This is a genomic window from Rodentibacter caecimuris, from assembly GCF_001019715.1.
GTDB classification, from domain to species: Bacteria; Pseudomonadota; Gammaproteobacteria; order Enterobacterales; family Pasteurellaceae; genus Rodentibacter; species Rodentibacter caecimuris.
The window spans coordinates 922,745-1,038,087 of the sequence record NZ_BBXJ01000001.1 but is presented as its reverse complement, the minus strand read 5'-3'; the positions used below and the strand labels follow the sequence as shown (position 1 = coordinate 1,038,087).

General features: G+C 40.2%; 109 protein-coding genes and 5 pseudogenes (1 of these 114 cut by a window edge). 80 read left to right on the top strand and 34 right to left on the bottom strand.

Annotation, left to right across the window (positions count from 1 at the left end; genetic code table 11):
* Positions 1–202, bottom strand: the start of a protein-coding gene (gene pyrD, locus PNEUHYL_RS05015) for a quinone-dependent dihydroorotate dehydrogenase (RefSeq protein ID WP_059366137.1). The gene continues 818 nt to the left of window position 1, outside the view; 202 of the gene's 1,020 nt are visible here — the first part of the coding sequence; its start codon is at positions 200–202; its stop codon lies beyond the left edge, outside the window.
* A 345-nt stretch (positions 203–547) separates the two neighbouring features.
* On the opposite strand from pyrD, the gene PNEUHYL_RS05010 reads away from it, so the two are divergent.
* Genes PNEUHYL_RS05010 through PNEUHYL_RS04995 form a run of 4 tightly spaced genes read left to right on the top strand, consistent with a single transcriptional unit; the run spans position 548 to position 4,820 of the window.
* Positions 548–2,236, top strand: a complete 1,689-nt coding sequence (locus PNEUHYL_RS05010) for a class I SAM-dependent DNA methyltransferase (protein WP_059368819.1) — start codon at positions 548–550, stop codon at positions 2,234–2,236.
* Positions 2,237–2,250: 14 nt separating this feature from the next.
* Entirely contained in the window at positions 2,251–2,595 is a 345-nt protein-coding gene (locus tag PNEUHYL_RS05005; protein ID WP_059366136.1) for a hypothetical protein, read from the top strand.
* Entirely contained in the window at positions 2,588–3,898 is a 1,311-nt protein-coding gene (locus tag PNEUHYL_RS05000) for a restriction endonuclease subunit S (RefSeq protein WP_059366135.1), read from the top strand. Before PNEUHYL_RS05005 ends, PNEUHYL_RS05000 begins: the two co-directional genes overlap by 8 nt.
* 1 nt (position 3,899) lies before the next feature.
* Positions 3,900–4,820 carry a hypothetical protein gene (locus tag PNEUHYL_RS04995; protein ID WP_129582400.1) on the top strand — a complete coding sequence of 307 codons (921 nt, stop codon included), beginning with the start codon at positions 3,900–3,902 and terminating at the stop codon, positions 4,818–4,820.
* Between the two features lie 301 nt (positions 4,821–5,121).
* Here the strand turns inward: PNEUHYL_RS04995 and PNEUHYL_RS04990 are convergent, their stop codons facing one another.
* A complete protein-coding gene (locus PNEUHYL_RS04990) occupies positions 5,122–5,583 on the bottom strand; it encodes a transposase (protein ID WP_192844415.1) in 462 nt (153 codons plus the stop codon).
* A gap of 264 nt (positions 5,584–5,847) precedes the next feature.
* On the opposite strand from PNEUHYL_RS04990, the pseudogene PNEUHYL_RS04985 reads away from it, so the two are divergent.
* From PNEUHYL_RS04985 to PNEUHYL_RS04955, 7 genes and pseudogenes are all read left to right on the top strand, one after another.
* Positions 5,848–6,540: pseudogene (locus PNEUHYL_RS04985) on the top strand (type I restriction endonuclease); the annotation flags it as partial.
* A gap of 161 nt (positions 6,541–6,701) precedes the next feature.
* The gene (locus tag PNEUHYL_RS04980; protein ID WP_059366132.1) at positions 6,702–7,364 is read left to right on the top strand and encodes a heteromeric transposase endonuclease subunit TnsA; all 663 of its coding nucleotides are present in this window, start codon (positions 6,702–6,704) and stop codon (positions 7,362–7,364) included.
* Positions 7,357–9,282 (top strand): Mu transposase C-terminal domain-containing protein, encoded by a 1,926-nt coding sequence (locus PNEUHYL_RS04975; RefSeq protein ID WP_059366131.1) that lies wholly within the window; start codon positions 7,357–7,359, stop codon positions 9,280–9,282. The genes PNEUHYL_RS04980 and PNEUHYL_RS04975 overlap by 8 nt, the downstream gene beginning before the upstream one ends.
* Positions 9,282–10,169: a TniB family NTP-binding protein gene (locus tag PNEUHYL_RS04970; protein ID WP_059366130.1), complete on the top strand. Its 888-nt coding sequence runs from the start codon at positions 9,282–9,284 to the stop codon at positions 10,167–10,169. The genes PNEUHYL_RS04975 and PNEUHYL_RS04970 overlap by 1 nt, the downstream gene beginning before the upstream one ends.
* Positions 10,127–11,245 carry a TniQ family protein gene (locus PNEUHYL_RS04965; RefSeq protein ID WP_059366129.1) on the top strand — a complete coding sequence of 373 codons (1,119 nt, stop codon included), beginning with the start codon at positions 10,127–10,129 and terminating at the stop codon, positions 11,243–11,245. Before PNEUHYL_RS04970 ends, PNEUHYL_RS04965 begins: the two co-directional genes overlap by 43 nt.
* Entirely contained in the window at positions 11,206–12,660 is a 1,455-nt protein-coding gene (locus PNEUHYL_RS04960; protein ID WP_059366128.1) for a hypothetical protein, read from the top strand. Before PNEUHYL_RS04965 ends, PNEUHYL_RS04960 begins: the two co-directional genes overlap by 40 nt.
* Positions 12,661–12,780: 120 nt before the next feature.
* Positions 12,781–12,996, top strand: coding sequence for a hypothetical protein (locus PNEUHYL_RS04955; RefSeq protein ID WP_059366127.1), 216 nt, complete (start codon positions 12,781–12,783; stop codon positions 12,994–12,996).
* Between the two features lie 473 nt (positions 12,997–13,469).
* Here PNEUHYL_RS04955 and PNEUHYL_RS04950 read toward each other — a convergent pair whose 3' ends face one another.
* Complete coding sequence (locus PNEUHYL_RS04950; protein ID WP_059365231.1) at positions 13,470–13,781, bottom strand: hypothetical protein; 312 nt, start codon at positions 13,779–13,781, stop codon at positions 13,470–13,472.
* A 420-nt stretch (positions 13,782–14,201) separates the two neighbouring features.
* On the opposite strand from PNEUHYL_RS04950, the pseudogene PNEUHYL_RS04945 reads away from it, so the two are divergent.
* Positions 14,202–14,285, top strand: a pseudogene (locus PNEUHYL_RS04945) (phosphate-starvation-inducible protein PsiE); the annotation flags it as partial.
* A gap of 10 nt (positions 14,286–14,295) precedes the next feature.
* Entirely contained in the window at positions 14,296–14,910 is a 615-nt protein-coding gene (nudF, locus tag PNEUHYL_RS04940) for an ADP-ribose diphosphatase (RefSeq protein ID WP_059366125.1), read from the top strand.
* A gap of 65 nt (positions 14,911–14,975) precedes the next feature.
* Here nudF and PNEUHYL_RS04935 read toward each other — a convergent pair whose 3' ends face one another.
* The gene (locus PNEUHYL_RS04935; protein WP_059365233.1) at positions 14,976–15,587 is read right to left on the bottom strand and encodes a cation efflux transmembrane domain-containing protein; all 612 of its coding nucleotides are present in this window, start codon (positions 15,585–15,587) and stop codon (positions 14,976–14,978) included.
* A gap of 72 nt (positions 15,588–15,659) precedes the next feature.
* Here PNEUHYL_RS04935 and PNEUHYL_RS04930 point away from each other — a divergent pair, with 72 nt between their 5' ends.
* The 6 genes from PNEUHYL_RS04930 to PNEUHYL_RS04905 all read left to right on the top strand — a co-directional run bounded on the left by PNEUHYL_RS04930 (position 15,660) and on the right by PNEUHYL_RS04905 (position 19,718).
* The gene (locus PNEUHYL_RS04930; protein WP_059365234.1) at positions 15,660–16,061 is read left to right on the top strand and encodes a heavy metal-responsive transcriptional regulator; all 402 of its coding nucleotides are present in this window, start codon (positions 15,660–15,662) and stop codon (positions 16,059–16,061) included.
* A 97-nt stretch (positions 16,062–16,158) separates the two neighbouring features.
* Positions 16,159–16,584 (top strand): PACE efflux transporter, encoded by a 426-nt coding sequence (locus PNEUHYL_RS04925; protein WP_059366124.1) that lies wholly within the window; start codon positions 16,159–16,161, stop codon positions 16,582–16,584.
* On the top strand, positions 16,571–16,996 hold the full coding sequence (locus PNEUHYL_RS04920) for a MarR family transcriptional regulator (protein WP_059365236.1): 426 nt from the start codon (positions 16,571–16,573) through the stop codon (positions 16,994–16,996). The genes PNEUHYL_RS04925 and PNEUHYL_RS04920 overlap by 14 nt, the downstream gene beginning before the upstream one ends.
* Positions 16,997–17,004: 8 nt before the next feature.
* On the top strand, positions 17,005–17,472 hold the full coding sequence (locus PNEUHYL_RS04915) for a GNAT family N-acetyltransferase (protein WP_059365237.1): 468 nt from the start codon (positions 17,005–17,007) through the stop codon (positions 17,470–17,472).
* Positions 17,473–17,559: 87 nt separating this feature from the next.
* Positions 17,560–18,456, top strand: a complete 897-nt coding sequence (locus PNEUHYL_RS04910) for a LysR family transcriptional regulator (RefSeq protein ID WP_059366123.1) — start codon at positions 17,560–17,562, stop codon at positions 18,454–18,456.
* 122 nt (positions 18,457–18,578) lie between these two features.
* Positions 18,579–19,718, top strand: a complete 1,140-nt coding sequence (locus tag PNEUHYL_RS04905) for an NADH-dependent flavin oxidoreductase (RefSeq protein ID WP_059365238.1) — start codon at positions 18,579–18,581, stop codon at positions 19,716–19,718.
* 80 nt (positions 19,719–19,798) lie between these two features.
* Here the strand turns inward: PNEUHYL_RS04905 and PNEUHYL_RS04900 are convergent, their stop codons facing one another.
* Both PNEUHYL_RS04900 and PNEUHYL_RS04895 read right to left on the bottom strand, forming a co-directional pair.
* On the bottom strand, positions 19,799–21,346 hold the full coding sequence (locus tag PNEUHYL_RS04900; protein WP_059365239.1) for a multicopper oxidase family protein: 1,548 nt from the start codon (positions 21,344–21,346) through the stop codon (positions 19,799–19,801).
* An 11-nt stretch (positions 21,347–21,357) separates the two neighbouring features.
* Positions 21,358–21,813, bottom strand: a complete 456-nt coding sequence (locus PNEUHYL_RS04895; RefSeq protein WP_059365240.1) for a DUF411 domain-containing protein — start codon at positions 21,811–21,813, stop codon at positions 21,358–21,360.
* 157 nt (positions 21,814–21,970) lie between these two features.
* On the opposite strand from PNEUHYL_RS04895, the gene PNEUHYL_RS04890 reads away from it, so the two are divergent.
* Positions 21,971–22,537: a TetR/AcrR family transcriptional regulator gene (locus tag PNEUHYL_RS04890; protein WP_059365241.1), complete on the top strand. Its 567-nt coding sequence runs from the start codon at positions 21,971–21,973 to the stop codon at positions 22,535–22,537.
* Positions 22,538–22,959: 422 nt separating this feature from the next.
* Here the strand turns inward: PNEUHYL_RS04890 and PNEUHYL_RS13910 are convergent.
* The 4 genes and pseudogenes from PNEUHYL_RS13910 to yihA form a co-directional block, all read right to left on the bottom strand.
* Positions 22,960–25,641: pseudogene (locus tag PNEUHYL_RS13910) on the bottom strand (UvrD-helicase domain-containing protein).
* Positions 25,638–27,455: a hypothetical protein gene (locus PNEUHYL_RS04875; protein WP_059365242.1), complete on the bottom strand. Its 1,818-nt coding sequence runs from the start codon at positions 27,453–27,455 to the stop codon at positions 25,638–25,640. Before PNEUHYL_RS04875 ends, PNEUHYL_RS13910 begins: the two are co-directional and overlap by 4 nt.
* A gap of 103 nt (positions 27,456–27,558) precedes the next feature.
* Positions 27,559–28,416: pseudogene (locus tag PNEUHYL_RS04870) on the bottom strand (YifB family Mg chelatase-like AAA ATPase); the annotation flags it as partial.
* A 114-nt stretch (positions 28,417–28,530) separates the two neighbouring features.
* Complete coding sequence (gene yihA / locus PNEUHYL_RS04865; protein WP_059366122.1) at positions 28,531–29,148, bottom strand: ribosome biogenesis GTP-binding protein YihA/YsxC; 618 nt, start codon at positions 29,146–29,148, stop codon at positions 28,531–28,533.
* Between the two features lie 104 nt (positions 29,149–29,252).
* On the opposite strand from yihA, the gene PNEUHYL_RS04860 reads away from it, so the two are divergent.
* A complete protein-coding gene (locus PNEUHYL_RS04860; RefSeq protein ID WP_059366121.1) occupies positions 29,253–30,119 on the top strand; it encodes a VirK/YbjX family protein in 867 nt (288 codons plus the stop codon).
* Positions 30,120–30,185: 66 nt separating this feature from the next.
* On the opposite strand, the gene glpK is transcribed toward PNEUHYL_RS04860, so the two are convergent.
* The gene (glpK, locus tag PNEUHYL_RS04855; RefSeq protein ID WP_059366120.1) at positions 30,186–31,697 is read right to left on the bottom strand and encodes a glycerol kinase GlpK; all 1,512 of its coding nucleotides are present in this window, start codon (positions 31,695–31,697) and stop codon (positions 30,186–30,188) included.
* Positions 31,698–32,084: 387 nt separating this feature from the next.
* Here glpK and PNEUHYL_RS04850 point away from each other — a divergent pair, with 387 nt between their 5' ends.
* Positions 32,085–32,828: an MIP/aquaporin family protein gene (locus PNEUHYL_RS04850; RefSeq protein ID WP_059366119.1), complete on the top strand. Its 744-nt coding sequence runs from the start codon at positions 32,085–32,087 to the stop codon at positions 32,826–32,828.
* 101 nt (positions 32,829–32,929) lie between these two features.
* Here the strand turns inward: PNEUHYL_RS04850 and glpQ are convergent, their stop codons facing one another.
* Together glpQ and glpT are read right to left on the bottom strand one after the other, a co-directional pair.
* Positions 32,930–34,021 carry a glycerophosphodiester phosphodiesterase gene (gene glpQ, locus PNEUHYL_RS04845; protein ID WP_059366118.1) on the bottom strand — a complete coding sequence of 364 codons (1,092 nt, stop codon included), beginning with the start codon at positions 34,019–34,021 and terminating at the stop codon, positions 32,930–32,932.
* A 146-nt stretch (positions 34,022–34,167) separates the two neighbouring features.
* Positions 34,168–35,610, bottom strand: a complete 1,443-nt coding sequence (gene glpT, locus PNEUHYL_RS04840) for a glycerol-3-phosphate transporter (protein WP_059366117.1) — start codon at positions 35,608–35,610, stop codon at positions 34,168–34,170.
* A gap of 285 nt (positions 35,611–35,895) precedes the next feature.
* On the opposite strand from glpT, the gene glpA reads away from it, so the two are divergent.
* Genes glpA through glpC form a run of 3 tightly spaced genes read left to right on the top strand, consistent with a single transcriptional unit; the run spans position 35,896 to position 40,150 of the window.
* Positions 35,896–37,587 (top strand): anaerobic glycerol-3-phosphate dehydrogenase subunit A, encoded by a 1,692-nt coding sequence (glpA, locus tag PNEUHYL_RS04835; protein ID WP_059366116.1) that lies wholly within the window; start codon positions 35,896–35,898, stop codon positions 37,585–37,587.
* On the top strand, positions 37,577–38,860 hold the full coding sequence (glpB, locus tag PNEUHYL_RS04830; RefSeq protein ID WP_059366115.1) for a glycerol-3-phosphate dehydrogenase subunit GlpB: 1,284 nt from the start codon (positions 37,577–37,579) through the stop codon (positions 38,858–38,860). The genes glpA and glpB overlap by 11 nt, the downstream gene beginning before the upstream one ends.
* Positions 38,861–38,869: 9 nt before the next feature.
* Positions 38,870–40,150 (top strand): anaerobic glycerol-3-phosphate dehydrogenase subunit GlpC, encoded by a 1,281-nt coding sequence (glpC, locus tag PNEUHYL_RS04825; RefSeq protein WP_059366114.1) that lies wholly within the window; start codon positions 38,870–38,872, stop codon positions 40,148–40,150.
* Between the two features lie 47 nt (positions 40,151–40,197).
* Here the strand turns inward: glpC and recQ are convergent, their stop codons facing one another.
* Both recQ and cyaY read right to left on the bottom strand, forming a co-directional pair.
* Positions 40,198–42,045, bottom strand: coding sequence for a DNA helicase RecQ (recQ, locus tag PNEUHYL_RS04820; RefSeq protein ID WP_059368818.1), 1,848 nt, complete (start codon positions 42,043–42,045; stop codon positions 40,198–40,200).
* 1 nt (position 42,046) lies between these two features.
* Positions 42,047–42,352 carry an iron donor protein CyaY gene (gene cyaY, locus PNEUHYL_RS04815; protein WP_059366113.1) on the bottom strand — a complete coding sequence of 102 codons (306 nt, stop codon included), beginning with the start codon at positions 42,350–42,352 and terminating at the stop codon, positions 42,047–42,049.
* 96 nt (positions 42,353–42,448) lie between these two features.
* Here cyaY and lptM point away from each other — a divergent pair, with 96 nt between their 5' ends.
* Both lptM and lysA read left to right on the top strand, forming a co-directional pair.
* Complete coding sequence (gene lptM, locus PNEUHYL_RS13680) at positions 42,449–42,565, top strand: LPS translocon maturation chaperone LptM (protein WP_077582750.1); 117 nt, start codon at positions 42,449–42,451, stop codon at positions 42,563–42,565.
* Positions 42,566–42,580: 15 nt separating this feature from the next.
* Positions 42,581–43,828 (top strand): diaminopimelate decarboxylase, encoded by a 1,248-nt coding sequence (lysA, locus tag PNEUHYL_RS04805; RefSeq protein ID WP_059366112.1) that lies wholly within the window; start codon positions 42,581–42,583, stop codon positions 43,826–43,828.
* 87 nt (positions 43,829–43,915) lie between these two features.
* Here lysA and PNEUHYL_RS04800 read toward each other — a convergent pair whose 3' ends face one another.
* On the bottom strand, positions 43,916–44,341 hold the full coding sequence (locus tag PNEUHYL_RS04800) for a hypothetical protein (protein ID WP_059366111.1): 426 nt from the start codon (positions 44,339–44,341) through the stop codon (positions 43,916–43,918).
* A 163-nt stretch (positions 44,342–44,504) separates the two neighbouring features.
* On the opposite strand from PNEUHYL_RS04800, the gene PNEUHYL_RS04795 reads away from it, so the two are divergent.
* From PNEUHYL_RS04795 to PNEUHYL_RS04705, 19 genes are read left to right on the top strand one after another with little or no spacing between them, the layout of a single operon-like run.
* Positions 44,505–44,936, top strand: coding sequence for a hypothetical protein (locus PNEUHYL_RS04795; RefSeq protein ID WP_059366110.1), 432 nt, complete (start codon positions 44,505–44,507; stop codon positions 44,934–44,936).
* A gap of 2 nt (positions 44,937–44,938) precedes the next feature.
* Positions 44,939–45,673, top strand: coding sequence for a beta-ketoacyl synthase chain length factor (locus tag PNEUHYL_RS04790; protein WP_059366109.1), 735 nt, complete (start codon positions 44,939–44,941; stop codon positions 45,671–45,673).
* A complete protein-coding gene (locus PNEUHYL_RS04785; protein ID WP_059366108.1) occupies positions 45,658–46,446 on the top strand; it encodes a lysophospholipid acyltransferase family protein in 789 nt (262 codons plus the stop codon). Before PNEUHYL_RS04790 ends, PNEUHYL_RS04785 begins: the two co-directional genes overlap by 16 nt.
* Complete coding sequence (locus PNEUHYL_RS04780; RefSeq protein WP_059366107.1) at positions 46,424–46,687, top strand: phosphopantetheine-binding protein; 264 nt, start codon at positions 46,424–46,426, stop codon at positions 46,685–46,687. Before PNEUHYL_RS04785 ends, PNEUHYL_RS04780 begins: the two co-directional genes overlap by 23 nt.
* 2 nt (positions 46,688–46,689) lie before the next feature.
* A complete protein-coding gene (locus PNEUHYL_RS04775) occupies positions 46,690–46,938 on the top strand; it encodes an acyl carrier protein (RefSeq protein ID WP_059368817.1) in 249 nt (82 codons plus the stop codon).
* A complete protein-coding gene (locus tag PNEUHYL_RS04770; protein ID WP_059366106.1) occupies positions 46,938–48,590 on the top strand; it encodes an ApeI family dehydratase in 1,653 nt (550 codons plus the stop codon). Before PNEUHYL_RS04775 ends, PNEUHYL_RS04770 begins: the two co-directional genes overlap by 1 nt.
* Positions 48,591–48,596: 6 nt before the next feature.
* On the top strand, positions 48,597–49,145 hold the full coding sequence (locus tag PNEUHYL_RS04765) for a COG4648 family protein (protein ID WP_059366105.1): 549 nt from the start codon (positions 48,597–48,599) through the stop codon (positions 49,143–49,145).
* Positions 49,135–50,442 (top strand): AMP-binding protein, encoded by a 1,308-nt coding sequence (locus PNEUHYL_RS04760; RefSeq protein ID WP_059366104.1) that lies wholly within the window; start codon positions 49,135–49,137, stop codon positions 50,440–50,442. The genes PNEUHYL_RS04765 and PNEUHYL_RS04760 overlap by 11 nt, the downstream gene beginning before the upstream one ends.
* Positions 50,442–51,164, top strand: a complete 723-nt coding sequence (locus PNEUHYL_RS04755) for a glycosyltransferase family 2 protein (protein ID WP_059366103.1) — start codon at positions 50,442–50,444, stop codon at positions 51,162–51,164. The genes PNEUHYL_RS04760 and PNEUHYL_RS04755 overlap by 1 nt, the downstream gene beginning before the upstream one ends.
* Entirely contained in the window at positions 51,161–52,099 is a 939-nt protein-coding gene (locus PNEUHYL_RS04750) for an LpxL/LpxP family acyltransferase (RefSeq protein WP_059366102.1), read from the top strand. Before PNEUHYL_RS04755 ends, PNEUHYL_RS04750 begins: the two co-directional genes overlap by 4 nt.
* Complete coding sequence (locus PNEUHYL_RS04745; protein WP_059366101.1) at positions 52,096–52,539, top strand: acyl-CoA thioesterase; 444 nt, start codon at positions 52,096–52,098, stop codon at positions 52,537–52,539. Before PNEUHYL_RS04750 ends, PNEUHYL_RS04745 begins: the two co-directional genes overlap by 4 nt.
* The gene (locus tag PNEUHYL_RS04740; protein ID WP_059368816.1) at positions 52,539–53,123 is read left to right on the top strand and encodes a LolA family protein; all 585 of its coding nucleotides are present in this window, start codon (positions 52,539–52,541) and stop codon (positions 53,121–53,123) included. The genes PNEUHYL_RS04745 and PNEUHYL_RS04740 overlap by 1 nt, the downstream gene beginning before the upstream one ends.
* 12 nt (positions 53,124–53,135) lie before the next feature.
* Positions 53,136–55,403, top strand: a complete 2,268-nt coding sequence (locus PNEUHYL_RS04735; protein ID WP_059366100.1) for an MMPL family transporter — start codon at positions 53,136–53,138, stop codon at positions 55,401–55,403.
* A gap of 16 nt (positions 55,404–55,419) precedes the next feature.
* Positions 55,420–56,655: an NAD(P)/FAD-dependent oxidoreductase gene (locus PNEUHYL_RS04730; protein WP_059366099.1), complete on the top strand. Its 1,236-nt coding sequence runs from the start codon at positions 55,420–55,422 to the stop codon at positions 56,653–56,655.
* Between the two features lie 2 nt (positions 56,656–56,657).
* A complete protein-coding gene (locus tag PNEUHYL_RS04725; RefSeq protein WP_059366098.1) occupies positions 56,658–57,140 on the top strand; it encodes a hypothetical protein in 483 nt (160 codons plus the stop codon).
* 2 nt (positions 57,141–57,142) lie between these two features.
* Positions 57,143–58,369: a beta-ketoacyl-ACP synthase gene (locus tag PNEUHYL_RS04720; protein ID WP_059366097.1), complete on the top strand. Its 1,227-nt coding sequence runs from the start codon at positions 57,143–57,145 to the stop codon at positions 58,367–58,369.
* Positions 58,362–58,847 carry a hotdog family protein gene (locus PNEUHYL_RS04715; protein ID WP_059366096.1) on the top strand — a complete coding sequence of 162 codons (486 nt, stop codon included), beginning with the start codon at positions 58,362–58,364 and terminating at the stop codon, positions 58,845–58,847. The genes PNEUHYL_RS04720 and PNEUHYL_RS04715 overlap by 8 nt, the downstream gene beginning before the upstream one ends.
* 12 nt (positions 58,848–58,859) lie before the next feature.
* Positions 58,860–59,588: a 3-oxoacyl-ACP reductase FabG gene (gene fabG, locus PNEUHYL_RS04710; RefSeq protein WP_059366095.1), complete on the top strand. Its 729-nt coding sequence runs from the start codon at positions 58,860–58,862 to the stop codon at positions 59,586–59,588.
* Positions 59,589–59,644: 56 nt separating this feature from the next.
* Complete coding sequence (locus PNEUHYL_RS04705; protein ID WP_059366094.1) at positions 59,645–60,889, top strand: beta-ketoacyl-ACP synthase; 1,245 nt, start codon at positions 59,645–59,647, stop codon at positions 60,887–60,889.
* 29 nt (positions 60,890–60,918) lie between these two features.
* On the opposite strand, the gene PNEUHYL_RS04700 is transcribed toward PNEUHYL_RS04705, so the two are convergent.
* Genes PNEUHYL_RS04700 through PNEUHYL_RS04680 form a run of 5 tightly spaced genes read right to left on the bottom strand, consistent with a single transcriptional unit; the run spans position 60,919 to position 64,483 of the window.
* The gene (locus tag PNEUHYL_RS04700; RefSeq protein ID WP_059366093.1) at positions 60,919–61,500 is read right to left on the bottom strand and encodes a beta-ketoacyl-[acyl-carrier-protein] synthase family protein; all 582 of its coding nucleotides are present in this window, start codon (positions 61,498–61,500) and stop codon (positions 60,919–60,921) included.
* Positions 61,501–61,504: 4 nt separating this feature from the next.
* Positions 61,505–62,557 (bottom strand): beta-ketoacyl synthase N-terminal-like domain-containing protein, encoded by a 1,053-nt coding sequence (locus PNEUHYL_RS04695; protein ID WP_059366092.1) that lies wholly within the window; start codon positions 62,555–62,557, stop codon positions 61,505–61,507.
* Positions 62,554–62,841, bottom strand: coding sequence for an acyl carrier protein (locus PNEUHYL_RS04690; protein WP_059366091.1), 288 nt, complete (start codon positions 62,839–62,841; stop codon positions 62,554–62,556). The genes PNEUHYL_RS04695 and PNEUHYL_RS04690 overlap by 4 nt, the downstream gene beginning before the upstream one ends.
* A complete protein-coding gene (locus PNEUHYL_RS04685) occupies positions 62,841–64,088 on the bottom strand; it encodes an ABC transporter permease (protein ID WP_059366090.1) in 1,248 nt (415 codons plus the stop codon). Before PNEUHYL_RS04685 ends, PNEUHYL_RS04690 begins: the two co-directional genes overlap by 1 nt.
* A 17-nt stretch (positions 64,089–64,105) precedes the next feature.
* On the bottom strand, positions 64,106–64,483 hold the full coding sequence (locus PNEUHYL_RS04680; RefSeq protein ID WP_059366089.1) for a helix-turn-helix domain-containing protein: 378 nt from the start codon (positions 64,481–64,483) through the stop codon (positions 64,106–64,108).
* 158 nt (positions 64,484–64,641) lie between these two features.
* Between PNEUHYL_RS04680 and PNEUHYL_RS04675 the strand changes: the two genes are divergently transcribed.
* Together PNEUHYL_RS04675 and PNEUHYL_RS04670 are read left to right on the top strand one after the other, a co-directional pair.
* Positions 64,642–65,220 carry a porin family protein gene (locus PNEUHYL_RS04675; RefSeq protein WP_059366088.1) on the top strand — a complete coding sequence of 193 codons (579 nt, stop codon included), beginning with the start codon at positions 64,642–64,644 and terminating at the stop codon, positions 65,218–65,220.
* Between the two features lie 50 nt (positions 65,221–65,270).
* Positions 65,271–65,720 (top strand): DUF2846 domain-containing protein, encoded by a 450-nt coding sequence (locus PNEUHYL_RS04670; RefSeq protein WP_059366087.1) that lies wholly within the window; start codon positions 65,271–65,273, stop codon positions 65,718–65,720.
* Between the two features lie 29 nt (positions 65,721–65,749).
* Here PNEUHYL_RS04670 and PNEUHYL_RS04665 read toward each other — a convergent pair whose 3' ends face one another.
* Genes PNEUHYL_RS04665 through hslR form a run of 8 tightly spaced genes read right to left on the bottom strand, consistent with a single transcriptional unit; the run spans position 65,750 to position 71,936 of the window.
* Positions 65,750–66,460: an ABC transporter ATP-binding protein gene (locus PNEUHYL_RS04665; protein WP_059366086.1), complete on the bottom strand. Its 711-nt coding sequence runs from the start codon at positions 66,458–66,460 to the stop codon at positions 65,750–65,752.
* Positions 66,444–66,998: a DUF1643 domain-containing protein gene (locus tag PNEUHYL_RS04660; protein ID WP_059366085.1), complete on the bottom strand. Its 555-nt coding sequence runs from the start codon at positions 66,996–66,998 to the stop codon at positions 66,444–66,446. Before PNEUHYL_RS04660 ends, PNEUHYL_RS04665 begins: the two co-directional genes overlap by 17 nt.
* Before the next feature lie 50 nt (positions 66,999–67,048).
* Positions 67,049–68,035 (bottom strand): BtrH-related acyltransferase DarH, encoded by a 987-nt coding sequence (darH, locus tag PNEUHYL_RS04655; protein WP_059366084.1) that lies wholly within the window; start codon positions 68,033–68,035, stop codon positions 67,049–67,051.
* Positions 68,036–68,063: 28 nt separating this feature from the next.
* Positions 68,064–69,056: a virulence RhuM family protein gene (locus PNEUHYL_RS04650; protein WP_059366083.1), complete on the bottom strand. Its 993-nt coding sequence runs from the start codon at positions 69,054–69,056 to the stop codon at positions 68,064–68,066.
* 1 nt (position 69,057) lies between these two features.
* Positions 69,058–69,435 (bottom strand): DarG family dialkylresorcinol biosynthesis protein, encoded by a 378-nt coding sequence (locus PNEUHYL_RS04645; RefSeq protein WP_059366082.1) that lies wholly within the window; start codon positions 69,433–69,435, stop codon positions 69,058–69,060.
* A complete protein-coding gene (locus PNEUHYL_RS04640) occupies positions 69,425–70,570 on the bottom strand; it encodes a beta-ketoacyl-ACP synthase III (protein ID WP_059366081.1) in 1,146 nt (381 codons plus the stop codon). Before PNEUHYL_RS04640 ends, PNEUHYL_RS04645 begins: the two co-directional genes overlap by 11 nt.
* A 21-nt stretch (positions 70,571–70,591) precedes the next feature.
* The gene (locus tag PNEUHYL_RS04635) at positions 70,592–71,512 is read right to left on the bottom strand and encodes a hypothetical protein (RefSeq protein WP_059366080.1); all 921 of its coding nucleotides are present in this window, start codon (positions 71,510–71,512) and stop codon (positions 70,592–70,594) included.
* 31 nt (positions 71,513–71,543) lie between these two features.
* Positions 71,544–71,936 carry a ribosome-associated heat shock protein Hsp15 gene (gene hslR, locus PNEUHYL_RS04630; RefSeq protein ID WP_059366079.1) on the bottom strand — a complete coding sequence of 131 codons (393 nt, stop codon included), beginning with the start codon at positions 71,934–71,936 and terminating at the stop codon, positions 71,544–71,546.
* A gap of 71 nt (positions 71,937–72,007) precedes the next feature.
* On the opposite strand from hslR, the gene nudE reads away from it, so the two are divergent.
* The 19 genes and pseudogenes from nudE (at position 72,008) to serA (ending at position 90,821) form a co-directional block, all read left to right on the top strand.
* Complete coding sequence (nudE, locus tag PNEUHYL_RS04625) at positions 72,008–72,568, top strand: ADP compounds hydrolase NudE (RefSeq protein WP_018356973.1); 561 nt, start codon at positions 72,008–72,010, stop codon at positions 72,566–72,568.
* A 147-nt stretch (positions 72,569–72,715) separates the two neighbouring features.
* Positions 72,716–74,718 (top strand): annotated as a pseudogene (locus tag PNEUHYL_RS04620) (OPT family oligopeptide transporter).
* 51 nt (positions 74,719–74,769) lie between these two features.
* Complete coding sequence (locus PNEUHYL_RS04615; protein WP_059366078.1) at positions 74,770–75,183, top strand: hypothetical protein; 414 nt, start codon at positions 74,770–74,772, stop codon at positions 75,181–75,183.
* A 22-nt stretch (positions 75,184–75,205) separates the two neighbouring features.
* Positions 75,206–76,030: a 3'(2'),5'-bisphosphate nucleotidase CysQ gene (cysQ, locus tag PNEUHYL_RS04610; protein WP_059366077.1), complete on the top strand. Its 825-nt coding sequence runs from the start codon at positions 75,206–75,208 to the stop codon at positions 76,028–76,030.
* Between the two features lie 67 nt (positions 76,031–76,097).
* Complete coding sequence (zwf, locus tag PNEUHYL_RS04605; RefSeq protein ID WP_059366076.1) at positions 76,098–77,582, top strand: glucose-6-phosphate dehydrogenase; 1,485 nt, start codon at positions 76,098–76,100, stop codon at positions 77,580–77,582.
* Between the two features lie 3 nt (positions 77,583–77,585).
* Positions 77,586–78,284: a 6-phosphogluconolactonase gene (gene pgl, locus PNEUHYL_RS04600; protein WP_059366075.1), complete on the top strand. Its 699-nt coding sequence runs from the start codon at positions 77,586–77,588 to the stop codon at positions 78,282–78,284.
* Entirely contained in the window at positions 78,284–78,649 is a 366-nt protein-coding gene (locus PNEUHYL_RS04595) for a DUF1304 domain-containing protein (protein WP_059366074.1), read from the top strand. Before pgl ends, PNEUHYL_RS04595 begins: the two co-directional genes overlap by 1 nt.
* A gap of 33 nt (positions 78,650–78,682) precedes the next feature.
* The gene (locus PNEUHYL_RS04590) at positions 78,683–79,087 is read left to right on the top strand and encodes a nucleotidyltransferase substrate binding protein (protein ID WP_059366073.1); all 405 of its coding nucleotides are present in this window, start codon (positions 78,683–78,685) and stop codon (positions 79,085–79,087) included.
* Complete coding sequence (locus PNEUHYL_RS04585) at positions 79,080–79,391, top strand: nucleotidyltransferase family protein (RefSeq protein ID WP_059366072.1); 312 nt, start codon at positions 79,080–79,082, stop codon at positions 79,389–79,391. Before PNEUHYL_RS04590 ends, PNEUHYL_RS04585 begins: the two co-directional genes overlap by 8 nt.
* Before the next feature lie 60 nt (positions 79,392–79,451).
* On the top strand, positions 79,452–80,906 hold the full coding sequence (gene gnd / locus PNEUHYL_RS04580; protein ID WP_059366071.1) for a decarboxylating NADP(+)-dependent phosphogluconate dehydrogenase: 1,455 nt from the start codon (positions 79,452–79,454) through the stop codon (positions 80,904–80,906).
* 76 nt (positions 80,907–80,982) lie between these two features.
* The gene (locus PNEUHYL_RS04575) at positions 80,983–81,303 is read left to right on the top strand and encodes a DUF4298 domain-containing protein (RefSeq protein WP_059366070.1); all 321 of its coding nucleotides are present in this window, start codon (positions 80,983–80,985) and stop codon (positions 81,301–81,303) included.
* A 122-nt stretch (positions 81,304–81,425) separates the two neighbouring features.
* Positions 81,426–81,629 carry a glycine zipper 2TM domain-containing protein gene (locus tag PNEUHYL_RS04570; RefSeq protein WP_059366069.1) on the top strand — a complete coding sequence of 68 codons (204 nt, stop codon included), beginning with the start codon at positions 81,426–81,428 and terminating at the stop codon, positions 81,627–81,629.
* Positions 81,630–81,778: 149 nt separating this feature from the next.
* Positions 81,779–82,453, top strand: a complete 675-nt coding sequence (rpe, locus tag PNEUHYL_RS04565; protein ID WP_059366068.1) for a ribulose-phosphate 3-epimerase — start codon at positions 81,779–81,781, stop codon at positions 82,451–82,453.
* Between the two features lie 41 nt (positions 82,454–82,494).
* Positions 82,495–83,169, top strand: a complete 675-nt coding sequence (locus PNEUHYL_RS04560) for a phosphoglycolate phosphatase (protein ID WP_059366067.1) — start codon at positions 82,495–82,497, stop codon at positions 83,167–83,169.
* Positions 83,170–83,290: 121 nt separating this feature from the next.
* Positions 83,291–85,705 carry an endopeptidase La gene (gene lon / locus PNEUHYL_RS04555; RefSeq protein ID WP_059366066.1) on the top strand — a complete coding sequence of 805 codons (2,415 nt, stop codon included), beginning with the start codon at positions 83,291–83,293 and terminating at the stop codon, positions 85,703–85,705.
* 171 nt (positions 85,706–85,876) lie between these two features.
* Positions 85,877–87,439, top strand: a complete 1,563-nt coding sequence (locus PNEUHYL_RS04550) for an AbgT family transporter (RefSeq protein WP_059366065.1) — start codon at positions 85,877–85,879, stop codon at positions 87,437–87,439.
* A gap of 199 nt (positions 87,440–87,638) precedes the next feature.
* Positions 87,639–88,793 carry a radical SAM family heme chaperone HemW gene (gene hemW / locus PNEUHYL_RS04545; protein WP_059366064.1) on the top strand — a complete coding sequence of 385 codons (1,155 nt, stop codon included), beginning with the start codon at positions 87,639–87,641 and terminating at the stop codon, positions 88,791–88,793.
* Positions 88,794–88,898: 105 nt separating this feature from the next.
* On the top strand, positions 88,899–89,558 hold the full coding sequence (rpiA, locus tag PNEUHYL_RS04540) for a ribose-5-phosphate isomerase RpiA (protein ID WP_059366063.1): 660 nt from the start codon (positions 88,899–88,901) through the stop codon (positions 89,556–89,558).
* Positions 89,559–89,588: 30 nt separating this feature from the next.
* Positions 89,589–90,821 (top strand): phosphoglycerate dehydrogenase, encoded by a 1,233-nt coding sequence (gene serA, locus PNEUHYL_RS04535; protein WP_059366062.1) that lies wholly within the window; start codon positions 89,589–89,591, stop codon positions 90,819–90,821.
* A 44-nt stretch (positions 90,822–90,865) separates the two neighbouring features.
* Here the strand turns inward: serA and asnA are convergent, their stop codons facing one another.
* The gene (gene asnA, locus PNEUHYL_RS04530) at positions 90,866–91,858 is read right to left on the bottom strand and encodes an aspartate--ammonia ligase (protein ID WP_059366061.1); all 993 of its coding nucleotides are present in this window, start codon (positions 91,856–91,858) and stop codon (positions 90,866–90,868) included.
* Between the two features lie 153 nt (positions 91,859–92,011).
* On the opposite strand from asnA, the gene asnC reads away from it, so the two are divergent.
* The 10 genes from asnC (at position 92,012) to PNEUHYL_RS04480 (ending at position 101,779) form a co-directional block, all read left to right on the top strand.
* Positions 92,012–92,464: a transcriptional regulator AsnC gene (gene asnC, locus PNEUHYL_RS04525; protein ID WP_018356952.1), complete on the top strand. Its 453-nt coding sequence runs from the start codon at positions 92,012–92,014 to the stop codon at positions 92,462–92,464.
* 325 nt (positions 92,465–92,789) lie between these two features.
* Positions 92,790–93,221 carry a PTS sugar transporter subunit IIA gene (locus tag PNEUHYL_RS04520; RefSeq protein ID WP_059366060.1) on the top strand — a complete coding sequence of 144 codons (432 nt, stop codon included), beginning with the start codon at positions 92,790–92,792 and terminating at the stop codon, positions 93,219–93,221.
* A complete protein-coding gene (locus tag PNEUHYL_RS04515) occupies positions 93,208–93,678 on the top strand; it encodes a PTS sugar transporter subunit IIB (RefSeq protein WP_059366059.1) in 471 nt (156 codons plus the stop codon). Before PNEUHYL_RS04520 ends, PNEUHYL_RS04515 begins: the two co-directional genes overlap by 14 nt.
* Positions 93,675–94,445, top strand: coding sequence for a PTS mannose/fructose/sorbose/N-acetylgalactosamine transporter subunit IIC (locus tag PNEUHYL_RS04510; RefSeq protein ID WP_059366058.1), 771 nt, complete (start codon positions 93,675–93,677; stop codon positions 94,443–94,445). The genes PNEUHYL_RS04515 and PNEUHYL_RS04510 overlap by 4 nt, the downstream gene beginning before the upstream one ends.
* The gene (locus PNEUHYL_RS04505) at positions 94,442–95,260 is read left to right on the top strand and encodes a PTS system mannose/fructose/sorbose family transporter subunit IID (RefSeq protein WP_059366057.1); all 819 of its coding nucleotides are present in this window, start codon (positions 94,442–94,444) and stop codon (positions 95,258–95,260) included. Before PNEUHYL_RS04510 ends, PNEUHYL_RS04505 begins: the two co-directional genes overlap by 4 nt.
* Complete coding sequence (locus PNEUHYL_RS04500; RefSeq protein WP_059366056.1) at positions 95,257–96,099, top strand: tyrosine-protein phosphatase; 843 nt, start codon at positions 95,257–95,259, stop codon at positions 96,097–96,099. The genes PNEUHYL_RS04505 and PNEUHYL_RS04500 overlap by 4 nt, the downstream gene beginning before the upstream one ends.
* A gap of 82 nt (positions 96,100–96,181) precedes the next feature.
* The gene (locus PNEUHYL_RS04495; RefSeq protein ID WP_059366055.1) at positions 96,182–97,426 is read left to right on the top strand and encodes a histidine-type phosphatase; all 1,245 of its coding nucleotides are present in this window, start codon (positions 96,182–96,184) and stop codon (positions 97,424–97,426) included.
* A 58-nt stretch (positions 97,427–97,484) separates the two neighbouring features.
* Positions 97,485–99,437 carry a BglG family transcription antiterminator gene (locus PNEUHYL_RS04490; protein ID WP_059366054.1) on the top strand — a complete coding sequence of 651 codons (1,953 nt, stop codon included), beginning with the start codon at positions 97,485–97,487 and terminating at the stop codon, positions 99,435–99,437.
* 64 nt (positions 99,438–99,501) lie between these two features.
* Positions 99,502–100,608: a YdcF family protein gene (locus tag PNEUHYL_RS04485; protein ID WP_069029754.1), complete on the top strand. Its 1,107-nt coding sequence runs from the start codon at positions 99,502–99,504 to the stop codon at positions 100,606–100,608.
* A gap of 91 nt (positions 100,609–100,699) precedes the next feature.
* Positions 100,700–101,779 carry a porin gene (locus PNEUHYL_RS04480; RefSeq protein WP_059366053.1) on the top strand — a complete coding sequence of 360 codons (1,080 nt, stop codon included), beginning with the start codon at positions 100,700–100,702 and terminating at the stop codon, positions 101,777–101,779.
* A 116-nt stretch (positions 101,780–101,895) separates the two neighbouring features.
* On the opposite strand, the gene PNEUHYL_RS04475 is transcribed toward PNEUHYL_RS04480, so the two are convergent.
* On the bottom strand, positions 101,896–103,191 hold the full coding sequence (locus PNEUHYL_RS04475; protein WP_059366052.1) for an NAD(P)/FAD-dependent oxidoreductase: 1,296 nt from the start codon (positions 103,189–103,191) through the stop codon (positions 101,896–101,898).
* A 214-nt stretch (positions 103,192–103,405) separates the two neighbouring features.
* On the opposite strand from PNEUHYL_RS04475, the gene PNEUHYL_RS04470 reads away from it, so the two are divergent.
* From PNEUHYL_RS04470 to proS, 3 genes are all read left to right on the top strand, one after another.
* Positions 103,406–106,096 carry an autotransporter outer membrane beta-barrel domain-containing protein gene (locus tag PNEUHYL_RS04470; RefSeq protein WP_059366051.1) on the top strand — a complete coding sequence of 897 codons (2,691 nt, stop codon included), beginning with the start codon at positions 103,406–103,408 and terminating at the stop codon, positions 106,094–106,096.
* A gap of 79 nt (positions 106,097–106,175) precedes the next feature.
* Positions 106,176–107,228, top strand: coding sequence for an extracellular solute-binding protein (locus PNEUHYL_RS04465; RefSeq protein ID WP_059366050.1), 1,053 nt, complete (start codon positions 106,176–106,178; stop codon positions 107,226–107,228).
* A 95-nt stretch (positions 107,229–107,323) separates the two neighbouring features.
* Complete coding sequence (gene proS, locus PNEUHYL_RS04460) at positions 107,324–109,036, top strand: proline--tRNA ligase (protein WP_059366049.1); 1,713 nt, start codon at positions 107,324–107,326, stop codon at positions 109,034–109,036.
* Positions 109,037–109,124: 88 nt separating this feature from the next.
* Here proS and PNEUHYL_RS04455 read toward each other — a convergent pair whose 3' ends face one another.
* The 3 genes from PNEUHYL_RS04455 to PNEUHYL_RS04445 all read right to left on the bottom strand — a co-directional run bounded on the left by PNEUHYL_RS04455 (position 109,125) and on the right by PNEUHYL_RS04445 (position 115,302).
* Positions 109,125–111,899 (bottom strand): M16 family metallopeptidase, encoded by a 2,775-nt coding sequence (locus tag PNEUHYL_RS04455; protein ID WP_059366048.1) that lies wholly within the window; start codon positions 111,897–111,899, stop codon positions 109,125–109,127.
* Between the two features lie 71 nt (positions 111,900–111,970).
* The gene (locus PNEUHYL_RS04450) at positions 111,971–114,334 is read right to left on the bottom strand and encodes a TonB-dependent receptor plug domain-containing protein (protein WP_059366047.1); all 2,364 of its coding nucleotides are present in this window, start codon (positions 114,332–114,334) and stop codon (positions 111,971–111,973) included.
* Between the two features lie 248 nt (positions 114,335–114,582).
* The gene (locus PNEUHYL_RS04445) at positions 114,583–115,302 is read right to left on the bottom strand and encodes an MgtC/SapB family protein (protein ID WP_059366046.1); all 720 of its coding nucleotides are present in this window, start codon (positions 115,300–115,302) and stop codon (positions 114,583–114,585) included.
* Positions 115,303–115,343: the final 41 nt, after the last annotated feature.

Genomic DNA, 115,343 nt, shown 5'->3' with positions numbered 1-115,343 from the left:
TATCCGCTCCGGCTGCCAAGCCGATGGGATTTGGAAAACGCACGCCCATGACGGTTTTCTCCGTGCCTTTCGGCGTACTAATGATAGATTTCAATATCGGTTGCAACAACGGATGACCGGCAAGTTTTAAACATTGAAGGGTGAAATTATGGGCATTCTCCGCATCCATTTGGAAAATGCACTGACGGAATAATTTATACATACTCGTTTATCTCTCAGGATAGTTGACTGTAAAAAAGTGCGGTCAAAATCAACCGCACTTTGAAGATATAAGCGGTATTATGTCGCTACTGCACAATCTTAACTTCATTTATTCCGTAGGACACTCTACAAGCCCCTACACTCATAAATCAATGTTTGTGTATTTACGACATAATATTGAAAAAACCCGTGTATTCTACGAGGAAAAGGACTGATGTGCAATGAAATGTAAAATCAAAAAAAGCCCATTGAAACCTTTAAAATCAAATTGTTCGCGCTTCAACTTTTATATAAAATAACCGCACTTTTTTCAAAAATATTCATATATCCACTTTACAAAGGACAAATTTTATGCAGAAGTCAGAAGTCAGAAGTCAGAAGTCACCAAGATTGTGACAATAATGCGCTAACACAGCAAGCCTTTCTTAATAATTTAGATCAAAAACTTTGGTCTGCTGCAGACCGCCTCCGTCAGCAACTGGACGCAGCCAACTACAAACATATCGTTTTAGGCTTTATCTTCCTTAAATACGTTTCCGACAGTTTCCTCGAACAACGCCAAAAACTCGCCTCCCTATTTGCCGATCCGCAATCAGAACTCTATCTCGACCCAGCCATTTATAGCGAGGACGATCTCAAAAATGAACTGGAAGAACGGGATTACTACGCCCAAGATAACATCTTCTGGGTACCCGAAGCAGCACGCTGGGATAACATCAAAGCCGTTGCACAATACAATATCGGCGATGAACTGCCGTGGGGTGCAAAATTTGGCGGTGTCGCCAATTTGATTGATGCTGCCTTTGAAGCGATTGAGCAAGATAACCCAAAACTCAAAGGCAAAATTCAACGTATCGCCGGCTATAAAGTCCAAGCAGACACCCTAATCGGCTTGGTCGATCTCTTTTCCGATACTCACTTTAGCCAACCGACCTTTGACGGCAAACCCGTGCATCTCGCTGCCAAAGATATTCTTGGCCACGTTTACGAATATTTTCTTGGGCAATTTGCTCTCGCCGAAGGCAAGAAAGGCGGGCAATACTTCACCCCAAAATCCATCGTTACCCTGATTGTCGAAATGCTTGAACCTTACGAGGGCAGAATTTACGACCCTGCAATGGGGTCGGGCGGCTTCTTTGTGCAAACGGAACGTTTTATCGAAAGCCACCAAGGCAAAACCCCGCACGCTAGCCGTAATAAAAATATTGCTATCTACGGGCAAGAATACAATCCGACCACTTGGCAGCTTGCGGCAATGAATATGGCGATCCGTGGAATTGAGTTTGACTTCGGCAACCAAAACGCCGACACCTTCACCAACCCGCAACATCTCGACAAAAAAATGGATTTTATAATGGCAAACCCACCGTTTAATATGAAAGAATGGTGGAGCGAAAGCCTCGCCCAAGATCCCCGTTGGCAATACGGCACACCACCGGCGGGCAATGCTAACTTTGCGTGGCTGCAACATATGATCTACCACCTCTCGCCGAAAGGCAGAATGGCACTATTGCTTGCTAACGGCTCAATGTCGAGTAACACCAATAACGAGGGCGAAATCCGCAAAAATATTCTGCGGGCGGATTTGGTCGAAGCAATGGTTGCCCTACCCTCTCAATTGTTTACCAACACCCAAATCCCCGCGTGTATCTGGATTTTAAACAAAGCCAAAGCCCGCAAAGGCGAGGTACTGTTTATTGATGCTCGCCAAATCGGCTATATGAAAGACCGTGTATTGCGGGATTTCACTCCTGACGATATTGCCAAAATCGCCCAAACCTACCACAGTTGGCAAAAAGCGGACGGCTACCAAGATCAAGCAGCATACTGCTACTCGGCAACTTTGGACGACATCGCCAAAAACGATTACGTCCTCACTCCCGGACGCTATGTCGGCACCGCCGAACAAGAAGATGACGGAATTCCTTTTGCAGAAAAAATGCAACAACTGACCGCTCTTTTAAATGAACAATTTAAGCAAAGTGCAGAATTGGAAGTGAAGATTAAGGCGAATTTATCAACACTAGGATTTTAAATAGGAGTTTCTTTATGTTTTATATTTATAAAGTTAACCAACATAATCAATTTTCAGAGCCAAATATGAAATCTGTTAGTATGGCTAACAACTCAAATGGTGAACTTTTATCGTTATCAGATGGGATCTTAGACGGGAATTTATTAAATAGGATACGTGATTATCATAATAATATATTAAATTTTATGGAGAGAAATGATTTTCCATCAGATTATTTACATAAAATTTATGATTTTATTTTTAATGAAAACTTATCTAAATATTACTTTTCATCTATAGATAGTAACGGAAATAGAATTATAGTTAGTAACTATAAAATATCGTTTTTAAATGATTTCTATGAGGGATGCTATGAGTAATTTAAATAAAATATCTATTTCTGATTTTGCAGAAAATCTAGACAGATTTCGAGTGCCACTAGCATCAAATGAGAGAGAAAAAAGAAAAGGTAATATACCTTACTATGGAGCAGCAAAAGTTATTGATTATGTTAATGATTTTACTCATCAAGGATTGAGTGTTTTAATCGCTGAAGATGGCTCTGTAGAAAATGAAAAAGGTTTTCCTATTGTTCAATTAGCTAATGGAAAATATTGGGTTAATAATCATACGCACGTTTTAAAAGGAAAAGATGATTATGAAACTAAATATTTATATTATGCTTTGCAGATTATTAAAGTTGCACCATTTATTACAGGGGCTGTTCAAAAGAAAATTTCACAAAAGGCATTAAATTCTATAGAAATTAGTTATTTTGAAAATAAGGATATACGTCATCAAATTGTTGATATTTTATCTTCTTTAGATGAAAAAATCGAACTCAATACCCAAACCAACCAAACCCTAGAAAATATCGCCCAAGCGATATTTAAAAGTTGGTTTATTGATTTCGACCCTGTACGAGCGAAAGCTACCGCCCTTGCGGACGGCTTAACAGCCGCACAAGCAGAACGTGCCGCTATGAGCGTGATTTCCGGCAAAAATCCTGCCGAACTCGACCGCTTGCAAACCGAAAACCCCGACCAATACCAACAACTTCAACAACTCGCCCAAGCATTTCCAAGTGAATTTGAGGAAGTTGAAGGATTTGGTGAAGTGCCGAGGGGGTGGGGAGCAATAAATGTAGATACATTATTTGATTTTATCGGCGGATCTCAACCACCCAAATCTGAACATATTTATGAATTAAAAGAGGGCTACGAACGATTTATCCAAAATAGAGACTATGCCAATGATAACCATAAAACCTATATTCCCATATCCAAACGGAACAAATTATGCAATGCAAAAGATATTTTAATTTGTAAATATGGAGTAGGAACAGGAAATATATATTTTGGTCTTAATGGAGCATATAATGTTGCTTTAGCAAAAATTCAACCCATATTTAATAATATGCGGGAGTTTTTAAGACAATATTTCTCACAGCATAAAATTAAAGAATATTTAGCTTCATCATCAATGGCATCAACAAGAAATTCTTTAAACTCAACTACATTTACAGGAATGGAGGTAATACTACCAAGCGAAGACATCTTAATTTGCTTTGAAAATATGATAAGTTTTTATATAGATAAGCATTTAGAAGTCAAAAAAGAGAATAATGCCCTTATTGAATTAAGAGATTATTTGTTACCTAAATTATTAAATGGAAACTTTTAAAATGTGCGAAAACCTTGAAAAAGCAAAAAACAACTTATTAGAAAACGCAAAATTATCAATACAACTAGGTATAGAAGATTTCAAATTGTCAGAATCAGATAATAAAAGAAAAATATCATCAATTAGAAATATCTATGCAGGGCTATTATTACTATATAAATATAAGCTAGTAACAATTGGCTCTAAGGATGATCCATTTAAATTAATTGATGTTAGCCCTAGATATAAAGAAGTTTCACTTATACCTAAAAAAACCATTACACTTTCTGAAATAAAAGAAATATTTAAATCGCAAGGTATTTCTATGAGTGGAGAATCAAATAAAAAATTAGATAAGATAAATAAACGTAGAAATGAAATAGAACACCTTTATTCCAATGAAGATATAATAGAAAGCATAAATGATTGCTTTATTCTTTTAGAAGATTTTATTAGAAATAATTTACCAGAACAAAACAATTTATCTAATTTTATCGGTGAAAGTAATTACACTATTTTAGTCCAAAATAAGAAAGTGTTAGAAGAAAGAAAAAAGCTATGTAGGGAAAGTTATAATTTAGTTTTAAAAACTTTCCCTGGAATAGAAATCTTAGATATGATGTTAGAAATGGCTGAATGCAGAAACTGTCATTCTTCATTAATAGAATATTACTCAGGAGAATACCCAGATTTGACACTGGTATGTGATATTTGTAAAACTCATCAAAACTTTGATGATGTACTATATCTATCTCATAATGATATTAAGAGAGGTGGTAGTCCAACTATTAGTGAATGTGAAGAATGCGGAGGAGATTATCTTTATGGAGTTTGTTTAGATTGTTCCTATACAAGAGAATTAATAATAGATCCTGATACAGGATGTGAAATAGACTATGAAAGTATACAAAGGATGAAATATTTGATGCAGAAAAATGATTAAGTAATATCAGGTATGAGACTCTGCCCCAAAATATAGTTATAATAAAATTGTCATTGAAATATTGACTTACAAAAAAACATATATTTGTATAGCGGACGCCAGCATGGCGTCCCTACACGAAGGGAAAAGATATAATGGTGGGGAATGAAATTATTTTAAATATTTTATTGAATGTTTTATTTGTGAAAATAGAAAATAACGCTGATATGTAGGGACGCCACGCTGGCGTCCGCAAAAAATAATTCGTAAAAATAAAATATTTAGACAAATATTTAATAAAAACAATCTTTATCCCAATTTATCACATTATTTTCGATATATTGATAAATACGCATAAATTCCCGTTCATTACGGATAATTCTATCGTGAAATCGGGATTGCCATTCAAATGGCATATTATTTTAATTGTATAACTGGTTAAGGCAGATTTTATCCCACGAACAATGGAAGAAACATTTTGCGATTGATTGCGAAAATAATGTTGTGAAATATCAAAATCGGTATGAATAACAATAATAAAATGTAAATGATTAGGCATTATCGTATAAATCGGAATATCAATAAATTGGGGTTTGCGTAGTTCAATCGTTTGTTGCATTAAGTTATTTAATTTTTTGCCAATTAGTGATAAGTACATTTTTTCGTTACGAATTTCACCGAAAAAATGCTGTTTATGTTTAGTACAAATGGTAATGAAATATGCACCGTTTTGATAATTATTCCACCCTGCACGAATGGTTTTACGCTGAGGATATAAATTCATAATGTGTTCCATTAAACAAAACAGATAATAAAATTTGGGATAACGGACGCCAGCATGGCGTCCCTACATACAAAGGAAAATAATACAATGGAAATAAATAAAGTATGTTCTAAATATTCAAAACGTTTTATTTATCAAAATATAAACTAATGCTCGAGCGTAGGGACGCCACGCTGGCGTCCGAATAAAATAAAACATTCATATCAAATATGATAGGCATTTATTTTCATGCTTCGATCAGGATCACAAAAATAAGGACACACAATGCACATCAATGAAAACACCATAGAACAAGCCTGTTTGGCGGATTTTCAGGCGCAAGGTTGGGATTATACGGACGGGCGAACCATTTTGGCAGACGGGGAAAATCCGTGGCGGGAGCGCTCGAACGAGGTGGTTTTCCGTCCATTGCTGTCCGAAGCGGTTCAGCGTCTCAATCCGCAACTGCCCGACTCGGCGGTATTGGAAGTCGTTCAACAGGTATGCAGTATTTCGGGGGCAAATTTAGCCGAGCGTAATCAGGCGTTTTACCGTTATTTGCGTTCGGGTGTGCGGGTGGAATATCGGCAGGCGGACGAAACCAAAGTGGACTATGCCCGCTTGGTGGATTTTCAGCAGCCGAATGCCAACCGCTTTGATGTCGTCAATCAACTTACCATTAAAAGCACGAGGGGCAATCGCCGCCCCGATGTGATCGGTTATATCAATGGTTTACCGTTGGTGGTGATCGAGCTGAAAAATCCGCTGAAAGAGAGCGCCAACCTTACCCAAGCCTTTAACCAGTTACAAACCTACAAAGATGAGATCGCCGATCTGTTTATTTATAACCAAATTCTTGTGATTAGCGATGGCACGGAAACGAAAATGGGTTCGCTGACCGCTAATTTGGAACGTTTTACCCCGTGGCGTGTGGTGGACGAGCAGCAAAAACAGCGGATCAGCTTCGGCAACAGTCTAGCTGTCAAAACTAGAAATAAATGTCATAATTAGCTATACATTCAACGAAAGGATAAGGTTTTATCCTATTTTTTACGGTATAAAAACTAGAAATAAATGTCGCAAAAACTAGAAATAGCTGTCAAATTTTTTAAAAAACATGAAATAGGTGTCAAATTATTATGGGAAAAACACATAATTTTCAACAGGTTAGAAAAATTAAGCCCACTTGGATGAGTGTATCGGGTCATATTCCTTTTAAAAACGGAACGAGTATCCCTTATGAATCGACTTTGGAACGTGATTTTTTGATGTATTTCACTTATCTGCCATCAGTAGATGAAATCATCCCACAGCCTATTACTCTACCTTTCGTAAAGAATGGGATCACTTATAACTATACACCAGACTTTTTCTTGTCATTTACAGATGGGCGAAAACCACTGTTAATCGAGGTTAAACCAAAAACAAAATGGCAAAAACACTGGAAAGAATGGAAACAAAAATGGAAAGCTGCAATACGTTTTTGTCAAGAAAATGGCTATGTATTCCATGTGTACGATGAAGATCGAATTAGGCATCTTGCACTATTTAATATCAATCATGTTCAACGTTATAAGAGGACACTTTGTGAACAAGAAGATATAGATGCAATTTTAGCTCAAGTAAAATTGATGGGAAATACCACTATTGATTATTTGCTCTCTCGATTTTTTGCTGGCTCTCTATATCGCATGAGAGGATTACAAATCATCTATCATTTATTGGCAACGAAGCAACTGCATTGTAACTGGTTTTTACCACTTAATGAATTTACAGAGGTATGGGGGAATAACGATGAGTAACTCTGGATTTACGGAAAAGCGCTATCATCACCGATTAGATCGCGGTCGTATTATTTTGCAAAAAGGAAACGTGTATCTAAATAGAGAAGATGGGGAACAGTATGAATTAGTTGATTATATGGATGAGCCATCTCAAATGCTTGTTCGTAATCTCAACACTCGGACAACCAAAGTCGTCAGTATTCATCAGCTTGAAAATTTCAAAATGAACGAGCGAACGGATCTGTCTGTGGATTTAACTGCTATTAGCAATGAATATTGGGAGAAAGCCCAACAAAAATATGAGGCAATTAAACCGTTATTAGGGATGGATCAACATCGGCCTTACGCAGTTAAGGCTCGTGCAGAAGATGTTGGGGTGAACCCTCGTACATTATACCGTTGGTTACAAGCCTATAATTCCATAGGATCTATCGCAGGTTTAGTCGATCAAAAACGTGGATGGCAACAAGGAAATTCCCGTTTAACGCCAGAGCAAGACAAGCTGATCGTGCAGGTAATCAATGAATTTTACCTACATAAACAACGCCCAACTACTGAGCAAACCATTAGAGAAATTCGCCGCCGATGCAAAATTGAAAAAGTGGAAAGCCCAAGCAAAGAAACCATCCGTATGCGTATTTTGCATATTTCAGAGGAAGAGCGATTACGGAAACGCGGGCAACGAGAAAAGGCACGCAACAAATTTAAGCCGAAGCCAAATAGCTTTCCTGATGCGGATTATCCATTGAGTGTGGTACAAATTGACCATACACCAGTTGACCTAATTATTGTGGATAGTAAGTATCGCAAACCGATTGGCCGACCGTTTTTGACGGTTGCGATAGATATATACAGCAGAATGATTGTTGGTTATTACCTTTCACTTGATGCGCCATCTGTAACTTCGGTGGCAATGTGTATTGCACGTGGCATTTTGCCGAAAGAACGCCTACTGCTTGATTTAGGTTTGCAGGGTTCAGAATGGAATGCTTTTGGCTACCCAGTGAAAGTGCATGTGGATAATGGCCCCGATTTTCAGGCCTTGGATTTATCCAAATCTTGTTCTGCACACGGGATCCATCTTGAATTTAGACCGATGGGGAGACCTGAATATGGCGGACATATTGAGCGTGTCATCGGTACATTTATGAAAGAAGTTCACAGTTTAGCTGGAACAACATTCTCCAACATCAAAGAGCGCGACTCTTACGATTCGGAAAAAGAAGCCATTATGACTCTCGATGAGTTTGAAAAATGGTTGGTGCATTACATTGTGAATGTTTACCACAAACGCGTGCATTCTGCTTTAGGCATTTCTCCTGAACAAAAATGGAAGATTGGTATTTTTGGAGATGAAAATGAGGTGGGATGTGGTTATCCGCAACTTCCTGTTGATGAACAAACACTACTACTTGATTTCTTGCCAAGTATCACTCGTACCATTCAGCATAATGGTGTAACAATTGACGGACTTCGTTATTACGATGTTGCACTAAATATGTATATCAGTGATTCAGATGAAAGCGGTAAATCTAAGGAATTTCTGTTCCGCCGAGACCCGCGAAATATCAGCAAAATTTGGTTTTATGATCCGAAATTAAAACGTTACTTCCCAATTCCATTTGCAAATCAGGCAATGCCCGAAATGAGCATTTGGGAATATAGAGAGGTTCGTAGCCGAATTGCGAATAAAGGTGATAAATATATCAACGAGCAACAAGTTTTAGACGGTTTAACCGAGATGCGTGAAATGGTTGCTGAATCGGCTCAACGGACGAAAAAAGCACGCCGTCAGGCTGAACGACAAAAAACGCACAAAGCAAGTAAGCCGATTATTGAAACGAAAGTGGAAACTAAGGTTGTAGCACCAATTGTTGTGACATCGAATTTGCTTGCTTTAGATGATGAGAGCTTATCTTTTGGGGAGGTGGACTAATGCAGTACGAACACATTCATGAAAAATTCCGTCATCTCGTGCAGGCAAGCAATGAAGATAGGATTGCATTCTTAGATGAACCACGATGGTTAGGTTATGGTGTTGCCAAAGATATTATGGATACTTTGGTTTCTTTAATGAATAAACCTAAAAGACCGCGGATGTTGAATTTGTTAATTGTAGGGGATTCGAATAATGGGAAGACAACATTGATTCGCCGATTTGTTGATTTGTACGGTCAATCTTATATTGATAGCGATTCTAATGCGATTTACCCGATTCTTCTTGCGGAAGCTCCACCAAGCGCCAATGAAAAAGAATTATACATCTCATTATTGGAGCGGTTCTATGTGCCATATAAATCGACAGATAGTGTGGTGAAACTTCGCTATCAAACTATCCATCTATTCCGAGAGTTCAGGGTAAAAATGTTAATTATTGATGAATTTCACTCTTTGCTTGTTGGAACACCTCGCTTACAACGCCAAGTGATGAACGCGATCAAGATGCTTTGTAACGAGTTGCAAATCCCAATTGTTGGAGTCGGTACGCGCGATGCGATTCGTGTATTACATACGGATCCACAACATGCAAGCCGTTTTGATGTTGCGGAATTGCCAACGTGGAAGTTGGATAAGGAATTTCAAAAGCTGTTATTCCAGTTTCAAGGTATTTTGCCTTTAAAGAAATGTTCAAACCTACAATCGCCGGAATTGGCAACCAAAATACACACCATTTCAGGCGGTAATTTAGGGAATGTACATCGCTTACTGACTGCGTGCACAATAGAAGCGATTACATCAGGAACAGAGCAAGTCACATTAGAGATTATTGAGAAAAATTCGTGGGTACAACCGACACAGGGTTTCCGAAAAATTATCGGATAAAATCAGGCGTAATTCGCACACCACTTTACCCGAACGAAAGCATCAGTTCGTGGCTTATTCGTGCTGCATTAGATTGCGGTACGGAGCCAATCGTTTTCACTGGCTTTTATTGGGAAAAATGGCGTTTATGGACGTTCGATTTAGATAGAGGGTTTGAGCTTATCGCACCACATATTTACGAAGATATTGCGGAGTTATCGTTAAATCGTCAGGTCGATTTAACTCCCCATTCGCTTTCTTCAATTTTACAGCCGATAAACGGTGAAAAGACGTTGATAAAAGGTCAAGCTAAGTGGGTGATTTCAAGAAGCTCTCGCAATCGCACTTATCGCAACGGTCAGCCCTATTGTGCTTGCTGTCTAGGGCAATCGCCTTACTTGCGCAATGAATGGCGTTTAGCGTGGAATTTTGGGTGTTTGGAACATCAAACACTACTTGAAAAGAAATGCCCTGATTGCGGTGAGCCTTATCAGCCCCACTTGCTTTCCGCCGACAAACGACAATTGAATCATTGCCACTGTTGCGGTGAAACATTAACGGTATCAGAAAGTAAGCTCACTCAACTTGAAATTGATATGCTTGCTTTGCTTGATGATGTGTTAAAGACTAATTCCGGATATTGTTTTCAGCAACCGGTAAATGCTCAAACTTATTTTGCGATATTGCGTTACTTTATCAATTTAATCAGACGTGCCGCCGTGATGAAACCCTCTCACGCACTCGCAAGATTTATTGAACAGTTAGGGATTCCCCAAGCAGAATTATGCCAAACGAAAACCGCCCTTGCCTTTGAGCAACTTCCCGTTGAAGAACGTAAGAATTTTGTTGTGAATGTGGTTAAAATACTTCAATTATCCCGTGAGGTGCTTATTCAAGCCATCAAACAAAGTGGCATTACACAAAACGCATTCTCCTTTGAGGTTTATCCTACACAGCTTACCCCTCTCTTTAAATACGCTTTAGAGGGCAAAACCGTTACATGCAAAATCGCTAAATCTAAGCCTAAAACCGATTCTATTTTAACGCTCAACCGTCAATGGGAACGATTAAAACGCCAATTACAAATTGCAATATGAATATTACCCGAATTTACGCTAAAAACAGTTGCTCTATTTGTGGCAAAAACCAAGTAACACGCAAATTCAAAGAGGAATATTATTGTGCGAACTGTTACGCCCAATGGTTTAGAAAGAAAACGTGCAAAGGGTGCGGTCAGCTTAAACGTATTCACCGTAAAGGCGAATTTTGTCTTGAATGTGAAAAGTATAGCGATTGTGTGCGTTGTGGTAAAACCGCCGGTACATTTGAAATTGGTATGATAAGCCGCTACGGTACTGTATGCAGTTCGTGCGTTCGTTACTTCCGAGAAGAAAAAGAATGTTCAGAATGTGGTAAAATGACCCGTGATAGATACCGTTCGCCTGTTACGAATCAATCTGTTTGCTTATCTTGCTATCGGCGATACACTTTCGCAACGTGCAAAAATTGTAATCGCTATCGCAAAGTACACAACCAAGAAAAGCAATTATGCAAGAAATGCGATGAACAGCTTATCTCGACTTGCCCTAAATGCAAAAGTGAAATGCCGTCAGGCTATGGCAATGTTTGCCCTGATTGTGCAAGACGAACCTTGCTCTTTAATCTCATTCGATTGAACGTGCATCTCTTTCGCAGTAAGGCGATTAAAACCGCCTACAAAAAATTCATTTTTTGGTATATGCGAAAATGTAGTATTAGCGTCGCCTTGCATAAGGGAACAGACTTTATGCAGTTTTTTATTGACTGCGATGATAAGTGGCAGAAAATCCCTGATTATGCGGCATTAGTTATGCACTTCAAGCCAAATGGTTTGCGTGCAAATTTAACCGTATTACGTTGGTTACTTGATACCAATCAAGTAGTTGTAGATGAAACGTTGAAAGATGATTTAGCTGAACTGGAGCGCATACAAGCCTTATTCAAAAAGTTAAAAGAATCCGTGCCTTGTATCGCCACCTACTACCAAATGTTACAGCAACGATTTGATAGCGGAAAAACATCACTTAAATCGGTGCGTTTAGCTTTGCAACCGGCGATTGACTTAATCAGTTCTCAAGCAATCAAGGACTACCCAACGCAAGAACAATTAAACGGCTATCTCGTTGAGAAAGCAGGGCAAACGGCAGCCATTACAGGCTTTATCAATCACCTCAAATCCGAATATCAATGTGATTTAGTGATTGACCGTAACCTAATTCAGCAGATGAAAGCTAAACTGCTCAAAAAACGTTATTCTCAACGTTTAGTCGAACTCTACAAACAATCTGAATTAACAGCAGCGGAACAAATGGAATTGGTATCAGTGGTACTATACAGCTTGCACGGTATCGAAATCAAAAAGCCAAAACTTGATGCCATTGTATTGCTAGATGGTGTGGCTTATTACCGTGATAAGACGAAGGATTATTTCCTTCCACAAGACATCTATCTGCGCATAAAACCGCAGTTTTGACGAGAAAAAATGTTATTTTTGCGATCTTGCTCGAAAAAATGAAACGCATTTCTCGACAGAAATCGCTTAACTGTTAAAGTGCCGTCCAGTTATTAACCTATCAACTAGTTGGAGAGAAGCATGAACAGTACAAAAAATTTAACCTTAAAAGCTCAATTTAAACAATGGCTTGAAGAGGAACAGAAAAACGATGAAATGATTGTTATCGGCACTATTCCACATATATTAAGACGCTTTGATAAGCGATTAGCTATCATTAAAGGAAATCGATTCGAAAAATATTACCTTAGTGAATGGCGTAAGCTATTTCGTATAGATAGGGATATTTTCGGGTAATCGAAAAGCCACTTGTATCAAATATAAGTGGTAAATTTATCGCTAGAATTTGCAAAGATTTAATCATAAATAACCGCTTGTATTACCCCTGTGTTCTACATTGTATGCTGTAAATAATTTTTATGATAAAGAAACATTTATTTTCAAGGCTTCTAACAATATTAAATTATAAATAGCATACTTTGTGGAATAACGCCATTTAAGTTAAATAGAGTTTAAGATCTCTCAAAAATGAATTAAATCTTTCTATGCTTATAGTTTTTATAATAGGTATATTTTCATAATTAAAATAATGATCTTTATATAATCTAAAATAGAAATATAGATTTTCTCTACCTCTAATACATCTTTTCATAAAATCATCAAAAGTTTCTTCTAAAGCAAAATTATTTTTACTTTCTAACTTACCACTTAATACAAGATCATAAAATAAATTAATATTTATATTCTCACAAAAATAAACATCCTCCACATTAATCTAGAGTATTTACATTAAAAACAACGACCTGAGAAAACATATTTTCTGACTCAAAAAACACGAGCATTCTATAAGGAGAATCAGAGCCATCAATATCCTTTAACCAGCTTACATTAACATTTAAATCTTCAGAACCAAATATAAAACCATTATCTCTAAATATCTTATTAACATCACTCCACTCTCCTGGAGGATGACTAAATAAGGTAGAAATAAACTTTTTAGAATGCTTATAAATCAAAAACTCATCCACTATGGAATAAAATAAAACTTCCTTTAACCCTGTATTATCTAAGTCTTCAGTCATATAAATTTCCCTCATTTAATATATTTTCTAATATTTTCTATTTCTTCTGAAGAGGCTGCTCTTAATTTACCTGAACGTAATCGACGCCATTATGTCGCAAATGAACAATTACAAACCATTGTGAATTTGCGACAATTTTATTCAATTTCAAGTTTGATATTATAACCGTGATTTTGAATGAAGTTTCACAATACTTGCCGAGTACCAATTTATTTTTCTCAGATTTCAACTAAGATTGAAGAATTACAACGAGAACGTAAGCGTGTTGTAGAACATCTTACACTTTTAGACGAACGTCTTAGTACCTTACACTCTGCACTTGAAATTATGCAATCGCAGGATGATGCTGTATTGCAACTTAATAGTGAAACTTACCACAAGCACAAAGTTCGTCATCAGATCTACAAAAAACGTCCACGTTATACGCTACTTTTTGCTCTTGCCATTTTAGTGATGGTTGTTGCACTCTATGTCGTTCATACCGACCGTTTACGTAAAAGCTAAGGAGAGAGTCATGACTAAAATTCATCAATTTCAACAAAAAGATTTAGAGATTTTAAAAGAAGAAGTGGTTTATCAAGGTCATTTCACCATGAAAAAAATGTATTTCCGCCACAAGTTATTTAATGGTGGAGTAAGCGGTGAAATTGTGCGTGAATTAATGATTAAAGGTGCCGCAGCTGCATTAATCGCCTATGATCCTGTCAAAGACGCCGTAGTGTTAGTCGAACAAGTTCGCATTGGTGCTTACGATCCAACCAGCAACCAATCCCCTTGGCTAGTGGAACTGATTGCAGGCATGGTAGATGAAGGGGAAACACCAGAAAATGTCGCTATCCGTGAAAGCTACGAAGAAGCAGGTTTAACCGTCAGCAATGTGGAACGCGCCTTAAGCATTTGGGACAGCCCAGGTGGTGCGGTTGAGCGTTTACATCTCTTTTTAGGCTTAGTCGATAGCACCCAAGTTGGCGGCGTTTATGGCTTGGAAGAAGAAGGCGAGGATATTCTCGTCCACGTTGTGAGCCGTGAGCAAGCGTATCAATGGGTTGTTGAAGGGAAAATTGATAATGTGATTGCTGTTGTGGGCTTACAGTGGTTGCAGTTGAATTATCAAAAATATCAGAAATAACTATACAAGCGGTGAGATCCACTTAAAAATTTGTAAATTTTTTACTGGAACTCACCGCTATTTTCTTATCCTTTCAATTCCATTAATGCCTTAGTAATAATCTCTTTCGCACCTTGCAGAGCTAATAAAGCCAAAACGAAAGCAACGATCAAATCGGGATATTTCGACTGGGTAAAATAGACCGCAATCCCCGCCAAAATGACAGCTATATTCCCTATCGCATCATTGCGGGAGCAGATCCAAACACTCTTCATATTGCTATCGCCATCACGAAAATGATAAAGCACCCACAAGGCTGTTAAGTTGGCGAATAAGGCAAGCACACCGACTACACTCATTTCACTATGGTTTGGCAGTTCGCCATAAGCCCAACGATAGAGGGTTGTGATTAAAATAAATAAGCCAAATCCACCCATGGTTGCTCCTTTTAATAAAGAGGCTTTGGCACGATAACTTAACGCCATGGGCAACACGATCAAGCTAATCACATAATTGGCGCTATCGCCAAAAAAATCTAAGCTATCCGAAAGTAAAGAAACAGAACCCGATTTTACGCCCATCACGATTTCAATGAAAAACAGAGTGATATTTAGTCCAAGAGCAATCCATAATGCTTTGCGATATTTAGGGGAAAGGTGTGTACTGTATGAAGTACAGCAAGAAGTCGTACAAGCCATAGTCTCTCCGTGTGTTTTAGTTTAACTTGGCGTAAACTATAAACTCCGTAGCAATTACAGGGTCAAGCATCCATGACAAAATTTTTTAAAATCCGTGAATTAAGCCGAGAAAGTGGCGTGAATTTGGAAACCATTCGTTACTATGAAAAACTGGGGCTAATTGATACGGCAACAAGGCAACCAAACGGCTATCGCTTGTTTAGTGAAAAACAGCTCAACCAGCTCCATTTTATTAAAAGCTGTCGAATGATCGGCTTTCGCTTAGAGGAAATTAAGCAACTAATCATGTTGCAAACTAATCCACATAATCGTTGCGAACTGGTGGATAAATTAACGAAACAGCATTTAATCCAAATTGAGCATCAAATCGATCAGCTCAATCAAATTAAAGCATTGCTTGAGCCATTAATTGACTGTCAGGCGGAAGACATTGACCATTGCCAAATTATTCAAGGGATTAAAGCGTTAGATTAGAAAGCGGTGAAATCTACTTAGAAATTTGCAAATAGCGTTGCATTTACTCCTATATCGTACTATAATGCATTTATTTAGTACGATATAGGATTATTTTGTGACTTTTTACGAACGTATTTTTCACTCGGTATTATTTGAAATTGGGGCAATGGCAATCGGTGCGGTTGCAGTATTATTGGTGGGAGATTTCAGCCTTGAAGCCGCCACAGGAACAGGTATTGCCATGTCTGTAATAGCAATGATACTTAACTTCTTCTTTAACTATGTGTTTGATAAAATTTTTACCAGCAAACGGGAAGAACGTAGCCTAAAATTACGCATTTTGCATACCGTCTGCTTTGAGTGTACCTTATTGCTGTTTACCATTCCCGTAGTTGCATATTTATTAGATTTAAGCCTGTGGCACGCCTTTTTAGCGGATATTGGTTTGAGTTTGCTGATTATGCTGTATGCCTTGGTGTTTAACTGGCTTTATGACATTACTCGTGTCAAATTTTTGGAGCGTAAAAATGAACCCCTTTGATAAATTGGTGGAGCTGGCAGCGCAGCTGTCGAGCATTTATGCTAGTGTAGCGAAGCAACACCAGCTCACCTTAAATGAATTGCATTTTTTGTATTCCATCGGTCGCTATGGTGCGACTTCGCCTACTGCTATTGGCGATAAATGGAGTTTGCCGAAACAAACGGTAACCTCTGTTTGTAAACAACTAGACCAAAAAGGTTTTTTGGTTTTTCTGCCTGATGAGAACGACAAACGCAGTAAGTTGATTGCTTTAAGTGCAAGCGGTAAAATTTTTATCGACCCGATTATTGCTCGGCTAACCGAAGCAGAATTGCAAGTAAGCCAGCAGTTCGGTATGGAGAAATTTGAGCAGTTGCTTGATGATACCGAACTGGTATTAAATCAACTTGCTACACAGCTAAACACGATTTAGGAGAAAGCATGATTAGACTTGCAAAAGCCGATGATGTCGCTCGTATTGCCGAGTTGTTATACCAAGTTCACGCTGTTCACGTTGAAGCTCGCCCTGATATTTTCCAAGCGGGTAAACGCAAATACAATGATGAAGAAATTTTAGCTTTAATGGCAGACGAACAAAAACCGATCTTTGTGTATGAAGATGAAAACGGCACGGTGCAAGGCTATGCGTTCTGCATTTATCAAATTACACAAGGCGTTCCGGCGTTATTTGATCGCAAAGTGTTGTACATTGACGACCTTTGTGTGGACGCTTCGCAACGGGGTAAAAAAATTGGCGAGAAATTGTATCAACACGTGGTGGCATACGCCAAAGAGAACGGTTGCGATAGCGTAACGTTGCACGTTTGGAACGACAATCAAGGGGCATTTCGTTTCTATGAACGTTTAGGGCTTGAGCCACTTAAGACCTTGATGGAACAGAAACTATAACGAAAGAGCGGTCGGATTTTGACAAGATTTTGCAATAGCCAAAGTGATCAAAAATCTGACCGCTCTTTTTGAAGAAGGAGCAATCCAATGAACAAACTCGATGCGATTAAATATTTTTGCCTTGCCAGCGAAACGTTGAGTTTTCGGGAAACGGCAATGCAGCTAGCGGTTTCGCCGTCGGTGGTGACCCGTGTGATTGCGGAATTGGAACAGGAGTTAGGCGAGCAACTGTTTAAGCGGAATACGCGCCAAATTCGGCTCACTAGTTTTGGTGAGCAGTTTTTGATTAAGGCGAAACAACTGCTGGCGGACACCGACAATCTGTTTAAATTGGGCAAACAGCAAACGGACGACATGGCAGGCGTGGTGCGGATTACTTTTCCCCGCTGGCGAGACAATGATTTGATTTTAGATGAATTATTGCAAGCACTTGAACCGTATCCGCAACTGGTCATTGATTGGCGTGAAGATATGACCAAATTTGATGCGGTGGCACATCGCATTGATATCGGCTTACGTATCGGACCTGAACCGAACCCGAATTTTATTATCCGCAAAATTGCCGATTTGCAAGATTGGATTGTCGCTTCGCCGAAATTGCTGGAACGATTGGGAATGCCAAAAGATTTAGACGATTTGCAGCGCAATTTCCCATTTTCCTTGCCGATTAACGTGGAAACAGGTCGTCCGTGGGATTTAGCGATGAATGACGAGCAAAAATTGCTACCGAGAGAAGTGCTTTTTTACAGCTCCGACCCTGAATGTGAGCTAAAAGCGGTGCTACGGGGCAACATGGTCGGCTTTATCAGCGAACTGTTCTGCAAACCGCATTTTGACTGCGGTGAGTTGGTTAAACTGTTCCCCGAAATCCCCATTGATAAATGGCAACTGTATTTGTATCGTCCCTATCAAACTATTACATCACCTCGAGTATTATTTGTATTCGATTGTTTAACAGAAATTTTGAAAAAAAGATATGGTTAGGCTACAGGCTGGCTTGTATGTTTATAGCTATCAATATAAGAGAGAATAGTTACCATAGCTCAATGCATAGTGCGTTATAATGAGTAAATAATTTCGTGTTTTATTGAATAAAGGAAAGCAATATGAACCCAGCATTTACCCCACTTTTTCAACCTTATATCTTAAATAACGGCATTGAAATCCGTAACCGCTTAGCCGTTGCGCCGATGACGCATTTCGCCTCTAATGCAGATGGTACTTTAGGCGAGCAAGAACAGCGTTTTTTAAGTAACCGAGCAGAAAATATCGGCTTATTTATTACTGCCGCAACGTTGGTCGCTGAAAACGGAAAAGCCTTTCACGGACAGCCTGAGGCGATTTCCGAACAACATTTAGACAGCTTAACGCGTACTGCTGCGCTGATTAAAGCGCAAGGCGCGAAAGCGATTTTGCAAATTCACCACGGTGGCGATAAGTCAATTCCGGATTTGTTACACGGGAAAGATGTAGTAGCACCAAGCGATAACGCAGAAGTAGGCGCACGCGCTTTAACCGAGGCGGAAATTCATTCTCTGATTCAAGCCTTTGGTAATGCGACAGATTTAGCGATTCGAGCAGACTTTGACGGTGTGGAAATTCATGGTGCCAATAATTATTTGATCCAACAGTTTTATTCAGCACAGACCAATCGCCGCACGGATGCGTGGGGTGGTAGCCTTGAAAAACGTCTAGCGTTTCCACTGGCAGTGGTGGAGGCGGTTGTCGGCGTGCGCGCAAAACATCAACGCCCTGATTTTATTATCGGCTACCGTTTTTCACCGGAAGAACCAGGCGACAACGGTTTAACCATGGCGGATACTTTCGCGCTGATTGATGCCTTGGTGGAAAAACCGTTGCAATATTTACATATCTCGCTATGGGATTTTTACAAGCAAGCGCGCCGTGGCGCAGATACGTCTCTCACTCGTATGCAATTGGTACACGAGCGAATTGGTGGAAAATTACCGCTGATTGGTGTCGGCAATCTCTTTACTGCAGAGCAAATTTTAAAGGCTTATCAAACCGGCTGGGCGGAATTTATTGCGCTAGGCAAAACGGTGATGATCAATCCGACTATTGCGACACTCATTGCGACAGGCAAGGAGAGCGAAATTGTGGCTGAATTAGATCCTGAAAAAGCTGATCATTACGGCATTCCAGATTTATTGTGGAGTTTCTGTGTGAAAGGTGGCGCATGGCTTCCGCCAGTTATCGGGCAGGCATGGTCACCGCGCGATATTTAATGTAACAAGCGGTCAGATCTTGCCTGAATTTTGCAATTTGCAAATTTTCACAAGTATCTGACCGCTTGCACATTAGTGGATTATTCCACTTTAAACATTCCCATCATGCCGAGATTTTCATGTTCTAAAATATGGCAATGGTACATTTTCAACCCCGAGTGTCCTTGCTTAAAGCGAATAATCACTTTTTCATAAGGGCGTAAATTGACCACATCTTTTAACGCTCTGCCTTCTGGTTTAAAGGTTTTGCCGTTTAATGTATGTTGAATCACTTCAAATTGAGTGCCGTGTAAATGGAACGGATGATCCATATGGCTTTCATTGAAAATTTCCCATTGTTCTACGTCATTGACTTTCGTAACAAAATCAATGCGGTTCATATCAAAAGTTTGTCCATTGATTAGGAACATACCGTCCATCATGGGCGGAAGAGGATTGTCTGTCGTAATCATAGCGGAGCTATGTTTGGTATGATCCATCATTGGCATATTGGTGTGGTTCATCATTTTTTCACTAAAGTGAATTTGGCGAATCTGTTTTGGTTCGTCCCAATTAGGCAAACTTCTTAAGCTTTCAGGTAACTGAACAGGTTCTGGTTTCACCTGAATTGTCGCTAAAGTGAGATCTTTAGGCTGTTCCTGCACCATCATTTTACGGCGATCATAATAGCTACTTTGTAAATTGGCCTTGCCTTGCGTTTCACCCACCATAATCACTTCAACGCGTTCTGCAGGTGTGAGTAGCAGTTCATCAACAGGCGTGCGTGGTTTTTCAAGTAAACCGCCCTCTGTCCCCACCACAATCCATTTCACCCCTGGAATGTTTAAACGAAAATAACGGGCGCTCGTTGCATTCCAAATACGGAGGCGTTCATTCGTTGTCACTTGAATTTGGGGCTGATATTGGCCGTTGATTAACACAAATTCCCCTTCACGTCCGTTCATCCAATCTAACATCGTGTTTGGTGGAATGGTACCATCGGCATTTAAACGCAGATCAGAAATAACCCAATGTTGTTCAGGAAGGTGTGCAAGCGGATCATTTTTTGCTTTCACAACGAAAGTACCTGCTAAGCCTTTATAGACTTGCTCGGAAACATAATGATGTGGATGAGGATGGTACCAATATGTACCTGCACTGCCTTCGGGTAGAGTAAAGCGATAGATTTTTTTCCCTTGTGGTTCAATCATATCCATAGGGTTACCATCCGCTTCATTTGGCACATCTAAACCGTGCCAATGCACCGTTGTGGGTTGTGGTAGGTGATTGATAAATTCAATTTCTACGGTATCGCCTTCAAATACTTCAATTTGTGGCCCAGGTAGCTGTCCGTTATAAGCCCAAAATTCCGTTTCTTTATTGTCTGCGAGGCGAATTTTAATGGGCTCTGCTTTTAAAGTGGCTTTGAATAGTCCAGCTTGAGTGGATTGGTTAGCAAGCTTTGGTAATATACCATTGAGTGATAAGCCTGAGGGCATCGCTTCGACAGGCATTAAGCTAGTAGGGGCTGAATGCATCATCGCCATATTGCCGTGTTGTGCGTGGTTCATCATATTCGCAAGGCTATAAAGCGAGCTACTGGCTAAGCTAAGCCCAATGCCATAACGTAAAAAATCTCGACGTTTCATTTTTTCGCCTCTTATTGGTTATAGGATTTGAACACTTCACTTTCACCGTTTTTCTTAATTAAAACAACATCATAAGGATCTTTACGTCCGCCGTAGGCTTCACCGTCCATGCCGGGTGAGCCAATCGGCATGCCAGGAGCGGACAAACCAACGGCATCAGGTTTTTCTGCGAGTAAACGTTTGATATCCTCTACAGGTACATGTCCTTCAATCACATAGCCATCAATCACTGCCGTGTGGCAAGAAGCGTGTTCATCTTTAATGTTAAAGCGCTTATGGGCATCATAATTGCCTGTTTCGTTGACTTTAACCTCAAAACCGTTTTTTTGCATATAGCTGATCCATTCATTACAACAGCCACAAGTTGGACTTTTCCACACTTCCATTGAAAGTGTTTGCGCTTGGGCAAATGCCGTGAGACCTAAACTTAACAGCAACAATGAGCGGGTGAGTTTATGTAATTTCATACGATGTCCTTATTTTGATTGAGATTGAATGGCGCAATGTTAAAGCTTGACCTAGGGTTAAGGTCAAGGGCGATGTTGCAATTTTTACAAAATAGGTTGATTTTTCTTTTTTCCTCTTTATAATAAATGACTAATTAATCATTTAATAAGGATCGATATGGCTCGTCCGTTAAGTTCGGATAAACGTAACACCTTAATTCAAGCAACCATTCAGACGATTGCAACGCAAGGGTTATCGGCAACCACGGCGTTGATTGCAAAAAATGCCGGCGTGGCAACAGGATCATTATTTACCTATTTTGAGAGTAAAGAAACGTTGCTCAATGCCACTTATTTGGAGATTAAACGCCACATTGCGCAAGCGGTAATGCCGAATTTTCCGCAAGCGGAATTTGCATCGCAGTTGTTGCATTTATGGAATCACTATATCGATTGGGGTATTGAACATCGAGAAGCGCGCCAAACCTTGCAACAGTTAGAGGTTTCAACCATTCTTACGGAAGAAACCCGACAAGAAGCGAAGCAGATCTTTTTACCGATGCAACGGATGTTCAGCGCAGCGGAAGCGGATAAGCTCTTTTTTCCGCCACTGGAGTTTGCGATCAAAATGATGGAAGCGATGGTTGAAGCGACGATTCAACAGATTTTACAAGAACCGACCAAGCGTGATATTTATAAAATGCTCGGTTTTACGATGATGTGGAAAGCGATTTCTCATCACTAACAGACAAACAAGCGGTTAGATTCCGCTTATTTTTTACAAATTTAATTGATTGACTAATCATTTATTTATAGGGATTGCATATGACACAAACAGCATTAATTACAGGCGCATCAAACGGTATCGGTTTATAACTGGCAAAAATCCATGCACAGAAAGGCGGTAATCTTGTATTGGTGGCTCGTTCTGAAGATAAATTTTTTACTAGTAAATAATCCCGAAAATCTCAATAAAAGATAAGTAAGGAATTTAGATCGATGTCAAAGTTATCCGTTACTCTGTAATGAAATAACGTTAATAAGTAGTTTAATAAAATTGTGTTGTATCAAAGGAAAAAATCCTGCAATATTAGTTGACATTTTTATTTCTTTCAGGGAATCTGAAATTAAAAATATGTTCTTTCCTGAATAACCCTAAATAGCATATTACATAAAATACTTACGAGTATTCGTACATTGATCGCCTTTGATTCCATATCCTGAGCATCCCCAAAACTGACCAAATTTACCTTGTTTCATCACGAAATAGCCAGTGCTACATTCATTACATTTAAAGATTGTCCGATAACGTTCTTGGAATCGTTTTGACACAATATCTATCTTGTATTTCGGTGATAATAATTCATTGATAAATTCTGATGGCGCGTTCGCATCTGCGATCAAATAACTTTCTTTTTTCGCACGCGTTAATGCCACATAAAATAACCTACGTTCTTCTGAGTGTGGAAAACTATCTAGCATAGGAAGCAATGCTTCTACAACGGCTTCTTCTTTATTTTGGTTGGGAAATCCGACTTTTCCTTGGAAGAAACCAAGTAAAATGCAGTAATCTGCTTCCAACCCTTTTGAGCCGTGGAATGTCCAAAATTTAACATTCTTATCTTTGATTACACTTTTCGCATCTTCTAAAAGGTAACGGTATCTAGCCAAAATCGCGACAGTAGCTTCAGGTGCTTTTTGACGTATCAGCTTTAATATTGCAGAGGCTTTTAAACTGATATTGGGTTCTGATTTTTCATCCTTTACGACATGAGAGTCGTACAGATGAACACACGAATCAGCAACTTTTGTATGCGTTACAACATTTTTCTGATACTGCTCAGGGTTTTGCATAATGAATTGACCTGCGGTGTCAGCAATACTATTGTTATAGCGGTAGGTTTTTTCTAGTTTACTTAGCGTATGTGAGCCGACCATATCATTAAATCGCGTAGTAACTTCTAGTTTACCGCCAGAGAAACGATAGATTGATTGCCAGTCATCTCCAACAACAGTCCAAATTGGTCGAGGCCCTTTAGTATAAATCTCTTTCAATAACTCCAATCGAGCCATAGAAATATCTTGAAATTCATCTACTAAAATGTGTTTCCATTTAGGTTTAAACTCAGCTGTTTTCACCAGTTGAGTAGCCAACAAAATCATATCGTCAAAGTCGATTTCATTTACGCTACGTAGTTCTTTAACGTAGGCATCATGAATACGCATGAGCAATGTCGCATATTCTTTAGCATAGACAATTTTCGCATCAGTTAGACGTTTTAAGATTTGTTGATAGTCTAATCGCTCTGTACGAATAGCTTGAAGGCACTTCAAATAGCGATTTTTGTTTTCTTTGAAGATTCCTGATTCATTGAGTGCATCTAAAATCTCTTGTTGTGATTTTGGCTTCAGAGGAATGAACTGTTCATTCATCAATTGCTCTAGTCGTTTATATAACGTATTTTCCACCCAGTTATAGTGGTATGTCTCCAGTAATGTTGTATTATGTTCGGCGTGTAACTCACGTTTTCTTTGGATATTGGCATTATATTCCTGCGCGTTAATATCTGCGCGAGTTCTACCTTGTCGGTCAATGCCGAAATGTTCAAGGTAAACACCATCACCCAAAGAGAAATCAGGTTTGTAGTCAAAACCAACCTCGATACGGCGTTTTGATACATACCTTGGCTCATACTCATATTTTACGCTATGACTAAAAAGCCAGTTCGCAATCAATAACTCTTGATAACCACGAACGCGTTCTCCTTGTAAGGTTCGATAGTCATTGTCATTTACATATCTATCGTATTCCTTTTTTGTTTTGAATTGGAATGGATCGATAGGTTGGTATGCGAGCTGAATGAATTTTGCTAGATTATCAGGATCTTCTTTGATGTAGTTCTCTAACCATTTGTTGAACTATCTATCTAACTTCATTGGATCTTCGGCAAATTTTGACAAGTGGACTGATTTACCACATTCTTTAATAATTCTTCGACCAAGAGCATGGAATGTAGAGATACTAGGGCTATTTTCTAGATCTAAATTTGCTTCTCGCGCACGTTCTTGTAAGCGTTCGGATAACTCGGTTGCTGCATCTCGGTTATATGCGAGGATAAGAATATCTTCACTTCTACAAGCCCCAGAATCAATTAGATCTAATGCTTTCGCTACCATCACAGATGTTTTACCTGTTCCTGCGGCTGCAAGAACCATATTGATGTCATTGCTTCGAATGACTGACAATCTTTGTTGTTCGGTAAGCGGATTAGATTCAATTACATCAAAGAAATGTTTACGATGATTTAAAATATATTGCTCATATTTTTTTCTGATTGTTTGAGCATTTTTAATATCTATAGGAAATAGTGAAGATATATATTTGATTTTCTTAACGAAACTCTCATCAAAGTATTTTTGGAAATGTTCTTTGTTATTCCCATAGGAAACAACAGACCACCTTACATGATCATTCAAAGTAGGTATATCGGAATCTCTGAGATATTGGTTTTCGGCTAAATTAGTAAATTGTTGAAAAGCCTCTTTTACTTTTACTTGAATATTGGAGGCTACTGCTTTTTCGATTTCAAGTAATAGGCTATTAGTTTGTTTTTTAGCAAGTTTTGATAACACAACCTCTTTATTATCATCTTTAAAAGATAATTTATTACCAAAGAAAGCATTTTCTAAAATCGGAAATTCGAGAGTTTTCCCTAGATTGTATTCAGCAATATTATTCTTTTTGCCAGTAACAATAACTTTGTTTTGCTGAAATTCAACACTTTTTATTCTTCCAAAAAGTTTACCCCAAAATGTCGGGGTAACAATCACACGTTGTTTTTTATTCATAAAATATTAAAATATATTGGCTTAGTAATTGCCTTTGAAGTTAATTTCTGTACTGCGTTATAAGCCCAGTTACTGCTGTCAGCTTCACTATGGTTAAATGTGGTGAGTTTGGTTTTCCCTTTATTCTTGTCTTCTAAGTATTCTTTTGGTAAATGCTCATAGCAATGAACCGCAGACAATAATTCAGATAGCCCACTCTTTTTCATGTCGGTTTCGTACAGAAAATCTTCGTCTGGATCGGGTTTGTAGCCTAAACCACGCATGCTTATATCTCTGTGTTTCATTGAGAAATCAATCAGGAAAAATGTTTCACCATGTATTTCTAGGCGGATAATTATCGCGATTTCAGGGTAATCGAAACTTCGGTTGGTTTCTAAGGAAACAGGAACGAGTTCATCATCATTTCTAAAACCGAGATTTGGTGTGTACCAGTGAGCTTCGCCATAATTCCATTCTGCAACAGCTTTCGCATGTTGCCATAATTTGTATAGTTTAGAGCTTTTACCAACAGGTGTATCATCAAGGAAACAGAAAGCTAGTCCAACCGAACCATTTCGGCCGTCTGATTCACCTACACCCAATGAGCCAATCTCATCTGGAGTCAGAATTTTCATTCTCTGATTATGCTCTTCTCGTGCTTTCTTGAGCGCTCTGATTTGGCGTTGGCGACCTAAGAGTTCAAATTGTCGCTTGTTGTATTCGACTGTTCGATTATCTGGAGAGTTATCGGTTAGTGGTAACTCATCCAATTCAGGTTCTCGAGTATAAATTCTGGTAATCGGAACGTTATTTATATCTCTATTCTGTTCCTCTGTTTTACTATCCGATTTCTGTCCTTTCGATTGATATTGCACTAGCGTAATATCTTCACCCTCAGGCTGATTAAGACCGATAATTTCTGCGCATAACACGGCATTTCCAAGTCGAATACCACGGATTTTTAATTCAACCTTTTGTGTGTGCCAAAACCCTATTTCTATTGGATGTTTTTGATTACGAACATTTAACCTAAACTGACTTACAAGATTTTTTACTCTTAGTCCCGTAGTATCTTCGTCATACTTGAAATGGTAGAGGAAAATCGCATCTTTTTTCACAAAGTATTTCGGTAAAACGACATAGCGCTCTACATCAAAATTGTTAACGACCTTATCTATAAATAGGCGTTCTTTTACCTCGTCAAACGAGTATGTTGCCAAAATACGCTTGATGTCCGTAGAGTACCCATAGTGCATCATAAAAATATGTAGCGGATGGATAATGAATTTTTGATTTTGGTAAGAAATGGAAAGTAATTTATTTTGGTCATCACGGTACTTGTAATGTTCTGTAGGAATGGTATATGTCGTATAATCAAATGGTTTATCTGAACTATTACTACTCTCATTGAATGAAACCATTGAGAGATTTTCACGTTCACTGTCTTGATTTTCTGGCTTAACCATAATGTAAAATTCTTCGAAAGCAAACTGCTCTTTGGCTACACCATTTTTCCAAATACTACCAATAGTGAAATAATGCAAATAATTGAGGGGAACTGAAATGTACAAAACACTCAAATATTCGGCATTATCTTTACCAATGTATATTGGATTTGTTAAATTGACGAGTTTCACTTTGGCGCGAACTTGGGCTTTTCTATTCTCAAAAATGAAATCGGATTCATACCAAGCAACAACATATTCATTTTGGGAAAAATAGTGGCCGTTACCTTTAATATCAAGACGTGGTTTGGTAAAGAGATCTTTAAGGTGCTTAGGGCAATATCCACGATAGGGTTCTCGTTTGAAATTAGTGTCATTGAGATGGAACATAACTGATTTCCCCTTGAAGCTTTGATGATCGGATTATAGCGAAACTAGAGAGAGATTTGCGACATTTATTTCTTGTTTTTGACATTTATTTCTAGTTTTCACAGCCTCCACCGACTAATGCCGGCAGAGAGGCACTATGATGTGGTGCCCGAAATGGGCGTTGTTTCCAATTATGGAGATTTAATTCATTGTGTACGAGGCTTGTTACAGAGGCGGTTTCAATGGCTTCCTGAGTACTCATTTCCGGCAACAGTGTTGTTAAACGGCTTGCCAGCATCGTTTTACCGGTTCCCGGAGGGCCAAGAAAAAGCAAATTGTGTTGTCCGGCAGCGGCAATAGTAAGAGCCCGTTTAGCATGTTGTTGTCCGATAATATCGGTTAAATCGACGTGATTATGATGGAAATTAACCGCACTTGCATGACTTAATTCAGTTGCAAGAGGCAGTGTTTTCTGATTATTAAGAAATTGCACAACATCAAGTAAAGTTTGAGCAAAATAGGTATTTTGCTCCGAAACTAATGAGGCTTCGTTCGCATTTTGCTGAGCAATAACCAGTTCACGTTTGGATTTTTGTGCGGCGAGAATAGCAGGAATGACGCCGTGAATCCCTCTCAGATGGCCTGTTAGAGCCAATTCTCCGACAAACTCAAGTTGTTTTAAACGGCTACCGTCTAATTGATCGGATGCCACAAGAATTCCAATAGCAATGGGTAAATCAAATCGCCCGCCTTCCTTGGGTAAATCCGCCGGGGCGAGATTTACAGTGATACGTTTTGCCGGATATTTAAATTGTGCGTTGATTAACGCGCTACGCACGCGGTCTTGCGCTTCCTTGACTGTTTTTTCAGGTAATCCCACGAGTGTAAATCCGGGTTTCCCGTTACTTAAATGGACTTCAATCGTAACAAGCGGGGCTTGTACGCCCATGGAGGCTCGACTATAAACGATGGCAAGGGACATGGAGATCCTAAAAGTGCGGTTAAAATTGAAGAAGTTTTCACACTATAAAAAAAGCGTGTGATGAAATCATTCATTACACGCTTTTTTTGCGAGCAAGATCGCAATATTTACATTTTATTCCGCAAAAACCGGAGAAAACCAGTAGTCTAATTTTGTCGCAAGTTTATCAATACCAATTTTATGTTGTGCTGAAAAGGCTTCCACTTGTATATCACCTTGGAAGGGAAGAATGGCTTCCCGCACCATTTTTACTTGTTTGCTACGTGCACTTTGGCTTAATTTATCCGCTTTGGTTAGCAGGAGTAAAACCGGCAAATTTGCTGACACTGCCCATTCAATCATTTGTTGATCGAGATCTTTTAAGGGGTGACGAATATCCATCAATACGACTAAACCTGCCAGACATTCCCGTTTTTGCAAATATTCCCCTAAGGATTTTTGCCACTGGATTTTCATTTGTTCCGGTACTGCGGCGTAACCGTAGCCCGGTAAATCCACAAGTTTACAATTCGGTTCGACTTCAAATAAGTTGATAAGCTGAGTTCGCCCCGGGGTTTTAGAGGTGCGAGCCAGATTTTTTTGATTTGTTAATGCGTTGAGTGCGGTAGATTTTCCCGCATTTGATCGACCGGCAAAGGCAATTTCAATACCGCTATCTTCCGGAATAGCACGAATATTGGGCGCGCTCGTAAGAAAGTGGGTTTTGTGATAATTCAGTTTAATTTCAGACATAATTTTTCCTCTGATATTGCGGCGCTAAGCATATCATAGATCGTAATTTTGCTGAAATTGTGTAAAATAGTTTCGCTTAAGAATCTATTCATATAACAAGAAAAATGACAACAAAACAGCAATATACTTGGGTAAAAGCGAATGTTATTCATCCCGACCGCCCCGGTCGTTATGATTATTTAAAACGTTTTCGTTACAATTTGCGCAGCCTTTTGCATTGGCATTGGATCAAACGGTTTGAGGGCTTTATTAACCGACACCCTGCCCTTATTCCGATATTTAATGAGCGTGTAAATTATGCCTATCCATTGGTGTCGCGTTTTTTAGATAAACGCTTTAGCGCATCTAAACGCTTTCAATATATGTGTGATAACCTTCTGTTTTTACCTGAAAAATTAACTGCACTTTCCAAACCATTATGGGAACAATCATTAAGTTTTGGTGAGGTTATCCCCGATTTTGAAATCACATTAAGTATGACGACGCATCAACCGATGGAGGGCTATTGGGTGCTCGAGCTGTGGCACAAACCTAAAAATGAATTGGTGTATTTGCTCACCTTCGCCAAACTTGAAAATGCCTTGCTTATTGCCGTTGTGCAAGGGCCGAATTTTGAAGGCTCAAAAGAAATGGTGAAACACCTGACTAAATCTTGCCATGGTTTACGTCCGGCTTACTTGATGGTAGAAACGATGAAGGCCCTCACTAAGATTTTAGGTTTTAAAACATTACTTGGCATTCCTCAAAAATATCAAAATAAATCTCGCTTTATTCAATCGAAAAGCTATACCGTGGATTATGATGCCATTTTTTCGGAATCAGGCGGACAACGAAAAGATTATTGGGTTTTGCCTTTGGAAGAGAATAGAAATCTTGATGATGTGCCAAGTAAAAAACGTTCTATGTATCGGAAACGTTATGCTATGTTGAATGACTTGGCAAAATCCATGACGGAAAAATTAGGACTTTAAGAATGAAAAAGTGCGGTGAAATTTGACCGCACTTTTGCTTTTACCTTCTTTAAGGATTATTTCCTCTTATTCCGCATCTTCCTTCGCCCATTCCAGTGAACGTTTTACCGCTTTTTTCCAGCCTTTATAGCGGCGTTCGCGTTTTTCATTGTCGTTATCCGGTGTGAAAGTACGCTCTACCCGTGCTTTATCGCGAAGTTCGTCTAAGTCTTTCCAAAAACCGGTGGCAAGACCTGCCAGATAGGCTGCACCTAATGCGGTCACTTCTTTCACTACGGGGCGTTCCACATTCACATCTAGAATATCCGCTTGGAATTGCATTAAGAAATTGTTATTTGTAGCACCGCCATCGACACGGAGGTATTGTAAGCGTTCACCCGAATCGGATTGCATGGCTTCTAATACGTCACGGGTTTGATAGGCGATAGACTCAAGAGTAGCGCGAACAATGTGGTTACGATTTGCGCCACGGGAAAGCCCGAAAATAGCGCCGCGAGCATAAGGATCCCAATAAGGTGCGCCTAAACCGGTGAACGCGGGTACGACATAAACACCGTTGCTGTCCTGTACTTTTTGGGCAAAGTATTCGGAATCGAAACTATCGTGAACAATTTTGAGTTCATCCCGTAACCATTGAATAGAGGCACCGGCAATAAATACCGAGCCTTCTAATGCGTATTCCGGTTCGCCTTTCGCATTACAGGCGATGGTGGTAAGCAAGCCGTTTTTTGAGGTGATCGCTTTATCACCGGTGTGGAGCAACATAAAACAACCTGTGCCGTAAGTGTTTTTGGCTTGTCCGGCATGCACACATAAATGACCGTAAAGCGCAGCCTGTTGGTCTCCGGCAATACCCGCAACCGGAATACGTACACCGCCCTTACCGCCAATGTTGGTTTGACCGTAAATTTCAGAAGAATTACGCACTTCAGGCAACATGGAGCGTGGGATATTCAAGATTTCAAGCATCTTGTCATCCCACTGTTTGGTGTGAATATTAAATAACATAGTGCGTGAGGCATTCGTGTAATCGGTTACGTGTACACGGCCTTGAGTTAGTTTCCACACAAGCCACGTATCCACAGTACCGAATAATAATTCACCACGTTCTGCTTTTTCACGCGCACCTTCTACATTGTCCAAAATCCATTTTACTTTAGTACCGGAGAAATAAGGATCGACTACTAATCCTGTGGTATGGCGAATATAATCCTCGTAACCGTCTGCTTTCAGTTTATCGGTAATGTCAGCGGTACGGCGACATTGCCAAACAATGGCGTTATAAACAGGTACACCTGTTGATTTTTCCCACACAATCGTGGTTTCACGTTGGTTGGTGATACCAATTGCGGCGATTTCATCAGAAGTGATACCAGCTTTGGCAACGACTTCATTGAGGGTGGAGCTTTGCGTTGCCCAAATTTCCATTGGGTTGTGTTCTACCCAACCTGCACGCGGGTAAATTTGAGTAAATTCGCGTTGCGCAATTTCAACAATGTTAGCGTTATGATCCAATAGTACGGCTCGAGAGCTGGTAGTCCCCTGATCTAGAGCAATAATGTATTTTTTGTCAGTCATGATAAAAACTCCTTGATAGTACGTTTTTTATTGTAAACGAATGTTTTGAACTAAAAACGAACAAATTGCGCTCGTAAGCTAATTGAATTATCACTGAATTTAAATACCCATTTTGCAATTTTATGACAATGATCACAAAAAAATGTTCTTTTTCGATAGATTATGTGATCAAGTTCGCATTTCTAAAATTTACTTGGAATACCTACTTGAAGAGTAGGGTTTTTAGAAGATAATAAGTGCGCTCACATTGAGTTTCTCAAGTTTGAAAAAATACGAACATAATTGCTTACTTGTACTTCTTAGCGGGTTTTTTTAGCGTTGTCGGCAAAAGTGGCTAGAGACCCTATTTAGAAATGCTTTCTTCAACTATTCGATGGAGATTCTCTTATGAATGCTTATTTTGCAGAGTTTTTCGGCACCGCGCTTATGATTTTGTTAGGGAATGGCGTGGTTGCCAATGTTTGTTTGGATAAAACAAAAGGGCAAAGTTCCGGCTGGATTGTGATTACCACCGCATGGGCGTTTGCCGTGTATGTGGCAGTTGTTGTTGTCGGACCTTACAGCGGTGCACATTTGAATCCAGCCGTTACCTTAGGGCTTGCCGCAAAAGGTGCATTCGACTGGGGATTAGTCGCAGGGTATGTTATCGCTCAAGTTTTTGGCGGTATGGTGGGAGCGTTGTTGGTTTATATAATGTACCGCAACCATTTCTTAGCCACAGAAAATGAAGGTTTAAAACGTGCTTGTTTCTGCACGGAACCTGCAATTCGTCATTATCCAAGCAACCTTATTAGTGAAATGATCGGTACGTTTGTCTTGGTATTTGTGATTTTTTATCTGGTCGGTGCGGATATTACCTTGCCGGGAACAACGGAAGTAACGCCTATCGGTTTAGGTTCTATCGGTGCGTTACCGGTGGCTATTCTTGTTTGGGCAATCGGTTTAAGTTTGGGGGGAACAACCGGCTATGCCATCAATCCGGCTCGGGATTTTGGGCCGCGTTTAACCTTAGGACTTTTCCTCAGTCGTCAATTAAATACTAAACCGGATTGGGGATATAGCTGGGTGCCGATTGTGGGGCCAATCATCGGATCATTATTGGCAGCGGCAGCTTATGCGGTGGTGATGTAACTAAAGTGGAAAACAGGTTGAAAATCAACCGCACTTTTTCAAACATACAAAAAAGAACCCAGTCTTTTATAGATTGGGTTCTTTTGTTGTACACAGAAAAATTATTTTTTACCTTTCAAAAATTCAACTCCGGTATCAGGGAAATCCGTAAACACCCCTGTTGCCCCGGCTTTATTTAGCAAGGTATCATACATTTGATTTACATTGGTAAAAAATTCCGGTAAAGCATCTTTACGAACGGTATAAGGATGTAACTCCACATTATATTGTGCTAACTCTTTCACTAATGGGGTGTATTGAATATTACCGACTTTTGATTTTTCTTTATCAACTAACATATACCAACCCGGCCCTACGCCATCCGCATATTTCACTACTTCAGCCATTGCACCCGGTTTGAACATCCAATCATAATCATAGTTCACCCATTTGCCTTGCGCATTTTTTTCCTCGGTTTCGTGCCAATCGGTGTATGCCACTAATTGCACTAATTTCAAATCCATTCCCATTTTCGGTAGTAATTCGGTTTTGATACGTTTTAACTCGTTGAAATCAAAGGTTTGCAAATAAACTCTATCGGTTTTTTTGTCATAACCGTATTTTTTCAATACTTTGAGTGTTTCGGCGGCAATATCTTTACCATTTTGATGATGGAACCAAGGTGCTTTAATTTCAGGGTAAATGCCCACTTTTTTACCGGTGGATTTTTCTAAACCTTGAATAAATTCAATTTCATCTTCAAAGGTATGGATTTTGAAATGGGATTTCCAAAGTGGGAAACGTTTCGGATAAACGGCAACTTGCTTACCGTCTTTGGTTTCAAAGTTTTCCGTCATATTCAAACTTTGAATTTCTTTTAAGGTGAAGTCAATCACATAATAACGACCGTCTTTACGATGACGGTTTGGGAATTTTTTTGCCACATCGGTTAAACCGTCTAAAAAGTGATCATGAATGACAATGAGACGACCATCTTTTGTCATGGCTAAATCTTGTTCTAAATAATCCGCTTGTTGACCAAAGGCAAGCGCTTTGGATTCCAGTGTATGCTCCGGTAAGTAGCCGCTTGCACCACGGTGAGCGATAATAAGTTTTTCTGATTTCATATTACTTGCCATCATTGAAGATTGACTGCTACAGCCGACTAATACGCTAGTGGCCAGTAAAGAAAAGGCTAATGTTTTAAGTTTCATTAATATTTCTCCTTGAAGAAGTGCGGTTAATTTTAAGACTGTTTTCGTGAATGAATAATGTTGAATCAATATAATCCATTAATATTAAGGATTTATTAAATGAAAAAGGCGACTTCAGCACTTGCTTGTCGCCTTTTTGACACGGATTATTTCGTACCGTAGGTATCACCTAATTTTGCTTTGTGTTTGCCTTCTTCAATCATTACATTGAGAAGTAATAACACTGCTAAGATACCGCCGGCGATCATGACGTAGAAACCGCCATCCCAGCCGTAGTATTCTGCCGCCCAGCCGACAACGGCAGAGGCTGATACGGTACCGCCTAAATAACCGAATAATCCGGTGAAACCGGCTGCCGTACCCGCAGCTTTTTTCGGCGCAAGTTCAAGGGCATGTAAGCCGATTAACATCACCGGGCCATAAATTAAGAAGCCGATAGTCGTCATTAAAATGAAGTCGGTTAATTGATATGGGTTTTCATACCATGCACTGTAGCTGGCAATCTCTGCTTCAGGCGTAGCCGGGTTTTTCCATAATGCCACAACAGCAATGGTAGTTAAGATCATGAAGATAAAACCGGTTAATCCCCGTTTACCCTTGAATACGTGGTCAGATACCCAACCGCATAATAATGTACCCGGAATAGCGGCCAATTCATAAATGGTGTATGCCCATGCCGTACCTTTAATGTTGAAGTGTTTTACTTCACCTAAGTAAACCGGAGACCATTTCAACACACCGTAGCGGATTAAGTAAACGAACACGTTAGCAATGGCGATGTACCATAATAATTTGTTTTTCAAGACATAAGTCATAAAGATTTCTTTGGTAGAAAGCTCATGCTCGTAAGTTTTTTCGTTATAGTCGTCCGGATAGTCATTACGCCATTTTTCAACCGGCGGTAAGCCACAAGATTGTGGGGTATCTTTCATTACAAGATAAATTGGAATAGCGATGATCATCGCAGCGATACCTGGATAGTAAAGCGCTTGTTGCCATACATCTTTTGCGGTTGCTTCAACGCCGTGTGTGCTGAAATAAATTGCTCCGGCTAGAAGTACCATCGCCCCCGGCACCATACCTCCGAGGTTGTGTGCGGTATTCCAAATAGAAACAATGGTTCCACGTTCGGATTTAGACCACCAGTGAACCATCGTTCGTCCGCATGGAGGCCAGCCCATTCCTTGAAACCAACCGTTTAAAAAGATCATAATCCACATGATCACGATACCGGATGTTGCCCACGGGAATAAACCCATCATGGTCATACATAAACCGGATAATAATAAACCGAATGGTAAAAATACTTTCGGGTTAGAACGATCCGAAAGCATTGCCATAAAGAATTTTGACAAACCGTAAGCTAAACCGGCAGCCGTACCGACAAGACCCAATTCCGCCTTGTTATACATACCGGCTTCAATTAAACCTTTTTGAGCCAAGTCAAAGTTTGCACGCACAAAATAATAAGCGGCATAACCAAAGAATATCCCTGCGAATACCTGCCAACGTAAGCGTTTATAGGTAGAATCAATTTTTTCCGCAGGAAGTTCCGCAATATGCGGTGCGGGTTTAAATGGTCCAAACATAATTTTTCTCCAACATTTATAATTATGATTTTCCCTTCTGAACAAAAAAGAAAGGGACAGCGTGCATAATAATGAAAAATAAAAAATAAGAAAGTTTTCGAGTTAAAAAATGTGAAGTTGTTCACAAAAAATCATGTCTGCATGAGCGAGTACGAAAATATAGTGATCTTGCTCACAAATATATTTTCTTTTTCGCTCAATATGTTGTTAATTTAGGCATTATTCTCTACAATCAAACGAAGTGGGTTTATTTTTTATTATTTATTGTGGGATCTGGAGGTAAACATGGGATTATCACCTAATTTATATCAAGATGTCGGAAGCTTTTCTTCCTTATCCACGGATGTAATTATAATCGGTGGTGGGGCGACCGGTGCGGGTATTGCACGTGATTGTGCGTTGCGCGGTATTAATTGTATTTTGCTGGAGCGTCGTGATATTGCGACCGGCGCAACGGGTCGTAATCATGGTCTTTTACATAGCGGTGCGCGCTATGCGGTGAACGATCGGGAATCGGCGGAAGAATGTATTAAAGAAAATCGTATCTTACGCAACATCGCACGTCATTGTGTGGATGAAACGGAAGGGTTATTTATTACGTTACCTGAAGATTCTCTCGACTATCAAAAAAACTTCATTGAAAGTTGTACAAAATCCGGTATTGAGGCGGTTGCTATTGATCCTAAACTTGCAAGAATTATGGAACCTTCCGTTAATCCTGATTTAGTGGGGGCAGTTGTGGTGCCGGACGGTTCTATTGATCCTTTTCGTTTAACCGCCTCTAACATGATGGACGCAGCAGAAAACGGCGCCAAAATATTCACCTACTGCGAAGTGAAAAATCTTATTCGGGAAGGCGGGAGAGTCATTGGTGTGGACGTTTATGATCATAAAAACAAAATTAAACGCCAATTTTTTGCGCCGCTCGTTGTCAATGCCAGTGGGATCTGGGGGCAAGGGATAGCAGAATATGCTGATCTCAACATTAAAATGTTTCCGGCAAAGGGAGCGTTACTCGTTATGGGGCATCGTATCAATAAAATGGTGATTAACCGCTGTCGTAAACCTGCTGACGCCGATATTCTCGTGCCGGGTGATACCATTTGTGTGATTGGCACGACTTCTAGCCGAATTCCTTATGATCAAATCGATAATATGCAAGTGACCCCCGAAGAAGTGGATATTCTTTTCCGTGAAGGGGAAAAACTCGCACCAAGTTTACGGCATACCCGTGTGCTGCGTGCCTATGCCGGGGTGCGCCCATTGGTGGCAACGGATGATGATCCTTCCGGTCGAAACGTCAGCCGTGGTATTGTTTTGCTAGATCATGCAGAACGTGACGGTTTAGACGGTTTTATTACTATCACCGGCGGTAAATTAATGACTTATCGTTTAATGGCGGAATGGACAACGGATTTAGTTTGCAAAAAACTTAATAAAACCGCCCGTTGTGTGACGGCAGAACAACCGCTGCCGGGTTCAACGGAAAGCCGTCAAGAAACCAATCAAAAAGTCATTTCATTGCCGAGTACTATTCGTTATTCCGCCGTGTACCGCCACGGTTCCCGCGCCACCCGTTTGCTAGACAAAGCCCGTTTAGACCGTTCTATGGTATGTGAATGTGAAGCGGTCACTGCCGGTGAAGTACGTTATGCGGTAGATGAACTAGACGTTCACAATCTGGTGGATTTGCGCCGTCGTACCCGAGTGGGGATGGGGACATGTCAAGCGGAACTTTGCGCCTGTCGTGCCGCGGGACTAATGAGCCGTTTTGAGGTCGCCACTCCGCGCCAATCGACCACCCAACTCAATGCCTTTATGGAAGAGCGTTGGCGTGGTATTGAACCCATCGCTTGGGGGGAAGCCATTCGGGAAGCCGAATTTACCTCTTGGATGTATGGTAGCGTATTGGGTTTGAATGATGTGAAACCGCTTGAGGAACAAGCACAACAAGGGACGGATAGCAATGAATTTTGACGTAGTGATTATTGGCGGTGGTTTGGCGGGCTTAACCTGTGGTATCGCCCTTCAACAAAACGGTAAGCAATGTGTGATTATCAATAACGGTCAAGCGGCGATGGATTTCGCCTCCGGTTCCTTTGATCTATTAAGCCGTATGCCATCAGGCAGTGAGGTGGAAAATTTGCAAGAAAATTTAACCGCACTTTGCTCAACCTTACCATCGCACCCATATAGCTTATTGGGTACAGAAAAAGTGATGAGCAAGGCACGGGAATTTGAAGCTTTGGCACAATCCCTCAATCTTGATTTAATTGGCTTTGGCGAAAAAAATCACCGGCGGGTAACCGGGCTTGGCAGTTTGCGTGGCACATGGCTTTCCCCGAATAGTGTTCCAACCGTCGAGGGTCATGAACCTTTTCCACATAAACGTATTGCGGTGCTTGGTATTGAAGGCTATCACGATTTTCAACCCCAGCTTTTGTCGGCGAATTTAGTGCTTAACCCACAGTTTGCCCATTGCGAGGTGAGTAGTGGTTTCTTGAATATCCCGCAATTAGACGAACTGCGTGAAAATTCACGGGAGTTCCGCAGTGTGAATATCGCACAACTTTTAGAACACAAATTGGCTTTTGATGATTTAGTAACAGAAATTGTGGAATCTGCACAAGGCGCGGACGCCGTATTTTTACCGGCTTGTTTTGGTCTAGAAAATCAAGAGTTTATGACCGCACTTCGCAAGGCAACAAAGCTTGCCTTATTTGAATTACCGACCCTTCCGCCTTCACTCCTGGGTATGCGGCAACGTATTCAATTACGTCGTAAATTTGAATCCCTCGGGGGCTTGATGATGAATGGCGATAGTGCTGTAAAAGCACATTTTGACGGTAACCGAGTGCGTTGTGTGATGACCCGTTTACACAATGACGAAGAAATGATTGCCGATAATTTCGTACTTGCGTCAGGTAGTTTCTTCAGTAAGGGGTTAGTGGCGGAATTCGATAAAATTTTTGAACCGGTATTTTATTCGGATATTACGGGAGTAAAAGGATTTGAGGCTAATGACCGCTTTAGCTGGACGGATCGTCGCTTTGCTAACCCCCAACCTTATCAATCTGCCGGCGTGGTGATTAACGAACATTGCCAAGTGCAAAAGAGCGGTCAATTTTTAACGAATTTATATGCCGTAGGGAATGTGATTGGCGGCTTTAATGCTTTAGCGCTTGGTTGTGGTTCCGGTGTGGCGGTGGTAACTGCCTTGGCGGTGGCGGAAGAAATTCTGGCGAAATAAGGAGGCGATATGAGTATGAATATTCAACGATTAATTGATAGTGCGAAACAGTCCCTTAATTCGCCGGCAAGCCATCAATATATTGATGAAAGTTTTGAAAGCTGTATTAAATGTACCGCCTGTACTGCCGTTTGTCCGGTTTCGCGTAATAACCCGCTTTATCCCGGCCCGAAACAGTCGGGGCCTGACGGTGAGCGTTTACGTTTAAAATCTGCCGAACTTTATGATGAAGCCCTCAAATATTGCACCAACTGTAAACGTTGCGAGGTGGCTTGTCCGTCCGATGTAAAAATTGGTGATCTTATTGTTCGGGCGCGCAATAATCATCTGGCACAACAGAAAAAAACGTTAACGAACAAGTTGCGTGACGCCATTTTGAGTAATACCGACATCATGGGCAAGCTCAATACGCCTCTTGCGCCTATTGTGAATACGATCACCGGATTAAGCGCCACAAAATTTGTCCTTGAGAAAACCCTTAATATCAGCAAAAAAAGAACCTTACCAAAATATGCTTTTGGCACGTTCCGCAGTTGGTATATGAAAAATGCCTTGGAAGAACAGAAAAAGTTTGAACGCAAAGTGGCGTATTTTCACGGCTGTTATGTGAACTATAACAATCCCCAACTGGGCAAGGAATTTCTTAAAGTGTTCAATGCAATGGGGATCGGCGTGATGTTGTTGGAAAAAGAAAAATGCTGCGGTTTGCCTTTAACTGTGAACGGATTTCCTGAACGAGCCCGTAGCATTGCCCGATTCAATACCGACCACATTGGCAAAATGGTGGATGAAAAGGGGTTAGAGGTGATTAGCGAAGCCTCAAGTTGTGCGTTAAATTTACGGGATGAATATCATCATATTTTAGGCATCGACAATGCCAAAGTACGCCCGCATATCCACATGGTAACCCCTTTCCTATATCGGCTTTTTAAAGAGGGTAACACTTTACCTCTTAAGCCGCTTAAATTGCGGGTGGCGTACCATACGGCTTGCCATGTGGAGAAAGCCGGTTGGGCGCCTTACACCTTGGACGTGTTGAAACAAATTCCGGGTTTGGAAATCATAATGTTACCATCACAATGTTGTGGCATTGCCGGTACTTACGGCTTTAAAGCGGAAAATTACGACACCGCCCAATCTATCGGCAAAACCTTGTTTGACAATATCAATGAGGGTGGATTTGATTATGTCATTTCCGAATGTCAAACCTGTAAATGGCAAATTGATATGTCTTCCAATATTACCTGTATTCACCCCTTGACTTTACTCTGTATGTCGATGGAGGCGTAGGATACAAAAAAGTGCGGTCAATTTTGACCGCACTTTTTACTTTGATCTTAAGCTTTCGCCAAAATTGCTTTATGTTCTTTAATCAACATGATAAAGGGTTGGGCAAATCGTTCTAATTTTATTGTGCCCACGCCGTTAATTTGTAACATTTCAATATTAGATGTTGGCATGTACTGTGCCATTTCCTGCAATGTTGCGTCATTGAACACGATATAGGGCGGGATATTTTCTTTATCGGCAATTTGTTTACGTAAAAAGCGCAGGCGGGCAAACAGATCTTTATCATAATTGAGCACCGCATTTCGTTGTGGGTTATGAGCCATTTTGCTAATCGCGGAAATACGCGGCATTGCAAGCTCCAAAGGCACTTCTCCTTTTAGCACGGGTTTGGCATTTTCTGTGAGTTGTAAGGTGGTGTTAAACTCTCCGATCACCTGCTGTATAAAGCCTAAGTGAATCAATTGGCGAATCACCGATTGCCAATGTTCCTTACTTTTATCTTTCCCAATACCATAAACGCTAAGTTTATCGTGTTGACGTTCGAGGATTTTCTGATTTTGCATTCCTCGTAATACCCCAATCACATATTGTGCCCCGAAACATTGTCCCACACGGTAAATAGCCGACATCACTTTTTGTGCATCCACTAAACCGTCATATTTTTTCGGCGGATCCAAACAAATATCGCAGTTATTGCAAGGTGTTTGACGATGTTCGCCGAAATAATTGAGTAACACCAAACGACGGCAAGTTTGACTTTCGGCAAATTCGCCGATGGCTTCTAATTTATGTTGTTCAATTTGCCGTTGGGGCGTTTCCGGTTTTTCAAGCAAAATTTTTTGTAACCACGCATAATCTGCCGCTTCATAAAATAATACGGCTTCAGCGGGTAAGTCATCCCGCCCCGCACGGCCGGTTTCTTGATAGTAAGATTCGATGCTGCGCGGTAAATCAAAATGTGCGACGAAACGGACATTGGATTTATTAATCCCCATACCAAAAGCTATGGTTGCGACTACCACTTGCACATTGTCGCGTTGAAAATCCTGCTGTACACGTTCACGTTGTGCCGTTTCCATTCCTGCGTGGTAAGCCGCAGCGGATATCCCTTTATTACGTAAACTTTCCGCTATCCGTTCGACCTTATTGCGGCTGTTACAATAAACAATGCCGCTTTTGCCTTTCTGAGCCAATACAAAACGGGTCAATTGTTCTGTCGGTTTGAATTTTTCTTCCAGTGTATAGCGAATATTTGGGCGATCAAAACTACCCACATATTTATATGGATTGTGCAGTTTAAGGTGGGTGAGGATATCTTGCCGTGTTGTGTAATCTGCCGTTGCGGTTAGCGCCATAATAGGGGCATTCGGAAAGCTGGATTTTAACCCGCCGAGTTGAGTATATTCAGGGCGAAAATCATGCCCCCATTGAGAAATACAATGTGCCTCATCAATGGCGATAAAACTGACTTGGCAATAGGAAATCAGCTGAAAAAAGCTGTTCGTCATCACCTTTTCCGGTGAAATATAAAGGAGTTTGAGGTTTCCGGAAATTAACTTATTTTGTACCAGCTGTTGCTGTTCAAGTGTTTGACTGGAGTTAAGGAACGCCGCTTCAATACCGTTAGCCTGTAATTGATCCACCTGATCCTTCATCAAGGAAATGAGAGGGGAGATCACCAGCGTAAGCCCATCGAAACAGAGAGCAGGAATTTGATAACAAAGTGATTTACCGTTTCCCGTTGCCATCACGACCAGCGTATCTTGCCCATTTAGTGCGGCATTAATTACTTCTTCCTGCCCTTTACGAAAAGATTGGTAGCCGAATACCGAGTTCAGCACGGAAAGTGCGGTTGGTTTTTCAACGGTTTTCGGTGAAAGAGACGGCGTGCTCATTTTAGAATTGAATCGTTTCACCATGAGCCGCACAGGCTTCCGTTAAACTATCCCAGAATCGTTGTCCGTCATTGGAAATCCACTCGCCATTTTTGAAGGCAAAATGAAAGCCGCCTAATTTACTGGCAAGCCAAAGTTCAAGCAATGGTTCTTGTTTATTGATGACAATTTGTGTGCGATTATCAAATGTCATGGTGAATACGGCACCTTGCGTTTCGCAATCGATATCCGCATCTTGTTGTTCTAATTTTTCCTCAATCTTTTGCCAAATTTGTTCAATGTTTTGATGAAATTCTGCAACATTCATAAAGTTTTTCTCTGCAAATCTGATAGAATGCGGCAGATTATAAAGCCTTTTTCCCCCTTATAAAAGGCGGATTTAACGATTAGTGAGAGAGAAAAAATGAAAAAATTACTGTCAATTTTAGTATTAAGTGCAGTTTGTGTGTTAGCAACCGGTTGTGGCGTGAAAGGCCCATTGTATTTTCCGGAAAAAGAGCAAACCCAACAACATCAATAATTGGTGAGATATAATATGAATTTTTTCCAATATCAAAATAATCGACTCTACGCCGAGCAAGTGCCGGTACAACAACTTGCCGAACAGTTTGGTACGCCGCTTTATATCTATTCCCGTGCGACATTGGAACGTCATTGGCATGCGTTTAATGAGGCGTTAGGTTCACATCCCCATTTAATTTGTTTTGCGGTGAAATCCTGTTCCAATATTGGTGTACTAAGTGTAATGGCGAAATTAGGTTCAGGTTTTGATATTGTCTCGCAAGGCGAATTGGAACGTGTGCTGGCTGTCGGTGGTGAGGCATCGAAAGTCGTCTTTTCCGGTGTGGCAAAATCCCGTGAAGAAATTATGCGTGCATTAGAAGTCGGCATCCGTTGCTTTAATGTTGAGTCGGTTTCCGAACTTAACCACATCAACCTCATTGCCGGAGAAATGGGTAAAATTGCCCCTATTTCCTTGCGTGTGAATCCGGATGTGGATGCCCATACTCACCCTTATATTTCCACCGGATTAAAAGAAAACAAATTTGGGATAGGCGTCGATGAAGCACGCGAAGTGTATCGATTGGCGGCAAGTTTGCCGAATGTCAAAATTAGCGGAATGGATTGTCATATCGGTTCTCAACTTACCGAATTGCAACCGTTTTTGGACGCGACAGATCGTCTAATTGTGTTAATGGAACAACTCAAACAAGATGGCATTGCTTTGAAACATTTAGACTTAGGCGGCGGTTTAGGGGTGACTTATACCAATGAAACCCCACCTCATCCCAGCGAGTATGCCAAAGCCTTATTGGAAAAATTAAAAGATTATCAGGATCTTGAAATTATTCTTGAACCGGGACGGGCAATCACCGCCAATGCAGGCATTTTGGTGGCAAAAGTCCAGTATTTGAAAAGTAACGAAAGCCGCAATTTTGCCATCACAGATACCGGTATGAACGATATGATTCGTCCTGCATTGTATGAGGCTTATATGAATATTGTGGAAATTGACCGCACTTTAGTACGTGAGAAAGCGGTTTACGATGTGGTCGGGCCGGTGTGCGAAACCTCGGATTTTTTAGGCAAACAGCGAGAACTTGCCATTGCCGAGGGGGATTATATCGCACAATGTTCTGCCGGCGCTTATGGGGCGAGTATGTCTTCCAACTACAATTCCCGCCCGCGTACTGCCGAAGTGTTAGTGGATGGCGACAAAGCGCATTTAATCCGCCGACGTGAAAGTTTTCAAGAACTTTGGGCGTTGGAATCCGTCATTTAATATTCTCTTAAAAAAGAAAGTGCGGTTGAAAAATAAATAGATTTTTAACCGCACTTTTTGATAGGAAAGAGACTCGTTTATCTCACCTTATTTAACAATATCTCCTTTAAGTGCTACGCCGCTAATAATATTTCCTGCATGGCATTCGTATTCCGTACGACTTTTAAAGGTATTCTTTTTATAGTAACTCACAATATTTCCAACCTTTGTCGCACCTTTTGATGCGGCTTTATCTTGCAACTGTTTTACAGCAGATAAAAATACCCACTGGCATGCTTTCTCATCACTTTTATTTGCCGCATTAGTTTTCTTATTTGTTACTGCGTTTGCGATAAGTACTTTTCCCGGTGCTGGTGTACCAAAATAAAGTTTGATATTTGGATTAAGTACCTCTGCAGCTTCCGGTGATTTTAATGCTTGACTAATAGATAAATGATGGGTTGTATCACGTGGAGCGCAGGCTGCGATTGCTAAAGTTGATACAATAATGCCGAGTTTTGCACTTAGTTTCATAGGGGAATTCTCCAAGGTAAATGAGTTGAAACGGGATCTTTATTTCAGATCGAAATTAAGTATAACATTTTTATTCTGATTTAAAATTATCTACATTGCTTTCAATGAATTAGCTAGGTAGAATTAGCTAGTTTTAAAGATTTTAATTTGAACAGGAGAGGGGATGAAAAACATTATTTTAGGGTTAATGGCATTTGGTTTAGCCGCATGTTCTGCGGGTGGGGTTGATGAAGGCAGCTTAAAACCTGTGAATCGTGCTTTGAATGTAAAGCATGTTTGTGTAAAAGGTAGTACGCGTGGTGCACCGGATCAATTTGTAGCCAGTTTAAAAACAAGCCTGAAAAAGAAAAATATTACCTCTGAATCAATCGCTAGCTCCAGTGATGCGAAGTGTGATTATATTTTAGCCTTTGGCGTAAAAGGTAACCGTAACATTGTGGCAAAAGCAAAACTACGTTTAATGGAAGTTAAAAATCAAAGTGAAGTTGGCTTTGTTCTTTATGCTCGCAAAGGTGATGAAAAAGATCGTGTTGCCGAAGTAGGTTTGCAAGGTCAAACTGATACTATGATTGGTCAATTATTCAAAGATTATTAATTATGTCAATCTGCCGCTTTTCATTCAATATTAAAAACTGGGCAATGGTTTGTTCTAAAAAACTAGAGTCAGACGATTGGAAAAAAGGAGAAACCTTTTGGCAAGAAAATGCGGTTAATTTTGAAGATGTTTCTCCTAAGTTAGCTTTTTTACCTCCGTTAAAACGTCGCCGATTAAGCCCATCCGCTCGTTTGTTTTTTGAATCAGCGTGGGATTTATTAGGCGAAAATAAAAATATTCCGGTAGTGTATGCCTCTTCAAATGGGGAAATTAATCGTAATTTTGATCTTTGGCATAGTTTATTGACAGAGGGAGATGTTTCCCCCACTTCCTTTAGCCTTTCCGTGCATAATGCTTTGGTAGGGCAATGGTCAGAACTTAATGGTGTAAAGGCGGAAACCACCGCATTAACCGCTCAACAAGATAATTTAGAGATCGCCTTGTTAGAAGCCTATTTATTATTGAACGAAGGAATAAAGCAAGTGTTGGTTGTTGTGGCAGAATCGCCTTTAGGAGATTCATACAATGTTTCACCCGTTGATCGCCAGCCTTTTTCTTATGCGTTAAGTTTGTTAGTCGAAAAAGGTGGTGATTACACATTGGAGTTAGGCGAGAGCGAGGGGGATCCTTCAGGCTCCGATAATGCATTAACTTGGGTAAAACATCAGTACTTGAGCATTAAAGAATGGAAAACGAAAAGTAGCGCAAAAGGAACTTGGCAATGGAGAAAAAACTAGATTGGATCGGACGTTTTATTGCCACTGCATTAGGTTTCCTTTTTTGGGGCGTGGCAGGTAGCTTATTTCAGCTCTATCTTTATCCTTATGCTAAAAATCATAAAAAAAATAGTTTGGCTACCCAATTTAAGATTCGTCGTCTAGTTAGTAAAATTTGGGCATATTTTATCCGATATTTAACTATTTCGGGTGTTCTCGAGGTGAAATATCAAGGTTTTGAACGTTTGGGACGCCAAGGACAATTAGTGTTGGTAAACCACCCGTCGCTACTCGATGTAGTATTGATTCTCTCTAAAGCCCCCGAACTGAATTGTATTGTAAAGAAAGAATTACTGAATAATCCTACAATGAGAAACCAAATTTTAGCCTGCGGTTTTTTACCCAATACCGAATCATTGGAACTTCTGGAAGAATGCGATGAGGTACTAAAAGAACAAGCGCTTTTGCTTTTCCCTGAAGGCACAAGAACCGGTTGGGATGGTGACATTAAACTCAATCGTGGTGCCGTATCTATTGGCTTGCGTAGTGCAAATATTATTACTCCAATCGTCATTAGAATGAATCCGCTGAATTTTAAAAAAGGGCAACCTTGGTATCAGTTGCCGAAAAAACGTATTCAATATGAACTTATTGTAGGAGAAGACATCAATCCGAAGGATTGGCTGGCAGAAAAACCATTACCGATTGCTTCTCGCCGATTAACCGAATATTTACAACATTATTTTAACTCTCAAACTAAGGATAATGAAAATGACACTCGAACAGCAACTTAAACAACTAATTATTGATAGTCTCGCACTAGAAGATGTTTCTATAAATGATATCGAAGACAATACGGTATTATTTTCTGATGAGGGTTTAGGACTTGATTCGGTGGATGCACTTGAATTAGGTTTGGCGGTACAAAAAACATTTGGTTTGCAGTTGGATAGCGAACAAAATCAATTACGTGAACATTTTGAAAGTGTTGCAACACTGGCACAATTTATTCGTAGTAAAAAAGGGGAAGTTTGATTGTGACTGAACAAGAAATCAGAGATTTACTCAGCGAAGCACTTCAATCGCTGTTTGAAATTGAACCGGAGCGAATTAAACCGGAAACCAATCTTTATGAAGAGTTAGAGATTGACAGCATTGATGCGATTGACTTGATTGATCATATCAAACGAAAAACGGGGCATAAATTACAGGCAGAAGATTTTCGCAATGTGCGTACCGTAGACGATGTGGTGCAAGCAGTGTTAAAACAACAAAACTCTGTGTAATGTTAGCCTATCTCCCTTCAGATCTCGTTGCCAATCAACCGGCTTGGACTTATGCGGATTTTGAGCAACGAGCCTTGCAGATTTCTGCGGAGCTCAGCATCCGCCAATTTCATTCTATTGCCGTTTGGATGGAAGATGGTGCTAAGTTGGCTTGCCTATTACTCGGTGCATGGCATGCTAATGTTCGTATATTATTTCCATCTAATTTTACCGAAGAAAGTATTCAATGGGTCAATCAGCATGCTCAATGTTGGATTACCGATCGCGAAGGAGAATTAGAGAACGCCTTTCAATTTGATGAATTTGCATCGCCCCCTTTTCAAAAAACTACACAAAATCGACCGCTCTTTGATTTCAACAATCAAACCGAAATTTGGTTAAAAACCTCGGGGAGTACGGGGGAGGCAAAAACTATTGTTAAAACTGCACAGCAAATGTGGCTCGGGGCTAATGTGCTTGCGCAAACCTTACCTTTTGCAAATGGCAATGCCACTACGGTGATTAGCACTGTGAGTATTCAGCATATTTACGGTTTAACCGTACATATTCTGATGGCATTGGTAAAAGGTTGGCGAATTGGGCGCATTCAACAGTTTTATCCGGAATGTATTTTTGTGCAAGCGAAGCAATGCAAATCAGCTGTGGTGGTGAGTAGCCCGTCAATGTTAGCAAGTATGGAATGGAAGCAAGCTAAATTGCCACAAAGTGTAATTGGTCTTATTTCATCGGGCGGTATGTTGGCGGAAGATTTATCGCAAACTATCCGTCGTTATGTACCGCTTGTTGAAATTTACGGCAGTACAGAGACCGGGCCAATCGCTATCCGTGAAGATATCGGTTTATGGCAATCTTTACCTGAAAGTCGGCTTGGCACCAATGAGCAAGGGGAATTATGGATTGAGGGAAGTTGGCTTTCCCAACGAGAACAAACCGCTGATGTCGTGAAGTTTGAAAATAGTGGTTTTCTCTTACTGGGGCGTTCCGATCGGATTGTGAAAATTGGAGATAAACGCATTTCTTTGATTAACGTAGAAAATACATTAATTCAGCACAACTGGGTAAGTGATTGTTATATTGCAGAGCATCCAGAAAAAAAACGCTTAGCATCTTGGGTTGAATTGAACTGGGAGGGCATCGCATTTCTGCGTGAAAAAGGTCATCGGGCATTGGTTCGGATCTTAAAAACCAGTCTTAAATATTCTCAGGAAGAGGCGGCTATTCCACGTTTTTGGCGTTTTACCGATACTTTACCTCGTAATACCCAATCAAAAATAAATAAACTGGCATTTAACCGCACTTTCTTAGAAGATTGCAAAGAGCCTATTTGGCTAGAAGAAAAATGTGAGGGCAATATATTTCAGGCTATGGGTAAAGTACCGTTAGACTTGGTTTACTTGAAAGATCATTTCTCTGAATTTCCACTTGTACCGGGTGTGGTGGAATTACAATGGATCTTTGAGCAAATAGCAAAACTTGTGCCACAACACTACACGTGTTCACACCTTGATAAATTAAAGTTCCAAAAATTTCTTCGTCCGGCGGATCAATTTACATTAAACCTCAAATGGGATGAAGCCAAAGGCAAGGTAGTTTTCCAACTCACCACTGAAAATGAGGTATGCTGTAGTGGCGTGGCGGTGTTGGTAAATTAGGCGGTTTTGATGAAAGCCATTATCAATTTAGTTTTATTTTTTGCTAGTCTTGCTTATCCGATTTATTGGTTATGGGGAGAAAGTTCACAGGTTTTGGTTTTACTGCCTTTTATTATCGGCTTTTTTTGGGGATTAAAAGGGATTTACGAACAAACTGCTATGCGGTATTTCTCGTGGGGTATTGCCATATTACTGATGATTGTCGGTATCACCCGCACCGATGAGATGATGTATGGTTATCCGATTATGATAAACGGCTTGATGTTGGTTATTTTCGGCACAAGTTTATGGCAAAAACAAACCATCATTGAACGTTTTGCCCGTATGCAAACCCCGAACCTGAGTGAAAAAGGTGTACGTTATACCCGTAATGTTACCCTGATTTGGTGCGGCTTTTTTATCTTCAACATTGCGATTTCAAGTATTACGATTTATTCCAATTTACTTGATTATTGGGCATTATATAACGGTTTCATTTCGTATCTTTTAATGGGCATATTAATGGCGGGAGAATGGATTGTCCGCCAATATATGAAGAAGCATTATGAAAAATAATTTTACGCCTAACACCTTAATTGCATTAAACCCTGAGTGGAAATGGCAGGATTTTGCCGAACGCTCACAACAAATTACCGCACAACTTAAACAAGATAATGTACATTCGGTGGCATTTTGGTTTGATGATGCTGCCAGTTTTGCTTGTGCTATATTGGCTTGTTTTAATGCCAATGTTCGAATTTTACTTCCGCCTAACTTATTGCCGGAAAACCAACAGTGGATCGCCGAGCATAGTGATTTTTTATTTGATGACAAGCGGTTTGAAACTTACGGAATTTTGCAAAAAGTTAGCGAAAACCGACCGCTCTTTGATAAAGAAAATCAAACGGAAATTTGGTTGAAGACTTCAGGTAGCAGTGGCGAACCCAAAATTCTATGTAAAACGGCACAACAAATGTGGATTGAATCACAAGCGATCGTCTCTTCTATCCCTTTTAACACGCCGGATTTTCACATCGTTTCAAGCGTTTCCGCACAACATCATTATGGATTGTCTTATCGCATTATGCTGCCGTTAGCGATGGGCTGGACAATTGGTCGTCAACAGTTGCCTTATCCTGAATATATGATCGCGGAGAGTCTATATGCCAAAAAATGTCTTTGGATCAGCAGTCCTGCGTTATTAAACCACTTAAATACGGCTGACTCACGTTTTGCTGATTTTAATCTTGCCGGCATCATTTCAGCAGGTGGCGTATTGCCTATTCACGTGGGCAATGCTTTACGGGAAAAACTCAACACAACCGTGGTGGAGTGCTATGGTAGTACGGAAACCGGCGCGATTGCTTTTCGGGCTGACGATGGACTTTGGCGCCCAACCCCATTTACTCAAGTGGGATTGAATGAACAGGGCGCATTGTGGGTGGATTCCCAATGGCTTAATCAGCGGGAACAAACCGCCGATGCGGCAGAATTTTACGGTGAACAATTTAAACTACTGGGGCGGATTGATCGCATTATCAAGTTTGGTGATAAGCGAATTTCGCTCGTCAGTATTGAGCAGCATTTACTCCAACAACCTTTGGTCGCAGATTGCTACATTGCCCCACACCCGAAGAAAGCACGCCCTGCTGCTTGGGTAGCCTTAACGGAAGAAGGCATTCGTGTTTATCATCAACAAGGACGAGTTGCCTTGATTGAACAACACCGTCATTTTCTAATGCAATCGCAAGAAATGGCCGGTATTCCTCGGTTTTGGCGTTTCACTCAACAGCTACCACGTAATAGCCAATCTAAAATCAGTCGTTTGGATTTTAACCAAATTTTTCTCACTCAACAGGACGATAACTTGTAATGCATAAGGTACTGGCGGTAATCCCTCACTACAATCACTCAGGCACTATTTGCAATGTGGTGAAACAGTTTTTAGATCTTGGCTTACCTGTATTGGTCGTGGATGATGGTTCGACTGTCGAACAGCAAGCAACCTTACAAACCCTACAAAATAGACAAGATGTTTCTGTTTATTTTCGTTCACAAAATGGCGGCAAAGGGGCGGCAATGAAAAGTGGTTTTAAATATGCCGTAGAAATGGGATTTGATTATGTCGTACAAGCTGATGCAGACGGGCAACATGATCTTGCCGATGTAAAAATAATGCTGGAAAAAATGCAAAAAAATCCCACCGCACTTATTTGTGGTCGCCCGATTTACAGCGATGATGTCCCCAAATCCCGCCTTTATGGACGTAAAATTACGGATTTTTGGAATGTCATTCATACCCATTCTTTTGATATTAAAGACGGAATGTGCGGTTTTCGCCTTTACCCGCTCAAGACTTTGCAAAATTTACTCAAAAATGAACCGCTTGGAGATAGAATGGATTTCGATATTGAAATTCTGATTAAAGCTCATTGGTATCAAATTCCACTTATTTGGGTAGATACGTCGGTGCATTATGAGCAGGGAGGCGTATCACATTTTCGGGCGTGGGCAGATAACTGGCTGATTAGCAAAATGCATACCAAACTTTTCTTCGGTATGTTAGCCCGTTGGTTGACAGGAAAACCACTATGAGTGAGCAACACTCGCAGCATTGGGCGAAGCAGCAGGAGCGTGGTAATCATTTTTTCTTAAATCTTACCCGCTTAATTGTGCAGTATTTACCGTTATTTGCTATTCGTGTCGTGACCTTTTTTGTGGTGTGTTATTTTTTTGCCACATCAAAAAACACCCGTAAGAATATCCGCACTTATCAATATAATCTTAGCCGGAATTATCCAAAGGTAAAACTCCCTACGTTCTCGGTTTTTCGACAATTTTTAGCTTTTGGCGAATCAATTACCGATCGCTTTGCAGTATGGCAACATAAAATGACTTATAAAGATTTAACCGTTGATGATGCGGATAACCTTTATCAAGATATTCGTGCAAGCCACCAGCATCGCGGACAATTACTCGTTTGTTCCCATTTCGGTAACATTGAAGTATGTCGTTCTTTAGTGGGCGATGGACATCACCCAAATTTTCGCTTGAATGTATTAGTACATAGCCGTCACGCAGAAGCCTTTAATCGAGCTTTAGTGAAAGCGGGAGCAAGCGAATTATCACTGATTCAAGTGGAAGATTTAGATGCACAAAAAATGCTAGAGCTGCACGAACGCTTGGAACGTGGCGAGTGGATTGCTATTGCGGCGGATCGTATTCCGGTGCGGGGCGATAAAATGGCGAAAATTAATTTTCTCGGGCAAGAAGCCGATTTTCCGCAAGGGGTATGGTTTTTAGCCTCACTGTTAAAAGCCCCGATCAATACCGTTTTTTGTTTAAAAGAACAAGGGCGTTACCGCTTGAAATTACGCCGTTTTTGCCCGCAAATTACGGGGCGTGGAAAAGAACGGGAAGAAAACATTCGACAAGCTATGCAACAATATGCCGATTGCCTTGCCAAAGAATGTGAAGCCAACCCGCTTCTTTGGTTTAATTTTTACGATTTCTGGAAAAAATCCGAATGAAAAAACACATTTTCTGCTACCACGTTTCCGAATACGATATTCAATTTTTTGATGTGGATTCGATGGATATTATGTGGCACGGACATTACGTCAAATATTTAGAAATGGCTCGTTGTGCTTTATTGGAAGAAATTCATTACACCTACGATGTGATGAAAAACCAAGGTTACGCTTGGCCGATTGTGCAGTTGAACGTGAAATATGTTCGTCCTGCCTTATTTCGCCAAAAAATCCGTATTGAGCTGAACCTAGTTGAATATGAGAGCAGTCTTCGCATTGATTATGTCATCCGCGATGCCCTTTCAGGAAAAAAACTCACCACGGCGAGTACCACTCAAGTAGCGGTGGAAATCGCAAGCGGAGAAATGCAATTCCAAACGCCGAACTGTTGGCGAAGTGCGGTTGAAAGTCACCCGAGTTTTAAAGCGGAGCAAAGATGATGAAGAAAATTATTTTTCTCTTGGGCTTATTGATAAGCACTTGGTCGTATGGTTTTTCAGAGCAAGATTTAATCAGTCAGCTGCAAAAACCACAAAGTGTACAAGGCGATTTTGTGCAAGAACGCCATCTTAAAGCTCTCAGTCGCCCGATTATAACTGAAGGGGAATTTACGCTTGTGGCAAATAAAGGGTTGTTATGGCAAATGGAAAAACCCTTCCCCATCCAACTTCGAGTGACCGAAAAGGGCATTATGCAGTGGAACGGCAAGCAATGGATCAATAATGGCAAATTAGGGCAAGCAGAGCAAATCCGACTTTTTTTAGGCTTGCTTTCGGGGGATGTGAATGGGTTGAAGACGCAGTTTAAACTGGCATTAAGCGGTACGACAGAACAATGGAAAGTCACGCTAACGCCGGACTCCCTATTGATGAAACAGATCTTTAATCAGATCACAATTCAAGGTAATGAGGTAGTGAAAAGAATTCAGCTTGATGAAACTCAGGGCGATAGAACTGACATCACGTTTAAAAATAATCGAATTAATCAGCCTTTGGCAGATTTTGTCCGTCAGGCATTGGAATAATTTGCAAATTTAATGAAAAAATCAACCGCTCTTTCTGTTCTTTCAACTTTTTTCTTACTTACTGTTTGTGGCTTGTTTACCTTTCTCATTTGTCAAGGAAACTGGCTGCAAACGGATCTGCGTACTTTGTTACCTGAAGAGCAAAGTTGGCAGTCTATTCAAATCCAAGCCGATCAAAAACAAGAAACCCGTTTTAACCAACAGCTAATTGCAATGGTTGGTCATCAGGATGCAGAGCAAGCCTTTCAGTTAGCGACAGAGATTGTCCGACAATGGCAAGCAAGTGATCTATTTTCGCAAATTAATGACAACATCCAACCTGATTTACCCGCTTTACAACAAGAACTTAATTTATTGAAGTTTGCCACATTGCCTGCCTCAGTGCGTAAGCAGTTGGTTGAACAACCTGAAACTTATTTTCAGCATTACGCCGAGCAGATCTTAAACCCATTCGAGAAAGCAAATTTATTGCCATTAGAACAAGATTGGCTGGGCTTTGGACGTTTTGTGTTTAACTCGTCAGCCATTGCGATGCAGTGGAATATGGATAACGGTATGCTTTACACCGAGCAAGATGGCATGACTTGGGTGCTATTGCGTGGCGAATTGGCTCAAGCTGAAACAATAAAACCTGTCCACACCTTATTAAATATGGTGGGCGAAAATCGCCTCTTGGCAGAAGCAAAACAAGCCACATTTTTAGTAACCGGTGCTGCCCTATTTACCGCAGATGCCCAACAAAAAGCAGAAACCGAAAGCAGTGTGATGAGTGTATTAGGTATTTCTTTAACACTGATGTTATTGCTATTTGTATTCCGAACATGGCGAATTGTATGGTTATTTTTACCGATCTTAGTCGGTATGCTAAGTGGGTTATGTGGGGTGATTTTAGGTTTTGGTCAGGTGCATATTCTCACCATTGTAATTGGTACGAGCCTTGTGGGCGTACTAATTGATTTCCCATTGCACTGGCTTGCCTCTTCCTTGTTTGCGTCAAATTGGCAAGGTATGCAGGCAATGCGTTCGCTACGTTTTACTTTTTTGATGAGTTTACTGATTACCTTTGTAGGTTATGCATTGCTTGGTTTTACCCATTTACCGATTTTAAAACAAACGGCATTATTTTCGATGGTGGCATTAGTTGGGGCGATGTTAACGACAATGTTTATTTTGCCGAACTTATTTCAACATTGGCAAGTCAAGCCCCCTTCTATGTGTTGGATCAAAGTGCGGTCAGTTTTAGATCGATTTTTTAGCCAACCTTTCCATAAAATAATGATATTGTTTTTGGTGCTTTTTTCCGTTGCGGGCATTTACCAAACTCAATGGAAAGACGATATTCGTCAATGGGTTGTCTTACCGGACAAGATGTTGAAGGAAGCTCAACAAATTGCTCAATTAACGGGGGGGAACTTAAGTAGTCAATACTTGTTAGTGATCGCCCCCGATGATGAAAAACTGTTGCGAAAAGAGAACAAACTGACAGAACAATTATCTCAACAAGGCATTGCATTCCAAGCTCTTTCACAATGGGTAATGTCAAAAGAACAACAACAGGTATGGGCAGAAAAACTAACCGAATTACCACCAGAAAGTTATGCCGTTATGGCGCAAATTGGTGTGTCGAACAGTGAGATTGGGCAAGCTGTTCGGCAGTTAAAAACTGCTAAAACGGTATCTTTAAAGGAAGCGTTACAAACACAGATAGGGCAAGGTTGGCAAGGGTTTTATTTAGGCAAGTTGGAAGGTAATCAGGTTGCAAGCCTAGTGAGGGTGAATTTAAAAGCGGGTCAATCAGCCGAACAATTTGCCAATGGCAAAGATATTTTTTGGCAAGACAAACGCGCTCACTTAAATGTATCCTTTGAACATACCCGCAATCAGGCGGCATGGCTGAAACTGCTTTCTTTTGTTTTGGCGGGCATTTTATTGTGGCGGTTTTGGGGGGTAAAACGTGGCGTGATGATGTTGTTACCCGCACTACTTGCCATTGTAATGACGATTGCTGTTTTCGGTTGGCTCGGTTTGTCGATAGGACTGTTTTCACTATTCGGTCTGTTGCTCGTTTCCGCTATTGGCGTGGATTACACCGCCTATATGCAAACTGCTCAAGAACCTTTATCTAATAAGCGGATTGCTGTATTATTAACCGCATTTACTACCTTGATTTCCTTTATGTTATTGGGTATTAGTTCTACCCCTGCGGTGGCGATGTTTGGGTTAACCGTCAGTATCGGCGTATTGTTTAGCGTAGCAATCACATTTAAATTATTTCGTTAAATTTGGAGAATTATCTATGGCGTTATTTGATGTCGCAATTATTGGCGCCGGTCCGTCCGGTTCGGTTGCTGCCGCCTTATTGCACAAACAAGGCCTAAAGGTTTGTGTGATTGAAAAACAGCATTTCCCACGTTTTGTGATTGGCGAAAGTTTACTGCCTTATTGTATGGATATGTTGGAAGAAGCAGGCTTAGTCGATGCTGTTCACGCAGAGCCAAGTTTCCAATTTAAAAACGGTGCAGCGTTCACTTGGGGTAATCGTTATACCTATTTTGATTTTACGGATAAATTCACCCCCGGCCCCGGTACGACTTACCAAGTTCGCCGAGGCATTTTTGATAAAATTTTAATTGATGAAGTGGCGAAAAAAGGTGTAGATGTTCGTTTTGGTGAAGAAGTGTTGGCGTTCGATAATTCGCAAGAAAATGCAGAGCTTTCCATTCGCAAAGAAAACGGCGAAGAATACCGCTTGTCAGCCCGTTTTGTATTAGATGCCAGTGGTTACGGACGAGTATTGCCCCGTTTACTTGATTTAGAAACGCCCTCTTGTTTGCCTGCACGTGTGGCACGTTTTACGCATATTGATGACAATATCACCGATCCTGATTTTGACCGTAACAAAATTTTAATTACTACCCACCCAATACACCGTGATGTGTGGCTATGGCTCATTCCATTTGCCGATAACCGTTGTTCTATTGGTGTAGTGGGCTTGCCTGAAACCCTTGAAGGTGATAATGAGACTGTATTGAAAAAATTTGCACTGGAATGTCCAATGCTAAAACGCATTTTAGCGAATGCAAATTGGGAAAACGAGTTTCCGTTTCGTAATATTCAAGGTTATTCTGCAAACGTGAAAACCTTATTCGGTAAACACTTTGCTCTGTTGGGCAATGCGGCAGAATTTTTAGATCCCGTTTTCTCATCAGGGGTAACCATTGCATTGCACTCGGCTCGTTTGGCAAGCGGTTTAATTATCCATCAATTAAATGGAGAAAATGTGGATTGGAAAACCGAATTCGCTGATGAGTTGATGGTTGGCGTAAATGCGTTCAGAACTTATGTCACAGGTTGGTATGAGGGATCATTCCAAGATGTGGTATATGCTCGCAATCCTCAACCGGAGATCTGCCAAATGATTTCTTCGATTTTGGCAGGTTATGCTTGGGATACCAATAATCCTTATGTGGCGAAATCTGAAGCACGTTTAAAAGCTTTGGCTGAAGTGTGCGGAGTTGCGACACAAGATTAATGATGAAAAAATACCTTTTGTTGGGCTTGTTCGGTTTGTTTTTAACTGCCTGTTCAAATCTACCCAGGGTTCAAACTTTGCCACTACAACAAAAAACGGAGCGGTTATTTAAAGTGGAACAACGGGATATAAATGGTGGGTTGAAACAATCCAGCTTGCTGAGTTTATCCGCTCAACCACAGGTATGGCGATGGGTGCAAAGTGATCCTTTGGGTGCACCTATCGCCCGCGTCATTTTGAATAATGAAGGGTGGCAAAATGACGGTTTTGTTATGCCAAATCAGCAAGCCAAACAGCTATTTTCGGCGATTGCTACGGCACTTAATACGGAGTCGTTGTTTACATTTAGCCACATTGAGCGAACCCAACAGGCGACTACCTATTTTGTAGATAAAAAACAAGTTTGGCGAATTATTTCCCGGCAGTCGGGGGTAGATATTGAACTAGCTGATATGAGTTATTGGCACATTGAAGAACTAAATTAAAAATGACCGCACTTTATTTAAGCCGTCCGGCTATTTTGACTTGCTTGGGGGAAGGTATTGCCCATCATGTCCGAGCCTTATTGGAAAGGGGCGATTCACCACTAGCATTATCCGATCAGCTATTCCGAGCAGAGAATCTTAATGGCTCTGCCTATATGCTTGGATCGATTAAAACGGATTTACGTCCCTTCCCGGTGAATTTGGCTGATGAACATCGTAGCCGAAACAACCAAGTACTATGGCATTGCTTGCAGCAACTGGAACCTCAAATTGAGGTGGCGATCACAAGATTTGGTGAGCATCGTATTGCAGTCGTTATCGGCTCTTCTACCACTGGTGTGGATGAAAACATTCCCGTGTTTAAATATGAAGCCGCACATCCAAATGATTGGTCTGGGGAAAAATTCAAACAACAACAGCAATATTTTTCTGCTCCGGCTGATTTCATTGCACATCAATATGGCTTGAAAGGCTTGGTTTATGGCATTTCTACCGCTTGCACCTCAGGGGCAAAGGCACTGATCACTGCGGCACGTTTGCTCAAAGTCAATATATGCGATGCAGTGATTTGTGGTGGCGTGGATACCCTCTCCTTGCTCACAGTAAAGGGTTTTAACTCACTTTCTGTATTATCGGATAAAAGAACCAATCCGTTTTCCGTTAATCGTCAAGGTATTAATATTGGTGAAGGCGCGGCCGTGTTTATCATGAGTCGTGAAAAACTTGATGACACATCCGTACAACTATTAGGTTACGGGGCAAGTAGCGATGCATATCATATGTCATCGCCACACCCACAGGGGGAAGGCGCAATGACCGCTTTTCATGCCGCATTAGCCTCAGCACAAGTAGAACCACATCAAATCGGTTGGATTAATTTACACGGTACAGGCACAATCCATAATGATCAAATGGAATCTCTTGCTGTCAGCGTTGTATTTGGCAATCAAACTTTTTGTACCAGTACCAAACCTTATACCGGGCATACTCTAGGGGCTGCGGGTGCAATTGAAGCGGCGATTTTATGGGGAATGATTGACCGAACATTAAATCCAACCGGGCAATTACCCGCTCAATTATGGGATGGCGAAAAGGATCCACTGCTACCAGACATTGCATTAACGGATTCTCACAGTCGTTGGATAAATGACAAACGAATAGGGGCAAGTAGCTCTTTCGCTTTTGGCGGTAATAATACGGTACTTATTTTGGGGGAAACAGATGATTGACTTGACATGTCCGATAACCAATGTTGCTTCCCTTATACCGCATAGTGGAAAAATGGTGATGTTGGAAAAAATTACCGATTTTGGCGATAATTTTCTGATTGCTGAAGCCACACCAACGGAAGCTTGTTTATTGGTCAAAAATGGGGAATTACCTACTTATATGGCGGCTGAGATTATGGCACAAGGTATTGCGGCTTGGGCGGGTTGTAAATGTATGAAAGCCGGACAGCCAATTAGTTTAGGTTATTGGATTGGTTCTCGAAAGCTAAAATTTTACACCCCCTTGGTCACACTGGGACATCGGTTGCAGATTCGTATTCAACTTTCTATTGAAGATGCAACCGGGTTTGGTGTGTTTGACTGCTCCCTGACAGATTTAGACACCGAGCAAGTTTTAATTGAAGGAGCGTTGAATGTTTACCGTCCTCAAGTAAATACCGATAAAAAAACACACAGAAAATTAACCGCACTTTTTTAAAAAGAGAATACAATGAAGCAAACTATTTTAATTACCGGCTCTAGCCGAGGCATTGGCAAAGCGATTGCCTTGCGTCTCGCTCAATCAGGCTTTGATATTGTCGTACATTGCCGCAACCGTATTGAAGAGGCGGAAGATGTCGCTCAATCAATCAGAAATTTAGGGAAAAGTGCAAGAGTGCTACAATTTGATGTGAGCAATCGTGAGCAAACCGCCCAGAAATTATTGGCAGACGTAGAAGAGTATGGTGCGTATTATGGTGTGGTGCTTAATGCTGGTTTAACCCGTGATAATGCCTTTCCTGCACTGACCAATGAGGATTGGGATGTGGTACTACGTACTAATTTGGACGGTTTTTACAATGTGCTTCATCCGATTATGATGCCAATGATCCGTCGTCGAAAAGCCGGACGCATTGTTTGTATTACCTCTGTTTCTGGCATTATTGGTAATCGTGGGCAAGTGAATTATAGTGCATCGAAAGCTGGTATTATTGGGGCGGCAAAAGCCCTTGCAGTAGAATTGGCAAAACGCAAAATTACCGTTAACTGTGTCGCTCCGGGATTAATTGATACGGAAATTTTAGATGAAAATCTACCGATTGATGAAATTTTAAAAATGATCCCAACCGGCAGAATGGGTAATCCTGATGAAGTGGCTCATACTGTTGATTTCTTGATGGATGAAAGAGCTGCCTATATTACCCGACAAGTTATCGGCGTAAATGGTGGCTTGTGCTAACTGTGTAAGGGCTGATTCTATATCAGCCTGTTTTATAATAAATAATGAGAGCAAAGATGAAACGAGTTGTTGTCACCGGTATTGGGGCTGTTACTGCCTTTGGTAAAGAATGGCAAGAAATAAAGTCTGCATTTCAACGCAAACAAAATGCCGTGCAAGCTAAAAAAGATTGGGTTGAACGCTACCCTGAATTAGAAGCACGTTTAGGTGCAGAAATTCACAATTACCAACCACCAAAACATTGGACGCGGAAACAATTACGCAGTCTTGGGCGTGTTTCACAGTTTGTTGTGGAGGCTAGCGAGCGTGCTTTGGCTAACGCTAATTTACTTGATGGAAACGGTGAAATTTTAGCTTATCTCAAAGATGGCAGAATGGGCGTGGCTTGTGGTTCTTCAACCGGCTCTACCAACGACATCAAAGATGCGGCCGAACTTTTGATGACAGGTAAATCGGACGGTTTCAATGCCAATACTTATGTTCGAATGATGCCTCATACCACTGCGGCAAACATTGGTATTTTCTTTGGTTTAACAGGGCGAATTATCCCAACCTCCAGTGCTTGTTCTTCAGGCAGCCAAGGAATCGGTTATGCTTATGAAGCAATTAAGTATGGGCTTATTCCAATGATGCTAGCTGGTGGTGGTGAGGAATTTTGTCCGTCGGAAGTCTATGTTTTCGATTCCCTTTATGCAGCAAGTCGAAACGTGGACAATCCAAGCAAAACCCCACGTCCGTACGATAAAGATCGGGACGGTCTCGTCATTGGTGAGGGAGCAGGAATGTTTGTATTAGAAGAATTAGAACACGCCCTTGCACGCGGTGCGAACATCATTGCCGAGCTGGTCGGTTATGGAGCAAACAGTGATGGGGCACATGTTACCCGTCCACAAAAAGACACTATGCAACGCTGTATGGAATTAGCACTTAAAGATGCCAATCTATCACCCGAAAAAATTGGTTATGTGAATGGGCACGGTACGGCGACAGAACAAGGCGATATTGCTGAAACCCTCGCAACCGAAGCTATCTTCGGAAAAATTCCACTCAGTTCACAAAAAAGCTATTTTGGTCATACACTCGGTGCTTGTGGTGCTTTGGAGTCGTGGTTTTCTATTGAAATGATGCGGGATGCTTGGTTTGCCCCAACGTTAAACTTAGATAATATTGATGAACGCTGTGGTAAGCTAGATTATATTCGAGGGGAGGGGCGTGAAATTCACACAGATTATGTGATGAATAATAACTTTGCCTTTGGCGGTGTAAATACCTCATTGATTTTTAAGCGGTGGAAAGCATAATTTAATCGGTCGGGTGAAACCCGACCAAATTAAATCTTTTGCACAATCGACAAAAAATCCAAATTTTGCATATCTTCACATTTTGGCAAAACTGCTAATTTTTTGACCGCACTTTCTGACTCTTTGGATACTAGCCAAAATATCGCGCCTTCCGGTTGTTTTTCTAGGTTTCCTTCCAGCACCCATCCGATCAAAGCTTGTTCTATATCACCGTTGATTAAATCTAGTTTTGCTAATTGAAGTGGTTGCCAGATTGTTTTTTGATTAATCGGTAGAAAGATTGAATTTCCCATTATTTGAAAGATTTGAGCAAGTTGAAACGTCGCTGCATTATTGATATTCGCCATAAAATCTAATGGACTCGGCATATCGTATTCATTAAGTTGATGAAACATCTTGTCAAATTTACTTGGTGAGTTAAAGGGGGAACCAAGATAAATACCACAAGTGGGCTGAATACTATTTTTTAGTGGTAATGCACCCAACAAGGCGAGCTGGGTGAAACGGCTAAAACGACGGGGATCAATGCCCTCTATTTGTAGTTGTTGGCGAAGGGCTTTATCCGTCTTTCCGTTTGCTATAAACGTATTTTTCTGTTGTAAATAAATCATTCATTCACCCTCCCACCTTGGTTACCCATGCGATATGACTACCGCCGAAACCTAAAAAATAGTGTAAATAATAACCGCACTTTAAGGCTTTTCCATGGGTCAGCGATTGACTTTTACTTTCTATTTGCATTTGCCAAGGTAATTCTGCAAGGTATTTGGCTTGTAAACTTTGATAAAAAAATACTGTTTCCAATACACCGCTTGCGCCGAGTGTGTGTCCCATATAAGGTTTGACTAACATCCACTCTGTTTGTGGGAAAAGTTCTCTCAGTACTTGTTTTTCCATTTCATCACTACTACCGCCCACACCATGAATTTTGATTCCTTGGATTTGTTCCGCTGATATTTGGGCTTTTTTAAGGCATTGCTTAAGCAAGGTTTTCAATGAGTTTTTGTTGCTATTGGTCAGATTTTCATTGTCTGTTACGCTCGTTACACCTAAGATTTCGCAATATAAGGAGCGATTTGGTTGGATAGATAATGCTATACACCCCATACCCTCACCTAAAATCATGCCATTGGATGCGATCATCGGTAAATAAGATGGCTCTTGGGAAAGTAAATTCATTGCTTGAAAATGCTCAAACGTTAAGCGATTAAACATTTCAAAACCGAGTACTAAGGCTTTTTCTGCTATGTTATTTTTCAGCATTTTATAGGCATAGCCAATGGCTTGGGCGGAAGAGGTGCAGGAGGTTGCAAAACTAAATACTTGTGTTTGATACCGTTCTCGTAAATGATCAGCTATCACCGCCAAGCTGTATTCTTTTGGTAGCGGTTGTTGATTGGCAATACGGGCTTCGCAATCACTCATGACATAAGCTGTGGAGCCAAGCAAAATGGGAATATTTTTAACTTCAGTTTTATTCCAATTTACTTGTTTTAAAGTGCCGTCGATTTGCTCATCAAAATAAGCATAAAGCCGTTCAAGGGAAAGCAGTGGTTCTTTAAATGCATTGAAGTAAGGTAATACTGTTGTTTGCCCTAACATTTGGCTGGTTCGTTGTCCGAGTTTTTCCGCAAATTGGGCAGAAACGGCGTTAATATAGACGGTCATTTTTGGTGTTGTTCACGAATAAAAGCCGCAAGATCGCGCACGTTCATCATATGCTTACGCACCATTCGGTCACCCTGTAAACGTACTTTAAAATGTGCCTGTAATGCCACCGCAATTTGTAACGCATCAAGGGAATCTAACTGAATACGGCTTTGCCCGCCAAAAAGAGGTTCGTCATCAGAAATTTCATCAGGTTCAAGTTCCTCTTTTTCCGATTCCTGTAAAATGAGTTTTTTTAACTCTAATTCAAGCAAATTTGATTCAAGAGTAAAAAGATAAGCCATTAAAATCTCACTTGTTTTTTCAATTGTTGTTGATAGAGAACAGCCGCCAACCCGATCATCAGTATGCCGAAAGCAGTCAATTTTATTAAATAATCGGCAATTTGGATTAGTTCATACCGGTTGAGCAATAAATTTTGGAAACCGCTTAACGCCCATCCCATCGGTGAAAATTCCGCAACTGTTTGCATCATATCGGGCATCACATAGGTCGGCACCATAATACCGCCGATAGCCGCCATAATGATAATTCCTCCACCACCTAACACAACGGCGTGTTCGGTTGTACGCGCGATAACACTCACGAATAAACCATAGCCGAGTGCGGCAATGCTGACCGTCATTGATAACACCCCATATTGCCACCATTCACCATTCAAAGAAAATGCCGGCATATCAAAGTATGGCAATACAAAATACCCCAGTGAAATCATACCGATAAATTGTAATTGGTTAATCAAAAAATAGGGGAGCAATTTCGCTACGATTAAATTTAATGCCGAAGCCCTAGCCATTCGTAAGCGAGTAATGGTATTGGTTTGGCGTTCCATTGCCATCACATTTGACAGCGGAATCATAATAAAAAACATGCCAAAAATCAGCCAAGCAGGTACACTATGCTGTACCGAGTTAGGCTTTGTGACTTGCTCTCCTTGACGATTAAGATAGACTTCCTGCCACTGTGCTTTGGCTAAATAATCATTGATTTGTGCAAATTTTTCATCTAGATTCTGATTGACTTTTTTCTCTATCTCTTTGATTTGCTTCTGCTGACGATTTTTCAACTTGATGTGATTGTCCGCTAAATATTGTTCCAAGCGTAGTCTTGTGTAGTGCTTTTGTAAAATGCCTTTCACACCTAACAACCAGCCTCGATCAATACTTGGATTTAAACGTAATTCCAACGGTTTTTCGCCGGAAAGAGCGGTCAATTTTGAGTTAGAATTGATAATTAATAAAGAATATATGCCCTCTGTTAATGCATTTTCTGCTTTTATCCGCTCTGACCGAATATTACCCTGCACTACACTCAGCCCTTCCTCTTTTAAAGCCTGAAATAAAGCCTCATTTAATGGATTTTCCCTTTCCGATAACAGCATAATCGGTGTTTCTTGGCTTAATTCACTCTCATTACTTAATGCGGCGGACATAATAAACATAAATAAGATCGGCATAATAAATAACACCGCAACCCCGTGTAAATCGCGACTTAACAGGCGAAGTTCTTTACAGATTGAAGCTATTAACATAATTATTGTCGATTTATTTAGGCTTTAAGCAGTGCGTTCATCTCTTTTAATAACGCAATTTCTCTTTTTTGTTGCTCAATGAGTTGTTCTTGAAAAGAGAGTGAAAGCTTTAATTTTTCATTTTCAATAATTAAGGCATCATCAGAATTATAATAATTTGAACTTGATTGACTATTCTCACTAATTAAGAAACAAATATTTTTTGTATTAATTAGATCAGTTATGTCAAGATTAAAAACCTGTGCAATTTGTTCAAGTTTTTCTAAATATAATTTGGTTTCGCCCCGTTCAATTTTTGCATAACCACTTGGCGACATATTCAATCGTTCAGCCATTTCTTCCTGCGAAAGCCTATTTTGCTCACGCAATCCTCTGATTTTATCTTGTACACTCATTCGGTTACCTATTTGTCTTTTCAGTACTGTTTTTGGATTAAAAAGGCGGTTTTCTGTCTTATCTGTCAATGGAGAAAAAAGACGACTCTTTTACAATAACCATCGCTTTTAAGCGCAACCATACGAATCAATTTTCACACATTTAGCGAGGCTTTTCTATGAAAAAAACAACATTAGTGGGTATTCTGGCAGTTTCGGTTAGCAGTTTTGCCGTAGCGGAAGGCAATTTTACAGGATTTGCAGTTGGTACAGAATTAAGTTCAACTAAGCATACTTTTGAAATCCCGGGTTTTGGGGTGAGTGCCAATAGTTCAAACAAAGCGAGTATTGGTGTATTTGGCCAATATGGCTTTGACTTTGCAAAAGATTTTGTCGGCATTGGAGAAGTCAAATTAAGAACGGGCGGCTCTGAAACCAGTAATGCAGGTAGTTCTGTTTCCAAAGAAACATTCAATATTGGCATTGCTTACTTACAAGGCTATCGTGTGACTGATAGCATTTTACCTTATGTAAAAATTGGTGCTGAAGTCAGCTCCTTTGATTTAGGCGAAGAAGTTTCTCAATATGTCGAAGGTTCAAGTCTCTTTGGTGTCGCCTACGGTGCAGGTGTTAAATTTGCACTCACCGACAAACTTGAAGCAGGCGTAGAATATACGCAAACAAGATTGCGCAATATTGAATCAGACATCAAAGCAAAAGTGAATAAAATTGCTCTGAATGTCTCTTATCGTTTCTAATTTTTTAAGCCTCTTTTACGAGAGGCTTATTTATTTTGACGAGGTTTATAATGAAAAAATTTTTTAATTTTTTAGGATTAAGTGCCGTTTTATTCTTAACGGCTTGTGCAAAAACAGAAATGGCATCACCACAACAAGACGCTCAAGCGAAAAGATTTGATACACCAAAGAAAGGTTTATCCGGTCTTTATATCTATCGTGATTCTGTCTTTGGTGCAGCCTTGAAGAAAAATCTTTATGTCGATGATAAATTTATTGGTGAATCGGCGCCAAAAGTTTTTTTCTACAAACAAGTAAAAGCGGGTGATCATAAAATTTCAACTGAATCGGAATTCAGTAACAATGATCTCAATATCAAGACGGATTCAGGCAAAAATTACTTTATCCGACAGTATATAAAAATGGGTGTTTTTGTTGGTGGCGCTAATTTAGAACAAGTTTCTGAAGAAAAAGGAAAAGCGGCGGTTCAAAAACTGAAAATGGCAAAAACTAAGCAATAAATTAGATAATCCCACACCTGTGGGATTCTTTATATCTGCTTATCCAAAAAATCCAAATAAAACTTCTCAAGCGGTTGATTACCGATAATTTCTTGCAAATTACCTTGATAAATGACTTTTCCCTCGTTTAATAGCACTAATTGTGAACAAAGTTGTTCAATTTCTTGTAGATAGTGGGAGGTATAAATTACCGTTACGCCTTGATCGGTTAGATCTGCTACACTATTTAAAATAAATTGACGGGATTGTGGATCGATTCCAACTGTGATTTCGTCTAAGAAAATTACTTTCGGGCGGTTAATTAACCCAATAGCAAAATTTAAACGGCGTTTTAATCCGCCGGATAAATGTTTTGCTAGCTTGGATTTATGTGTGGTTAATCCTGTTTTTTCCAACAATTCCAACAACCAATTTTTATCCGAAATAGCATAAAGAGCGGCAAAAAATATCAAATTTTCCCACACCGTTAATAACGGATAAAACGCAAAATCCTGAGGCACAAGAGAGATTTGATGGCGCTGTTTTTTGGTTAAACGTTCAAAGGGGACATCATCAAACAAAATCTGCCCGGATTGTACTTCTTGTAATCCAGCCATTAATGACATTAACGTGGTTTTCCCTGCACCGTTAGGGCCGAGTAAACCGATGGAGGAACCTTGGAGAATGTGTAGGTTTACATCTCGCAAAGCAGAAATTGGAGAGTTGGGGTATTGATGGTTTACATTAGTTATTTGTATCATTAGATAAATATCTATCCATATCAATTTCTTCTAACTTATATCTATAAGGAGCGTATAAAGGATGCCTTGGATGACCACATACTAACATTGGACCAATTCTTAACCATTTTATATCTTGATTAAGATTTTGTATTTCTCTATAAATTTGATTTAAACACGGTCTTAAATAATTTCTACTATTTATTAATTTACCATACGCTAATAGAATATGAGGATTATTTATATCACTCAATATCTCTTTAATAACATTTAAATTCTGGTTAAAAATATCATCATTCATTTCTGGTGGCAGTTTATAGGGATATGTTTCTCTCAAGGGATATACATTAAACATTACAAAGCTAGAATAGCTATTGTGTTCAGCAAATCCTATTACCTTCTTAATTGTATGGTCAGGTTTCTGATCATCTGCAGTACTAGGATTAATACCAAATACAAATAATGTACTGTTCGTAATATTTTCTAATGCAATGTTTCCTAATGCAAATCTACACTGGTTATATTCATCTGTTTCATAAATTTCAATGTTATAATCCATATCCTGATAATCCTATTTTATCCATCCAAACATTTGCACGCTTCCAATGGCTATTTTAGTATTCTCCACAAAGTTTCTTCCCTCTCCGCAATTCCTCGCAAAAACGCCGCCACTTCTTTATACCCTTCCATACTCGGTTTACGACATTGTTTCACGCAAAGGGTGGCGAATTCTCGCCAGAGGTCGCCAATTTCAGTCATCTGTTCAGAAGCCTGTTTGAATTTAGGTTCGTTACAGATTTCAGCAGCTTGTTCAAGGAAATAGGCATAAAGATAGCGGAAACCTGCCCCGCCCGTGCCAATTTCTTCCTGCATACGCACAATATGTCCCAAATAGAGTTTGTTATACTTTTCGCCTTTTTTGCAAGCGGCGAGATTTTCAATGGATTTCGCCACGGTACGAATCCCTTTCACACCGACAAAAAACAGCGGCGCAAGCATTTGTTTCGCTTGTTTACGAATAGACTTTCGAACTAATTCTGGCAAATCAATTTGTGAAAAATCAGGCGTTTGCTCAAAATAATACATCAACCCTTTTGCCGCCAATGCCCCTTTAGCAAAACGGGCTTTTTGCAAATCGCCTGTTGGGCAACGTTGCACCGTTTCAAACACAGGGTCGCTGATTAAATAATCATCTTGATCCTTACCATATACCAATAAATTATGCGCATTAAAATGAAAGCGCATTTCAGGCGGGAAATAAGGCAGCCAAAAAACCGACGTCTGCAAGCCGACTAATTTACCCTTCTGCAACGCCTGATCTAACGCCATTTGCCCTGCCGTTTCATTAGAAAATTTCTGCATTTTCAACCGCACTTTCAGCATTTTCGATACATTTTTGATAATACTCTTCGGCGGCATACGGTAAGAAATCAAAGGCATTCCGCTGACTTTGATAATCGGCAGATAAACAAAGGTTAAAGCTGAGGCTAAACCAAAAACCATAGCTTCGTTTAAATCTATCCCCTGTGATTTTAGCAAGGTGGACATTACCCCGCTCTCGCAATGAGCGGTGTGTTGGTGGGGGAAGTTTTTCATTTGCAAAATTTCTATAAAAAATGACTGCTTATTTCTTTAATTTTAGGAGCTGCTCAATATAATTTTCGCCCGCTTTTTCTTTTTCTAAACGGCGTTGTTGATTAAATTTATCATATTCCAACAAAGCTTTTTCATCTGCTTGTTTTTTTGTTATAGAGCCTTGATTTTTCAACATATTTCTCTCATTAAAGACAAGGAAACTATCCAATTTGTCTTCCCAATCTTTTAAGAAAAATTGCTTTTTACGGCTAGCCTGATCTTCGGCAAAATCCAACCACATTGAAACGATCCGATTTAATGCTGTAATTTCTTGCTCATTCAAATAATTTTTCGCAATGGTGACATCTTTTCTTATCACTTCTGAACCACGAAAATTTGTTAGTCCCATATTTGGCAATTCAGCATTTGAACGTTGAAAAATAAGCTCTGCCGCTGTTTTATCAGTACAAGCAAAATGCAATTTATTTTGGATTTTTTGGAAAAATTGATTAGTTTCCCTAAAGCTTGGCTGATAATCTGCCGCTAGTGTAAAAATTTCTCGCACACGCAAGTACATTCGCCGTTCACTCGCCCGAATATCCCGAATTTTTTCCAATAATAGATCGAAATAATCGTCTGCCTGATTTGTACCAATCGGCGGATTTTTTAACCGCTCCTCATCTAGCACAAAGCCCTTTTGGATATATTCACCCAATGTACGAGTTGCCCACTGACGAAACTGTGTGCCACGAGTAGAACGCACACGGTAGCCAATGGCTAAAATCATTGGTAATGCATAAATCTGTGTATTGTAATTCTTACCGTCAGTGGCAGTTGTCAACTGAAAGTTGACAACTGAATGTTCACTCAACTCATTTTCTGCCAAAATTGCTTTAATATGCTTGCTGATATTTTGTTTAGTGGTTTGATAGAGTTCAGCAATTTCCAACTGGCTTAGCCACAGTTGCGATCCCAATTCACGCAGGGTAAATTGGGATAAACCGTCTTCGGTAGTGTAGATAATAATATTGTTATTTGACATTTTAAATGCTCAAATTTCCCCCAAACGCCCCTGCATACACTTCCAACTTCCCCTCCGACAACTTCGCAAAAACCTCCGGTCTAAAATGCCGTTTAATTTGCCATTGCCAGAAGCCTGTGGCTTGGGCGAGGCTTTGGAGATCATAGCGGTTTTTATACATCAGGTAGTAAATGACCGATTTTTCGCCGTTTTTGACCGCTTGTAAAGCGGCTTCGGTGAGTTGGTTAAGTTCGTCCACCGCTTGTTCGGTGGCAAATTCTTCCGCTTGCCAACCTGTGCTAGTGCCTGCTTCAAATTTTCCATTACGGGTGGCGTAAATCACTTTTTTCTGCCCGTGGAAAACTTTGCTGCTGTCTTGGGGAATGTCTTCAATTTCCATTAACCACCTCTAGCAACATAAAACAACTTGAAAATCGACCGCTCTCCGGCACATAACACAGTACTTTTTGTCCCGATTTAAGCGGGAAAGTGCGGGCAAATTCTTCCAACATAATGTAGAGCGAGGCCGATCCCGTATTGCCTTTGGTGGTGAGGTTGGTGAACCATTTTTGCTGTGGAATTTCAAAGTCAATATTGCGTAAGCCGTCTAGCAGACGATCACGGAAGAAGCCCGACGAATAATGCGGTAGGAAATAGTCGATATTGTCTGCTTGCAAATTATGCTTAGCAATAAACCGCTTGAGTGCATTTTCTACGGTGCAACGCACAATATTTTCGTTAAGCAACTTCACATCTTGTTTGATCGCCATAAAACTTTGGCTGTCTCGCTCAGTTTGCGACACCGATTTCCAACTTACAAATTGTCCATTTTTTACATCACCGCCTGCGTACATACACACGGGCATTTCATTGGCGAAGGAAACCAATTCAATCCAATTGATTTTAAAGCTCAAACCTGTTTCATTCGGTCGATTGGAAAGTGCAACCGCCCCAGCTCCGTCTGATAACATCCAACGTAAAAAATCTTTCTCAAAACCAATTTCGGGCTTGGCGTTTTCCAGCAATTTGCTGTCTGCTTCTGCCTTAAAATTCTCACTCCGCATAATTGCTGAAGCACATTCCGATGCTACCGCCACGGCACATTGATGCTCCCCTGTGCGAACAGCATTGAAAGCGTGCTTCATCGCCGCCATTCCCGCCGCACATACACCCGACATTGACATCACCTCCATCGGCGGAGCGTTTTCCAACAAACCGTGTACCATCACCCCTTGCCCCGGCATAATTTGATCGGGATAGGAGGTTGCCACCGCAAGACTGGTAAAATCCGTTGCAGAAATCCCCAAATTTTTGACCGCTTGTACGGCTAATTCTGTGCTGGTATGAGTAGCTTGGCGAGTGGTAGGATCGATCGCATAGTAACGTTGCTGAATACCGTTGGATCGTAAAATCATTTTCCTTACACGAGATGGCGTTTTCCCCACCATTCCAAGCACCGCCTCCATTTTCTCGTTGGCAATCGGCTCATTAGGTAAGAACGCAGAAATTTTATTGATATAAACATTTGATAACATAATTTATCCTGTAGAAAAATTTTACTCTCCACTTGGTTTGGCAAAATACCGTTTTTGCTCATCTAATTTTTTCCGTATCAATGGATTTAATACACGTTTTATGATCGCTGAAATCGGGACAACCGTTAAAATCATTGCTACTAGAAAGACAATGTAGAAACATAGCACGATTTTGCGAAAACTTGGCGAAATTTGACCGCACTTTATCAGTAATTTTCCCCAAATATGAAAACTTCGGCTACCAACTTTTTCACTCATCATTAATTTTTCATCAATTTTTACTGCGCCCATTTCTTGGAAAATTGTGGTGTCAAGTGGTTGATTTTGTTGCAAGATTTGTAAAAGTTTTTCGCCAAAGCGTTGCATATCTTTTATTTCATTTTCGGCAATGCCCGCACTTGGCAACCAAGAGAGTGCTTTTTTCTTGCCTGTGAGCATCCACATTGGTGTGGTAATAAAACTTGCCCAATCATTAGACTGATCCACTTTTACCACATTCGCAATCAAATTTGCACCACAATCTGCCAATAAGATTTTCATTTTTTCTTGTGCTTGTAACCACATATTACGGCAGCCGATCAGAGTAATGACCGGCGTATTTTTTAAATGTCTTTTGGCTTGTTTTGATTGTAAAAAAGCCGTTATTGGCTGACTTGGTGAAAGAAACCAAACCGTGTAGGCGATAATCACGAGATCGTATTTTTCTTGTTGGAATTCGGGGGAATGAATAGGGGCTGGTTGTAAATGTACAGATTCAGGAAATTGGTTAAAAAAGGAAAGAAATTTCCAAGGGAAAGGGTAAGGTTCGCATGGCTTAATGATGTGATGTTCCATGTGAATACTATTACTTTGTAACGGTGTAAGAAAATGTTCCACAAGACGGGAAAGTTGCCCTGTTTGTGAATAGGAAATGACGAGGATATTTTGAGATTCTTTTTGCATGGGTATGGTCATATCAAATTCAAAAATAGATTCAATTTAATTCTTGATGTTTAAACTTCAATAAATCCCGACGCTCTTTTTTATTTGGGCGACGGTCGGGGTGGGGCATTGAAAGGGCGTTATTTTTTCTTGCCCATGCCATTTCTTCCCGTTTTTTCACACTTTGGCTCGTTTCTCGATAAAGTAATTGTGCTTCGGGTGCACCACGGCGTTGATCGCTTAACGCCAAAATTTCTACTTCTTTTTCTTCATTGCCTTGACGTAATTTTAAGATAGCGCCTACTTCCACTATTTTGCTGACTTTTGCCCGTTGTCCGTTGTAATGTACTTTTCCCCCTTCAATCATAGCTTTAGCAAGACTGCGGGTTTTATAAAAACGGGCAGCCCATAGCCATTTATCTAGGCGAACGTCTTTTTCTTCCATTTGGGATCTCTCTATTGCTCAATTTATGATACAGTTTGAGCCCAATGGTATCACAAAATAAAGGAAAACCGATGTCGTCAAATAGTCAAAAACACTTGCCTCAAATTCTTTCTACACGTACCGTTGCAAAATCACGCTTATTTGAAATTCAGGCGGTTGATTTGGCATTTAGTAATGGCGAAAAACGCACCTATGAACGCTTTAAACCGGGAGTGCATCAGGCGGTGATGATGGTGCCTATTGAGGGTGATGAACTTTTAATGATTCGGGAATATGCTGTGGGTACGGAACGTTATGAGCTGAGTTTTCCTAAAGGGGGAATCGATGTAGGGGAAACGCCGGAGGAAGCGGCTAATCGTGAATTGAAAGAAGAAATTGGCGTTGGGGCAAAGCACATCCGTTTTTTACGCACGATCATTACCAGCCCAAGTTATATGTGTAACCCAATGCATATTTTTATTGTGCAGGATTTTTATCCTTGCAAACTTGAAGGGGATGAGCCCGAACCATTAGAATTGGTTCGTTTTCCATTGGTAAAATTAGATGAATTAATTGCAGATCCCGATTTCAATGAGGCGAGAAATTTGACCGCACTTTATGCCTTAAGAGATTATTTGGACGGTCTAAGATAAGATAATGAGATATTAATAATTTTTCTAATAAAGAGAGTATTTATTAAATATTTTTTAATTTAATTGCATAAATATTTAAATAATTCTTGAGTTTTTTGCCGTTTCTTGGGAAAGTGAAGAGCTTTTTATTTAACCTAGGGAAAAATTATGCCTCATTCAAATTTAAAAGAACTCACGTTTCGTGGGATTATTCTCGGGGCGTTAATTACGGTGATTTTCACCGCGTCTAACGTCTATTTGGGATTAAAAGTCGGAATGACTTTTGCTTCTTCCATTCCTGCCGCTGTTATTTCCATGGCAGTGTTAAAATTCTTTAAAGATTCCAGTATTTTGGAAAATAATATGGTGCAAACTCAGGCTTCTGCTGCCGGCACTTTATCTTCCGTTATTTTCGTTTTACCGGGTTTGTTAATGATGGGTTACTGGAACGATTTTCCATTTTGGCAAACCATGTTAATTTGTGCTTCCGGCGGAACATTAGGTGTATTGTTTACGATTCCGCTACGCCGAGTGATGGTAGTGAATAGTGATTTACCTTATCCGGAAGGCGTCGCCGCTGCCGAAATTTTAAAGGTGGGAAATCATGACAAAGGTGATACCGGTGTAAAAGACATTGCTTATGGTGGCGTGTTAGCTGGTGTTGTAGCATTTTTAACCAATGGCTTACGTGTAATGGCGGATGGGGCAAGCGCCTGGATTCAAACCGGTAAAGCCGCTTTCCAATTACCAATGGGGTTCTCTCTGGCATTATTAGGTGCAGGTTATTTGTGATCGGTATTGTTGGAGGTATTGCTATGTTAGTCGGCTTAGTGCTGACTTGGGGTGTCGCCGTTCCGTTCTTTACTGTGTCCGGTGATATGCCGACAGATATGGGGTTAATCGACTTTGCCATGAGGACATGGAAAACCAAGGTTCGCTTTATTGGAGTGGGGACGATCGGTATTGCCGCAATTTGGACATTACTGGTTTTAATGAAACCGATGGTAGAAGGTATGATACATTCATTCCGTATGTTGAAAAGGGGCCAATCAGAATCTGATGATCGCATTGATATCGATCTTTCACCAAAAACGATGATTTATATCCTCATTGCAACCGTTGCATTGATCGTGATTTCATTACATCACTTTATTGCAGTCGCACCTATTTCACCGGAACTTTCTATTTTATTAGTGGTGGTTTGTACCTTCTTGGCTGTATTTATTGGCTTTTTTGTGGCTGCGGCTTCCGGTTATATGGCTGGATTAGTAGGGGCATCATCAAGCCCAATTTCCGGTATCGGGATTATTTCGGTGATTGTGATTTCTCTCGTATTGGTTTCTATCGGTAATGCTACGGGTTTATTTGAAACCACAGATGGTCAGAAATTTTTAACCGCACTTACGCTCTTTACAGCCTCTATCGTGCTAACTACCGCGACGATTTCCAACGATAACTTACAAGATTTAAAAACCGGTCTGTTAGTTGAAGCCACGCCGTGGCGTCAGCAAGTGGCATTGATTATCGGTTGCTTTGTCGGCGCACTGGTGATTGCTCCGGTATTGGAAATTTTGTATCACGCTTATGGCTTTACCGGAGCGTTGCCACGTCCGGATATGGATCCGACTCAAGCACTTTCCGCACCGCAAGCCACGATTATGACGACTATCTCACAAGGTATTTTTACTAACCAATTAGAATGGACGTACATTTTAACTGGTGTGGGCTTAGGGGCTGTGTTAATTATTATTGATGAATTTTTGAAAAAAGTGAGTAATAAAGCCTTCGCATTGCCGGTATTAGCGGTGGGAATTGGTATTTATTTACCACCATCTATTAATACACCGGTTGTCGTTGGGGCATTTTTAGCATGGTTCATTAACCGCCATATTGCAAACTATGCGGCACGAACCGGCGATAAACAAGCCTCGGCTAAAGCAGAACGTTTCGGTACGCTTTTTTCGGCAGGCTTGATTGTCGGTGAAAGCCTCATGGGGGTGATTCTCGCCTTCATTATTGCAGCTTCTGTCACATCCGGTGGTTCTGAAGCACCACTGGCGCTTAACCTTGAAAATTGGGACGGCATTGGTGAAATATTAGGTTTAACCGTATTTATTGCCGGAATCATTATTTTTGCTTCCCGTGTATTACGTGCGAAAAAATCTGATTAATCCCTAAAATTCCTTTAAAATAGGCTATCTTTCCCGATAGTCTATTTTTTTATGAAACCTTATCTCAAAACATTAATTTTATTTCCTCTCATTTTACAAGGATTAGTGACCGCACTATTTTGGTTTTTGAATTGGGATTTTGAACCGACCCCTTTTACTCGCTATCTTATGGTGGCATTTTTTCTCACCACAATCCCTGCTTTTTTAATTGCCTTGGTTGCCGCGAGGCTTCATTATATTCGTCATAATATTGCAGCCATCGTATTATGCTCATCATTGATTAGCTTTTTTTATTGTAATGTCGCGTCCTATTTCTATTTATTGTTTATGGGTAAACAGGACGCTTCATTTTGGCAATGGCTTACTGAAGGCGGTTTAACATTAGGGATACTAAGTGCTTGCTGTATGGTCTTTTACACCCTATTTGTGTTGCCATGGCTGTTGCCGAAAACAAAATCATTATGAAAAAATATTGTAGGGAGATTTTATGTTGCTACTCAATGAACATTTACTCAATCAAATTCTACCGATTGCTTACCAAGCCGGAAATTATCTACAAGATTTTTATCAACAGCATATTGATGTACAAATTAAACAAGATAATACGCCGGTGACCGAAGCCGATCTTTTTGTTAGCCAATTTTTAACAGAAAAACTGACCGCACTTTTCCCTCAAACACCGGTACTTTCCGAAGAAAATTGTGATATTCCTTTTGAGGAACGCAAAGCTTGGAAAGAATATTGGTTAATCGATCCCCTTGACGGTACACAACAATTTATTAATCGTACGGATCAATTTTCCGTTTTAATTACCCTCGTACGTCAAAATAAACCGGTGTTAAGCATTGTTCATGCGCCGATTTTATCGCTCACTTATTATGCGATGGAGAATTTTGGCGCATTTAAAAAACAAGGCGAACAAGTCAAAAAATTGGTTAAAAACACCACAGATTTTAACTGCACTTCTTGTTCCCCGATATTACGCATTGCGGTGGGAGCAACAACGTCGCAGGAAAAAGTGCGGTCAATTTTACCGAAAGATTTGCCTTGTGAATTTGTTGTGATGGGGTCGAGCAGTTTAAAAAGCGGTTTCGTGGCGGAAGGTATGGTAGATTGCTATGTTCGTCTTGGGCAAACCGGAGAATGGGATACGGCAGGAGCGGAAGTGTTATTGGGGGAAACGAACGGGCAAATTTTTGATCCGCAATTTGCACCGCTGACATACAATCAACGCGAAACATTGATTAACCCCGCTTTTGTGATGGTGTCGGATAAATCAATAAATTGGAAATCTATCTTTCGATTTAATTGATTGGTTAGATGGGGAATTTTCGTTAGAATAGCCTGTCATTTCACTCGGTATTTTTATAAGGATAATTATGCAAACTGAGAACAGCTGTATCGTCATTTTTGGCGCATCCGGTGATTTAACCCACCGAAAACTCATTCCGGCACTTTATAATCTCTTCAAAATTGGAAGATTGGGTGGGCACTTCTCTGTGCTTGGTGTTGCACGTTCGGAACTTAACGATGAAACTTTCCGTATGAAAATGCGTGAAGCCTTAATCAATAATGAAGATACCACACCTGAAACCCTTGATGAATTTTGTCATCATCTTTATTACCAAACTGTGAATACGGCGGATGCCGCAGACTATGGCAAATTAGTGCCTCGTTTGGACGAATTACACGATAAATATCAAACCTGTGGCAACACTCTCTATTATATGTCCACTCCACCAAGCCTTTACGGCGTTATTCCTGAATGTTTGGCGGCACATGGCCTAAATACGGAAGAATACGGTTGGAAACGTATTATCGTAGAAAAACCTTTTGGTTACGATGAAAAAACGGCACAAGTGTTGGATGTGCAAATTCACCGTTTCTTTGAAGAACATCAAATCTACCGTATCGATCATTATCTCGGTAAAGAAACCGTGCAAAACTTGCTCGTATTGCGTTTTTCTAACGGCTGGTTTGAACCGCTTTGGAATCGTAATTTTATTGATTATGTTGAAATCACCGGTGCTGAATCAATTGGCGTTGAAGAGCGGGGCGGCTATTATGATGGTTCCGGTGCAATGCGGGATATGTTCCAAAATCACTTATTGCAAGTGCTTGCCATGGTGGCAATGGAACCGCCTGCAATTATTAACGCGGACTCAATGCGTGACGAAGTAGCAAAAGTGATGCACTGTTTACGCCCGCTCACGCAAGAGGATGTGGAGCATAATTTAGTGCTTGGTCAATATGTCGCAGGTGAAGTGAACGGCAAAATGGTGAAGGGATATTTGGAAGAAAAAGGCGTGCCGGCAGATTCACACACTGAAACCTATATTGCGTTGCGTTGTGAGATCGAAAACTGGCGTTGGGCAGGGGTTCCTTTCTATGTGCGTACGGGTAAACGCTTACCTGCTCGCGTAACAGAAATTGTGATTCATTTTAAAACCACACCTCATCCGGTATTCAGTCAAAATGCGCCGGAAAATAAACTGATCATCCGTATTCAACCTGATGAAGGCATTTCAATGCGTTTTGGTTTGAAAAAACCGGGCGCCGGTTTTGAGGCCAAAGAAGTATCAATGGATTTCCGCTATGCGGATCTTGCCGGAGCGCAAGTCTTGACTGCCTATGAGCGTTTATTGTTAGATGCGATGAAAGGAGATGCGACGCTATTCGCCCGTACCGATGCCGTCCACGCAGCATGGAAATTCGTTCAACCGATTTTAGATTACAAAGCCAATGGCGGGCGAATTCATGAATACGAAGCCGGTACTTGGGGGCCGGTGGCTGCGGATAAACTCATTGCCAGACAGGGCAGAGTATGGCGTAAACCGAACGGATTGATGAAGAAAAAGGTATAAAAAATGAACACCATAATTTTTGATACAGCCCAACAAGCGGTTGAAAAAATTGCGCAAGAATTAAAAACATATAGTGAACAACAACGCCCGATTCATATTTCGTTATCGGGTGGCAGTACGCCAAAATTATTGTTTAAAACCTTAGCACACCGCCCGTACAATACGGAAATTCATTGGAAAAACCTCCATTTCTGGTGGGGGGATGAGCGAATGGTTGCGGCACAAGATCCTGAAAGTAATTATGGCGAAGTGCAAAAACTGTTGTTCGATCATATTCAAATTCCTGCTGAGAACATTCACCGAATTTGTGGCGAAAATGAACCGCTCTTTGAGCTAAAACGTTTCCAAGAAGAACTAAGTGCGGTCATTTCTGACGGTGTTTTTGATTGGATTATTTTGGGTATGGGGACTGACGGACATACGGCTTCGTTATTCCCAAATCAAACTAATTTTGATGATGAAAACCTTGCGGTGATTGCGACACATCCTGAAAGCGGGCAAATCCGTATTTCGAAAACGGCAAAATTAATTGAGCGGGCAAAGCGCATTACTTATCTTGTCACGGGGGAAAGTAAGGCAGAAATTTTAAAAGAAATCCAAACTGTACCGGCTGAAGATTCACCTTATCCGGCAGCGAAAATTAAAGCCCAAAACGGCATAACGGAGTGGTACTTGGATAAAGCAGCGGCAGAATTGTTATAGTGGAAATTGTAGCCCATATTTTGACCGCACTTGTGGCACTCGAACATTTTTATATTCTTTATTTAGAAATGTTCGCTGTTGAAGGAAAAGCAGCCAAACGCATTTTTGGTCTAACGGACGAATTTATCGCCCAACAGAAAGTGAAGGTGATGTTTGCCAATCAAGGGTTGTACAACGGTTTTCTGGCTGCCGGGATTATTTTCGGCTATGCCATTCAGCAAATTTCAGTGATTTATTTCTTTTTAACTTGCGTGATTATTGCTGCGGTTTTTGGAGCGATGACAGCGAAGAATAAAGGGATTTTGATGAAGCAGGGATTGCCGACGGTGTTGGCACTAGTTTTACAAATTGCAACTCAAAATTAATATTCTGTGGGAGAAAATTAAAGGGACTAAATTATGCTTGATTTTACACCATTAGAAAAAGCGATTTTCCGTTTAGAGGAAGGGCTAAATCGTTATCTGCAAGATATTAACGATATTCAAATCCGTGATGGTTTAATTCAACGCTTTGAATTTACCTATGAACTTAGTCATAAAATGTTAAAACGTCATTTGGTTGCAATTTCGCCTAATTCGGAACTTTATGAAGGTATCAGTTTTCAAGATCTCATTCGTACCGGTAACGAATATGGATTATTGCAGGGAGAATGGTTAGATTGGAAACAGTATCGTGAAATGCGTAGCCGAACGAGTCATACTTACGATGAAGATACGGCAATTCTAGTGGTGCAAGGAATTCCTAAATTTTTAAGTGAAGTGAAACATCTTCACGCAAAATTAAAGTGCGGTCAAAATGGATAAAGTTTTTGATATCGAACCCAAACATCTCGCAATTGTGCAGGATATTTTACGCACATATTTACCAGACTATGAAGTGCGCGCATTTGGTTCAAGAGTGAAAGGGACGGCTCGCAAATTTTCTGATTTGGATTTGGTAGTGATGAGCGAGCAACCACTTTCTTTACAGCGCTTTGCAGATGTCTCGGAAGCTTTTAGCGAAAGTGATCTGCCTTATAAAGTTGATCTGCTTGATTGGGCTACTACTTCCGAAGGGTTTCGAGAAATTATTGCACAAAAGTACGTCATCATTTCGGATAGTGAATAAATACGAATTTAAATATAAAAGTGGGCGAATATTCTTCCCCACAACCAACAGGAGAAAAACATGTCAGTAAAAGGCGACATCGGTGTTATCGGCTTAGCCGTGATGGGGCAGAACCTCATTTTAAATATGAATGACCATGGGTTTAACGTGGTGGCGTATAACCGAACCACCTCTAAAGTGGATGAGTTTTTGCAAGGTGCGGCGAAAGGAACGAACATTATTGGGGCATATTCCTTGGAAGATTTAGCCGCTAAATTGGAAAAACCGCGTAAAGTGATGTTAATGGTGCGTGCGGGCGAGGTGGTGGATCAATTTATTGACGCATTACTACCGCACTTAGAAGAAGGCGATATTATTATTGATGGGGGTAATTCCAATTATCCGGATACCAATCGTCGTGTAGCCGCATTGCGTGAAAAAGGGATTCGTTTCCTTGGTACGGGGGTTTCCGGTGGTGAAGAAGGGGCAAGACACGGACCTTCTATTATGCCGGGGGGGAACGAAGAAACGTGGCAATTCGTGAAACCGATTTTACAAGGCATTGCAGCTAAAACCGAACAAGGTGAGCCTTGCTGTGATTGGGTGGGCAAAGACGGTGCAGGCCATTTTGTCAAAATGGTGCATAACGGCATTGAATACGGCGATATGCAATTAATTTGTGAAGCCTACCAATTCTTAAAAGAGGGCGTGGGATTATCCGATGATGAATTGGAAGCCACTTTTAACGAATGGCGTAAGACTGAATTAGATAGTTACTTAATTGATATTACAGCGGATATTTTAGGCTATAAAGATACTGATGACACACGTTTAGTGGATAAAATTTTGGATACCGCTGGGCAAAAAGGCACGGGAAAATGGACGGGGATTAATGCCCTTGATTTTGGTATTCCATTAACCTTAATTACCGAATCTGTTTTTGCCCGTTGTGTCTCTGCTTTCAAAGATCAACGTGTGGCGGCAAGTAAACTGTTCAGTAAAACCATCGGCAAAGTAGAAGGCGATAAAAAAGTCTGGATCGAAGCGGTGCGTAAAGCATTATTGGCGTCCAAAATCATTTCTTACGCACAAGGTTTTATGTTGATTCGCGAAGCCTCAGAAAACTTTAATTGGAATATCAACTACGGCAATACCGCACTGTTATGGCGTGAAGGCTGTATTATCCGCAGCCGTTTCTTAGGCAACATTCGTGATGCGTATGAAACCAATCCGGATTTGATTTTCTTAGGCTCTGATGCGTATTTCAAAGGTATTTTAGAAAATGCAATGGGCGATTGGCGCAAAGTGGTGGCAAAATCTATTGAGGTGGGGATTCCAATGCCGTGTATGGCGTCAGCGATTACCTTCTTAGATGGTTACACTTCCGCCCGTTTACCGGCTAATTTATTACAAGCTCAGCGTGATTACTTTGGTGCACATACTTACGAACGTACAGATAAACCACGTGGTGAGTTTTTCCATACTAACTGGACAGGGCGTGGCGGTAACACGGCTTCCACGACCTATGATGTGTAATTAAAAACACAGTATAAATTGACCGCACTTTCAAGGCCAAAGTGCGGTTTCTTTTTATCTTATTTTGGAGAGAACAATGTTACCTCAAACACGCCTGGCACAATTAGCCGAGATGGAAAAGATTCTGAATGAAGCCAATGAGTTTTTGACAGAGGCGGAGACTTTTCTTGCAAAATGGCAAGCCTTTTTACCTAAAATGCAACGTTTAGAGCATTATTATTTTGAAGGTAATTGGCGGGAAGATTTTGAAGCCTATGAAAAAGGCGAGATTCCTAATTCGCAACCTTGCGGCGTGCTTTCAGAAGATCTTATTTTTAATGCCAGTGCAGAGCAACAAAGCCTTGCTATCGACTATTTAAAAGTGATAACCGAAATTTTGGATCAAAGAAACCGTTAAGCATAATTGTGCAAAAGTAAGATTCTTTTCTAAAAATGAACTTTTATTCAGTGATATTAGTCTTACAATTGCTATCACGATGGATAGTTTTTAATTTTATACGTTTTATACGGAGAGATTTTATGAAATTAATAACAAAATCATTGGTTATTGGTATGACACTTATTTCATTAGCCGCTTGCAGTCATATGAACCGAACGCAAAAAAATACGGCTGTCGGTGCGGCAATTGGCGGTGCAGCCGGTTATATGATTAAAGGCAATACCGCAACGACATTAGGCGGCGCGGCATTAGGCGGTTTAATCGGTAGCCAAGTGGGCAAATAAAGCGAGATTATATCGACCGCACTTTGTTTTCTTTACTAAAAGAACATTCAAAGTGCGGTTATTTTTTCTCAAGTTTTCTGCAAATAATCAGGGCAATTCGTAAACTTACGTAGTAAACTAGGGCAACAACGAGCTTCTTGGAGATAACAATGAAACCTTACCTTATTGCCCCTTCCATTCTTTCCGCCGATCTTGCACGCCTTGGCGATGATGTTCAAAATGTGCTTAATGCCGGTGCGGATGTTATTCATTTTGATGTGATGGATAATCATTATGTACCGAATTTGACTTTCGGTCCGTCGGTTTGCCAAGCTTTACGTGATTATGGGATTACCGCACCGATTGATGTACATTTGATGGTTAAGCCGGTGGATCGGATTATCCCTGATTTCGCCAAAGCCGGGGCGAATTATATTACTTTCCATCCGGAAAGTTCCGAGCATATTGACCGCTCTTTGCAATTGATTCGTGATCACGGTTGTAAATCCGGTTTAGTATTTAATCCCGCAACGCCGTTGAGTTATTTGGATTATGTATTGGATAAAATCGACATCGTTTTGTTAATGTCGGTAAATCCGGGATTTGGCGGGCAATCTTTCTTGCCTTCTACATTAAAAAAATTACAACAAGTACGCCAAATCATTGATAACAGCGGTTTTGATATCCGCTTAGAAGTTGATGGCGGAGTGAAAGTGAATAACATCGCAGAAATCGCCGCCGCCGGTGCGGATATGTTTGTGGCGGGATCCGCGATTTTTGACCAGCCGGATTATAAGCAAGTGATTGATCAAATGAGAACCCAACTTGCCGGAATCAAGAAATAACCCTTTGAATTTTTCCCATTTATGTAGGATAGAGATATTGAATGAACACACAATTTAAATTAATTGGCTTTGATTTAGACGGCACGTTAGTCGATAGTTTGCCGGATTTAGCCTTATCGGTGAATTCAGCGTTGGCTGAATTTGATTTACCGCAAGCACCGGAATCGCTGGTTTTAACTTGGATTGGCAATGGCGCACCGGTATTGATTGCGCGTGCATTGGGTTGGGCAAAAGAACAAACAGGCAAAACCTTAACTGAAGCGGATGTAGAAAAAGTAAAAGAACGTTTTAGTTATTATTACGGCGAAAATCTTTGCAATGTGAGCCGATTATATCCGAATGTAAAAGAAACGTTGGAAGCATTAAAGGCGAAAGGCTACATATTGGCGGTAGTAACCAATAAACCGACCAAACATGTTCAACCCGTTTTGGCGGCATTTGGTATCGATCATTTATTTAGTGAAACCTTGGGCGGGCAATCGTTACCTGCTATCAAACCTCATCCTGCACCGCTTTATTATCTATGCGGTAAATTTGGGGTTGAGCCTCGACAAGTATTATTTGTCGGGGATTCTAAAAATGATATTCTTGCTGCACACGCTGCCGGTTGTGCCGTGGTAGGTTTAACCTACGGTTATAACTATAATATTCCGATTAGTGAATCCAATCCGGATTGGGTGTTTGATGATTTTGATAAACTATTAGAGATTCTTTAATTTTTCTCAAAAAGTGCGGTGAAAAATGACCGCACTTTTACTCTGAACAACCCGATTCCCTTGAATTCAGCAAACCTATCCCCATATAGTTTCCAATCATTAAGATAGTTAGAGAGAAGATATGACTACCAAAAGAACACAATATACGATGCCCGTACTGCCATTACGTGATGTTGTGGTTTTTCCTTATATGGTGATGCCGCTTTTTGTCGGGCGTGCAAAATCCATTAATGCTCTTGAAGAAGCGATGAATGAAAATAAACAGCTTCTTTTGGTTTCACAAAAACAAGCGGATTTAGAAGAACCGACCATTGATGATGTGTATGATGTCGGGACGATTGCCAATATTATCCAGCTTTTAAAATTACCGGACGGAACGGTTAAAGTGTTGGTGGAAGGGCAGCAACGCGCGAAAATTAATCAACTTGAAGAGAATGAACAATTCTTTTCGGCGAAGGTTGCACCGATCGAAACGACTTATGGCAATGAAAAAGAATTGGATGTCGTAAAAAGTGCGGTACTTTCTGAGTTTGAAAATTACCTGACGTTAAACAAAAAAGTGCCTGCCGATATATTAAACGCACTTCAACGCATTGATAATGCAGATCGTCTTGCTGATACCATGGCGGCGCATTTGCCGGTGAGTGTTCGTCATAAACAAAGCGTATTGGAACTTGCCGATGTTCAAGCACGTTTAGAATATTTGCTGGGTATGATGGAATCGGAAGCGGATATCCTACAAGTGGAAAAACGCATTCGTGGTCGAGTGAAAAAACAAATGGAAAAAAGCCAGCGTAACTATTATTTGAGCGAGCAAATTAAAGCGATTCGCAAAGAAATGGACGATGGCGAAAATGAAGACACTATTGATGAAGTAGAACAACTTCGTCAAAAAGTAGATGCCGCAGGGATGCCGGCAGAAGTGCGTGAGAAAGTGGAAAGCGAGTTGCAAAAACTCAAAATGATGTCAGCAATGTCAGCGGAAGCGACCGTTGTTCGTAGTTACATTGAATGGATGATTCAAGTTCCATGGCATCAACGCACAAAAGTGAAAAAAGATATTAGTAAAGCACAGCAAGTGTTAGACGCTGACCATTATGGTTTAGAGCGGGTGAAAGAACGCATTTTAGAATACCTTGCGGTGCAAGCGCGTCTCAATAAAGTGAAAGGGCCGATTCTTTGTTTGGTTGGCCCACCAGGGGTAGGTAAAACTTCATTGGGTCAATCCATTGCCAATGCAACGGGGCGTAAGTATGTGCGCATGGCGCTTGGCGGTGTGCGTGATGAAGCGGAAATTCGGGGGCACCGTAAAACCTATATCGGTGCATTACCGGGCAAACTCATTCAAAAAATGGCAAAAGTGGGGGTGAAAAACCCATTATTCCTACTGGATGAGATTGATAAAATGGCATCGGATATGCGTGGCGATCCGGCTTCCGCTTTATTAGAAGTGCTTGATCCGGAACAAAATACGAGCTTTAACGATCATTATTTAGAAGTGGATTATGATCTTTCCGATGTCATGTTTGTGGCAACGTCAAACTCCATGAATATCCCGGGGCCGTTACTTGATCGTATGGAAGTGATTCGCCTTTCCGGTTACACGGAAGATGAAAAACTCAATATCGCTATGCGTCATTTGTTACAAAAACAAATTGAACGTAACGGGTTGAAAAAAGGCGAGTTAGTGGTAGAAGAAAGTGCCGTTTTAGACATTATTCGCTATTACACCCGTGAGGCAGGCGTTCGTAGTTTAGAACGTGAAATTTCCAAAATCTGCCGTAAAGCGGTGAAAAATTTATTGGTGGATGGGAAACTGAAATCCATTACGGTGAATGCCGATAATTTAAAAGATTATCTTGGCGTGAAACGTTTTGAGTTTGGCAAAGCCGATACGCAAAACCGAGTCGGTGAAGTGACCGGTTTGGCATGGACGGAAGTCGGCGGCGATTTACTGACCATTGAAACCGCCTCTGTGCTGGGCAAAGGTAAATTAACCTTTACCGGTTCCCTGGGTGATGTGATGAAAGAATCCATTCAAGCGGCAATGACGGTGGTGCGTTCACGTGCCGATAAACTGGGTATTAACCCTGAGTTCCACGAGAAACGTGATATTCATATTCATGTGCCGGACGGCGCAACGCCGAAAGACGGTCCAAGTGCGGGTATCGCAATGTGTACCGCCCTTGTGTCTTGTTTGACGGGCAATCCGGTACGTGCGGATGTGGCAATGACGGGGGAAATCAGCTTACGCGGTAAAGTGTTGCCAATCGGCGGTTTAAAAGAAAAACTTTTAGCGGCGCACCGTGGCGGTATTAAAACCGTATTGATTCCAAAAGATAACATGAAAGATTTGGAAGAGATTCCGGATAACGTAAAACAAAGTCTTGCTATTCATGCGGTAGAAGCGATTGATGAGGTGCTTGGCTTAGCATTGGAAAATCCACCGGAAGGCGTGGAGTTCGTCAAGGTAGCAGCCAAACCCAAAACACCGCGTCGTAAAGCTGTCACGAAAACAACAAGAGCGGTCAATTAATCAACTATTTTTTAGGGCTTGTGAAAACAAGCCCTTTTTGTATCGTTAAATACTGATTTTTGACGAAAATGTCATGTTATTATTGGATAAGTGAAACTTTATTTTTTTGAGTTTGCTAAAAAATATGCGAATATGGAGTTCATTCTTTAACCAATTCAAAAGGATACGCCTATGTCATCAACAATTTCTCAAAAAAACAGCCGGATTCAGCATTTTTTAAAAGGGGTGGAATGGCTTGGAAATTTACTGCCGCACCCTATTATTTTATTTATGTTGATGTGTGGCATTTTGATCGTACTTTCAGCCGTTTTGCACTACTTTGGCGTGAGCGTTTTGGATCCTCGCCCGAATCACGCCGGCGACATTATCGTGAAAAGTTTATTTAGCCAAGAAGGGCTGGCTTATATGGTCAGCAGTCTGGTAAAAAACTTCACGGGTTTTGCGCCGCTCGGTACTGTTTTAGTAGCAATGCTCGGGGTATCCATTGCTGAATCTTCAGGTATGATTTCTGCCGCATTGAGAGGGTTGGTTGTTGGTACACCGAAAAAATTGGTGACGTTCACTATTGTATTTGCTGGTGTGATTTCAAATACGGCGGCAGAACTTGGTTATGTGGTATTAATTCCTCTTGCTGCAATGATTTTTCACGCATTGGGTCGTCATCCGCTTGCAGGACTTGCAGCCGCATTTGCCGGTGTTTCAGGCGGATATAGCGCGAATTTGTTATTAGGTACGGTCGATCCGCTTTTATCGGGCATTACGCAAGAGGCTGCCCGTTTAATTGACCCAAATTATGTCGTCGGGCCTGAAGCAAACTGGTATTTTATGTTTGTTAGTACCTTTTTAGTGAGCATTTTAGGCTATTTGGTTACAGAAAAAATCGTTGAGCCTCAGTTAGGAAGCTACGATCCCCAAGCTGCAGATGACCCTTCAATTCTTCAACATAAAGTGGAAAAATTAGCACCTAATGAGAAAAAAGGCTTGATGTGGGCCGGCATAGCAATGTTAATTTTTTCCTTACTACTTGCCTGGACCATTGTTCCCGAAGACGGCATTTTGCGTAATACCAAAACAGGGCTTGTAGCGGGTTCCCCTTTCTTACACGGTATCGTGGTCTTCATTTTTATCTTTTTTGCCATTCCCGGTTATATTTATGGACGAGTGACCGGTTCAATGCGATTTTCTCAAGACATCGTAAAAGCGATGTCGAAAGGTATGGCTTCAATGGGGATGTACATTGTACTGGTATTCTTTGCTGCACAGTTTGTGGCATTTTTTAAATGGACAAACTTAGGTTCAATTGTTGCGGTAAAAGGGGCTAATTTACTGATCAATCTCGGTTTAACCGGGCCTATACTTTTTGTTGGTTTCATCTTGGTTTGTGCATTTATCAATTTGATGATTTCCTCCGCGTCGGCACAGTGGGCATTAACTGCGCCTATTTTTGTGCCGATGCTGATGTTGGTGGGTTATGCACCGGAAGTGATTCAGGCGGCATATCGTATTGGGGATTCAACAACGAATATTATTACGCCGATGATGAGTTATTTTGGCTTGATTATGGCGGTGGCGGTGCGTTACAAAAAAGATACGGGGGTAGGTACGTTAATGGCGATGATGATTCCTTATTCATTTATTTTTATCATCGGTTGGATAACCCTTTTCTACCTCTGGGTTTTTGTGCTTGGTTTACCGGTCGGGCCGGGCTCATTTACTTATTTCTCAACGCCATAACTAAGCAGTATGTTGAAATGACTGTCAATAATCAGGCTCTTAATACAGAGCCTATTATTTTTCCTAATAAAACGTTGCCCTGTATCTAACTGATTTAAAGTTAAAATGATAGTTAAAAGAGTAATCCTTTAAAATTTTTTCCGTTGAATTTTAGAATCGCATAAAATAGCGAAAAATATTTTTTAATCTATTAATTATCATGCTTAGACTTCCCCCGCTTTCTCTTTATATCCATATTCCTTGGTGTGTGCAGAAATGCCCCTATTGCGATTTTAATTCCCATGCCCAAAAAGGTGATATTCCCGAACAAGACTATATTCACCATTTGCTACAAGATTTGAAAGCGGATTTAGTCCGTTTTCAGGCAAGTATTCAAGAGCGAAAATTACATTCGATTTTTATCGGCGGCGGCACGCCGAGTTTGTTTTCGGCGGATAGTATTGCTTATTTGTTAAGTGAAATAAAAAAATCTATTCCTTTTCAAGATGATATCGAAATTACCTTGGAAGCCAATCCCGGCACGGTAGAAGCCGAACGGTTTAATGGATATGTAGCGGCTGGCGTTACCCGTATTTCAATGGGAATTCAAAGTTTTAATGATGACAAACTTAAGCGTCTAGGGCGTATTCACAATGCGGAGGAAGCCAAAAGTGCTGTCGGTTTAGCGAAAGTTTCCGGTCTTAAAAGTTTCAACTTGGATTTAATGCACGGTTTGCCGAATCAAACCCTTGCCGAAGCCTTGGACGATTTACGCCAAGCCATTGAGCTTGCTCCGCCGCATATTTCTTGGTATCAGCTTACGATTGAACCCAATACGATGTTTGCTTACCGCCCGCCGCAATTACCGGATGAAGACAATCTGTGGGCGATTTTTGAGCAAGGCCATCAACTTCTTACTGCGGCAGGTTATCAACAGTATGAAACTTCCGCTTATGCCAAACCGGGTTTTCAATGCCGACATAATTTGAATTATTGGCGTTTTGGTGATTATTTGGCGATTGGTTGTGGGGCACACGGAAAATTAACTTTTTCAAATGGTGGAATTCGGCGTTTTTCTAAAACTAAGCACCCGCGGGGATATTTGCGGGGCGAATATCTTTATGAAGAAAAAAACGTCTCTGAAATTGACCGCCCTTTTGAATTTTTTATGAACCGTTTTCGTTTATTGGAAGCAGTGCCGAAAAGGGAGTTTGAATACTATACCGGATTACCGCAAAGTGCGGTCAAAAACCGGATTGATTTTGCTCTTAAGCAGAACTACATCGTAGAAACCGACACATCTTGGCAGATTACCGAACATGGCAAATTGTTTTTAAATGAATTACTCACACTATTTTTACCGGAAGATGAATAAGTGTTATTTTTTTCATAATGACTTATCAAAATTTGCACTTGTTTATTTAATGCGTGCATATTAAAGTAACGCAATCGTTTACTTTTAAACAAAAAGAGCAGAATAATGAATCAATTAGAAATGAAAAAATTGGCGGCAAAAGCCGCGTTGCAGTATGTGAAAGCGGATACGATTGTCGGCGTGGGCAGTGGTTCTACTGTAAATTGTTTTATTGAAGCCTTAGGCGCGATGAAAGATCAAATTAAAGGTGCCGTGGCTGCTTCAAAAAACTCAGAGGAATTATTACGCAAACAAGGCATTGAAGTCTTTAGCGCCAATGAAGTTTCAGGCTTGGATATCTATGTGGACGGCGCAGATGAAATTAATCCGCAAAAAATGATGATTAAAGGCGGTGGTGCGGCACTGACTCGGGAAAAAATTGTGGCGGCATTAGCGAAAAAATTTATTTGCATTGTCGATGAAAGTAAGCAAGTCGATGTGTTAGGTTCAACTTTCCCATTGCCTGTGGAAGTCATTCCAATGGCACGTTCGCAAGTGGGGAGAAAATTAGTCGTACTTGGTGGCGCGCCGGAATACCGTGAAGGTGTGGTAACGGATAACGGTAATGTGATTTTAGATGTACATAATTTTGCTATTTTAAATCCGGTCGAAATGGAAAAAGAATTAAACAATATTGCCGGTGTGGTAACAAATGGTATTTTTGCTCTACGTGGCGCAGATGTCGTGATTATCGGTACGCCTGAAGGTGCAAAAATTATCGAATAATTTATAGAAATAAATATAAGGAAGGCAAACATGACAAATAAAGTTTCACTCGACAAATCAAAAATCAAATTTGTATTACTGGAGGGGGTACACCAAAGTGCGTTGGATACGCTGCATGCGGCGGGTTATACCAATATTGATTATTACAAAAAAGCCCTTGATGGTGATGAACTAAAAGCAGCGATTAAGGACGCGCATTTTATCGGTTTGCGTTCGCGTACGCATTTAACCGAGGCAATGATTGATGCCGCACCAAAACTTATTGCTATCGGCTGCTTTTGTATTGGTACCAATCAGGTTGATCTTAATGCGGCAAAAGCGCGGGGTATTCCGGTATTTAATGCGCCATTCTCAAATACCCGTTCGGTCGCTGAATTGGTTTTAGGCGAGATTTTGCTTTTGATGCGTAATGTTCCGCAAGCCAATGCGGAAGTACATCGCGGTATATGGAATAAATCCGCCACCGGTTCGCACGAAGTACGCGGTAAAAAATTAGGTATCGTCGGTTATGGTCATATCGGTTCGCAATTAAGTATTATTGCAGAGTCATTAGGGATGGATGTGCATTTCTATGATATTGAAAATAAATTGCCGCTAGGTAATGCGAAACAAGTACGTAGTTTAGAAGAATTGCTGGGTTCTTGTGATGTGATTTCTTTACATGTGCCGGAATTACCTTCGACCCGTAATTTAATGAGTGCGGAACGTATTGCACAACTGAAACAAGGGGCTATTTTAATCAATGCGGCACGCGGATCGGTTGTCGATATTGATGCCCTTGCCCACGCCTTAAAAGAGGGCAAAATTCATGGGGCGGCTATTGATGTGTTCCCGGTTGAACCGGCTTCAATCAATGAAGAATTTGTCTCGCCATTACGTGAGTTTGATAATGTGATTTTAACGCCGCATATTGGCGGATCAACGGCAGAAGCACAGGAAAATATTGGTTTTGAAGTGGCGGGAAAATTCGTTAAATATTCCGATAACGGCTCAACATTATCCTCAGTGAATTTCCCAGAGGTTTCCCTACCGGAACACGCAGGCACCAAACGTTTATTGCATATTCACGAAAATCGTCCGGGCGTATTGAATAAGCTTAACCAAATTTTTGTAGAAGCCAATATTAATATCGCCGCACAATACTTACAAACCGATCCTAAAATTGGTTATGTCGTAGTGGATGTGGAAACGGAAAATGCAGAACCGCTATTAGTTAAATTGCGTGAAATTGACGGCACAATACGGGCTAGAGTGTTGTATTAGAATAAAAAAGTGCGGTTAATTTTAACCGCACTTTTTTTAGCAAATTAAAGAATGTGTTGATATTGCGCTAACATTTCTTTTGGCCATACGCTTGATTGAACTTCACCGATATGTTTCTTACGCAACAAGAACATGGCTAAACGTGATTGACCGATTCCGCCACCAATTGAGAGAGGTAATTTTCCGTCCAGCAACTCTTGATGCCAATCCATTTTTAGACAATCTTCTTTGCCGCTTAAAGCGACTTGCAAACGAAGCGCGGATTCATCGACACGAATTCCCATAGAAGACAGTTCAAATGCCGTATTAAGTTGCTCGTTCCAAACAAGAATATCACCATTTAAACCTTTGTAGCCGTTTTCGGATTCTGTTGTCCAGTCGTCATAATCCGGTGCGCGCCCATCGTGTGGTTTGCCATCGGATAGTTCACCACCGATACCCACTAAAAATACCGCGCCATATTCTTTACAGATTGCGTTTTCCCGCTCTTTGCTGGTGAGATTCGGATAACGTTTTACTAAATCTTCACTATGCACAAAGGTAATTTGTCTTGGCAAAATTGAAGGAATGTCAAAACGGGCTTCCACCGCAAGTTCTGTTAAACGAATTGCACGATAAATCGAATTGACGGTCTCTTTTAAATAGGCAAAATTACGATGACCGGCAGGAATCACTTTTTCCCAGTCCCATTGATCAACATAAATAGAGTGGGTTGGATCTAAAGAATCTTCATCGGGGCGTAACGCTTTCATATGAACAAACAGCCCTTCTCCTTCTTTAAAGTGAAAACGTGCAAGAGTATGACGTTTCCATTTTGCCAGAGAGTGAACCACCTCATACACTGCGTTCGGAATACATTTCACGTGGACTTGAACCGCTTTTTCAATACCGGACAAGTTATCTTGCATTCCGTTGCCCACTTCACTAAGAATTGGCCCTTGAACCTCAATAATACCGAGTTGTTCGATTAGGTTTTGAGTAAAGGTATTTTTCACAAAACTAATTTCTTGCTGTTGTAAAATAAATGTTTTCTTCATATTTTCCGCCTGTATTTAACAATAAGTAAGGTTTTGAGCATTATTCAATAAATCATAATTATTTTTCAAGTATTTTATTTACATTTCAAATAACTTTGAATAATATCTAATTAATTTGTGATTTATTAGAATAATTCTAAAGGAGGCTGTTTTATGCACAATATTGATAATCTCGATCAACAAATTCTCCGTGTACTGACTAAAGATGCACGCACGCCCTATGCAGAAATGGCAAAAAATTTTGGTGTCAGCCCCGGCACTATTCATGTCCGTGTCGAAAAAATGCGACAATCCGGCATTATTGAAGGCACCAAAGTGATTATTGACGAACGTAAACTCGGCTACGACGTATGTTGCTTTATCGGGATCATTCTAAAAAGTGCAAAAGATTACGAGAAAGTGATTAAAAAGCTAGAAACGTTTGATGAAGTGGTTGAGGCCTATTACACCACAGGAAATTACTCAATTTTTATAAAAGTGATGACTCATACCATTGCCGAATTGCATTCTGTTTTAGCGACGAAAATTCAGCTAATTGATGAGATCCAATCCACCGAAACACTGATTTCAATGCAAAACCCTATTTTGAGGGATATTAAGCCTTGACTTTATTTACTTGGTGGACGTTTACCATTTCTAATGGACTATGCTGGCTACTTGGTTTCTTTTATTTATGAGGAAAATTTGTTTAGTGCTAAGAGCATTCATTCAGCATTGCGAACAGAATATTATATTGGGCAACGATTCCATCAAGTTCTTTTTATTGGCAAAGTTGTACCAACTTAAGCCAATTAACTATTTCTCAATTTACTCTACATTCCCTGTCACCAAGATTTAGTTTGCACGATATATCGTGCAATGCTAAAAATTGAGTCTCTAGCAACTTTCTCCTACATTGTAATCAATACTTAAACTTATGGAGAAAAATACAATGCCGAAAGAAATTGCCCTAATGTTAATGAGCCACGGAAATTTTGCTAAGGCTGCAATAGAAAGTGCTGAGTTAATTGTAGGGAAACAAACTAACTTCGATACCTTATCAGTATTTACCGTAGATAATGTAGCTCATTTAAAACAAGAGCTACAAGAAAAAATTGACGCATTAGATACACAATCGGGGATTATCTTTTTAACCGATATTCTCGGTGGTACCCCTATGAATTTGGCCTCTCACTTACTCACGAAAGAAAACATCTTGGTCTGTTGTGGCTTAAATTTACCACTATTGTTAGATGTACTCATGAATCGTGATTTGCCATTTGATGAAATGAAATCACTCATTAAAAACGCCTATCAAAACGGATTAACCATTCGAGATTTCAATGACCTACAAAAACAGGAGGATGAAGATGATTTGCTTTAGTCGTATTGATGATCGCTTGATTCACGGCCAAGTCGTCACAACTTGGGTCAATCTATTCAAAGTGGAACAAATTGTGGTGCTAAACGATAAATTAGCGATAGATCAAACCCAAAAAAATATTTTGACCATGGCAGCACCGCAAGGTATCAAAGTCGTCGTACTTACGATTGAAAAATTTGCAGAAATTTATCAAACAAAAGGACTCAGCAGACGCACAATGTTGTTGTTCACTAACAGCATTGATGTGTTATCAACTGTCAATGCCGGCGTTCCTATTAATGAACTAAATGTTGGCGGAATGCGTTTTCAAGAGGGGAGAACTCAATTAACCAAAGCTTTATCGGTGACTAACGAAGAGCGTTCTGCTTTCCAACAACTGTTGGATAAAGAGGTTACGGTTACTATTCAAATGGTACCGAACGATGAAAAAATCAACTTGACGGAGGTGATTAAATGATAGCTGCACTTTTCGTTGCATTATGGGCGGGCATTTGTGCAATTGACGATATTGGTACGCAAATGATTAGACGACCACTATTGATCGCAACAGTTGTCGGCTTGATTATGGGCGACTTACAAACCGCACTTTTAATTGGTGCAACTTTAGAAGTGATGTGGATGGGGGTAGGCAATGTTGGAGCTTATTCTGCACCGGATATGATTTCAGGCACCGCAATTGGCACCGCATTAGGGATTGCCGCCGGAGGTACGGAAGCAGCTATCGCTCTTGCCGTTCCAACGTCGTTACTTGCTCAGCAGCTTTTGATTTTATACCGTTCCGGCATTGTGGCTCTAAATCCAATTGCAGAACGTTGGGCAGAAGAAGGGGATTTCGATAAGATTTTTCGGATTCAATATATTCCGATGATAATCGCTTTCTTGATTCGAGCTGTACCTACCTTTTTAGCCGTCTATTTCGGTGCGGATTTAATTGCACAAATCGTGGCGCAATTACCGGATAAAATCATTACCGGTTTGAATGTTGCCGGCAAAATCATTCCCTCTATAGGCATTGGTTTACTCATGTTAATGATGTTGAAAAAAGCAGAACTTTGGCTTTTCTTAGTCGCGGGTTTTACGTTAGCCGTTTACCTTAAATTATCCGTCTTGCCGATTACTCTGATCGCTTTACCGTTAGCATTAATTTATGACTTAGCAATTCATAAAAATACTCAAGCGATAGTTTCTAATCAAAATACTAATGATGAGGATTATGATCTATGACCGAACAAACGTCACACCAAATTACGAAACAAGATTTAAACAAAGTCTTCTGGCGAATGCAGTTACTCAATGTCACCAACAATTATCAATCTATGCAGGCAATCGGTTTTCTATCAAGTTTCATCCCTGTTTTAAAACGGCTCTATCAAGACAAGCCTAAAGAACAGAAAGTAGAGGCAATGAAGCGTCACCTAAAATTCCTTAATAGCCATGTCAATTCAGATGCGCTGATTCTAGGTATTGCCGCAGCGGTGGAAGAGTCCACCCAAGAAAGTGAAAAAGAAACGGTCACTGCAATAAAAACCGGTTTAATGGGACCGCTAGCAGGATTAGGCGACAGTATTTTGAAATTCACTTGGTTACCTATCTGTGGCAGTATCGGTGCAGCACTAGCACTAAATGGTAGCGTATTAGGCCCAATTTTAATGTTCCTGCTTTACAATATTGTGAATGTTGCGTCTAAATATTACGGTATCCATTATGGTTACCATAAAGGTATGGATATGATTAACGGTAACAGCAATGTTTTACAACGAGTCAGCAATATGGCGAATGTTGTGGGGCTAATGGTGATTGGCGCTTTAATCGCTTCGGTTGTGAGGGTGAAATTCGGTGTCGAATTTAGTGTCGGTGAAAATACGATCAAACTCCAAGAAATGTTTGATAAAGTGATGCCCGGTTTGTTCAGTTTATTAGTGACGGTGGGGATTTATTCAATACTGAAGAAAACCAATGGTAAATATGCCGCCACATTAATTATCGGCACAATGCTACTCTGTATCGCCCTCGTATATTTGGGAGTATTAGTAAAATGACGGCAAATTTACAACAGCAAGCCCAATTACGAACCCTCTCCATAGAAGGAATGAATAACTTTCGTGATATGGGTGGGTATCTCACACGGGATCATCGAAAAGTCAAATGGCAACGGCTTTATCGTTCCGATCATTTATACAATACGAGCGAAAATGGGATAGCAATGTTAAAACCACTCAACATTCAGGCGGTAATTGACTATCGTAGCCCCAATGAAATTGCCAAATACCCCAATAAGATTATTGGAACGGAGCAAATTTACCAATTTGATCCCAATGCCCATACGGCAGAATTGGCAGCACAATTCACCTCATCAAAGGAAAACGAAGATGAAAATTTAGTGAATAAAATCATTGAGCAGAAACAAAACGGTAGTTTGGTACATTATGATGATATTGTGATGAGGCAATACAAAAATTTTGTGGAAAAGCCGGAATGCCAACAGGCTTTTGCTTCAATGTTAAAAGTTGCCGCTAATCTGAAAGGTGGCGCTTTTATACAGCATTGTCGTGGAGGGAAAGATCGCACCGGTTTTGGGGCAATGTTACTGTTAGGGGTTTTAGGAGTCGATAAGAATCAAATAATTGATGATTATATGCTGACCCATATCAATCGCTTAGAACGCAATCGACAGAAAATGGCGGTTTATCGTCAAATCACTCAAGATCAAGAAGTATTGAATTATCTTTACTCGCTCATTGATACCAAACCTGAGTTTATTGAAATGTCGATCAATACCATTGAGCGACAATATGGTTCAATTCAATACTATGCCGAACAACAGCTTGGTATCAGTCGTGCGGAAATCCTTCAATTACAAGCGGATTATCTTGAATAATCGGGCAATATCTTCTCAAAGTGCGGTCAATTTTGCCGATATTTTTGCATTATGCCGCACTACTCACTCATTGAGGTCTAACATGACAAAATCCTGCCTTCTACTACTCTGTGCTATGAGCTTTTTATCAAATTATGCGGCAAGCACTGTTCGTACTACGTCAAATACTGACTATCAGTTGGAAAAGGTCTTTATTTTCAGCCGACACGGAGTCAGAACGCCAATTATCAAATCTGATAGTAAACTTACACAAGTCACTCCTTATCAATGGACTGCATGGCAAGAAGCGCCGGGAGAATTGATGTCCAAAGGGGCAGACTTGGAAGTTAAATTTGGACGTTATATTCGAGACTACCTCAATCAACAAGGTTTAACAAAAATCAACCAATGTTTACCGCCGGAACAAGTGTTGATTTATACCAATAGCCTTCAGCGAACCTTAGCAACCGGGCAAGCATTAACATTAGGACTTTTCCCTGGTTGTGGTATTCATCCGGTAAATAATGTAGCTCTTGGTACAATGGATTCGGTATTTAATCCCATTGTGCGTAATGGTAGCGAAACCTTCAAACAAGCAATTATTTCACGCATTACATTAAAACAAGCTCATCAAAAATTACAAACAGCGTATAAAGTTCTCGGTGAGGTCATTAATTATGCTCAATCTTCACAGTGTCAAGGGAGAGATGATTGTAAGTTTTTCTCTGAAGAGGGGAAACTGAAGGTAGAAAAAGGAAAAGAATTGGGAGTATCAGGAACATTACGTCTAGGGAAAACTATCGTAGATAATTTATTAATTGAGCTCTATGCAAATTCAACTTCATCGAAAATGCTCAGCCAATTAACACCTGAAAAGTGGGAAACCATCAATCAGATTAAAAATGAATACTTCGCCATTTTAAGAGGGGAAAAATTCATTGCAAGTCACCTAGCCCAGCCCTTAGCGGTGTTTATGCAGCAAGAATTGCACAATTCCCAAAGAACGATTAGTCTATTGGTCGGACATGATACCAATATTATTACTCTACTTGGAGCATTGGGGGTAAAATCATACCGTTTGCCGAATCAGTATGAATCTACGCCTATCGGAGGAAAAGTCTTTTTTGAAATTTGGCGGAATAAAAAGAATAATACAAAATGGGTGAATACACAGTACATTTATCAAAGTATTGAGCAAATTCAAAAAGATAAAGTATTAACTTTAGCAACCCCACCGCAAGCGGTACAACTCCATTTTGAACAATGTAATGAAAACGAATTGGGATTTTGTGCATATTCGGATATTGAAGCCAAAATGACTAAAATTATAAATCAATCATTTGATTAAAGTTAAATAGAGGCTGTTCTTTCAGGCAGCCCTAATTCTTTAAAATAAAGGAAATTGAATGGACATCAGTCAAATTTTAAGGATATTAGATAAAAACAAACGGTATAAAGCGATTTTTTTACTACTATTGAGAAGTAATCAATATATCAATAGTGAAAAATTATCAACTGAAATACAGGTAAGTAGCCGAACAATAAAAAATGACATTAAATATTTGAAAGAAATGCTAGAGAAATATCATGTTGTTATTTTGTCTAAAGCGGCTTATGGTTATAAATTACATATCGAGCAAGACGAACTCGCCAATGCCTTACTTTCTCACTTTCAAATCTCGCAACTCTCTAATATTAATAATAAATTTGAACATCGGGTGAATTATATTCTACGTAGATTACTTTCCAGTGAATACTATATTAAAATTGAGCAATTGCAAGAAGCACTATTCTTAAGTTTTAATAGCTCGTTAAGTAAAGAGTTATGTCAAGTGAGAAAAACACTTGAAAAGTATGATTTAAAATTAGTAAGCAAGCCTTATTATGGTATAAAAATTGAAGGGGCAACCTTTAAGAAAATTATGCTTACAATAAGAATGTATAAGTATTTTAACTATAAAACGAAACCAAATTTTTTCATACCTCAATTTAATCAACTTTTCATCCACCCTAACAAAGAAAAAATTCGACTTATATTAAATAAAACATTAATTCAATCTGAAATTTTACTTTCCGATATTTATGCAGAAAGATTTTTATTATATTTAATCTATTTTTATCACCAATATGATCGCCAACAAGATTATCGTATTGATTTACCCGTCCTACCCTTCCATTATAAGAAAACAAAAGAATATCTATTTTTAATCCAACTGTTGGAAAATCTACAAAAAGAAGATATAGCTTGCTATTTCTCCCCGGAAGTAATACGTTTTCTCACTTATGTTCTCATTATGAGTAATGATCTTTACCGTTATGCTGATTGCAGTAAGGAAAACTACAATAACCTCATCAAACAAACCGCTGAAATTCATCAATTTATTTTTAATGAAATCACCGCTATTTTATATGTAGATATTTCAACGGATCACACAGGCTTCAAGGATCTGTTTAAATTACTCATTCCGATTACAATGAAAATTTCACTTGGCATATCGGATGATGTGGATCTTGGTTTTTACAATACAAATATTACTCAATCTAACCCTTTACTACTGAAAGTTGTTGAACGTTTAAACAAGGTATTTAAACAAAAATATTATTATCAATTCTCACAGCGTGAGAATTATTTTATTTTTGATGTTATTTCCGGTATTTTCAATCGTATAAAATTGAATAAGAAAAAACTTAAACTGGCTATTATCTCAATCAATGGCAGATTAAGTACTCAACAAATAAAATTCAATTTGAGAAATTATTTTAGTGATGAGATACTTAAAATTGATACAAAGATGCTCTATGAATTAGACTTAAATAAAAATCTCGATTATGACTATTACTTATGTAATAGCTATGGTAAAAATATGGATATTACTTATTCTCCTATTTATTATGCTGATGATAATATGAAGGAGAATGAATATGTTAGTTCACTTTCTACTATTTTCTATCATACCTACCAATATGATAAAATCTTACCCAAAATCACACCTAGCCCCATTCCTAAAGAATACAAGCTCAACATATTTCCTATTCAAGAATACTTAGAGAAAGATAAATATTATCTATGTTTAGATATTTTATCTAAAAAACAAAAAATAGGTATTTATTGTAATTTATCTGCAAAAGAAGAAACCCTTGACATTCACTATTTTCACGACAGTGAAGATTTCACTTTACATAGTGAAATTGTTTTTATGGTAATTAATCTTAATATTAATCAAAATACTCAGAAGCTAAAAATGTTGATGAATATTATTAAACAAATAGCAAGGCATCAACTTGATTTACGCCAGCTTTGTTTAAGCGAAAATCCGAATTATCAATTCTTTTTTATGAAGGATGATTACAACATTTAAAGCGATAGAAAATGAAGATATTATCTTCATTATTCCCAAACTGAATATTGTTAAGGAGTGATCCATGAAAATGTTTAAAACCCGCCAAATTTTAACCGCACTTTTATTGGGAATGGGGGCATTCTCTCTGACTGGATGCGTGCAAAATGCTCAACCGATTTCACCTCTTGGATTGACCTTATCGGACAGTATCAGTGCACCACTAGGTAAAGAAAGCGGGCGTGGGCAACCGATCGAGAATCTCGTAGTAAAATATGCAGAAGATTATGTGAATGATCCTTACTTGAGAGAAGATGTGGTAGCTTTTCGCCGTTGGGAATGGCAGAAACTTTATCATTCTTTAGATCAAAAAGTGAAACAAACTCCCGATTATCTTAATAGTTACCGTGTTCAGGCCGAAGCCTATCTCATTAATAAAGACTACCGCCCCGCTCTTTCCCAATTAGATCAAATTTTGCGCCGTAAACCGGATGATTTACATGCACTTGCCGTCAGTATTTTGGCGGCGAAAACGCTGGAAGATGAGACACAAGTGAAACAACGTTTAAATGCCTTGGAAAAACGTTCGCCACAAGCCGCACAGGCTATGCGTGATTTTTTTCGTTTCACCGAAAGTATTCTACAACAATCGTTTTCCTACCAACCTCAAAGCCAATTATCATTTGATGCCATTGCTGTATTCGGACAATCCCCCAATCCGGATGGATCACCCTCAAAAGGCTTATTACAACGTTTAGAAAAAACCAAGGAAATGGCGGAAAAATATCCCAATGCCAAATTGGTGCTAAGTGGTGGGCCGGTTAAAACGCCTTATGCAGAATCCGATGTGATGGCAAAATGGCTTAAAGAAAATGGGGTAAATCCAAACCGTTTTTTACTTGATCCGATTGCCCGTGATACGCCGGGAAATGCAATTGGTATGGTCAAACTATTTAAGCAACATAACTTGCATACTATTCTCGGTATAGGGACACAACTTCATATCCCAAGAGCCACCGCTGTTCTAAAAGGTTACGCTGATTATGTGGGCTATCCACTCAAGATTGATGGTGTAGGTGGCGGTAATCCACCAAGTGCCGAGAAAAAACATATTGAAGCGCTTTATACCTATGTCAATGTTGCTCGTTCAATGGGATTATTTACTCTCAGTGATTTTCAACGTTTCCAATAATCATTAAAAACCTACAATTTTTCGAGTCATCCCTCCCCGTTTAAAAGCAAAACGGGGAAGGGCTTAACACGCTTTTTATAAGGTAAATCTGATGAAAAAACTATGTTTATTTTTACTGGTTTCGAGCATTATTCCTTCTTCTTTTGCCGTCCCGCTCTACCAACAAGAAAATTCCCGTATAGATTTACGCGGTTCACTTCGCTTTCAATTACAACATAAACAAGGTGTTCCCACAGACTTGGTCGATAACAGTTCTCGTATCAGTTTACGGCTTACCCATAAAATTAATGAAAATTTGACCGCACTTGGTAACGTAGAAATGCGTTTTACCGATAAAAGTCTCGGAGATTCAGTTTATACCCGCTATCTTTATGCAGGCTTTCAGCATAAATCATTAGGCACATTGACTTTCGGTAAACAAACCACGAATGGTGATTTACTTAGCACTGCCGATTATAGTTATAACTTAACTGATGTAAAAAAAGTAATTAAACGAGCTGACCAAGTGATTCACCTTACATCGAAGGATTTCTATGGTTTTAAACTGGGAGCTGATTATATTTTTGGTGAAAGTGGGAAACAAACCACCGACAAAAACGGGAAAGTCAAAAACCTACCCAATACCAATGGCTATGTTCTCGCACTATTTTTCAATAAAGCTTTTCAAGATTGGAAAATAGATGTCAAAGCGGGGTTTAGCCGACAGCGAAAATCAGAAACGAATGTTGATCGCAGTTTAGGCTTCGGTATGGCATTCCGCTATCAGGATTTCGCAGTCGGGTTAGATTACGGCAAGCGCCATTATTATCAACAATACGGATTTGGCTGGCGGGGGCAACAAGTTGAATCAAAAGGCAAACAAAGTAATGCCCAATTCCGTCAAGTGGAAGAATGGTTGATTGCTGCCAAATATCAACTTAATCCGAAAAGTAAAATCTTCGCCGGCTATTTATGGGGTAAAGCCCGATCACCCATTAAAAATGGAAAAGAAAATTTCACGGCGAGAAAATTAAAAGGGGTGATTTTAGGTGCAGATTACAAATTACATCGTCAGGTTATCGCTTTTCTTGAAGGGGCGAAATACCGCTATTCGGGAGGTGAATCAGTAAAATGGAATTTTGTTAATAATTCGGACTATGTGGTTAGTTTAGGGCTGAGAATTCATTTTTAAAGAAACGCATAAGGCTGCCGCTTTTAATTGATATGACAGTATCTGTACAGATACTGTCATATTGGCAAACTCATTAAATCAGCACTATTAAAGTGCGGTCAATTTTAAATCTGTTTTTAACGATATTTGTCTAAAAACTGATAGTATTTTACCCCAATTTTCGTGGCTAAATTTTTCACCCATTTCCCGCCATAAACGGAAGGCACTTTTAATCCTTCAAAAATTTGCAGACGTTCGTCGTTGCCTAAAATGGCTTCCGCAACAATACGCCCGGCCAATCCCGTTAAAGCTACGCCATGCCCCGAATAACCATGGGCAAAATAAATATGAGGGGTAATTCGCCCAAAATGCGGGGTTGAGTTCATGGTCATATCAATTGGCCCTGCCCAACCGTAATCGATTTTCACATCTTCTAACTGTGGGAAAACATGCAACATATTTTGTCGCATCACCGATACCATATCTTTTTCCGAACTGGAATCGCTACCGAAAAGCAGGCGATTATCCGCACTCAACCGATAATAATCGAGCAATAAATTGTTGTCGCATACGGACATCCCATTATTAATCACAGAATCTGCCACGGCTTGGCTTAATGGTTCTGTGGCTATAATAAAACTTTCCACCGGCATAATTTTTCGGTTAATGCCATGGTGAATAGATTTAGGGAGCGCGTCAATATAAGCATTGGTGGCTAAAACAACATCTTGAGAAATGACCGCACTTTGGTCGGTTTTTACTTCAATACAACCGTTTTTTTCAATGAGATCCACTACCGGCGATTGTTCAAAAATCCGCACGCCAAGATCTAAGCAGGCTTTAGCCAGCCCTAAGCAATAATTGAAAGGATGTAAGTGACCTGAATTGTCATCATATAAACCGCCTACATAAATATCACTACCTAGATGCTGTTTGAGTTTCGCTTTATCCCAAAGCTGCATATGTTGATAGCCAAAATTTTCACGCCCGGCTTTTTCTACCGCAATCAGATCATCCATACGGCGGGGGTTGAGTGCAAGGGTCGCATAGCCTTTTTTCCAGTCGCATTGAATATTATATTTTGTAATGCGTTCATCTATAATCTCTATCGCTTCCAGTGACATTTCCCAAAGCTTGCGTGCTTTATCAAAACCTACTTGTTTTATGTACTCATCAATGCCTTCTTCAAAACCGTTTATGGCTTGCCCACCACTACGACCGGAAGCGCCGAAACCAACCCGAGCCCCTTCCAATACCACCACTTTTTTCCCTTTTTCCGCCAGTTCTAATGCCGCGGATAAGCCAAAAAAACCGGCACCGACAACACAGACATCGGCGTGTTCAAGTTGTGTTAAAGCTGGAAGTGATAAGTCCTGATTGCGTGAATCGAAATAATAGGAAGGAACGTGTTCTTGATGAGCAAAAGTTAGCATAAAACCTCTCGTTGATAAGAATTGGCAAAATCTTACTCGGATGGGGAAATATGTCAAATTCTTTGTAAAAAAAATGTTATTAGCTTGTATTTGTACACTTTATATGCTATTTATCTCGCCTTGAAATTCAGTAGTAGTTTGATATGTAAGACATAAGGATTGTCATCTAATAATTTACTATTTAATAAAGAATTATAACCATGGAATCATAATCATGAAAAAATTGTCTTTTCTTCTTATTCTTCCCTGCTTGAGTTATGCTGACGTGATAAAAAGCGGGTCAATAGATAATATTCACAATGTTACGGATAATCCACCGACCGATGAGGAAGGGTATAGTGTCTATAGTAGCGTTATTATCGGTGCTAAATTTGGGGAGAGATTATCTCCACCAAGCGAGCTAACCATTAATAATGGCTCAAAAGTTAAATTTAATGATGTTACCCATATCGGTAACCATAGTGGCGGTTATGGAATATTAAGAGTCGATGGTGCAGGAACTATTTTAAAAGCAAATGATGCGCTTAATGTAGGGCAATCCGGCGCAAATGCTGAACTCTGGATAACTAATGGTGCAAAAGTGACCCAAGCAAACAAAAGATTTAACGATAATTATTTGGGACACGGCGGAAGTACCACTTCACTTATCGTTATTGATGGAAAGGATTCGGAGCTCACTTATAATGATAGTATTGAAGCAGATCTGGTAAGTAAAATCCGTATTCTGAATGGCGGCACTTTTAACGTAAACTATAACAAGGGGACAACTTATCTTTATGATGTTGAGAACCAAGGATATTTTAATACTGCCCACGGTATTGTGATTAGAAAAACATTAAAAATAGGAAGCGATGATCATACACAAGCGGGCGAATTTAACTTTCCTAGAGGAATTATTGCAAGTCCAAATGCCCGGTTAGTTTTTAAAAAACTCAAAGAAGACGATATTATTTTTCCATTAGTGCATTGTTATAATTGTAATATTGAATATGACGCGCCTGAAAAAATGCAGATAAACAATATATCAAGAGCAGGTAAAAATTCAGTTAATGAAATGCTTATTAACCAAGGTACATTGGCATTGACAGACCAATCAACGTTTGAGCGTTTTGGCGTAAAAAATTTAACAATTTTCAATGATGGTACTCTTTCCCTCAGTAATATCGGGCAAAAATCGGCTTATGATGAAAATAATTTGAACAATTCACCTTTTGTACAAGAAAATTTTATTCATCAAGGTACACTTGATTTGGCAGACGGTTCAAATCAACCTAATTTCTCTCATCTTGTTGTAAATAACTATACTTCCGGCGGAACATTACTTGTTGATACGGTTTGGAATAAAGATTCGAGTACATCCGGCAGTGATATTTTGCACATCTTAGGAAATATTGATTCCTCACGCGGTGCAACTACCGTCAAAACGAAAAACGGAATTTTTGGTGATATCGAAAAGACAAATCAAAAACAAACTTCTTCCCTCGTCGCTATTGCCGAAAAAGATCACAATGGTCTGGCATTTATAGGCAAATCGGCAACATTGAATGCCGGAGAAGCGCAATTAGTTAAAGTGGGCAACAAATATTATTGGACACTTGAAGCACTTGAGTCGAAACCTGAGCCTCAACCACAGCCTGAGCCTCAGCCACAGCCTGAGCCTCAACCGCAGCCTGAGCCTCAACCACAACTAGAGCCTCAACCACAACTAGAGCCTCAACCACAACTAGAGCCTCAACCACAACTAGAGCCTCAACCACAACCAGAGCCTCAACCACAACCAGAGCCTCAACCACAACCAGAGCCTCAACCACAACGAGAATCTCAACCACAACCAGAATCTCAACCACAGCCTGAGTCTCAACCACAACCAGAATCTCAACCACAGCCTGAGTCTCAACCACAGCCTGAGTTGCAACCGCAACTTGAGTCTCGACCACAACCTGAACCAAAACCAAATAAGAAAATTAGAACAGCAGCATCATCGGCTTATATTCAAATGCCTTATACCAATATGGAGTTGGCTTACAGTGCTGTTGATACGTTGGCTAAACGACGCGGTAGTACGGTTAATTCGCAAACCACTACACAGCATGGTGTTTGGGGACGCGTTGTGAGTAAATACCTTAAAGCTGATGGAAAACATCGTTTGAATAATAAACAACATCAATATCTTGCTCAGGTAGGTGTTGATTTGGATAGACATACACAAGATTCAGTAACTAAACAAACTGGGATTTATGCAACCTTTGGTTATAACCACATTAATTTTTCCGACAGATTCCGTGCCGAAAACGGTCGGATTGTCAGCGATAAACATACGGGAACAGGAAAAACCAAAGCAGGATTGTTCGGAGTTTATCACTCGGTTTTTTGGCAAAATGAATCTTATCTTGATCTTATCGGACAAGTAGGTTACTTACGCAATGAATATCGCCCAAGAGAAGGAAACAAAATGACTCAAGAGGGTATGACAGCCTTAATCTCAACAGAGATGGGGCTAACATTCCATTTAAATGAAAATTGGTCATTTGAGCCACAAACTCAGTTAATTTATCAACATTTATACTTAAAAGATCTGTATGATAAACACCTTAATATTCAATATCGTAACCAATCCGGATTACGCGGACGACTGGGTTCAAGCCTTAATTTCCGAGATAATGCCTATTTATTTGCGCTTACGGCAAATGTTTGGCATGATTTCTTGAACAATAAGCCGGTAAAAATTGGTAATCGGGATTATCGCGAATATTATGCAAAAACTTGGTTGGATACGGGATTACAGTTCCAATGGAATGCAACGAATAATCTCTCTTTTTACGCTCACACGCATATTGAACATTCTTTGCAAAAACAAACACGCCGCGCTTACCAAATTGGTGCCGGTGTACAATATGTTTGGTAGCAAATAAATTCGGCTCGGTAATGCTATTACTGAGCTAATATTTCTTTACTTGTAATAATCCCCCTAGGAGACTGATAAATTGAAAAAATCTGTTGTTTGTTCCATCAAAAACCTTTTCCTCTCTGCGACCGCACTTTTTGCGGCCTCTGCTTTTGCCAACAACAAACTTTATGTGTATAACTGGACGGACTATGTGCCGCCCGAACTCGTCGCTCAATTTACCAAAGAAACCGGTGTGGAAGTCATTTATTCCACCTTTGAGAGCAACGAAGAAATGTATGCCAAACTAAAATTAACGGAGAATACCGGCTCCGGCTATGATTTGGTATTCCCGTCAAGCTATTATGTGAATAAGATGATCAAGGAAAATATGTTGCAACCCCTTGATCACAGCAAATTAAGTAATTTAAAACAGATTCCGACACATTTGCTTAATAAAGAATTTGATCCTGAGAATAAATATTCTCTACCTTATGTGTATGGTTTAACCGGAATTGAAGTGAACGCAGATGAGATTGATCCGAAAACCATCACAAGCTGGGCGGATCTTTGGAAACCTGAATTTAAACACAAAGTATTGATGACCAGCGATGCCCGTGAAGTGTTCCACATCGCTTTATTATTGGAAGGAAAATCGCCTAACACCACAAATGAAGAGGAGATAAAAGCTGCCTACGAGCGTTTGCTGAAATTATTGCCTAATGTGGTAACGTTCAACTCTGACTCACCGGAAGTGCCTTATGTACAGGGTGAAGCCACCATTGGGATGATTTGGAACGGTTCGGCTTATCTTGCTCGTAAAGAAAACCCAAGCCTGCAATTTGTGTATCCGCAAGAGGGGGCGATTTTCTGGATGGATAACTATGCTATCCCTAAAACGGCAAAAAATGTGGAAGGGGCGCACAAATTTATTGATTTCCTACTTCGTCCTGAAAATGCCAAAGTGGTAGTGGAACGCATGGGCTTTTCGATGCCGAATGAGGGCGTAAAAGCGTTACTCAGTCCTGAACTGGTGAATGATCCGACCTTATTCCCGCCTTCAGAAGAAGTGGAAAAAGGTATCATGCAAGGTGATGTCGGCGATGCCGTGGATATCTACGAAAAATACTGGAATAAATTAAAAACCAATTAATTTTTTCTTTCAAAAAAGTGCGGTTAAAAATGACCGCACTTTTTGTTATACTCCCACCAATTTTTTCTTCATTTAACGAATTTAAGGTTAATTCAATGCGTACAAGTCAATATTTATTTTCGACATTAAAAGAAACCCCGGCGGAAGCCGCCATTGTCAGCCACCAACTGATGTTACGTGCGGGAATGATTCGTCCTCTCGCCGCCGGACTTTATAACTGGATGCCAACAGGTTGGCGCGTATTGCGTAAAGTGGAAAAGGTGATTCGCGAAGAAATGGATAAAAGCGGTGCGCTTGAAATTAAAATGCCGGTGGTACAACCGGCAGAACTTTGGCAAGAGTCCGGTCGTTGGGAGCAATATGGCCCGGAATTATTGCGTTTTACCGATCGTGGAGAGCGTGGTTTTGTGATTGGCCCGACGAATGAAGAAGCCATTACCGATTTAATGCGTCGCGAAGTTACCTCTTATCGCCAGTTACCTATTAATCTTTATCATATTCAAACCAAATTCCGCGATGAAGTCCGTCCACGTTTTGGTGTGATGCGTAGCCGTGAATTTATAATGAAAGATGCCTATTCTTTCCACACCGATAAAGAAAGTTTGCAACAAACTTACGAGGTGATGTATCAAACCTATAGTAATATTTTTACTCGGTTAGGGTTGGATTTCCGTGCGGTGCAAGCGGATACGGGCTCTATTGGCGGCAGCGCTTCCCATGAATTCCAAGTGTTGGCGAATAGTGGGGAAGACGATGTGATTTTCTCCACCGAATCCGACTATGCCGCCAATATTGAATTAGCCGAAGCGGTGGCGATAGGTGAGCGTGCCGCACCGACCAAAGCAATGGAACTGGTTGATACGCCAAATGCGAAAACCATTGCGGAATTAGTGACGCAATTTGACCTGCCGATTGAAAAAACCGTGAAAACCTTAATTGTTAAAGGTGCGGTGGAAGACGCGCCATTAGTGGCATTAATTATCCGTGGCGATCACGAACTGAATGAGATTAAAGCGGAAAAATTAGCGGAAGTGGCTTCCCCTTTTGAATTTGCCGATGAAGCGGAAATCCAAGCTAAAATTGGGGCAGGCGTGGGTTCTTTAGGGCCGGTGAACCTGAATATTCCCGTTATTATCGATCGTACCGTAGCACTGATGTCGGATTTCAGCGCAGGGGCAAATATTGACGGCAAACATTATTTCAACATTAACTGGGAACGTGATGTAGCCTTGCCGAAAATCGCCGATATTCGCAATGTGGTGGAAGGCGATCCGAGTCCGGACGGCAAGGGAACACTACTGATTAAACGTGGTATTGAAGTAGGACATATTTTCCAGCTTGGCAAAAAATATTCCGAAGCAATGAATGCTACCGTACAAGGCGAAGACGGTCGCCCAATGGTCGTGACGATGGGATGTTATGGTATCGGGGTAACCCGAGTGGTTGCCGCGGCGATTGAACAACATCATGATGAGCGTGGCATTATTTGGCCGACCGATGAAATTGCGCCATTCACTATGGCGATTGTGCCGATGAATATGCATAAATCCGAAACCGTCCAGCAATATGCCGAAGAACTTTACCGCACGCTACAAGCACAGGGCGTGGATGTGATTTTGGATGATCGCAAAGAACGTCCGGGAGTAATGTTTGCGGATATGGAGCTGATCGGTGTTCCGCATATGGTGGTGATTGGCGAGAAAAATCTCGCAAACGGTGAAATTGAATATAAAAATCGCCGTACCGGTGAGAAAGAAATGATTGCAAAAGATCAATTATTTGATTTCCTGAAAGCAAAATTAGCTTAATTTACATCAGTGATCAGCCCCTCAAAATATCGCTATTTTGAGGGGCTGATTGTTTTATGGCTCACCTAATGGTCTAAAGTGCGGTCAATTATTGGCGTAAAATTGCCTCAAAACGAACTGGTTTAGCGAGCGCTTTTTTGGCTAATGCCCCAATCTTAGTTTTAGTGGTAAGTTGTTCTAAACTTTGATAGAGATAAACCAATTGCGGATTGCCCTGTTGCCAATAGCTTTCTTCAATCAGGCTTGCCACCGAGACCAATGAGTCAAATTGACGTTTAATTTGTTGCAACTGTTCAGCCTGTTTTTTGCGAAGCAAAGTTTCATCAATGCCTTGTTCAATAATGTCATCTAAAATTTGATGCGTTAATTTTATCAGCTCATTGGCTCTCTCTGGTGCGCAACTAAATTCAATTTTTCCTTCAATTTGCGGCATATAAGATTCTTGATTAAACCAACTATTGACGGAATAAATACCCGATGCTTTTTCCCTCAACACAAGGCGTAGTTTTTCTTGCACGATATCGCCAAGAATGTCTAACGCGTATTTTTGCTCTGCTTGCCATTGGTTTTCAGTAGTAAGATAAATTTCCACATCGGTGCGAGGCTCGCGTAATCCGCTCATCAAAAATGATTTTTTCGGCGTGTGGATGGTATGGATTTGAAGTTTACGCGGCTGCGTTTTTACTTCAACCGTTGCCAAATATTGTTTTGCTAATTTTTCAACATCACGTCGTGAAATATCACCGATAATGAAATAAGTAAAATCCGTGTTAGCCAAAATTTTTTCTTGATAGATTCGGCTTAATTGCGCAGCCGTAAAACCTAATAACTCGCTTTGTTTTTGCGTGTAAGCCGTGGCTATATTAGGTTGGCGCAAGCGGGATATGGCTTGCATAAACAGTGTTTCTGCATCAATTTGTTTAAAATAATCCTGTGTTTCTCGGCGATATTTTTGTAATGCACTATCGGAAATCGGGGCGGATTGCAGTTTTAACCGAAACAGCGTGAGTAAATTAGCCAGATCCTGTGATTTTGCCACACCGGTGAAGCCTTGTTTATCCTCATCAATCACCGTAGCCAACACGAGAGGATTTTGCCCAAAGAGATGATTAACATCCGCCGCAGCGAGTTCACCGACACCGCTATCATCCGCCAAAATGGTCGCAGTGCGCAACAAATGATAATCCTGATTTGGCACGGCGCGTAATCCGCCGTGGGTTACTGCGCGGAAATGAACTTGATTTGGTGTTTTATCGCTGTAATGGTAAATCAATTTTGCCCCGTTACTCAGGCGATATTCATCAATATTACCTTTATCCCAATGTTTTTCCAGCACCAATGCACCGCCTTCAGAAGTAAAGTGCGGTCGTTTTGCTTGGTGTTTTTCATGTTGCCAAGGGGTTTGGGTTTGACGCATGATTTGTTCCCAACGTTGTTCAATATCTGTGGCATTGAATGGGAGTTTTTGTTCTGGTAGCGGTTGGGTTACCAATAATAATTTGGCTTTTAATGCTAACGTCTTATTAAAGGTTTCATTGATATCGCTGAGCTTGATTTCATCTAAAAAACGGCGGTTTAGCTTGTAGCGATCTTTTGCATTTAACGTGATTTGATGATTTGCCGCAACAACAATTAGCTCATCGGCAATTTTTAAGCTGCCGCTACGAATCTCTTTTTGTTTTTCATTGAGGCGGTGAAGCCTTGTGATTTCCGCATTGAGTTCTTCCTGAGTAAAGCCGTGTTGTCGAATTTCAGCCAGAAAGGTAAATAGTGCGGTAATATTTTTTAAGTAATGCGTATTGAATAATTGCAATGAAAAAACCGTTTGTAGGGTTTCTTTACCAAGATGAGAACGGTAAAAATTAGCTGAATCCAACCAGTCACCTTGATGTTCTTCCCATTTTTGCAAACGTAAATTGACCAAACGGGTCACAATTTGCTGAATGAGATCTTGTTTGTAGTCCGTAACAGTTTCCTGCTGTTTATCCTCCTCAAAAAAACTGAGTTCCAATGCCGGAATGTTTGTGCCTTGTTCGGCAACACTTGCTACCCGCCAATGCTGAATAAGCGGAATAGAAAAGTCGATTTTATCAAGTGGTGTTTGTAAGCGTGGATCGGATTGCGCTAAGGCGTTATTCAGCAAGGTTTTGACTTCATTGGGGTCAATATCCCCCACTACGATCACCGACATATTATCCGGTCGATACCATTTATGATAAAAATCCGCCACCCGCTCACGGGAAATACGGCGAATAATCTTCATATCCCCAATGGGATCACGTAATACATAGCGGGATCCCACCATTTCTATGGCACTTTTTTTATCGCCGAGGCGCAACATCGGGCTTAATCGGCGACGCCATTCTTCTTCAACCACACCACGCTCACCGTCAAGGTCTTTCGGCAAAATAGTGAGATGATTCATCCATTGATTGATGACATCAAAGGCAAGAGAGAGCTTTTGCGGGCTGTTATCGTCCAGATTTAGGGTATAAACGGTATTTTCAAAATCGGTAAAGGCATTGATATCTCGGGCAAATTTCATGCCTAACTTTTCCAGTGCGTTAATAATGGTATTTTCAGGGTATTTTGTTGAACCGTTAAATGCCATATGTTCCACTAAATGGGCGATCCCCTTTTGATCGTCGTCCTCGTGCATTGAACCGGCATTCACCACTAAACGAAGATACACCCGATTTTTAGGCTCGCTGTTGTGTAAAATATAATATTGCAGTCCATTAGCCAGCTTGCCCTGTTTAATATCGGGATCAAAAGGTAATGTGTCGGAATCGACGTTGCTTTGGCAGGCGATAAGCATGCCAAAAGTACAAAAGAGTAAAAAAAGTGCGGTTAGTTTTTTCATCATTTTTGCTTAAATATAAAAAAAGAAAAGCTACGCTAATTCGTATTAGCGTAGCAGAAATTAATATTAACTTAGAATTTGTAGCCTATTTCCAACCAAAATTCTCGGCCGGGTGTGTAGATACCATATTCATCATTCGTTGAAATAGCTCTAACGGTTTTGGATTTACGGGTCTGATTGAGTACGTTTAGAATATCAAGTTGTAAATAAACACTGTGATTGCCGGTAATTGTCGGTTGCCAGCGAATACTGGAATCCCATTGGGTGTGGCGACCGTAATGATAGGAACGATAGCGGGAAATACCATCATTAAAATCACTATCCAGTAATTCGTAACTGCGAATCGGGGCTTTCATATAAACTTTATTTGACCAAGTAATATGGTAGTCAGGGATTGCCATATCTACACCCAATCGGGCAATCCAATCTTCGGTAGAACTATTGACTTTATTGAGCATGGCACGGCGGGTCATTAATTTACCGTCAAGATATACCGCTTCATTGGGATCAAGTTCCCGTCCGATATCTGCACGTTTGGTTTTTAACCAATCAAATCCCAAAGAGGTTGTCCAATAGCTTTTTGCCACTTGCCAAGGCTGATCATTATTTATTTGGAATGTGTAAACATCCACGCTGAAATCACCGCCGTTATGATAGGAATTCACTCGGTTGGCATCACGTTTTAACACAATTCGATTTTTATTTTGGCGGTGAATGTAATTCAATTTAAATGCTAAATTGCCGAATTCTTGTTCTATTCCCAAACTGAGTTCATCGGCATAAGGCGTTTTTAGTGAATTGAATGCTTGATATTCACGGCTGGTATCACGGTTGATTTTTAAAATTTCATTGGTCAGTTTTAATGACGCGAAAGAGCGGCCGTAATAACGGTTCAATCCTAATGTTAAACCGGTTTCTTCCCAAGGTTTATAGCGTGCCACAAAGCGTGGGGCGATGTTGTTGTTTTGCAAATAATCATCCCGTTCGATACGTACTCCGGGGCGAAATTCCAAGTTGTTCCAGGTGATTAAATCTTCCGCATAAAAGACGAAATTTTGATAACGGGTTTTTGCATTGCCTTTATAGGTGATATTGGTGAATTCAATCGGATCCATATGGGGATTGCGCTGAATAATTTTAGAATGTACATCTTGAGGGCGATTAAATTTATAGTGTGTTGCCTGATAAATACCACCAACGGAAATAGAGTGGCGACTTGTGCCTAAATCAAAAGGATCAACGGCAAATTCCGTTGAGAAATGAAGATTATTTTGTGTCAGAGAACTGTTACCGTAACCGCCTTTTTCATAATCATAAATCTGATCAAAATTTTCATCAAAAACAGAAACCGTTTCTACATTGACAGAGGAGGATTTTCGTTTATCTTTAAAGCGATCGTAAGCTAAGGTATTTGTCCAAATTCCCGAATCAAAGGAGTGAACCCATGCCAATGTCGTGCCGAAGGCTTGATGATAATCGCTGACATCGCTATCAATATTGGTAGCGTAATATTTTTGTTCTTTATAATTGGAATAACGGAATCCTAGCTCAAAGCGATCTTTTTCATTTGCCGCTAAGTTAAAATTCAGCAATAAATTATCGGAATTGCGTAGGTGATTTTGTTTATTTAATTTAACTTCGGTATCGTATCCAATGAGTCGATTTTGTTGGATTTGGGAGTAACGTTTACTGTAACCCAGCACCATACCTAAATTATCCGTTAGGCCTTTTTCCAAAACGATGTTGAATGTTTGCTTGCGATATTTAGGCTGAAATTCGGCAACACCGGCGGCATCAGGTTTGATTTTATCCAATAAATTTTGTGCCGAATTATCGACATTCATTTTTGCCCAGCCGGAATTTGTCGTGCGATATTTGAGTGAAACACTATCTTTACCACTATATTGTTTCGTTTTGGCGACCACTGCTCCCCCCATAAAGCCACCTAGACTGGCGGAAATATTGCTGTCATGTACTTCAACTTTGGAAAGCATAGAAGCATCAAAGAAATAAGCCTGTGTATGGCTAATTCCCGGCAAGACTTGCATTGCACCGTCAAAGATTTCACTATCCACCGTTAAATCGTTGTTCACATTTACATTATCGACAAAATAAGCGGTTTGGTTTGTATCCGCACCATTAATAGAGATATTTTGCGGCTTAATTTCGCCACGTTGAAAACCGTCTTGATCGCTGTCTTCATAACGAATATGCGGGTTAGAACGCAAATAATCGGTAATGTTATTATTGCTTGTAGGTGTTTTTTCTATCTCTGTGGAAGTGAGCGTTTGAGTGGAGGAAAGGGATTTATTATTGTCTCCATATACCACAATTTCTGGCAGCATATTAGCGTGATTTGTCGTTTTTTCTTCAGAAAAAGCGCGAGAGGCGCATAATGTTAAGCAAATAAAAAATGTAATTTGGTTTTTATACATGGTATTCCTTATGGCTTAAAAATAAGAATTGTTATCATATTCATCTTATTTTTAATGTAAAGGAATTTTTATCAATTAACGAACGTTTGAATTTTTATTGTGCTTAAAATAGAAAAAGACAAAATGATGAAAACTATTTGGGAATAAAACTAGCGAAAGGCAAATAGCTGAGAAATGGACGATGATAGGCGGTAAATAGTTTTAAACAATATTTAAAAGAATGAAGGGGAACAACCATTCCCCTTTTTTTAATTTTCAAATAATTCAACGCTCAGCACACCTTCTTCCGTTTTTAATAATGTGTAAATATCTTTAATCATTGCACTATCAATAGCAAAACATCGGATCTGAACTCTAACCTCACCATTGGGTAAATCTTTTACGAAAAGATTTTCAATGCGGTAATCATTTTGAATCAATAGATTTGTAATGATTGCAATCGAAGTAGATGAACTGAGATGAATGATAATTTTGGTTTTCTTTTTTTTCCCTCTATGACGGACTAAACGCTGTATCATAGGGCTAAAACGAATGGCGATTAAAATCATCGCCGTCGCAATAAAGGCATCAAAAGTAAAACCGGCACCGGTTGCAATACCGATTGCGGCGGCAGCCCAAATAATCGCAGCGGTAGTTAATCCTGAAATCGCATCATTTTTCTTATGTAAAATCACACCGGCACCTAAGAAACCGATGCCGCTAATAACTTGTGCCGCAAGACGCATCGGGTCGGTGCGAATGTTTTCGGATACTTGTGCGTAATGTTCTGCCGCTTGAATAGAAACCATGGTTAATACACAGGTTGTAATCGCAATAATTGAGCAAGTTTTAATGCCAACGGGTTTGTGTTTTAACTCACGTTCTAAACCGATAATACTACCTAAAAGTAATGCCAGAAACATTTTGCCGAGAATCGTTAAATGATGGGGGCTTAAAAGTGCGGTCAAAATAAGGGATGAATTTTCCATAGTGCTGTTTTTTATTCATAAAGTATAGGATTCTACCCACT

Coding starts and splice junctions, on each gene's coding strand:
- PNEUHYL_RS05005 (WP_059366136.1), top strand. CDS start 2,251: ATGTTTTATATTTATAAAGTTAACCAACATAATCAATTTTCAGAGCCA.
- PNEUHYL_RS05000 (WP_059366135.1), top strand. CDS start 2,588: ATGAGTAATTTAAATAAAATATCTATTTCTGATTTTGCAGAAAATCTA.
- PNEUHYL_RS04995 (WP_129582400.1), top strand. CDS start 3,900: ATGTGCGAAAACCTTGAAAAAGCAAAAAACAACTTATTAGAAAACGCA.
- PNEUHYL_RS04990 (WP_192844415.1), bottom strand. CDS start 5,583: ATGAATTTATATCCTCAGCGTAAAACCATTCGTGCAGGGTGGAATAAT.
- PNEUHYL_RS04980 (WP_059366132.1), top strand. CDS start 6,702: ATGGGAAAAACACATAATTTTCAACAGGTTAGAAAAATTAAGCCCACT.
- PNEUHYL_RS04975 (WP_059366131.1), top strand. CDS start 7,357: ATGAGTAACTCTGGATTTACGGAAAAGCGCTATCATCACCGATTAGAT.
- PNEUHYL_RS04970 (WP_059366130.1), top strand. CDS start 9,282: ATGCAGTACGAACACATTCATGAAAAATTCCGTCATCTCGTGCAGGCA.
- PNEUHYL_RS04960 (WP_059366128.1), top strand. CDS start 11,206: ATGGGAACGATTAAAACGCCAATTACAAATTGCAATATGAATATTACC.
- PNEUHYL_RS04955 (WP_059366127.1), top strand. CDS start 12,781: ATGAACAGTACAAAAAATTTAACCTTAAAAGCTCAATTTAAACAATGG.
- PNEUHYL_RS04950 (WP_059365231.1), bottom strand. CDS start 13,781: ATGACTGAAGACTTAGATAATACAGGGTTAAAGGAAGTTTTATTTTAT.
- nudF (WP_059366125.1), top strand. CDS start 14,296: ATGACTAAAATTCATCAATTTCAACAAAAAGATTTAGAGATTTTAAAA.
- PNEUHYL_RS04935 (WP_059365233.1), bottom strand. CDS start 15,587: ATGGCTTGTACGACTTCTTGCTGTACTTCATACAGTACACACCTTTCC.
- PNEUHYL_RS04930 (WP_059365234.1), top strand. CDS start 15,660: ATGACAAAATTTTTTAAAATCCGTGAATTAAGCCGAGAAAGTGGCGTG.
- PNEUHYL_RS04920 (WP_059365236.1), top strand. CDS start 16,571: ATGAACCCCTTTGATAAATTGGTGGAGCTGGCAGCGCAGCTGTCGAGC.
- PNEUHYL_RS04915 (WP_059365237.1), top strand. CDS start 17,005: ATGATTAGACTTGCAAAAGCCGATGATGTCGCTCGTATTGCCGAGTTG.
- PNEUHYL_RS04910 (WP_059366123.1), top strand. CDS start 17,560: ATGAACAAACTCGATGCGATTAAATATTTTTGCCTTGCCAGCGAAACG.
- PNEUHYL_RS04905 (WP_059365238.1), top strand. CDS start 18,579: ATGAACCCAGCATTTACCCCACTTTTTCAACCTTATATCTTAAATAAC.
- PNEUHYL_RS04900 (WP_059365239.1), bottom strand. CDS start 21,346: ATGAAACGTCGAGATTTTTTACGTTATGGCATTGGGCTTAGCTTAGCC.
- PNEUHYL_RS04895 (WP_059365240.1), bottom strand. CDS start 21,813: ATGAAATTACATAAACTCACCCGCTCATTGTTGCTGTTAAGTTTAGGT.
- PNEUHYL_RS04890 (WP_059365241.1), top strand. CDS start 21,971: ATGGCTCGTCCGTTAAGTTCGGATAAACGTAACACCTTAATTCAAGCA.
- PNEUHYL_RS04875 (WP_059365242.1), bottom strand. CDS start 27,455: ATGTTCCATCTCAATGACACTAATTTCAAACGAGAACCCTATCGTGGA.
- yihA (WP_059366122.1), bottom strand. CDS start 29,148: ATGTCTGAAATTAAACTGAATTATCACAAAACCCACTTTCTTACGAGC.
- PNEUHYL_RS04860 (WP_059366121.1), top strand. CDS start 29,253: ATGACAACAAAACAGCAATATACTTGGGTAAAAGCGAATGTTATTCAT.
- glpK (WP_059366120.1), bottom strand. CDS start 31,697: ATGACTGACAAAAAATACATTATTGCTCTAGATCAGGGGACTACCAGC.
- PNEUHYL_RS04850 (WP_059366119.1), top strand. CDS start 32,085: ATGAATGCTTATTTTGCAGAGTTTTTCGGCACCGCGCTTATGATTTTG.
- glpQ (WP_059366118.1), bottom strand. CDS start 34,021: ATGAAACTTAAAACATTAGCCTTTTCTTTACTGGCCACTAGCGTATTA.
- glpT (WP_059366117.1), bottom strand. CDS start 35,610: ATGTTTGGACCATTTAAACCCGCACCGCATATTGCGGAACTTCCTGCG.
- glpA (WP_059366116.1), top strand. CDS start 35,896: ATGGGATTATCACCTAATTTATATCAAGATGTCGGAAGCTTTTCTTCC.
- glpB (WP_059366115.1), top strand. CDS start 37,577: ATGAATTTTGACGTAGTGATTATTGGCGGTGGTTTGGCGGGCTTAACC.
- glpC (WP_059366114.1), top strand. CDS start 38,870: ATGAGTATGAATATTCAACGATTAATTGATAGTGCGAAACAGTCCCTT.
- recQ (WP_059368818.1), bottom strand. CDS start 42,045: ATGAGCACGCCGTCTCTTTCACCGAAAACCGTTGAAAAACCAACCGCA.
- cyaY (WP_059366113.1), bottom strand. CDS start 42,352: ATGAATGTTGCAGAATTTCATCAAAACATTGAACAAATTTGGCAAAAG.
- lptM (WP_077582750.1), top strand. CDS start 42,449: ATGAAAAAATTACTGTCAATTTTAGTATTAAGTGCAGTTTGTGTGTTA.
- lysA (WP_059366112.1), top strand. CDS start 42,581: ATGAATTTTTTCCAATATCAAAATAATCGACTCTACGCCGAGCAAGTG.
- PNEUHYL_RS04800 (WP_059366111.1), bottom strand. CDS start 44,341: ATGAAACTAAGTGCAAAACTCGGCATTATTGTATCAACTTTAGCAATC.
- PNEUHYL_RS04795 (WP_059366110.1), top strand. CDS start 44,505: ATGAAAAACATTATTTTAGGGTTAATGGCATTTGGTTTAGCCGCATGT.
- PNEUHYL_RS04790 (WP_059366109.1), top strand. CDS start 44,939: ATGTCAATCTGCCGCTTTTCATTCAATATTAAAAACTGGGCAATGGTT.
- PNEUHYL_RS04785 (WP_059366108.1), top strand. CDS start 45,658: ATGGAGAAAAAACTAGATTGGATCGGACGTTTTATTGCCACTGCATTA.
- PNEUHYL_RS04780 (WP_059366107.1), top strand. CDS start 46,424: ATGACACTCGAACAGCAACTTAAACAACTAATTATTGATAGTCTCGCA.
- PNEUHYL_RS04770 (WP_059366106.1), top strand. CDS start 46,938: ATGTTAGCCTATCTCCCTTCAGATCTCGTTGCCAATCAACCGGCTTGG.
- PNEUHYL_RS04760 (WP_059366104.1), top strand. CDS start 49,135: ATGAAAAATAATTTTACGCCTAACACCTTAATTGCATTAAACCCTGAG.
- PNEUHYL_RS04755 (WP_059366103.1), top strand. CDS start 50,442: ATGCATAAGGTACTGGCGGTAATCCCTCACTACAATCACTCAGGCACT.
- PNEUHYL_RS04750 (WP_059366102.1), top strand. CDS start 51,161: ATGAGTGAGCAACACTCGCAGCATTGGGCGAAGCAGCAGGAGCGTGGT.
- PNEUHYL_RS04745 (WP_059366101.1), top strand. CDS start 52,096: ATGAAAAAACACATTTTCTGCTACCACGTTTCCGAATACGATATTCAA.
- PNEUHYL_RS04740 (WP_059368816.1), top strand. CDS start 52,539: ATGAAGAAAATTATTTTTCTCTTGGGCTTATTGATAAGCACTTGGTCG.
- PNEUHYL_RS04735 (WP_059366100.1), top strand. CDS start 53,136: ATGAAAAAATCAACCGCTCTTTCTGTTCTTTCAACTTTTTTCTTACTT.
- PNEUHYL_RS04730 (WP_059366099.1), top strand. CDS start 55,420: ATGGCGTTATTTGATGTCGCAATTATTGGCGCCGGTCCGTCCGGTTCG.
- PNEUHYL_RS04725 (WP_059366098.1), top strand. CDS start 56,658: ATGAAAAAATACCTTTTGTTGGGCTTGTTCGGTTTGTTTTTAACTGCC.
- PNEUHYL_RS04720 (WP_059366097.1), top strand. CDS start 57,143: ATGACCGCACTTTATTTAAGCCGTCCGGCTATTTTGACTTGCTTGGGG.
- PNEUHYL_RS04715 (WP_059366096.1), top strand. CDS start 58,362: ATGATTGACTTGACATGTCCGATAACCAATGTTGCTTCCCTTATACCG.
- fabG (WP_059366095.1), top strand. CDS start 58,860: ATGAAGCAAACTATTTTAATTACCGGCTCTAGCCGAGGCATTGGCAAA.
- PNEUHYL_RS04705 (WP_059366094.1), top strand. CDS start 59,645: ATGAAACGAGTTGTTGTCACCGGTATTGGGGCTGTTACTGCCTTTGGT.
- PNEUHYL_RS04700 (WP_059366093.1), bottom strand. CDS start 61,500: ATGATTTATTTACAACAGAAAAATACGTTTATAGCAAACGGAAAGACG.
- PNEUHYL_RS04695 (WP_059366092.1), bottom strand. CDS start 62,557: ATGACCGTCTATATTAACGCCGTTTCTGCCCAATTTGCGGAAAAACTC.
- PNEUHYL_RS04690 (WP_059366091.1), bottom strand. CDS start 62,841: ATGGCTTATCTTTTTACTCTTGAATCAAATTTGCTTGAATTAGAGTTA.
- PNEUHYL_RS04685 (WP_059366090.1), bottom strand. CDS start 64,088: ATGTTAATAGCTTCAATCTGTAAAGAACTTCGCCTGTTAAGTCGCGAT.
- PNEUHYL_RS04680 (WP_059366089.1), bottom strand. CDS start 64,483: ATGAGTGTACAAGATAAAATCAGAGGATTGCGTGAGCAAAATAGGCTT.
- PNEUHYL_RS04675 (WP_059366088.1), top strand. CDS start 64,642: ATGAAAAAAACAACATTAGTGGGTATTCTGGCAGTTTCGGTTAGCAGT.
- PNEUHYL_RS04670 (WP_059366087.1), top strand. CDS start 65,271: ATGAAAAAATTTTTTAATTTTTTAGGATTAAGTGCCGTTTTATTCTTA.
- PNEUHYL_RS04665 (WP_059366086.1), bottom strand. CDS start 66,460: ATGATACAAATAACTAATGTAAACCATCAATACCCCAACTCTCCAATT.
- PNEUHYL_RS04660 (WP_059366085.1), bottom strand. CDS start 66,998: ATGGATTATAACATTGAAATTTATGAAACAGATGAATATAACCAGTGT.
- darH (WP_059366084.1), bottom strand. CDS start 68,035: ATGAAAAACTTCCCCCACCAACACACCGCTCATTGCGAGAGCGGGGTA.
- PNEUHYL_RS04650 (WP_059366083.1), bottom strand. CDS start 69,056: ATGTCAAATAACAATATTATTATCTACACTACCGAAGACGGTTTATCC.
- PNEUHYL_RS04645 (WP_059366082.1), bottom strand. CDS start 69,435: ATGGAAATTGAAGACATTCCCCAAGACAGCAGCAAAGTTTTCCACGGG.
- PNEUHYL_RS04640 (WP_059366081.1), bottom strand. CDS start 70,570: ATGTTATCAAATGTTTATATCAATAAAATTTCTGCGTTCTTACCTAAT.
- PNEUHYL_RS04635 (WP_059366080.1), bottom strand. CDS start 71,512: ATGCAAAAAGAATCTCAAAATATCCTCGTCATTTCCTATTCACAAACA.
- hslR (WP_059366079.1), bottom strand. CDS start 71,936: ATGGAAGAAAAAGACGTTCGCCTAGATAAATGGCTATGGGCTGCCCGT.
- nudE (WP_018356973.1), top strand. CDS start 72,008: ATGTCGTCAAATAGTCAAAAACACTTGCCTCAAATTCTTTCTACACGT.
- PNEUHYL_RS04615 (WP_059366078.1), top strand. CDS start 74,770: ATGAAACCTTATCTCAAAACATTAATTTTATTTCCTCTCATTTTACAA.
- cysQ (WP_059366077.1), top strand. CDS start 75,206: ATGTTGCTACTCAATGAACATTTACTCAATCAAATTCTACCGATTGCT.
- zwf (WP_059366076.1), top strand. CDS start 76,098: ATGCAAACTGAGAACAGCTGTATCGTCATTTTTGGCGCATCCGGTGAT.
- pgl (WP_059366075.1), top strand. CDS start 77,586: ATGAACACCATAATTTTTGATACAGCCCAACAAGCGGTTGAAAAAATT.
- PNEUHYL_RS04590 (WP_059366073.1), top strand. CDS start 78,683: ATGCTTGATTTTACACCATTAGAAAAAGCGATTTTCCGTTTAGAGGAA.
- PNEUHYL_RS04585 (WP_059366072.1), top strand. CDS start 79,080: ATGGATAAAGTTTTTGATATCGAACCCAAACATCTCGCAATTGTGCAG.
- gnd (WP_059366071.1), top strand. CDS start 79,452: ATGTCAGTAAAAGGCGACATCGGTGTTATCGGCTTAGCCGTGATGGGG.
- PNEUHYL_RS04575 (WP_059366070.1), top strand. CDS start 80,983: ATGTTACCTCAAACACGCCTGGCACAATTAGCCGAGATGGAAAAGATT.
- PNEUHYL_RS04570 (WP_059366069.1), top strand. CDS start 81,426: ATGAAATTAATAACAAAATCATTGGTTATTGGTATGACACTTATTTCA.
- rpe (WP_059366068.1), top strand. CDS start 81,779: ATGAAACCTTACCTTATTGCCCCTTCCATTCTTTCCGCCGATCTTGCA.
- PNEUHYL_RS04560 (WP_059366067.1), top strand. CDS start 82,495: ATGAACACACAATTTAAATTAATTGGCTTTGATTTAGACGGCACGTTA.
- lon (WP_059366066.1), top strand. CDS start 83,291: ATGACTACCAAAAGAACACAATATACGATGCCCGTACTGCCATTACGT.
- PNEUHYL_RS04550 (WP_059366065.1), top strand. CDS start 85,877: ATGTCATCAACAATTTCTCAAAAAAACAGCCGGATTCAGCATTTTTTA.
- hemW (WP_059366064.1), top strand. CDS start 87,639: ATGCTTAGACTTCCCCCGCTTTCTCTTTATATCCATATTCCTTGGTGT.
- rpiA (WP_059366063.1), top strand. CDS start 88,899: ATGAATCAATTAGAAATGAAAAAATTGGCGGCAAAAGCCGCGTTGCAG.
- serA (WP_059366062.1), top strand. CDS start 89,589: ATGACAAATAAAGTTTCACTCGACAAATCAAAAATCAAATTTGTATTA.
- asnA (WP_059366061.1), bottom strand. CDS start 91,858: ATGAAGAAAACATTTATTTTACAACAGCAAGAAATTAGTTTTGTGAAA.
- asnC (WP_018356952.1), top strand. CDS start 92,012: ATGCACAATATTGATAATCTCGATCAACAAATTCTCCGTGTACTGACT.
- PNEUHYL_RS04520 (WP_059366060.1), top strand. CDS start 92,790: ATGCCGAAAGAAATTGCCCTAATGTTAATGAGCCACGGAAATTTTGCT.
- PNEUHYL_RS04515 (WP_059366059.1), top strand. CDS start 93,208: ATGATTTGCTTTAGTCGTATTGATGATCGCTTGATTCACGGCCAAGTC.
- PNEUHYL_RS04510 (WP_059366058.1), top strand. CDS start 93,675: ATGATAGCTGCACTTTTCGTTGCATTATGGGCGGGCATTTGTGCAATT.
- PNEUHYL_RS04505 (WP_059366057.1), top strand. CDS start 94,442: ATGACCGAACAAACGTCACACCAAATTACGAAACAAGATTTAAACAAA.
- PNEUHYL_RS04500 (WP_059366056.1), top strand. CDS start 95,257: ATGACGGCAAATTTACAACAGCAAGCCCAATTACGAACCCTCTCCATA.
- PNEUHYL_RS04495 (WP_059366055.1), top strand. CDS start 96,182: ATGACAAAATCCTGCCTTCTACTACTCTGTGCTATGAGCTTTTTATCA.
- PNEUHYL_RS04490 (WP_059366054.1), top strand. CDS start 97,485: ATGGACATCAGTCAAATTTTAAGGATATTAGATAAAAACAAACGGTAT.
- PNEUHYL_RS04485 (WP_069029754.1), top strand. CDS start 99,502: ATGAAAATGTTTAAAACCCGCCAAATTTTAACCGCACTTTTATTGGGA.
- PNEUHYL_RS04480 (WP_059366053.1), top strand. CDS start 100,700: ATGAAAAAACTATGTTTATTTTTACTGGTTTCGAGCATTATTCCTTCT.
- PNEUHYL_RS04475 (WP_059366052.1), bottom strand. CDS start 103,191: ATGCTAACTTTTGCTCATCAAGAACACGTTCCTTCCTATTATTTCGAT.
- PNEUHYL_RS04470 (WP_059366051.1), top strand. CDS start 103,406: ATGAAAAAATTGTCTTTTCTTCTTATTCTTCCCTGCTTGAGTTATGCT.
- proS (WP_059366049.1), top strand. CDS start 107,324: ATGCGTACAAGTCAATATTTATTTTCGACATTAAAAGAAACCCCGGCG.
- PNEUHYL_RS04455 (WP_059366048.1), bottom strand. CDS start 111,899: ATGAAAAAACTAACCGCACTTTTTTTACTCTTTTGTACTTTTGGCATG.
- PNEUHYL_RS04450 (WP_059366047.1), bottom strand. CDS start 114,334: ATGTATAAAAACCAAATTACATTTTTTATTTGCTTAACATTATGCGCC.
- PNEUHYL_RS04445 (WP_059366046.1), bottom strand. CDS start 115,302: ATGGAAAATTCATCCCTTATTTTGACCGCACTTTTAAGCCCCCATCAT.